The sequence below is a fragment of the Morganella sp. Je.2.23 genome, assembly GCF_051129855.1.
Classification (GTDB): Bacteria; Pseudomonadota; Gammaproteobacteria; order Enterobacterales; family Enterobacteriaceae; genus Morganella; species Morganella sibonii.
Genome location: NZ_JBCPSQ010000005.1, coordinates 1 through 115343, shown reverse-complemented (window position 1 = coordinate 115343; position 115343 = coordinate 1). Strand labels below are relative to the sequence as shown.

The 115343-nt window shown below is 49.3% G+C and carries 99 protein-coding genes and 1 pseudogene (1 of these 100 running past the window's edge); 40 read left to right on the top strand and 60 right to left on the bottom strand.

Annotated elements, in window-relative coordinates; translation table 11 throughout:
- The 8 genes from AAZR23_RS15835 to AAZR23_RS15800 all read right to left on the bottom strand — a co-directional run.
- A protein-coding gene (locus AAZR23_RS15835; RefSeq protein ID WP_218426771.1) for an MrpH family fimbial adhesin crosses the window boundary here: on the bottom strand, positions 1-626 show its 5' portion. The gene continues 193 nt to the left of window position 1, outside the view; only the first 626 of its 819 coding nucleotides appear in the window; its start codon is at positions 624-626; its stop codon lies beyond the left edge, outside the window.
- A gap of 20 nt (positions 627-646) precedes the next feature.
- On the bottom strand, positions 647-1192 hold the full coding sequence (locus AAZR23_RS15830; RefSeq protein ID WP_046894646.1) for a fimbrial protein: 546 nt from the start codon (positions 1190-1192) through the stop codon (positions 647-649).
- A gap of 10 nt (positions 1193-1202) precedes the next feature.
- Positions 1203-1697 (bottom strand): fimbrial protein, encoded by a 495-nt coding sequence (locus AAZR23_RS15825; RefSeq protein WP_112549787.1) that lies wholly within the window; start codon positions 1695-1697, stop codon positions 1203-1205.
- Positions 1698-1708: 11 nt separating this feature from the next.
- On the bottom strand, positions 1709-2245 hold the full coding sequence (locus AAZR23_RS15820) for a fimbrial protein (RefSeq protein WP_046894648.1): 537 nt from the start codon (positions 2243-2245) through the stop codon (positions 1709-1711).
- Positions 2246-2263: 18 nt separating this feature from the next.
- Positions 2264-3022: a fimbria/pilus periplasmic chaperone gene (locus AAZR23_RS15815; RefSeq protein WP_046894649.1), complete on the bottom strand. Its 759-nt coding sequence runs from the start codon at positions 3020-3022 to the stop codon at positions 2264-2266.
- Positions 3019-5691 carry an outer membrane usher protein gene (locus AAZR23_RS15810; RefSeq protein WP_434693654.1) on the bottom strand — a complete coding sequence of 891 codons (2673 nt, stop codon included), beginning with the start codon at positions 5689-5691 and terminating at the stop codon, positions 3019-3021. The genes AAZR23_RS15815 and AAZR23_RS15810 overlap by 4 nt, the downstream gene beginning before the upstream one ends.
- A gap of 21 nt (positions 5692-5712) precedes the next feature.
- A complete protein-coding gene (locus AAZR23_RS15805; protein WP_434693653.1) occupies positions 5713-6270 on the bottom strand; it encodes a fimbrial protein in 558 nt (185 codons plus the stop codon).
- A 69-nt stretch (positions 6271-6339) separates the two neighbouring features.
- Positions 6340-6867 carry a fimbrial protein gene (locus AAZR23_RS15800; RefSeq protein WP_166708621.1) on the bottom strand — a complete coding sequence of 176 codons (528 nt, stop codon included), beginning with the start codon at positions 6865-6867 and terminating at the stop codon, positions 6340-6342.
- 654 nt (positions 6868-7521) lie between these two features.
- Here AAZR23_RS15800 and AAZR23_RS15795 point away from each other — a divergent pair.
- Together AAZR23_RS15795 and AAZR23_RS15790 are read left to right on the top strand one after the other, a co-directional pair.
- Complete coding sequence (locus tag AAZR23_RS15795) at positions 7522-8085, top strand: tyrosine-type DNA invertase (protein ID WP_218426775.1); 564 nt, start codon at positions 7522-7524, stop codon at positions 8083-8085.
- 181 nt (positions 8086-8266) lie between these two features.
- A complete protein-coding gene (locus AAZR23_RS15790) occupies positions 8267-9217 on the top strand; it encodes a nucleoside hydrolase (protein ID WP_405469359.1) in 951 nt (316 codons plus the stop codon).
- Positions 9218-9646: 429 nt separating this feature from the next.
- Here AAZR23_RS15790 and AAZR23_RS15785 read toward each other — a convergent pair whose 3' ends face one another.
- The 4 genes from AAZR23_RS15785 to AAZR23_RS15770 form a co-directional block, all read right to left on the bottom strand.
- Positions 9647-10801, bottom strand: coding sequence for a porin (locus AAZR23_RS15785; RefSeq protein ID WP_166708623.1), 1155 nt, complete (start codon positions 10799-10801; stop codon positions 9647-9649).
- Positions 10802-11201: 400 nt separating this feature from the next.
- Positions 11202-12449, bottom strand: a complete 1248-nt coding sequence (gene pgtA / locus AAZR23_RS15780; protein ID WP_046894656.1) for a two-component system response regulator PgtA — start codon at positions 12447-12449, stop codon at positions 11202-11204.
- On the bottom strand, positions 12442-14445 hold the full coding sequence (pgtB, locus tag AAZR23_RS15775; RefSeq protein ID WP_434693648.1) for a two-component system sensor histidine kinase PgtB: 2004 nt from the start codon (positions 14443-14445) through the stop codon (positions 12442-12444). Before pgtB ends, pgtA begins: the two co-directional genes overlap by 8 nt.
- Positions 14442-15662: an ABC transporter substrate-binding protein gene (locus AAZR23_RS15770; protein ID WP_181257599.1), complete on the bottom strand. Its 1221-nt coding sequence runs from the start codon at positions 15660-15662 to the stop codon at positions 14442-14444. Before AAZR23_RS15770 ends, pgtB begins: the two co-directional genes overlap by 4 nt.
- Before the next feature lie 562 nt (positions 15663-16224).
- On the opposite strand from AAZR23_RS15770, the gene pgtP reads away from it, so the two are divergent.
- Complete coding sequence (gene pgtP / locus AAZR23_RS15765) at positions 16225-17628, top strand: phosphoglycerate transporter PgtP (RefSeq protein ID WP_107679208.1); 1404 nt, start codon at positions 16225-16227, stop codon at positions 17626-17628.
- 111 nt (positions 17629-17739) lie between these two features.
- On the opposite strand, the gene AAZR23_RS15760 is transcribed toward pgtP, so the two are convergent.
- The gene (locus tag AAZR23_RS15760) at positions 17740-25101 is read right to left on the bottom strand and encodes an autotransporter outer membrane beta-barrel domain-containing protein (RefSeq protein ID WP_434693644.1); all 7362 of its coding nucleotides are present in this window, start codon (positions 25099-25101) and stop codon (positions 17740-17742) included.
- Positions 25102-26254: 1153 nt separating this feature from the next.
- Here AAZR23_RS15760 and AAZR23_RS15755 point away from each other — a divergent pair.
- Positions 26255-26626, top strand: a complete 372-nt coding sequence (locus AAZR23_RS15755; protein ID WP_166708627.1) for a DnaJ family domain-containing protein — start codon at positions 26255-26257, stop codon at positions 26624-26626.
- 12 nt (positions 26627-26638) lie between these two features.
- Here the strand turns inward: AAZR23_RS15755 and AAZR23_RS15750 are convergent, their stop codons facing one another.
- Entirely contained in the window at positions 26639-27094 is a 456-nt protein-coding gene (locus tag AAZR23_RS15750) for a regulatory protein RecX (RefSeq protein WP_107679210.1), read from the bottom strand.
- Between the two features lie 73 nt (positions 27095-27167).
- Here AAZR23_RS15750 and AAZR23_RS15745 point away from each other — a divergent pair, with 73 nt between their 5' ends.
- The 9 genes from AAZR23_RS15745 to AAZR23_RS15705 all read left to right on the top strand — a co-directional run bounded on the left by AAZR23_RS15745 (position 27168) and on the right by AAZR23_RS15705 (position 37974).
- Positions 27168-27350 carry a hypothetical protein gene (locus AAZR23_RS15745; RefSeq protein WP_107679211.1) on the top strand — a complete coding sequence of 61 codons (183 nt, stop codon included), beginning with the start codon at positions 27168-27170 and terminating at the stop codon, positions 27348-27350.
- A 697-nt stretch (positions 27351-28047) separates the two neighbouring features.
- Positions 28048-28602, top strand: coding sequence for a fimbrial protein (locus tag AAZR23_RS15740; RefSeq protein ID WP_434693640.1), 555 nt, complete (start codon positions 28048-28050; stop codon positions 28600-28602).
- Between the two features lie 52 nt (positions 28603-28654).
- Positions 28655-29353, top strand: coding sequence for a fimbrial biogenesis chaperone (locus AAZR23_RS15735; RefSeq protein ID WP_166708629.1), 699 nt, complete (start codon positions 28655-28657; stop codon positions 29351-29353).
- An 11-nt stretch (positions 29354-29364) separates the two neighbouring features.
- A complete protein-coding gene (locus AAZR23_RS15730; protein ID WP_218426785.1) occupies positions 29365-31857 on the top strand; it encodes a fimbria/pilus outer membrane usher protein in 2493 nt (830 codons plus the stop codon).
- A 13-nt stretch (positions 31858-31870) separates the two neighbouring features.
- Positions 31871-32938 (top strand): fimbrial protein, encoded by a 1068-nt coding sequence (locus AAZR23_RS15725; protein WP_054426245.1) that lies wholly within the window; start codon positions 31871-31873, stop codon positions 32936-32938.
- A gap of 298 nt (positions 32939-33236) precedes the next feature.
- Positions 33237-34025, top strand: a complete 789-nt coding sequence (locus AAZR23_RS15720; RefSeq protein ID WP_046894667.1) for a protein bax — start codon at positions 33237-33239, stop codon at positions 34023-34025.
- 164 nt (positions 34026-34189) lie between these two features.
- Positions 34190-35608, top strand: a complete 1419-nt coding sequence (locus AAZR23_RS15715) for an MBOAT family O-acyltransferase (protein ID WP_046894668.1) — start codon at positions 34190-34192, stop codon at positions 35606-35608.
- Positions 35595-36785: an SGNH/GDSL hydrolase family protein gene (locus tag AAZR23_RS15710; RefSeq protein WP_218426787.1), complete on the top strand. Its 1191-nt coding sequence runs from the start codon at positions 35595-35597 to the stop codon at positions 36783-36785. Before AAZR23_RS15715 ends, AAZR23_RS15710 begins: the two co-directional genes overlap by 14 nt.
- Complete coding sequence (locus tag AAZR23_RS15705) at positions 36748-37974, top strand: SGNH/GDSL hydrolase family protein (protein WP_434693636.1); 1227 nt, start codon at positions 36748-36750, stop codon at positions 37972-37974. Before AAZR23_RS15710 ends, AAZR23_RS15705 begins: the two co-directional genes overlap by 38 nt.
- Before the next feature lie 44 nt (positions 37975-38018).
- On the opposite strand, the gene AAZR23_RS15700 is transcribed toward AAZR23_RS15705, so the two are convergent.
- The gene (locus AAZR23_RS15700) at positions 38019-39461 is read right to left on the bottom strand and encodes an ATP phosphoribosyltransferase regulatory subunit (RefSeq protein WP_434693811.1); all 1443 of its coding nucleotides are present in this window, start codon (positions 39459-39461) and stop codon (positions 38019-38021) included.
- Positions 39462-39566: 105 nt separating this feature from the next.
- Positions 39567-39920 (bottom strand): annotated as a pseudogene (locus AAZR23_RS15695) (transposase); the annotation flags it as partial.
- A 423-nt stretch (positions 39921-40343) separates the two neighbouring features.
- On the opposite strand from AAZR23_RS15695, the gene hdcC reads away from it, so the two are divergent.
- The 4 genes from hdcC to hisS all read left to right on the top strand — a co-directional run bounded on the left by hdcC (position 40344) and on the right by hisS (position 45820).
- The gene (hdcC, locus tag AAZR23_RS15690) at positions 40344-41705 is read left to right on the top strand and encodes a histidine-histamine antiporter (protein WP_166708632.1); all 1362 of its coding nucleotides are present in this window, start codon (positions 40344-40346) and stop codon (positions 41703-41705) included.
- Positions 41706-41755: 50 nt separating this feature from the next.
- On the top strand, positions 41756-42892 hold the full coding sequence (locus AAZR23_RS15685) for a histidine decarboxylase (protein WP_166708633.1): 1137 nt from the start codon (positions 41756-41758) through the stop codon (positions 42890-42892).
- A 203-nt stretch (positions 42893-43095) separates the two neighbouring features.
- On the top strand, positions 43096-44538 hold the full coding sequence (locus AAZR23_RS15680; RefSeq protein ID WP_107679222.1) for an amino acid permease: 1443 nt from the start codon (positions 43096-43098) through the stop codon (positions 44536-44538).
- A gap of 10 nt (positions 44539-44548) precedes the next feature.
- The gene (gene hisS / locus AAZR23_RS15675) at positions 44549-45820 is read left to right on the top strand and encodes a histidine--tRNA ligase (RefSeq protein WP_434693634.1); all 1272 of its coding nucleotides are present in this window, start codon (positions 44549-44551) and stop codon (positions 45818-45820) included.
- A 70-nt stretch (positions 45821-45890) separates the two neighbouring features.
- On the opposite strand, the gene AAZR23_RS15670 is transcribed toward hisS, so the two are convergent.
- Entirely contained in the window at positions 45891-46628 is a 738-nt protein-coding gene (locus AAZR23_RS15670) for a GntR family transcriptional regulator (protein ID WP_317418557.1), read from the bottom strand.
- 248 nt (positions 46629-46876) lie between these two features.
- Between AAZR23_RS15670 and AAZR23_RS15665 the strand changes: the two genes are divergently transcribed.
- The 5 genes from AAZR23_RS15665 to AAZR23_RS15645 all read left to right on the top strand — a co-directional run bounded on the left by AAZR23_RS15665 (position 46877) and on the right by AAZR23_RS15645 (position 51587).
- Positions 46877-47896 (top strand): ADP-ribosylglycohydrolase family protein, encoded by a 1020-nt coding sequence (locus AAZR23_RS15665; protein ID WP_434693810.1) that lies wholly within the window; start codon positions 46877-46879, stop codon positions 47894-47896.
- Positions 47893-49293, top strand: coding sequence for a purine-cytosine permease family protein (locus AAZR23_RS15660; RefSeq protein ID WP_112549778.1), 1401 nt, complete (start codon positions 47893-47895; stop codon positions 49291-49293). The genes AAZR23_RS15665 and AAZR23_RS15660 overlap by 4 nt, the downstream gene beginning before the upstream one ends.
- Before the next feature lie 9 nt (positions 49294-49302).
- Complete coding sequence (locus AAZR23_RS15655) at positions 49303-50259, top strand: PfkB family carbohydrate kinase (RefSeq protein ID WP_434693631.1); 957 nt, start codon at positions 49303-49305, stop codon at positions 50257-50259.
- Between the two features lie 183 nt (positions 50260-50442).
- On the top strand, positions 50443-51033 hold the full coding sequence (locus tag AAZR23_RS15650) for a ComF family protein (RefSeq protein ID WP_434693629.1): 591 nt from the start codon (positions 50443-50445) through the stop codon (positions 51031-51033).
- Positions 51030-51587, top strand: a complete 558-nt coding sequence (locus AAZR23_RS15645) for a hypothetical protein (RefSeq protein WP_166708640.1) — start codon at positions 51030-51032, stop codon at positions 51585-51587. The genes AAZR23_RS15650 and AAZR23_RS15645 overlap by 4 nt, the downstream gene beginning before the upstream one ends.
- A 2-nt stretch (positions 51588-51589) precedes the next feature.
- Here the strand turns inward: AAZR23_RS15645 and AAZR23_RS15640 are convergent, their stop codons facing one another.
- From AAZR23_RS15640 to gntR, 4 genes are all read right to left on the bottom strand, one after another.
- Complete coding sequence (locus AAZR23_RS15640; protein ID WP_434693627.1) at positions 51590-52651, bottom strand: methyl-accepting chemotaxis protein; 1062 nt, start codon at positions 52649-52651, stop codon at positions 51590-51592.
- 169 nt (positions 52652-52820) lie between these two features.
- Positions 52821-54158: a gluconate transporter gene (gene gntU, locus AAZR23_RS15635; RefSeq protein ID WP_166708642.1), complete on the bottom strand. Its 1338-nt coding sequence runs from the start codon at positions 54156-54158 to the stop codon at positions 52821-52823.
- The gene (gene gntK / locus AAZR23_RS15630; protein ID WP_046894681.1) at positions 54155-54697 is read right to left on the bottom strand and encodes a gluconokinase; all 543 of its coding nucleotides are present in this window, start codon (positions 54695-54697) and stop codon (positions 54155-54157) included. The genes gntU and gntK overlap by 4 nt, the downstream gene beginning before the upstream one ends.
- A 170-nt stretch (positions 54698-54867) precedes the next feature.
- The gene (gene gntR / locus AAZR23_RS15625) at positions 54868-55863 is read right to left on the bottom strand and encodes a gluconate operon transcriptional repressor GntR (protein ID WP_166708643.1); all 996 of its coding nucleotides are present in this window, start codon (positions 55861-55863) and stop codon (positions 54868-54870) included.
- A 199-nt stretch (positions 55864-56062) separates the two neighbouring features.
- Here gntR and AAZR23_RS15620 point away from each other — a divergent pair, with 199 nt between their 5' ends.
- From AAZR23_RS15620 to AAZR23_RS15595, 6 genes are all read left to right on the top strand, one after another.
- Entirely contained in the window at positions 56063-57088 is a 1026-nt protein-coding gene (locus AAZR23_RS15620; RefSeq protein ID WP_434693624.1) for an ABC transporter substrate-binding protein, read from the top strand.
- A complete protein-coding gene (locus AAZR23_RS15615) occupies positions 57085-58098 on the top strand; it encodes a FecCD family ABC transporter permease (RefSeq protein ID WP_434693621.1) in 1014 nt (337 codons plus the stop codon). Before AAZR23_RS15620 ends, AAZR23_RS15615 begins: the two co-directional genes overlap by 4 nt.
- Positions 58095-58862: an ABC transporter ATP-binding protein gene (locus AAZR23_RS15610; protein ID WP_218454663.1), complete on the top strand. Its 768-nt coding sequence runs from the start codon at positions 58095-58097 to the stop codon at positions 58860-58862. The genes AAZR23_RS15615 and AAZR23_RS15610 overlap by 4 nt, the downstream gene beginning before the upstream one ends.
- Before the next feature lie 2 nt (positions 58863-58864).
- Positions 58865-59704 (top strand): class I SAM-dependent methyltransferase, encoded by an 840-nt coding sequence (locus AAZR23_RS15605; protein ID WP_230060197.1) that lies wholly within the window; start codon positions 58865-58867, stop codon positions 59702-59704.
- Positions 59701-60546, top strand: coding sequence for a ModD protein (gene modD / locus AAZR23_RS15600; protein WP_434693619.1), 846 nt, complete (start codon positions 59701-59703; stop codon positions 60544-60546). The genes AAZR23_RS15605 and modD overlap by 4 nt, the downstream gene beginning before the upstream one ends.
- A 127-nt stretch (positions 60547-60673) precedes the next feature.
- Positions 60674-62602: a TonB-dependent receptor plug domain-containing protein gene (locus AAZR23_RS15595; protein ID WP_434693617.1), complete on the top strand. Its 1929-nt coding sequence runs from the start codon at positions 60674-60676 to the stop codon at positions 62600-62602.
- Between the two features lie 67 nt (positions 62603-62669).
- Here the strand turns inward: AAZR23_RS15595 and AAZR23_RS15590 are convergent, their stop codons facing one another.
- The 6 genes from AAZR23_RS15590 to soxR all read right to left on the bottom strand — a co-directional run bounded on the left by AAZR23_RS15590 (position 62670) and on the right by soxR (position 68555).
- Positions 62670-63158 carry a tetratricopeptide repeat protein gene (locus AAZR23_RS15590; protein ID WP_166708650.1) on the bottom strand — a complete coding sequence of 163 codons (489 nt, stop codon included), beginning with the start codon at positions 63156-63158 and terminating at the stop codon, positions 62670-62672.
- A gap of 113 nt (positions 63159-63271) precedes the next feature.
- On the bottom strand, positions 63272-64543 hold the full coding sequence (locus AAZR23_RS15585; RefSeq protein ID WP_107679240.1) for an MFS transporter: 1272 nt from the start codon (positions 64541-64543) through the stop codon (positions 63272-63274).
- Between the two features lie 30 nt (positions 64544-64573).
- Positions 64574-65731, bottom strand: coding sequence for a trans-sulfuration enzyme family protein (locus AAZR23_RS15580; RefSeq protein ID WP_046894690.1), 1158 nt, complete (start codon positions 65729-65731; stop codon positions 64574-64576).
- Between the two features lie 296 nt (positions 65732-66027).
- Positions 66028-66885, bottom strand: a complete 858-nt coding sequence (locus AAZR23_RS15575) for a MerR family transcriptional regulator (protein ID WP_112549770.1) — start codon at positions 66883-66885, stop codon at positions 66028-66030.
- 82 nt (positions 66886-66967) lie between these two features.
- Complete coding sequence (locus tag AAZR23_RS15570) at positions 66968-68005, bottom strand: mechanosensitive ion channel domain-containing protein (protein WP_434693807.1); 1038 nt, start codon at positions 68003-68005, stop codon at positions 66968-66970.
- Positions 68006-68063: 58 nt separating this feature from the next.
- Positions 68064-68555, bottom strand: coding sequence for a redox-sensitive transcriptional activator SoxR (gene soxR / locus AAZR23_RS15565; protein WP_434693613.1), 492 nt, complete (start codon positions 68553-68555; stop codon positions 68064-68066).
- Positions 68556-68707: 152 nt separating this feature from the next.
- On the opposite strand from soxR, the gene AAZR23_RS15560 reads away from it, so the two are divergent.
- Both AAZR23_RS15560 and AAZR23_RS15555 read left to right on the top strand, forming a co-directional pair.
- Positions 68708-69820 carry an efflux RND transporter periplasmic adaptor subunit gene (locus tag AAZR23_RS15560; RefSeq protein WP_371004905.1) on the top strand — a complete coding sequence of 371 codons (1113 nt, stop codon included), beginning with the start codon at positions 68708-68710 and terminating at the stop codon, positions 69818-69820.
- Positions 69820-72912 (top strand): MexW/MexI family multidrug efflux RND transporter permease subunit, encoded by a 3093-nt coding sequence (locus AAZR23_RS15555; protein WP_434693612.1) that lies wholly within the window; start codon positions 69820-69822, stop codon positions 72910-72912. Before AAZR23_RS15560 ends, AAZR23_RS15555 begins: the two co-directional genes overlap by 1 nt.
- A 217-nt stretch (positions 72913-73129) precedes the next feature.
- On the opposite strand, the gene AAZR23_RS15550 is transcribed toward AAZR23_RS15555, so the two are convergent.
- The 20 genes from AAZR23_RS15550 to AAZR23_RS15455 all read right to left on the bottom strand — a co-directional run bounded on the left by AAZR23_RS15550 (position 73130) and on the right by AAZR23_RS15455 (position 92808).
- On the bottom strand, positions 73130-73723 hold the full coding sequence (locus AAZR23_RS15550) for a LemA family protein (protein WP_434693609.1): 594 nt from the start codon (positions 73721-73723) through the stop codon (positions 73130-73132).
- Positions 73724-74198: 475 nt separating this feature from the next.
- On the bottom strand, positions 74199-75002 hold the full coding sequence (locus tag AAZR23_RS15545; protein ID WP_432692425.1) for a MetQ/NlpA family ABC transporter substrate-binding protein: 804 nt from the start codon (positions 75000-75002) through the stop codon (positions 74199-74201).
- 49 nt (positions 75003-75051) lie between these two features.
- Complete coding sequence (locus tag AAZR23_RS15540) at positions 75052-76326, bottom strand: bifunctional O-acetylhomoserine aminocarboxypropyltransferase/cysteine synthase (RefSeq protein ID WP_218426803.1); 1275 nt, start codon at positions 76324-76326, stop codon at positions 75052-75054.
- 184 nt (positions 76327-76510) lie between these two features.
- Positions 76511-77266, bottom strand: a complete 756-nt coding sequence (locus AAZR23_RS15535) for a hypothetical protein (RefSeq protein ID WP_434693608.1) — start codon at positions 77264-77266, stop codon at positions 76511-76513.
- A gap of 18 nt (positions 77267-77284) precedes the next feature.
- Positions 77285-79003, bottom strand: a complete 1719-nt coding sequence (gene sctE, locus AAZR23_RS15530) for a type III secretion system translocon subunit SctE (RefSeq protein WP_434693607.1) — start codon at positions 79001-79003, stop codon at positions 77285-77287.
- 13 nt (positions 79004-79016) lie between these two features.
- Complete coding sequence (locus AAZR23_RS15525; protein WP_434693605.1) at positions 79017-80372, bottom strand: hypothetical protein; 1356 nt, start codon at positions 80370-80372, stop codon at positions 79017-79019.
- Entirely contained in the window at positions 80369-80836 is a 468-nt protein-coding gene (locus AAZR23_RS15520) for a tetratricopeptide repeat protein (protein WP_166708661.1), read from the bottom strand. Before AAZR23_RS15520 ends, AAZR23_RS15525 begins: the two co-directional genes overlap by 4 nt.
- An 89-nt stretch (positions 80837-80925) precedes the next feature.
- A complete protein-coding gene (locus tag AAZR23_RS15515; protein WP_434693603.1) occupies positions 80926-81993 on the bottom strand; it encodes an EscU/YscU/HrcU family type III secretion system export apparatus switch protein in 1068 nt (355 codons plus the stop codon).
- Positions 81986-82747 carry a type III secretion system export apparatus subunit SctT gene (gene sctT / locus AAZR23_RS15510; protein WP_434693600.1) on the bottom strand — a complete coding sequence of 254 codons (762 nt, stop codon included), beginning with the start codon at positions 82745-82747 and terminating at the stop codon, positions 81986-81988. Before sctT ends, AAZR23_RS15515 begins: the two co-directional genes overlap by 8 nt.
- A gap of 6 nt (positions 82748-82753) precedes the next feature.
- Positions 82754-83020 carry a type III secretion system export apparatus subunit SctS gene (sctS, locus tag AAZR23_RS15505; protein WP_166708663.1) on the bottom strand — a complete coding sequence of 89 codons (267 nt, stop codon included), beginning with the start codon at positions 83018-83020 and terminating at the stop codon, positions 82754-82756.
- Position 83021: 1 nt separating this feature from the next.
- Positions 83022-83684, bottom strand: coding sequence for an EscR/YscR/HrcR family type III secretion system export apparatus protein (locus AAZR23_RS15500; RefSeq protein ID WP_432692417.1), 663 nt, complete (start codon positions 83682-83684; stop codon positions 83022-83024).
- A complete protein-coding gene (locus tag AAZR23_RS15495) occupies positions 83681-84538 on the bottom strand; it encodes a FliM/FliN family flagellar motor switch protein (protein ID WP_434693598.1) in 858 nt (285 codons plus the stop codon). The genes AAZR23_RS15500 and AAZR23_RS15495 overlap by 4 nt, the downstream gene beginning before the upstream one ends.
- 918 nt (positions 84539-85456) lie before the next feature.
- Positions 85457-85837, bottom strand: a complete 381-nt coding sequence (locus AAZR23_RS15490; protein WP_434693595.1) for a hypothetical protein — start codon at positions 85835-85837, stop codon at positions 85457-85459.
- Positions 85818-87110, bottom strand: coding sequence for a type III secretion system ATPase SctN (gene sctN, locus AAZR23_RS15485; protein WP_218426816.1), 1293 nt, complete (start codon positions 87108-87110; stop codon positions 85818-85820). Before sctN ends, AAZR23_RS15490 begins: the two co-directional genes overlap by 20 nt.
- A 2-nt stretch (positions 87111-87112) precedes the next feature.
- Positions 87113-87523, bottom strand: a complete 411-nt coding sequence (locus AAZR23_RS15480) for a Type III secretion system protein BsaR (RefSeq protein ID WP_218426818.1) — start codon at positions 87521-87523, stop codon at positions 87113-87115.
- Positions 87524-87546: 23 nt separating this feature from the next.
- Positions 87547-89607 carry an EscV/YscV/HrcV family type III secretion system export apparatus protein gene (locus AAZR23_RS15475; RefSeq protein ID WP_218426820.1) on the bottom strand — a complete coding sequence of 687 codons (2061 nt, stop codon included), beginning with the start codon at positions 89605-89607 and terminating at the stop codon, positions 87547-87549.
- A gap of 22 nt (positions 89608-89629) precedes the next feature.
- The gene (sctW, locus tag AAZR23_RS15470) at positions 89630-90676 is read right to left on the bottom strand and encodes a type III secretion system gatekeeper subunit SctW (protein WP_218426822.1); all 1047 of its coding nucleotides are present in this window, start codon (positions 90674-90676) and stop codon (positions 89630-89632) included.
- Position 90677: 1 nt separating this feature from the next.
- On the bottom strand, positions 90678-91328 hold the full coding sequence (locus AAZR23_RS15465; protein ID WP_434693592.1) for a hypothetical protein: 651 nt from the start codon (positions 91326-91328) through the stop codon (positions 90678-90680).
- 27 nt (positions 91329-91355) lie between these two features.
- Positions 91356-92303, bottom strand: a complete 948-nt coding sequence (locus AAZR23_RS15460; protein WP_434693591.1) for a secretin N-terminal domain-containing protein — start codon at positions 92301-92303, stop codon at positions 91356-91358.
- Complete coding sequence (locus AAZR23_RS15455; protein WP_434693589.1) at positions 92287-92808, bottom strand: helix-turn-helix domain-containing protein; 522 nt, start codon at positions 92806-92808, stop codon at positions 92287-92289. The genes AAZR23_RS15460 and AAZR23_RS15455 overlap by 17 nt, the downstream gene beginning before the upstream one ends.
- Positions 92809-93131: 323 nt before the next feature.
- Between AAZR23_RS15455 and AAZR23_RS15450 the strand changes: the two genes are divergently transcribed.
- The 7 genes from AAZR23_RS15450 to AAZR23_RS15420 all read left to right on the top strand — a co-directional run bounded on the left by AAZR23_RS15450 (position 93132) and on the right by AAZR23_RS15420 (position 97144).
- Positions 93132-94187: a hypothetical protein gene (locus AAZR23_RS15450; protein ID WP_434693586.1), complete on the top strand. Its 1056-nt coding sequence runs from the start codon at positions 93132-93134 to the stop codon at positions 94185-94187.
- 8 nt (positions 94188-94195) lie between these two features.
- Entirely contained in the window at positions 94196-94459 is a 264-nt protein-coding gene (locus AAZR23_RS15445) for a hypothetical protein (protein ID WP_166708674.1), read from the top strand.
- A 66-nt stretch (positions 94460-94525) separates the two neighbouring features.
- Positions 94526-94834 carry a hypothetical protein gene (locus tag AAZR23_RS15440; RefSeq protein ID WP_243846903.1) on the top strand — a complete coding sequence of 103 codons (309 nt, stop codon included), beginning with the start codon at positions 94526-94528 and terminating at the stop codon, positions 94832-94834.
- Positions 94834-95571 (top strand): type III secretion system inner membrane ring lipoprotein SctJ, encoded by a 738-nt coding sequence (sctJ, locus tag AAZR23_RS15435; RefSeq protein WP_166708675.1) that lies wholly within the window; start codon positions 94834-94836, stop codon positions 95569-95571. Before AAZR23_RS15440 ends, sctJ begins: the two co-directional genes overlap by 1 nt.
- Positions 95564-96127 (top strand): hypothetical protein, encoded by a 564-nt coding sequence (locus tag AAZR23_RS15430; protein WP_166708676.1) that lies wholly within the window; start codon positions 95564-95566, stop codon positions 96125-96127. Before sctJ ends, AAZR23_RS15430 begins: the two co-directional genes overlap by 8 nt.
- Before the next feature lie 193 nt (positions 96128-96320).
- The gene (locus AAZR23_RS15425; protein ID WP_243846905.1) at positions 96321-96707 is read left to right on the top strand and encodes a hypothetical protein; all 387 of its coding nucleotides are present in this window, start codon (positions 96321-96323) and stop codon (positions 96705-96707) included.
- Between the two features lie 23 nt (positions 96708-96730).
- Entirely contained in the window at positions 96731-97144 is a 414-nt protein-coding gene (locus AAZR23_RS15420) for a hypothetical protein (protein ID WP_434693583.1), read from the top strand.
- 47 nt (positions 97145-97191) lie between these two features.
- On the opposite strand, the gene AAZR23_RS15415 is transcribed toward AAZR23_RS15420, so the two are convergent.
- The 5 genes from AAZR23_RS15415 to potA all read right to left on the bottom strand — a co-directional run bounded on the left by AAZR23_RS15415 (position 97192) and on the right by potA (position 102827).
- Complete coding sequence (locus tag AAZR23_RS15415) at positions 97192-97506, bottom strand: helix-turn-helix domain-containing protein (protein WP_046895268.1); 315 nt, start codon at positions 97504-97506, stop codon at positions 97192-97194.
- Positions 97507-98827: 1321 nt separating this feature from the next.
- The gene (gene potD, locus AAZR23_RS15410; protein ID WP_046895266.1) at positions 98828-99871 is read right to left on the bottom strand and encodes a spermidine/putrescine ABC transporter substrate-binding protein PotD; all 1044 of its coding nucleotides are present in this window, start codon (positions 99869-99871) and stop codon (positions 98828-98830) included.
- A 217-nt stretch (positions 99872-100088) separates the two neighbouring features.
- Positions 100089-100871: a spermidine/putrescine ABC transporter permease PotC gene (gene potC, locus AAZR23_RS15405; protein WP_046895265.1), complete on the bottom strand. Its 783-nt coding sequence runs from the start codon at positions 100869-100871 to the stop codon at positions 100089-100091.
- Positions 100868-101728, bottom strand: coding sequence for a spermidine/putrescine ABC transporter permease PotB (potB, locus tag AAZR23_RS15400; RefSeq protein WP_434693578.1), 861 nt, complete (start codon positions 101726-101728; stop codon positions 100868-100870). The genes potC and potB overlap by 4 nt, the downstream gene beginning before the upstream one ends.
- Positions 101712-102827 carry a spermidine/putrescine ABC transporter ATP-binding protein PotA gene (potA, locus tag AAZR23_RS15395; protein ID WP_046895263.1) on the bottom strand — a complete coding sequence of 372 codons (1116 nt, stop codon included), beginning with the start codon at positions 102825-102827 and terminating at the stop codon, positions 101712-101714. The genes potB and potA overlap by 17 nt, the downstream gene beginning before the upstream one ends.
- 415 nt (positions 102828-103242) lie before the next feature.
- Between potA and ahpC the strand changes: the two genes are divergently transcribed.
- Both ahpC and ahpF read left to right on the top strand, forming a co-directional pair.
- Entirely contained in the window at positions 103243-103806 is a 564-nt protein-coding gene (gene ahpC / locus AAZR23_RS15390; protein ID WP_046895262.1) for an alkyl hydroperoxide reductase subunit C, read from the top strand.
- Positions 103807-103892: 86 nt separating this feature from the next.
- Positions 103893-105467, top strand: a complete 1575-nt coding sequence (gene ahpF / locus AAZR23_RS15385; RefSeq protein ID WP_112550677.1) for an alkyl hydroperoxide reductase subunit F — start codon at positions 103893-103895, stop codon at positions 105465-105467.
- A 51-nt stretch (positions 105468-105518) separates the two neighbouring features.
- Here the strand turns inward: ahpF and yidZ are convergent, their stop codons facing one another.
- Together yidZ and AAZR23_RS15375 are read right to left on the bottom strand one after the other, a co-directional pair.
- Positions 105519-106484, bottom strand: coding sequence for an HTH-type transcriptional regulator YidZ (gene yidZ / locus AAZR23_RS15380; RefSeq protein WP_166708681.1), 966 nt, complete (start codon positions 106482-106484; stop codon positions 105519-105521).
- Entirely contained in the window at positions 106477-107661 is a 1185-nt protein-coding gene (locus AAZR23_RS15375) for an MdtL family multidrug efflux MFS transporter (protein WP_218426831.1), read from the bottom strand. Before AAZR23_RS15375 ends, yidZ begins: the two co-directional genes overlap by 8 nt.
- Before the next feature lie 468 nt (positions 107662-108129).
- Between AAZR23_RS15375 and AAZR23_RS15370 the strand changes: the two genes are divergently transcribed.
- Positions 108130-108531 carry a hypothetical protein gene (locus AAZR23_RS15370; RefSeq protein ID WP_434693572.1) on the top strand — a complete coding sequence of 134 codons (402 nt, stop codon included), beginning with the start codon at positions 108130-108132 and terminating at the stop codon, positions 108529-108531.
- A gap of 49 nt (positions 108532-108580) precedes the next feature.
- On the opposite strand, the gene AAZR23_RS15365 is transcribed toward AAZR23_RS15370, so the two are convergent.
- The 6 genes from AAZR23_RS15365 to AAZR23_RS15340 form a co-directional block, all read right to left on the bottom strand.
- Complete coding sequence (locus AAZR23_RS15365) at positions 108581-108919, bottom strand: sel1 repeat family protein (protein ID WP_218426835.1); 339 nt, start codon at positions 108917-108919, stop codon at positions 108581-108583.
- Between the two features lie 36 nt (positions 108920-108955).
- On the bottom strand, positions 108956-109426 hold the full coding sequence (locus tag AAZR23_RS15360; RefSeq protein ID WP_046895259.1) for a bactofilin family protein: 471 nt from the start codon (positions 109424-109426) through the stop codon (positions 108956-108958).
- Between the two features lie 169 nt (positions 109427-109595).
- Entirely contained in the window at positions 109596-109781 is a 186-nt protein-coding gene (locus AAZR23_RS15355; protein ID WP_052926722.1) for a hypothetical protein, read from the bottom strand.
- 67 nt (positions 109782-109848) lie between these two features.
- Positions 109849-110151 (bottom strand): hypothetical protein, encoded by a 303-nt coding sequence (locus AAZR23_RS15350; RefSeq protein WP_243846908.1) that lies wholly within the window; start codon positions 110149-110151, stop codon positions 109849-109851.
- Positions 110152-110503: 352 nt separating this feature from the next.
- Positions 110504-110812 carry a helix-turn-helix domain-containing protein gene (locus AAZR23_RS15345; protein ID WP_052926723.1) on the bottom strand — a complete coding sequence of 103 codons (309 nt, stop codon included), beginning with the start codon at positions 110810-110812 and terminating at the stop codon, positions 110504-110506.
- 941 nt (positions 110813-111753) lie between these two features.
- A partial coding sequence (locus AAZR23_RS15340; protein ID WP_434693566.1) for an invasin domain 3-containing protein occupies positions 111754-115343 on the bottom strand: 3590 nt, incomplete at its 5' end.

Here is a 115343-nt window from a genome sequence, read left to right as displayed (position 1 = left end):
ACACGGCCGCTGTCAGAACCGGAGGCAATCACAAGGATATCCATGTCCAGATTGCAGGTGACGGTGATGCTTTTATTGCGCGCGGCATCCGGCAGACTGACTTCATCAATATCGCCGTAATCCAGAATCACTGAGCCGCTGGTCACCTCACAGGCGCCCACCGGCGGCGGTGCGATCCCGCACAATGATCCCGGCAGCAGACGTCCGTTTTTCGACCAGCCGCCTGATTCTGATTCATAAAACAGCCCCACACACTCCTGATTGGAATTAAGAGACGGCCCTCTGTGTTCTGCTTTTCCCTGATAGGGCAGAGAGATATTCTGAAAAACTGCTTCCCGTACTTCTGCCAGTGTTCTCAGTTTTTCCACACGGACAATCGATTTGGTTGATTTGCCCGGGGAACCGTCAACATCATGTTTATGGTTGATATTAATCCAGCAGACAGACCAGCCGTAACAGGGGTTGGGAGCCGACGGGTCTTCCGGATCCCAGCGCTCAATAATGTAGGTGTAAACAGCATCCGTCGGTTTCCCTGATGACTCCGTAATATAAGAGAAGATGGATGCTCCCGCCGAAGCGGACCAGAGCAGCGCAACCGCCGCTGTTATTTTCAGAAATCTGTTCATAGCGTGCCTCTGGTTACCCGTCAGTCATAATTGAGATGAAAAGTCGCAATGGCACTGAACGGCCCGCGTTTAATGGTTTTGTTTGCCAGTGCATCCGGTTCGCCCTGCACATAGGCACGGAAGTTCAGCAGTGTCAGTCCGTCGTTCAGCGTGATCTGCGGTGATGCTTCATTAACTGCCAGCGCCGTGCCGTCAGCATTTTCCAGCCCGACGGCAATCCCTTCCGCCTGACTGCCCGGGCTGATGGCCAGCGCCCCGCCGATAAACGGATTTTCATCCCCGGCAAACATCACCGTGACCCGCTTGCCGATGGAGGTATCACACTCCGAAAGCCGGATTTGAAACTCTTTTGATGGTGTCCGCTGATAAGCGTACAGATTTTTATCAGGGATATTCCCGAACGGCAGTTCCACAGTTTCATCCCCCGGACGTATCGTGCAGGGTTCATCCACCAGTGTGCCGTGAAAATACAGGTTATCAGCGGCAGCCCCGGCATCCGCAACCGGCAGTGATAACAGAAATACCCCGCAGGTACTGATAAAAAAGCGCCTTACTGTCTCATTCATTGCATTGCTCCTACTGATATTCCGCCAGCAATGTGGCGGTCACATCAAATGCGCCTTCCGGCAGTGTGCTGCCCGGCCGTTTCACCGGCACCGCCTGAATAACCGGCGGGTTATCCGGTGATACCGCAATGCGTTTGTTGAGCGTGAAGGGCTTTCCGTTCTGCGTCAGATGAATAGCCAGATCCGGAATATTGGTTTGCAAGGCCGCATCATCAAACCCGCTGACCGGCCCCGTGACGGACAATCCCAGATCCCAGCCTTTGTTATTGTCCTCACACACCAGGGTGTAATTAACGGCACGGGTATAATTAACGCCATCCACTTTATGCACGCCGACGTTGTCACCGAAAAACACATCAATCACTCCGTTGTCACTGATCGTACAGGCGGGTGGTACCAGCAGAGTACCGAACAGCTTCATATTCGGCGCAGCGGTACTTCCCGCGGCAGCACACAGCAGCCCGGTCAGCAGCACCCTCTGTAACCACCGGTCATGTCTTGCCATTGTCAGGCTCCTTACTGATAATCCAGTTCCAGCGTTGCCACCGCAGAGAAATCCCCGCCGGTCAGCACTGCTGTCATATCGCGGACAGGTACGGCTTCCAGCGCCGGAAAGACCGGATACGTAAATTTCACTTTTTCACCGGGATTCAGCTGCCGCCCCTGATAGAGCATGCGCACCCCCAGCCCGGCGATTTCGGTCTGCAGCAATCCGGAATCAAATCCGGCGGTATTGCCGGTAATGGCAAGTGTCATTGCATTGGTTGGCATCTTTGTGCACTCCGCCGTGTAATTCACCGGTTGTTTATAGCGCTGACCGTCAATGCGGGTGCTCAGCACCTCTCCGAAATCCACCAGAATAGTGTTGCCGTTGTTGATAACACACGGCGGCGGTGCGATAACATTGCCGCGAATAGTGATATAGGTGATCCCGGGAACACCCCGGATACCGGCCACCCGTTCCGGCAGTGCCGCAGCACCTCCCGCCGAAATACAGAGCACAACCGCCAGTATCCGCCGGAGAGAGCTTATTTTTCTGATCCGCTCATCCATGGTTTATCCTCTGTCTGCTCAGTTACCGGCAGCCGTTTTTGTCACACGGCACTCTGTACCGCTGCAACTGAACTGCAACTGCGGACGGCCGCCGTAATCGTTGATATAACTCAGCACCGGTGCACTGCCGAGTGCTGATGCGCTGAGGCCGAGCGTACCCTGACTTTTCGGCGCCACCATCAGCGGGGAAAATCCGTCCAGACTTTTGCCGCCGAGCCCGCTGAGTGCATCCACAATTGTCACGTAATAAGCGGTCGGATTATTAACCTCATAGCTGTCACCGCGGCGTGTCAGGGTGATTTTCTCCTGCCACGGATTGGTCAGATCCGTTTGTGAGGCATAGATAGCTTCCGGGCGGTAAAACAGTTTGATCCGGGTTTGCAGGGCGATTTGCAGCACGTTCTGCCGGTTGCTGCGCGGCGGAATTTCCCGCAGATTGAAATAGAAGACACTTTCTCTGTCCTGCGGCAGCGCGGCGATCGCCGGTAATGACTGAATTTTCACCTGGCTTTTATCACCCGGCTCAATACGCTGTACCGGCGGAAGCACCACCAGCGGCGACGACACTTTCTGCCCGTTCTGATCTTCAATCCACCCCTGAGCCAGATACGGCAGTTCTTTGTTCATATTACTGACATTCAGACTGACGGATTTTTCCGCCCCGTTGAAAATGACACGGGTTCTGTCCAGCGCGATAGCGGCATGAGACTGTGCTGATGCCAGCAATACAGCCGCAATGGCCGGGACAAAGAGACGGGTGTGTTTAACTGACATCATAATGAATCACTCATTTCGTTACGTGTGGAAGGTGCCGGATCTGTCCGGCCTGTAATATTCAGCCACTTTCCCTGCTGCGGACGGTCAGCCGGCAGCGGGGAAGACGGCAGCGGGGAAGACGGCAGCGCAACCGGCTGCGGTTTGTCCGGAACGGATTGCGGCTCTGTGCCGCAGGTCAGCAGCAGGGTATGCAGCGGCTGTCCCGGCGGAAGTTCAGGTACCGTCATCCGGCACGCTGTATCACTGCCGCGCCGCAGCGTCAGAATATCCCCGCTGTTAATACCGCTGAGGTAGACCTGCCCGCCGTCATTGACGATACCCAGTTCACGGTTATCCGCAGAGGTAACCACTGCACCGAACGGCGGTTCACTGCCGTCTGCCAGACGGATAGTGGCCATCGCTTTCTGTCCTGACAGCACATCAAACTGACGGTAGCCGATAGCCCCTTCCGTCAATGTCAGCTGCTGAACAGAGCGGCGTGCTTCCGCATTTTCCGGCAGTTTGTTGATATCGATAGCTGCACTGTTGCGGAAGTAATTATTCATATCCGGCAGAACGGCTTTCCCGAAGCGGTTGGTATAGCTGAGTGCCCCGGTACTTCTGACCGGCACATCCGCCACACCACCGGTATCCACCAGCAGGCGGGCACTGCCCGGCATATTGATCCGGTGGAATGCCCCGCCCTGCGGCGTCATCGTCACCCCGCCCTGAAGCGAGAGCGATGCCGAGGTATATTCCCCGTCAATATGTCCGGCACTGGCGGTGACCAGCGCACTGTCAGCGTAGTGCATGTAATAGCCGTCGACAGACGCTTTACCGTTGCTGCTCAGCCCCGTTCCCAGACGGTAACTGTTGTTATCATCAGGACGATCGTAATAACTGACGTTATGGGAGTTACCGTGACGGTTGATCATGCTGTTGTAGCTGACTGTCGCGCGATCGCCCACCGGCATACTGATGTTGAGATACACCCCGTCATCATTCTTATCCTGATATTTATTGCGGTAAGCCGATAAGCTGATGTTGATATTTTTATAACTGCCGATATCCATATACTTCGCCAGCGACAGGTTATAGTTATCGTTATCCGGCCGGTTCCAGTAAGTCTGGTGGCTGTAGTTCAGATAGGTACTCAGCCCGGCATCCGGGAACTGCTTACTGAACATGATGGTGTAAAGCTCTTTGTTGTTATCCGCACTGTTATCGTAATAGCGGCGATCCAGATACTGGTTCATGCTCATAAAGTCACGTTCAGAGAAACGGTATCCGGCGAAGGTGACCTGGCTGTCCAGTTCCTCAAACCGCTTGGAGTAGCTCAGACGGTATGAGCCGCCGCGGTAGTTTTTATCCTCCTGCGGCAGACTGGCAAAAGATTGGGTGGCATCAAAAGAGATGGCCCCGAGGGCCATCAAATCACGACCAACACCAAGAGAAACTGCGTTATAGTCCCCGGCAACGAGGGAACCGCCGTACAATGACCAGCCGTTGCTGATCCCCCACGAGAATTCCCCCATTCCGAAGACCGGACCTTTCCCGTGGCGGCCGATTTCGGACGGCTGCCCGGCGGAGAGTTTGTACTGCACCCGGCCCGGACGGGTCAGGTAAGGAATACTGGCGGTATCCATCTGAAAGGACTGTACAGAGCCGTCCTGCTCTTCCACCCTGACATCCAGCTTACCGCTGACCGCATCATTGATATCCTGAATACGGAACGGCCCCGGGGCGACCTGGGTTTCATAAATCACCCGTCCCTGCTGGCTGACCGTAATTTTGGCGTTTGTTTTTGCCACGCCGGTGACTTCCGGCGCATAGCCGCGCAGATTAGGCGGCAGCATGTTGTCATCTGTGGCCAGATTGACACCAATGTAGCGGAAGTTATCGAAAACATCGGAGCGGGAGAAAGTTTCCCCCATGGTCAGTTTTGCCTGTAACGGGGCTATCGCCCGGTAGAGGTAGGTCTGACTCCAGGTCCAGTCACGTTCGGAACGTTCCCCGGCACCGGTGGTATGACGGAGATTCGCCTGCCAGTCCGCACGGACACGCCAGACTCCCAGGTTTGCCCCGAGCGTCCCGTTCCCGGTGACCTGCTGTGTTTGTTTACCGTGAGCGGGGTCATTAACACCGGCATTCACGTTGTAATCAAACAACACGCCGGAAATCCCCTCATCCCAGCGGGAAGGCGGGTCCCAGTTAGCAGCGGTATATTCCAGATAGGCCTGCGGCAGTGTCAGGATAAGCCCGCTGTCAGCCAGTTTCGGTGTTACTGACATCCCGGGCAGTGATGCGGTATCCAGGCATTTGCCGTCATTCCACCAGCGCAGGCGCTCTGCCCATTCCGGTTTCAGCCCGGTCTGTGCCATCAGCTCCGGCGATAAACAGACTTTACTGTCTTTCGGATCATCCGGCGGCACAATATAGGAAACCGGATAAATATCAGGCAACTCACTGTTATTCACCCGGATAAAAAAGTCGTAAGTACCGGGCATGATATAGCCGGCACGGGAAAAATCGGACAGATCAATATTCTGTTTGTCGTTTACATCAAGAATATCAGTATTAAATTCAATATCCTGATTATCCGGATAAGCGGCCTGCGAAATACCGGTCAGAATAAATGAAATCAGCACTGTCAGTCTCCGTCGGGAGACGGTACTCAGCGGAATTACCATAATGGATCCAGTCAGCTCGGTTTAATAATATTCCAGCTTGAAGCCCACTGTTGCCCGGTAATGACCGGACTGAAGTTCGTCGCTGTTTTTCACGAGACGCGCCTGATATCGCAGCGCCATATTATCGGGGTCAATATCTGCCGGCGGTAAGGGTTTACCGGGAACTGCCTCATGCCCGTTGCGATCAGTAATCGCCAGGGAAGCGCCTTTGCCGGAACCGTTCAGCTGAAAATGCCCGTCCTGTGCAGCGCCCTCAAAAGTGACCCGGAAACGGAGGTTATCTGCCGTCCCGCCCTTCACCGGCAGTACGGTGCATTCCGCCAGCCTGATCCAGAAATAGTCTGCGGGTCCCTGCCCTTCGTCGCGCAGCTGCGGAACGGAAACATCTGTCAGCGCCACCACCTGCTCACGGCTGGCTGTCGAGATAGTACAAACCGGCTCGAAAATCGTGCCCTGCATCTGTACCGCGCCGAAACGCAAACTGGTTTTTGCATCCTGTTTTGTTTCACCTGCTGCTGTATAAGAGGAAAAACACACTATCGTTATCAGCAATCCCTGAGTGATGACTCTGCACGCCATTTCCTGCCTCCGCTAAACGCACACAACTGAAAAGCGATACAGTTCATCCCTGAACTGTACCGGCATTAATTACTGATAGGTCAGTGCGAAAGTCGCGATAGCAGTGAAGTCACCCGGAACAGCCGCTTTAGCAGATGCCCCCTGTAAATACGCCGCAAAGTTCAGATCGTTATTACCGTCACGCAGTGTCTGCGCTGTACTCGGGGTACCTAATTTGATCTGTTTGCCGCCCGCATCGGTAATAACAACGGCTGCGTTTTTGGCAATACCTTCAATACCCAGAGCACCGGCTAAAATATCGGCATCTTCTGAACCGGTGAATGTGGTCTGTACGGTTTTATAAGTTTCTGTTGTGCAATTCTCTAATGAGATTTTAAAATCGCGGGAATTACTGCGGCCGCCATCTTTTAATGCAGCAGTAGAGATCTGGCCTAACGGAACAGTCTGGTTTTCGGTATCAGGTGTAATTGAGCAAGGTGCATCAATAATTGAACCGGTGAATTTAACAGTACCGTGTCCCTGATCAGCAGCAGATGCTGCACCTGCAACGACAGACATACCAAAACCCAGCACCAATGCTAATTTATTCAGATTCATGTTATTTCCTATATTGCGTTCTGTTTTTTTTGATATTAAAAATAACGCACTCACACGCGAAAATATGGCTCGGCGCGGCGTTATCGTTATTTGATGAATATGTCTTCACCGTTATCCGGATATATAAAAAAACGGGACAAAATACATCAAATTGTCCAGTTTGAAATAAAACCCTGTGATTTCATAAAAAATGCCGCATAAATTATTTAATGTTAAATAAAACAGTACAATATTTTATTTTAACCCCTGTGTGTTTTCAGCAGTTGTAAAAAACACGAATGAACTCAACGCGGGCAGTTGGCATAAGGCAGGATAAAATATTATCCTTTTGAAAATTAATGAGTTATACACTAGAGATCCGGCCAACACATCAATATTTGACTAAGGTGAAACCTTTAGTGATAATTACAAACAATTTGATGTATTTTGTCTTTTTTTAAATCTGTAATATTTATCTCTGTAAAACAGACGGAAATTGTTTTGTTCCGGATTTAAAGAAGATAATTCCTAATTGGTTTTTATGAATATATTGTCAATACGTAAACATTTTGTAGTATTTTCATTCCTGTCCGTTGTCTTTATTCATTTTTATTACTTGCTATAGTGCTATCTCTGGTTTTTATGAACTTATCGGACAATAAACAGGAATAAATCATGGCTAAACGTAAGTTTCTGACCCGTTCTGAAGTTGACGCTATTCTGAAACAAGCCCGGAAAAGCCGTTATGCCGAGCGAAATTACTGCATGATTTTAATGTGCTATCTGCACGGCTTCCGCGTCAGCGAATTATGTCATTTGTCACTTTCTGATATTGATCTGGACAGCCGTCTTATTTACGTCCGGCGTCTGAAAGGCGGGCTTTCCACCACACAGCCCCTTATTGATATTGAATATAATGCGCTGGTATCCTGGCTCAATATAAGAAAGACCTGGCGTAACCAGGATTTGGAATGGGTATTTTTATCGCAGAAAAGCGGGGCCATTTCCCGGCAGCAGGTACATACATTATTAAAACAATACGGTAAGGCCGCCAATATTTCCGTGGTTCCCCATCCGCATATGCTGCGCCATGCCTGCGGCTATTCTCTTGCTGATCTCGGCCGGGATACCCGCCTGATCCAGGATTATCTCGGACACCGGAATATTTCCCATACCGTTATTTATACCGCCAGTAATTCAAAACGTTTTCAGCAAATCTGGGACCCTCTCCGCGGATAATCCGCCGGCCTGTCCCTGAATTTTCTCCGCCCCGGAACTGCATATATTCTCCGGTATTATTGTGTCATTTCCGTGATTATCCCGGTCACCGATCAGATTTTCGGGTGGCTTATTATTTTTCCGGGTACAGAGTGTGTAACATAGCCTGATATTCAGACGGACAAATAATAAAGAGGAATATGTGAAGAAAAAAATCATTCTTGACTGCGATCCCGGCCATGATGATGCCATCGCACTATTACTTGCTTATGGTAATCCGGAGATTGAACTGCTGGCCGTCACCACAGTCGTCGGCAATCAGACACTGGAGAAAGTGACACGCAATGCACTGGCTGTCGCACGGATTGCCGGTATTACCGGTATTCCGTTTGCAGCTGGCTGCCCGCGCCCGCTGATCCGGGAGATTGAAACCGCACCGGATATTCACGGCGATTCCGGCCTCGACGGACCGGTATTACCGGAGCCGGTGCTGGCGTTAGATCCGCGCCATGCGGTTCAGCTGATCATTGATACCATTATGGCGCATCCGCCGAAAACCATTACCCTGGTTCCCACTGCCGGGCTGACCAATATCGCGCTGGCAGCACGGCTGGAGCCGCGCATTATTGACCGGGTAAAGGAAGTGGTGCTGATGGGCGGCGGGTATCACACCGGCAACTGGAGTGCCGTTGCTGAATTCAATATAAAAATTGATCCCGAAGCGGCACACATTGTCTTCAATGCAGGCTGGCCACTCACCATGGTGGGGCTGGATCTGACGCATCAGGCGCTGGCAACTCCGGAAGTCATCAGTAAAATCGCGGCGGTCGGCACTGCACCGGCGCAGTTTGTCCTCGAACTGCTGGAATTTTTCGGCACCATGTACAAAAGCGCCCAGGGATTTGATTACCCGCCGGTACATGACCCCTGCGCGGTGGCGTATGTGATCGACCCGTCCGTGATGACCACCCGCAAAGTGCCGCTGGACGTGGAGCTGACCGGTACACTGACTCTCGGTATGACTGTTGCGGATTTCCGTTCACCGGCTCCGGCGGATTGCCTGACTCAGGTTGCGGTGAAACTGGATCACACCCGTTTCTGGGAACTGGTCACTGATGCCCTGCGGCGGATCGGGGATGTACGGGTTGCATAACCCCGCTGATGTGCCGGTTCGCCGGCACAAATACATAAAACAATCTGATCGGTGATAAGCAGCCACACTCAAACCCAAACATCAAAAATACTATTCATATTCTCTTACATTCCGTATTAATTAATCATAAGCACAAAATGAATAAAAGAAAAACCGAAAATAACATCAATAGTTAAATGTTTTTTTCTGACATGGGCTATTATTACTGCGTTCGAACAAATTCTTATTGGTGATTTGTCTGTGTCGATTCAAATTACAAGCAATAAGCCAAAAAAGGAGGCAGCCGCCTCCTTTTTTACTGCCTGAAGAAAACCGGATTAATAACATCCCGTATAATGACAATTTTATAAAGTGATTATTTCACTGGTTTTCAGATATAAAAAAAGGAGGCTTTCGCCTCCTTCTTCATTATACGCTCTCTGAACTAAATCAGAACTGGTAAACTAAACCTAAGCCCAGTACGTTGTCGGTGTTGATACCGGCAGAACGGGTGAAGTCGTTTTCGTCTAACAGGTTAATTTTGTAGTCGATCAGAGCAGACATGTTTTTGTTGAAGTAGTAGTACGCACCTAAATCAACATATTTCACCAGGTCCTGGTCATCGCCGTAAGCGCTGTTCAGGCTCTTACCTTTAGACTGCAGGTAAGCGATGGACGGACGCAGACCGAAATCGAACTGATACTGAGCCACTAACTCGATGTTCTGAGTTTTGTTAGCAGTTAAACCACGGTTATCGTCGTTGTTACCGTAGTGAGTCATGTTACGGGTTTCGCCGTAAACTGCTGCCAGGTACAGGTTGTCAGCGTCGAATTTAGCACCGAAGTTCCATGCTTCTGCACGGTCGCCCAGAGCACCGCTTGCCAGGTTATCTTTCTGACCCTGCGGACGTGCGGAGCTTGAGTACGCACCACCAACACTCACACCCCAGCCGATGTCATACGCGGTGGAGAAACCGAAACCGTCACCGTTAGCGGTGTTATCGTAGCTGTAGGTATCATTGAACTGGTCGTAAGAACCACGGTTTGCGATAGAGTTATCGTCGTTCGCACCCTGATACTGTAATGCGAAGCTCAGGCCGTCAACATAACCGAAGAAATCAGAGTTACGGTAAGTCAGCAGGTTTGCAGCACGACCGGTCATGTAGACGTCGGTCTGAGTCATGGTATCGTTACCGAAGATTGGCAGCACATCGGTCCATGCGTTGGTGTCATAGATAACACCGTAGTTACGGCCGTAGTCCAGTGAACCGAACTCAGCAAATTTCAGACCTGCATAGGCTAAACGAACTTTGTTTTTGTTGTCGCCTTCAGTGCCATTGGTTTTGATTTCGTTTTCGAAACGACCAAAGCCGGTTAATTGATCAGTGATCTGAGTTTCACCTTTCAGACCGATACGGAAACGGGAATCATCACCGTCCTGACTTTCAGCATTGCTGCTGCGGTCATTGTCGCTGAATAAATGACGAACATCGACTTTACCGTACAGATCCAGTTTGTTACCGTCTTTGTTATAAATCTCTGCCGCGTTTGCAGCGCCGCTTAATGCAACAAGCGGGACTAATACAGCTAATAATGTCTTTTTCATTTTATATTCCTATTATATTAACCACTACTCTCTGACTCTATTGACATAAAGCCTTGTAGATTATTCACCCGGAAAGTTCATTTTACAACACGATTACGGCTTCATTTGGCGATAAATAGCAATATATGTCAAAAAAAGCACTTATTGCATGTATAATGTGACAAATAGTTTCAGAACAGGCGCATTTATTGTTAAATAACCACCCTCTAAAGCGCACAAATCGCTAATTCTGATAATTACATTAGTGGTAGGCGATATATTTCAATTATTAACCCTATCACCAAATAACAAGAACAAATCATTCAAATTTTTTAAATTAAAAAACAATAAAAATAAAGAAAAAAGCCGGTTTATTTTTCATAAACCGGCTTACGGAAGATAGTTATCAGATTTATTTATACTATATACGGTAGTGATGCTTATCCAGTCCGTATTTCTTCATCCGCAGATAGAGTTTTTTACGCGGGATTTGCAGATATTCAGATACATCGTTGATCCGCCCCTGATGGATATTCAGGGCTTCAGTGATAATCTGCCGCTCATAGCTCTCCACCCGCTGATCCAGTGCCGTGGGAGCCACTGACGGTAACAGCGGGTTTGCGGTATCCCCCATCGGCATAATCCCGACGGCATACAGTTCTGCCGCATTCGCCAGTTCACTCACATTACCCGGCCAGTGCCGCCGGGTGAGTTTTTTCACCAGCGCTTCCGCAAGATTCGGCAGCGGATGATTCAGACGGAAACAGGCCTGCTCCAGATAATAGCGGAATAACGGTGCGATATCGGCTTTGCGCTGGGATAACGGCAGGCAGGCAATCTGTGTCATGGAGAAGCAATAATAGAGTTCGGCAATAATCTTCTGCTGTTTGGTCAGCATAATCAGCGGTGTATCTGCGATACCCACCAGCCGGAATGTCCGCTGCTCCTGGCGGATATGCTGCACCAGCCAGCGCTGCTGGCTGAGCGGCATCAGATCGATATTTTTAATCACCAGCGTGCCGTCCGCCACTTCATCCAGCCAGGCGTCCAGCGGAATATCCCCGCCGCTGAACAGGGTTTTGATCACCAGCGGCCCGCGTTTATTGGTACTGATCTGATGCAGATAGCGCGCCAGGTAAGTCCGGCCGCATCCCAGCTCACCATGCAGAAATACTGCCGCATGTGTTTCCGCCAGTCCCTGAAGCTGCTGACGGACATGCTCTGTCCATTCGCTTTCACCGGCAAAATTCAGTGTCAGCTGTTCTGAACTCCAGCGGCGCTGAGTCACCCGCTGTTTACGGGCCGTCAGTGCTTTTTCTGTCAGCGTCAGCAGATACTCCGGGTCCACCGGTTTCTGCAGAAAATCCCACGCGCCCTGTTTGACCGCTTCCACAGCCATCGGTACATCACCGTGACCGGTGATCAGCAGTACCGGCAGGTATTTGTCTTTCTCCAGGAATAATGCCATCAGATCAATACCGGAGCATCCCGGCATACAGACATCGCTGAGCACAATACCGCACCAGTCACGATGAACCAGCTCTTTGGCCACCAGCGGGTCATGGCAGGCATAAACACGGTATCCGGCCTGTTCCAGCAACATACAGTAAGCTTCCAGGACATCCGTATCATCATCAATTAATAAGATATCGTAGTTATCATCAAGCATATTCAGTTACCTTTTTAAAGCTCAGGATCACACATCCGTTGCGGGTCAGTGTGGATGCGATCAGCAGACTGCCGCCCAGCTGCTGCATAATCGAGCTGCTGACTGACAGGCCGATCCCCAGGCCGATTTCTTTACTGGTCGTGAAAGGTTTCATCAGTGAGTCCGCCAGTTCCGCCGGCCAGCCGCAGCCGTTATCACTGATAAAGAGAGAAAGTTCCGTGGCGGATTCCGTAAAATCAATCACAATTTCCGCTGCCGCCGGCGATGCATCCAGCGCATTGGACAGCATATTGACCAGCACCTGCTGTATCCCGATAGCATCCCCCTGTACCTGCGGCAGGAAGTCCGGCTGATGCAGGGTGACATCGCGCATTTTGTTCTGTAACGCCAGGATATCCCAGGCATCCTGAATGCTCTGGTGCAAATCAATCGGCTGCAATGTCGCACCGTCGTCCCGCCGCCGGGCAAACTGGCGCAGGGAGCGGATAATGCCGTCCATCCGGGTGATCAGCTGTGCGGACTTATTCAGTGCGTTTACCGCATTGGTGTTCCCTTCTGTCGCCAGCGCCCGCTTCGCCATATAGATATGCATGGATAACGCATTCAGCGGCTGATTAATTTCATGCGCCAGTGTGGTCATCGTCTGCCCGACCACCGCCAGCTTGGCGGTCTGGATCAGTTCATTCTGTGTGGCGCGCAGATTCTCCTCAATGGCTTTTCTGTCAGTGATCTCCTGCACCAGCTGCACTTTCTGCCGGTTGATCTGGTTGAGCGTCTGACGCAGAAGCATCGCCACGCGGCCGATTTCGTCCCGTCCCTCAACCGGAATATCCGCCGTCAGATCACCCTGTCCGATCCGCGCAACGGCCCGGTTCAGAACCGTAAAACGCCGGACCAGCCGGGTGCGGATAAAATAGTGGTTAAAGATCACCGCCAGCAGCAGAGCCAGCAAAGCGGTAATAATAATGATGGTGCCGCTGTAACTCATAATGCTGGCAAGATGGTGATTCAGGGACTGTAACTGGCTGTGGCTGTTATCGAGCTGAACATCCAGCTGGGTGCGGAACCGCTCCAGAATACGCTCTTTCTCCGCCGTGGCCGCCGCCAGTTCCGCTTTCGCCGCCCGGTAATTTTTCAGTACACCGGGCATTTTGCTGTCAGACAAACCGATATCCAGCAGTTCATCAATAGTCTGCCGCAGTGTTACCGTGCTCGGATACAGATCCAGTGCGGCTTCATTTGATTCCGCTCCGGACTTCAGATAGGTGAGATAACGGACATAACTGTGTGAGTCGGTGCTGCTTTCCGTATTTTCATTCTGCTCATCACGCAGACGCCCGGTCAGATCATCCATTATCTGTCCCTCCAGCCGTGCCAGGGTGTAAATCAGCTGCAGCTCCCCCTGCACTTTGCGCAGACTGCCCTGTAAGGCGATAGCCCGGGACGGGTCCTGCTCTATCTGATCCAGCAGTGATCCCTGCTGCCAGCTGATATCCTGTGACAGCGAACTGAGCTCGGTATTGAAATCATCATGCAGCCAGGCGATCCGGGCAGACAGCGTATTCACATTCTCCCGTGCCAGAAACAGGGTATACAGCGCATTATCAAGACGCTGCAAAAGTGCCTGTCCCTGCTGCACAATCGCGGCGATCTGCACCTGATCCTGCCCGCTCAGTTTCCGGTTGATCGATTCGATCTGTGACAAATGAAGTGTGATCTGGTTGCGCAGTTGCAGACGCGCCACCGTATCCGGTGCTTTCAGGAACTCATTCAGTTCATCCACCAGCGTGTTCAGTTGTCCTTCGATCAGAAACGACGCCTGAATACGCGGGAAATAATCGCCCAGCGCATAACGGATCTGCCGGTTCTGCGCCTGCCAGGCGTACAGGCTCACGCAACTGACAATCAGCGTCATCAGTGTGCCGATCACAAACGCACCGCGCAGAATAGCACTGATACTGAAACGGCCGATAAAACGGGAAATACGGTGTTTCATCGGACTTTTTCCAGTTCAGCAATGGCTTTTCGCTGCTGTTCGCGGAAGAACTGCTGCCAGCGGATATATTCTTCCTCGGCTTTGCGGTTATCGTCAAAGCGGGAGTAATAAGCCGGGTCAGCGCTCTCCTGTGCCGAAACCGGCATGGCCGTCAGCAACGCCCGGATATGCGGCAGCGGCCGTTTCACACGGGCTTCCGCTGTGTAAAGCGCACGCCAGGCATCAATGGATTCAGTCAGGCGGAAGGTGATCGCGGTGTCAAACAGCTGCTGCACCATACGCTGGCGTTTGAGTACCAGATTCTCATCCATCTGATACGGGGAATTCAGCAGACGGCGCTGCACCGGCTCACGCGGATTTTCCCGCGGCAGCGGAGTGACCGGATATTTGCCGGTGCTGCTGTCAGCCAGGACTTTCTGTCCCTGTTCGCTGAGCAGAAAACCGATAAACGCACGGGCATTCTCTTTATTCAGGCTGTAACGGCTGATCGCAACAAAAGTCGGGGATGTGGCGGAATCCGGCAGATAATTAAACGCCAGCTCCGGATCGCCGAGCAGCAGCCGGGCGTAGTTATCAATCACCGGGGCGGCACCGCCCAGCCCGGCTTTGATTTTGTCCGCCACACCGAAACTGCGTGACGAAATCGTCGCCAGGTTACCCGAGATATTCAGCAGCAGTGCCCAGCCCTTATCCCAGCCGCGCTGCTGTAACAGTGACTCGACCATCAGATGATACGTATCCGAGCGTGACGGGCTGCTCATCAGCAGTAATCCGCGGTAGCGGCTGTCTGTCAGGGAGTCCCATGACACCGGAACCGGCAGGTTATTTTCCGCCATCCGCCGTTTATTCACCAGAATCCCGTAACCGGAAAAGGCCACCGCCGCCGCATTATCGCGCAGCCGCAACGGCACCAGACGCCGCGAAACGTCCGGGAGTCCGGAGAGTTCCGCCAGCCGGTCATGTTCCTGCAAATGCTGCAATAACATCGGGGATGAGGTCACCACCAGATCAACATCTTCCAGTGCCGGGGTATCCAGCAGACGCTCCAGTGCCGCACTGGTGCGGTTAATCGTCCGGATACGGGCTGCACCGGGCTGCTGCTGCCAGCTGCTGATAATGTGGGCAGTCGCTTCCGGTGAAAACGTGGTGGCAATCACCAATTCATCCTGTTTCGCAGCAGCTGACAGGCTGAATATCAGCGCGGCGGCGGTTATCATACAGGCCGCAAAGCGGCGGATTCGGAGTTGTGGCATAAGCTGAGTTCTGTATTCGTTTGCGGGGTGTGACTCACATCAAAAAAATGACATCTTTTTCAGTTTGTCGCAAAAGCCTGTTTGAGACAAATATTACCCGTTTGTTTACCGGCATCAGTAACGCAGTTATTAAAGGAAATAACAAATGGGCTCGGTAATTTGCGTGAAATTTTAAATCGTCGTCATAAACAGATAATAACAATGCAGGAAACAATAATAGCAATAAATCACAGGAACAACAAAATAAGAATAAAAGCCTTACAGTTCAATATAAAAGCTATTCATTCACTTTCACTTATCATTCACTACATTGATTTTCCTTTCTGTTTCATAACGATACGAAGCAAACATATAAATAAACTTATTTGTGTCAGTTTATGCCTCTCATTTTTAATATTGAGTCAGAAGTGACTCAAAACCATGATATTGAGATATTTATTCAGGCGGAACATGATAACCCTGTCAGAAAAAAAAAGACCATACATACAGTAATCCTATTTTAAAATACATTTCTGCAGGTGAAATTATGCTGTCATTTTTAAAGCCGGCTATGGCAAAAAATAAAGTAGCACCCGGAAAAGTGCCTGCCACTTACAAACGTTATCGCGTTCAGGCATTGCTCAGCGTGTTCCTCGGTTACTTAGCGTATTATATTGTCCGTAATAACTTTACGCTCTCCACTCCGTATCTGAAAGAAAACCTCGATCTGACCACGACACAGATCGGTATGTTAACCAGCTGCATGCTGATCACCTACGGGATCAGTAAAGGGATTATGAGCAGCCTGGCAGATAAAGCCAGTCCGAAAGCCTTTATGGCCTTTGGTCTGATCCTCTGTGCCATCGTTAACCTCGGTATGGGCTTCAGCAACGCGTTCTGGCTGTTCGTCGGTTTCGTTGCCCTCAACGGCCTGTTCCAGGGGATGGGCGTCGGTCCTTCTTTTATTACTATCGCCAAATGGTTCCCGCGCCGTGAACGCGGCCGTATCGGGGCGTTCTGGAATATCTCCCACAACGTCGGCGGCGGTATCGTTGCGCCAATCGTGGGTGCGGCATTTGCGGTTCTCGGCACTGAACACTGGCAGGCGGCAAGCTATGCGGTTCCGGCTGTTATCGCGGTAGCCTTTGCGGTGATCGTCCTGCTGCTGGGTAAAGGTTCTCCTGAACAGGAAGGCTTACCGGCTCTGGCTGAAATGATGCCGGAAGAAGAAGTGGTGTTATCTGACGCTCAGAAAGAGCAGTCTCCGGAAAATATGACGGCATTCCAGATTTTCTGCACCTATGTGCTGAAAAACAAAAATGCCTGGTATGTCTCTTTTGTTGATGTGTTCGTGTACATGGTGCGTTTCGGGATCATCAGCTGGCTGCCGATTTACCTGCTGACCGAGAAAAACTTCAGTAAAGATCAGATGAGTGTTGCGTTCCTGTTCTTCGAATGGGCTGCAATTCCGTCCACCCTGCTGGCAGGCTGGCTGACCGACAAACTGTTCAAAGGCCGCAGAATGCCGCTGGCGATCGTCTGTATGGTTCTGATTTTCTTCTGCCTGATCGGTTACTGGCAGAGCCAGTCCCTGGCTGTCGTGACCTTCTTCGCTGCGGTTGTCGGTTGCCTGATTTATGTGCCTCAGTTCCTGGCATCTGTTCAGACCATGGAAATCGTACCAAGCTTCGCGGTCGGTTCAGCTGTTGGTTTACGCGGCTTCATGAGCTACATCCTGGGTGCAACCCTGGGTACCACTCTGTTCGGTTTCATTGTTGACCGTATGGGCTGGCACGGCGGTTTCTATCTGCTGTTAGGCGGTATCGTCTGCTGCATTATCTTCTGTGTTCTGTCTCACTTCGGTGCACTGGAACTGGAACGTAACCGCCAGCAGGCACTGTCAGAAGAAAAAAGCAAAAAAGCTAAATTAGAACCCGCTTCTGCAAACTGATTTCACACTGTTAGTTACCCTTTCGCGCCGCGGCGCTGACATCAGGAAAGTTATTGATAAAAAAAATCCCCCTGTGGCAACACAGGGGGATTTTTATCTCAGCGGTTCAGCTTATTTCCACTGGTATTTCACACCGATCATCGCACGGTCACCGGAGTAATTATCCGCCCCCATCTGGTGAGAGACGTTACCCCAGACGGTCCAGTCTGGTGAGATTTGCCCTTCCACACCCGCTTTGATTTCCACCCGGCTGGCCGGCATATCATCATTGAAAGTGTAGTGCTCGTTGAAGGTCATATCACTTTTCGCATTACTGTACAGCCAGTTAACCTCAACAAACGGCTGAGCGGATTTATCGGACTGTTTCTGGTTTGCGTAAGTCAGGCGGGCACCCAGACGGGTATCCACACTGTTGCTGCGCTCACCTTTCATTTTCAGTCCGGTACCGTTACTGCTGTCATCCGCATCATAAGAGTTGAAGATAACCTGTGCCTGTGGTGTCAGCAGCCACTGTTTATCCGCATCCGGTTTGTAGACCGCCATGCTGTAACCGGTTTCCGCAGAGACACTGATTAAGTTGCTCTTATAGTCGGATGAGTTACCCGCCACAGAGACTTTGTTATCAAACCAGGCATACTGCGCCCAGACATCCGCATACGCATTGTTTTCATCTTCACGGTTCTGATACCAGGTACCGTATAAGCCGACGCTGTATGCACGGTCAATTTTGGCATCTGATTTCGTCCCGGTCCGTTTGGCGGTACTGGTGTAATCGGATTTACCGATAGCCCCCATAATACCGCCGCGGATTGTGGTGTCCTGCGCATCATTGTTCCAGCTGATGATATCGCCGCCCAGCTGCGTGGTGTAGGTATCCCCTTTGATACGCATGGAACGGTTAACCGCATCATGACGCTGACGGTCACCGGTGATGCGCAGCCAGACAGAGGAGGCATTATCATCCCCTTTGAAACTGTCGGCATAGTGCGGTTCACCCAGACGATCATGCAGGGTCATGGTAAACATACCCAGTGCTGCGGTACGGTTCGCCATATAACCACCGGTACCCGGGTTCACGTTACGTTCCGGATCTTCCTTGTTTTCATCCGGCGGATAGATATTGGTATCGAAGGAATCGAGATACCAGCTGTCATCTTTATACCCTTTGTGTAACAGGTATTCGTACACCCCGATAGCAACCGGCCCGCCCAGTTTAAAGGCATCTTTATCTGATTTTCCGCCGACATGAACCACTTTAATCGCATCCGGCTGTTTCAGGGTATCCGCCCCTTCACCGCCCGCGTTATTAATATTCAGCGTGGTCGCACCGTTTGCACCGGTTCTGACATCACCGTCAACCACCAGCTGGTCAGTCATGGTTTCCTCATGACCTTTGTTCAGCACGGTGTTCAGTGTGATCGAACCGCCGTTCGCCGTGAAATCACCGCCGACATTCAGACGGCTTTCTGTGTCTTTCTGACTGGCAAGCCAGATACTGCCGCCGTTGTTGACAAAATTACCGTCAACACGATATTCAGTGGCACGGCCGAGATCTTTCTTGTCCAATTCACCGACATAGAACTGACCGGCGTTATTCACATTACCTTTCAGGGTTCCCTGACCGGCAAATGTGCCCTGACTGCCGATATTGACCTGACCGCTGTTCATCACCAGCGCAGAATCGTAGCTGCCCGCCTGTAATGCCCCGTTCAGGATCTCAGTGGTCCCGGTATATTGTGCGGATTTGTCCGTCAGCGTGATACGGCCCGCGCCCTGTTTTACCAGAGTCCCGCTGCCGGTGACGCTGTTGGTCAGATCCCACGCCTGTTTACCGTCATTATGCGTCAGTACCAGCGTACCGGCGTTTTCAATCGCCGCACTGCCGATATGCTCTGCCTGTGAGGCACGCAGTGTGCTGTCAGCATCTGTGGTAAAGCGTCCGCTGAAGCCGCTGTTATCTGCCGTCAGTTGTGCATCCGATTTCTGTGCGATTTCCGTGGTGCCGCTGCCGGTCAGCTGATTACGCAGCAGACCCTGTGCACCTTCCGTGCGCAGTGTGCCGGCCACCGCAATCAGGCTGTCGCCCAGACCCGCGATATTGCGGATAGTGATCTGCGCAGGCTGATCGATGGTCACGGCGGAATGCATCCCGTTGTTCGCCCCGGTGACAGTCAGCGTGTCATTATTGACCACCAGCTGACCATCCTGAGTACCGCTCAGATAGCCGTTTACCTCACCGCCGTTTTTCACGGTCAGTTTACCGTTACCCAGTGAAACCAGACTGTTTGCCGCAGACGTGAGTTTCCCGGCGGTCTGTTCTGTACCGGCGCCGGCGGTACTGGTCAGCTCAGCCGCAGTGCCGGATGCCAGATCCAGTAACTGCGTGTTGCCCAGCACATTATCGGCTTCTGCCCGTAATTTGCCGTGACGGACAAACGTGCTGCCGGTGTAATCATTATTGTTATTAGACAGCGTGACATATTCGCTTGCGGTATCAATCGCAAGATCACCCTGTCCGGTGATTTTCGCCCCGAGGTTAGCCGCCGAACCGGATTTTCCGGCCTGTGCCGCCAGCACCAGTGCATCACCACCTTTGCCCAGCAAATCCACTTCAGTCAGCTGATAAGCCACATACAACCCGTCAGCTTTACCACCTGCCTGAGCACTGGTCTGTAAGCCGTAATCATAGGTGCCTTTCGCAACAACGTTGCCGTCCTGGCGCAGATCCTGCTCTGTTTTGGTATTTGACGGGATCACATTGCCGTCTTTATCGGTCAGCTCCAGATTCAGCCCGCCGGTGTAATCCGAGGCCTGACCGGCATTCACCAGCTGAGCGACGGAATCACCCTCATCCTGCTCCAGAAGAGGCACTTTATTATTGGCTGACGGCGCCGGCAGGTTATCAAAACCATCCGCTTTCACCTGAACAGTCCCTTTGGCGTTATTCAGCTCCAGTGAATTCACACTGATATTGTCATCAATGATCCGGCTGCCGGTAATATTGTCTTTAAAGGCCAGCGTCCCGCCGCTCATTGCCAGACGATCGAATGACTGTGTACCGACGCCCTCACGGACGGTCGCAACAGATTTATCACCGATATCCAGACGGGATTTTTGCAAGGCACGGGTGTTATCACCGGCGATATCAAACGTACCGTTTGTCAGACGCAGTGTGCCGGCGAAGTTATTCCCCGCAAAATCCGCGCTCTTATTATCAAAGGCAAATGCCTGTCCGCCGGTTGCCGTCGTGACCAGACCATCACCCTGTAACTGATGAGCAAAGGTATGCGCGTTATCCCGGTTGATAAACAGCTCACCGCCTTGTTTCACTGTGATACCGTCATCTGTTGTCACTTCATTCAGTGTGATATCGGTATTGCGCAGTTCGAAACGGCCTTCTTCAACATTCAGCTTTTCAAAGCCGCTGATTTTACTGCTGTCCTGTAATACATAGTGGCTCGATTTCCCTTTCAGCGTCAGCGTATCCTGCGCACCACCGCCTGCTGTCAGATTACCGAACAGCGCACTGCTTTGTACGGCAGAGACATTTTGCAGAATCACGTTGTTGCGGCCATTACCGAGCATACCGTTTTCCAGTTGCGTACCACCATTCAGAGTGAGGGTATTATTCCCGTGACCCGTCATCAGTGTGTCAGTCTTAGCAGCATCCTTCATTTCAATGGTGTTATTACCGTTACCGGCGGACAATATTCCGGTTTCTGCGCCGCTGCGCATCGTCGCGGTATTGTCGCCGTGACCGGTGATAAGCTCGCTGGTTGTACCGCTCAGATCAATCCTGTTGGTGCCGTTGCCCAGTATGGATTTTCCGCTGATAGTCCCGCTGTTGCCGAAGCTGATATTGCTGTTCTGACCCGCATCAACCGCGATGCCGTTTTTTATATCCGCCGCAATAATTTCGCCGCTGTTGGCGAAGCTGAACGCATTTTTCAGCGCGGTCAGATCCACCACACTGTGGCCGGACGCTGACGTCAGTTTGCCGCTCTGTTTGATAGTTTTGGTCTGACCCAGCACCACCAGTGCGGATTCACCTTCCGCAGACGCGATATTGACATTCATACCGCTGGTAACATTACCGGACGTATTGGTCACGATACCGTTACCGCCCTTATCTTCCACATTGATAGTGGTATCTTTGGCACCGGAGGTATCGAGATCGCTTTTCGCCATCGTCATACCACCTTTGCCGTCATCCGCTTCCAGTCTCAGACCGGAGGCCTTTTCACCGCTGACCGTGATCGTGCCGCTGCCCTCTAACTGAAACGCACCGGCATCATCATCAACATTCAGCAGATGCAGACCGCTGCCGCTGCCGGTAACGTCGATATTGGCGTTATTCAGCTTCACGTTTGAGCCGGAGTGTGCCCGTACCGCATCTGCCGATTTTTCACCGAGAATAGTACCGTTGCCGCCGATCGTCATTGACGCATCTTTGTTCAGGCGGACAGCCGCGATACCGTCATTGGCGGTAATTTTACCGGTATTATTCACAACAGAATTTTTACCGTAAATATCAACACCCACACCGTTAACCATAATACCGGCCTGTTCGCTGTTATTTACCGTCCCGCTTTCCGCGCGGATACCGGTGGCATTATCTGCGGTGCTGAAATCAATATCACCGTCATGATTAAGCACGCCGCCATTGATCACTTTATAGCCGATGGCATTCTTCGCGATGTTACCGCCCGCAGCGCCTGACTTAAGATTAGCGTGGGATATCAGTGTGGTTTTATCCGATCCTTGTGCTATCTGATTACCATTAAGATCATAGTAATTGCCGTCGATCACCGCGATGGTTCCGTCTTCGCCGGTAACATTAATCGTGGTGGCTTTATCCAGAATCACTTTGTCATCCGCACCGGCACCATTTGCCAGATACAGACCGGTTGCGCCCTTACCGTTAACATTCAGCTCCATATCGCCGGTTTCAACTTTCGTTCCTTTATCGGCAATATAAAAACCACGGCTTTTTTCACCATTGATATCAAAACGGTAGCTTGTACCGGCATCTTCCCGTGCCAGGAACTGCGCTTTCTGATCGACACGGAACAGAGTGGAATCATTGTTATCCAGCGTCAGATTCACATCACCGCCGCCGAAATTAATACGGGAACTGTCCGTTTCATCCGCACCTTTACGCCCCGCAATCCAGTAACCGGTCTGGTTGACAGAGTTTTTATCAAATAATACCTGCCCCTTATTAAGATCAATTTCACCACCGATACGGGCAAATACCCCGACAGTGTTATCGCCTTTCAGTTCGACTGTACCGCCGTCAATAATGACTTTGGCTGCATCCGCGCGGATACCGGTTGTACGGGCCGGTTTAACACCGTTGGTCACTTTACCGGTGTTATTAGCGATAACCTTACCGGTATGCTTAATGGTTGAGTTGCCCAGTGCAAACAACCCGATAGAGCCTTCTCCGGACACATCAATAAGGCCGCGGTTTTCGATAACATCGTTCTTCCGGTTGTCTCCGGATACCCGCATCCCGACACTGTTTGAACCCGCGTTATCAATTTCACCGTTGTTGATAACCGTCAGCTCAGAATCGTTATTACGGCGGGTTGTTGAAGCCACATTGATACCCACGGCGTTACGCACACCTTTGCTGATATCAATTTTACCGTTATTCACAATGTTATATTTTTCGCCTGCCGTGGTTTTATCATCCAGCAGCGCAGCAACCGCATTCGACATAAAACGCATGTCCCAGGTATTATCCGGACTGCCGCCCTCCAGGGTAACACCCGCTTTACCCATCAGGATCCCGCCTTCGTTGGTAAACGATGCACCGGTTATTTCAACCCCGGTAACGGTCCCTTCTCCCCGGCCGATTCCTTTCTGCCCCAGACGCATAACCGCACCTTTTTCATTGGTAACAACAGCTCCGCCGGATGCAGAGATCCCGGTATTCGCAGTGACATCTTTATCACCCGGATCATTATTGGCGAGATTAAATGCCTCAACGGCAATGTCACCCAGGTTAGTGTATTTTGCATTATTCCCGGTGACCTGATCACCGTGAATACGGGTCTGACCATCACCCAGCAGCAATGTGCCGCTATTGGTAAATTCCGCATTATCGATTAAGGCGTTCTGACCTTTATAATTGGGCACTGATGTGGTGGCTTTATGAAACACTTCTGCGCCGTCATGAGCAAAAATATGATACGCCCTGTAACGACCTGAATCTGAAGCAGTTTCACCACGAATATCCGCACCGTCCTCAATATTGAGTACACTGCCTTTACCCTTAGCCTCAAAAACGGAGCGTCTGCCGATATCTGCCATCACCGCCTTATTCAGATTGATATCTTTATTTTCCAGCCATTTAAGGTCGATATTCACATCATAATAATCTTTATCCTGCGGACGCGGGACAATGGTTGCTTCAATCAGTGATTTGTATTCAGCGCCGGGTAAAACGTTCTCTTTAACCGCTTCGATCAGCAGGGCGTTATAAGCTTCCAGCCCCTGTTCATCATGAATGATAAACGTATCACCGATTCTGTAAGTCAGTCCTTTCGAATCAACAAAATCATCCAGCTCTTTCGGCAGGTCTACACTTTCAACCAGCTGATTTTGCGGCTGAAATTTATAATTATACTGACCGGATGATAAGTTCATGCCGTACGCTTCACCGAACGTGACATGCAGCTTACTGGTGGTGTTGATCACCGCCGATTTGCCTGCCTCCGCTTTGGCCACAAACAATGAGCTGTCTTTGATATGATTAATCGTCCAGTCGACATTGTCAGCGGCGGTCATATTCAGCGTGCCGTTATTAACCTCAGCCAGTGTCAGATGATAGAAAGGCGATAATTCCGGCTGTTTTTCCAGCAGGTAAACACCCAGTTGCGGGTCGATTTTGGTTTTGAAAGCATCCGGTTTATACACCTGCATAACGGCCTTTTCACCGTCTTCGTTCGTCCAGGTGATTTCTTCCATGGCTGACGTGTTGTGCGGAACAGACCAGTCCTCAATCGTACCCAGAGAAACATCACCTTCCACCGCTTCACCATTCCGGTATTCTGTAATGGAGATAACCTTATTTGTTTCAGTATTCTTATCCCACAACTCCTGCAAAGAAAACCAGGTTTGCTGATAATCAAGGTTATTTGTGAATTTAGTATTTTCGTTATTTAAATTAAGATCTTTAACACTGCCACCGTTAATAAACCTGGCTTGTGATTTCTCGTTTGAATTATTTATCCATGTTTTAGTTGTACTGTCATATTGTGCAGGGAGATACTCAGTTTCTAACCATTGCGCCGCAGAAACATCCGGGTCATCTGCCTGTGCAGATACGCTCAGCCCGCTCCCCATCAGCATTACCAGAGATAACAGTGCCAGTTTTTTCCCTTTTTTTGCACCCTTTGCGAATTCAGATGCGACAACAGAATTCCCTGTCCGTTGATTTTTTACGACTTTGAATATTTTATTCATTGTTTATTTTTCTCAAAATTGAAGGACGTGAATACGGAAATTCCGGGTGCAGGAAACCCTGACGCATTTAATGCATCACAGAAAAAAATGTACCGTCATCTGAATCACTGACGGCTATAAACGCGATTGGGTTATTTAATTAATTTATTTAACGTTCACCTGAATTGTCCTGTATCCGGACTTAGAAAATTTTACTTATGGTTGAATCGGCGGCGTATTATAGGGAGGGGATTTCGAATGTCTATAGCGGTTTTAGGAATCATCCTAAGCTAAATTTACTACAAAATAATCGTAATAAGATAAATAACCATAAAAATACAAATGGAATGAGTAAAAACTAATGGTATGTTCTGATGAGTAATACTACTTATTTTAACCCGAATATTGACTTCGTTAAGATTTTAAACCCGAGATAATACTAATTTTCAAAATTTAATTTCAATTAAATATCAAATATCAAAACAACAAACCAACAGTTTATGAATGCACACTTTATTCAATTTGTTTCAAAACATAACAAAATACATACTACCCTCACGTACAAATATGCATTTTTATGCAAAAAATACGAATTTAAAAAACTTTAATTTTTTCTTGTCTTTTTTTGACGAAAAGCACAAATAGCTCATTTTACGCGTAACAATGGTAACAAAATTAACTCAAAAACAGCCTTTGTGATACAAATCACAGCAAATCACCGATCAAATAAGAAATAAAAAATAAACACAATATTAACAAAAAGTATTACTATCATGAAAAACACCCGCGTTACCATTAAGCCAAATTACTTATTTGATGTGTTTAAACTAACAATATTGACCAAATAATAACTATTGCCGGGATTTTTATCCGATACAATTAAAAACACCAGAGAAATACACCATCACAGACAGAACAAAAAAAATACACAATTACGATAAAATACTCCTTAAATACGTATTCCGATACAAATAACACCTGTTACTCAAAAAACACCAAAAACACATACCGGCACACTATAAAATGCATTTTTATTCATTGAACCCATCACAAGGATTCAATTATTATTCAGTAGTAAAGCGGGTGTTTATGACTAAAACAGGTTATTTATACGGCAGAAACCGGTTCTGTTATAATGCGGGAGCCGTGACCGGTGACAGGAAACAGATACAACATGACTATTTTTGACACACTGGCAGAACGCCATATTCAGGCCGCACTCGAAAGCGGGGAATTGCAGGGACTGACAGGGGAAGGGAAACCACTCGCACTTGATGATGACAGCCACGTTCCGCCGGAACTGCGGGTCGGCTACCGTTTACTGAAAAATGCCGGCTACCTTCCTCCGGCATTACTGGCCCGGCAGGAAGCCGTTTCTCTGGCAGAATTATTGTCCGTTCTGCCGCCGGACAGCACAGAATATGAACAGACAAATAAGCGGTTACGATTGCTGGCGGTACAGTTACAGCAGGCTGGGCTCAATACGGATTTTCTGTATCAGCGCTACCATGAGGCAATACAGCAGGCACTGAATAAAAATAAATAATTCCTGATCGCGTCAGTACAATTCATAAATCTGATCAGAGGTAAAACCGCGGTACATCAGATAACGCATCTGTTTTTGTTTCTCTTTATAGTCTGCCGGGCGGCTTTCCCCGAATTTCTTCATTTTTGCCTCACGGGCCTGCTCAAACCAGTCGGTTTCCTGTGCGGAAAAAACCGAATCAATCAGTTCACCGGAAAAGCCTTTCTGACGTAATTCCTGCCGTATCCTCACCGGCCCGTGTAATTTTCTCACTCCTGCCTGAAAAAACAGCACGATACTGCGGGTATCATCCAGATATTGAGAATCGGTCAGCCGTGTCATCACACGGGGCAGAACATGCTCGTCTGTCGGGGACGTTTCCTGCTTTTCAGCAATTTTTCGTTTCAGTTTCCGGGCCAGTTCCGCCCCGGCGTATTCCCGGCGGCCCAGCAGCCATATGGCATAATGATATAGTTGTTTTTCATCCATCGTGACACCTGCGTGTTATCCGTTAAAATCGTGGTAACATACCATATTCCCACTATATTCAGAGAGACAGACAATGGCACAACTGACGCCGGAAGAAAAAGTATATGTTGATGACCTCGCGATGCAGCGGGTTGATGATATGAACAGTGATGAATTTCTGGTTCGTCAGCTGGATGACAAAATCCACGGGCTGGCATCTCACCTGAAAGACTACTTTGAAGAACGTCTGACATTCCATAAACAGAACAAAAACTGATCCTGCCCGGGCAGCTGTACGCTGCCCGCCCCTCAGATCCGGCCTGAAATAATATCTATATAAATAATTACATTCGTTATCAGCCAATTCTGATAGCTATCCTGTCACGCCTAAAATAAAGTTGAAAATAATTAAAGTTCTCTGTCACTGTGCCGATATTCTATACCGGAATCATTCTGAGTGATTGATTTTACGCTGTTAATACAGTTAATGATAATTATTCTTAATAATTGCAAACAATAATCATAAAGAAAAAATAATATTAAATGCTGCGATTTTTAACATATTTTAAATGAATATTTAAAACTATTAACAACAATTGACGCATAACATCGCAGTAACATAAAAACACAGTATATAAAACCATAAGTAACTATCTGTATCCGGATATTACAGATAAAACTCACCTTTTAATTCCCGGTTCAGAAAAACACTTCAATTAATCATTTCATGACTATATACTCTGTTTCGTTTTAGTTATGCCTTCCATTCTGATGTATAAGAATCTTCTTTCCTGTCAGCGGTAATAAAAATTACCGGGGAAAACTATTTCTTATTGATGCTACTAACTAAATAAACCCTGCTGATTTGTTTTTTCAGAATCAGCTAAAAACTATTACAGACAGAAAATAAATTTACAGGCGGAGTAATTAATTCCGCTGCTGAATTTATTATATATTCCATCCCGGAGAGGATAATGAATAAAAAATTCGCTCTTGCAGCGTCTGTTTCTCTTATTTTTGTTGCTAACTCTGCGTCTGCGGCGACTACCGCATCCGGTGGTTCCATCAATTTTACCGGTTTTATTACAGACGCCACCTGTACTATTAATAACGGTAATGCGAACATGTCGGTATTATTAGACCCAATCACTGTTAATCAGATCAGCGGACAGGGTGCTATCGATGAAGGGAAAAAAGCATTTTCCATTGAATTATCAGACTGTAACGCCAGTGATAAAGACAGTAAATCACTGCATATTAATTTTGCATCCACCAATCTGATTTCCAATAACGGCAATTATCTGATCAATCAGGAAACTGATGAAAAAGGTAATCCTAAAAATGTCGGGATTGCACTGACCTCACAGAAAACGAATGAAGTCATTAATTTAAATATGCCATATGATACTAAAATTGCAGCCACCGGCGGCGCTATGCAGTTTTACGCTAAATATTATAAAGTCGGCAGCGAACCAGCTCAGCCCGGTAAAATTAATACCATGCTGACATATAACCTGTCTTACTTCTGATATTTTCAGGCCTCTTTTAATAAAGGGGTCTGATTTTTTGAAAATACACATCATGAAAAAAATAATCTTAACATTGTTGTTATTAACGATGACATTTGTCAGCCGGGCAAATGTTATTATTAATTCCACCCGTGTTATTTATCCGCAGGGCAGTAAGGAAGTTCCGGTGCAATTATTTAATACCGGAACACAGCAGGCATTAGTGCAGGCGTGGATTGATGACGGCAATGCCGATTCCACCCCGGAAACGGCCAATGTTCCGTTTATTCTGACACCGCCGGTGGTGAAAATCGACGGCAAAAATGGTCAGCAGTTGCGGGTGAAAATGACGCCGGTACAGCTTCCTGCGGACAGAGAATCTCTTTTCTATCTGAATTTACTGGATATTCCGCCACTGCCGGAAAACAGTGCAGATAAAAATATGATGCAGATTGCTATCCGCTCACGCATCAAACTGTTTTACCGTCCTTCCGGTCTGACCCTGAGTGCGGATAAAGCCCATACCCGCCTGACGTTCACCCGTGACGGTCAGCACTATATTCTGAAAAATGACTCTCCGTATCATATTAATATTCTCGGCCTGAAAGAGACCGCGAACAACCGTGATCTGGCGGAAGAAGGCACGATGATTGCACCTTACGCTCAGTTTACCCTGCCTGCCGTATCCGGATTACCGGCCGGGAATCACTATGCACTGACACTGATCGACGATTTCGGTGCCATCAATACCTATCCGCTGTCACTGAACTGAACAGCCGCCTGATGTCACGTTATATCTGCCGTTTTCCCGTCCTTGTTTCACTGTTGCCGGTGCTGTTCAGCACACCGGCAGCCGCGGCCGGATTTAACACCAACTTCCTTTACGGCGATTCTGCCAAAGCAGATCTGTCCCGTTTTGATCGTAACGATACTCTGCCCGACGGCGAATACACCGTTGAGATCAGTGTAAACGGCGAATGGAAGGGACGCTTCCCCCTGCGTCTGCAACAGAGCGGACACACCATTCTGATACCGCAGGACGATGTGCCGAAACTGGGACTGCGTAACACGACGCCGCCGCCGCAGGCAGATGAAGAGGGTTATATCGCGCTGAGCAGCCTGATACCGCCGGACAGCTACACACTGAATACCGGGCAATTTCAGCTGATGCTGAATGTGCCGCAGGCCATGCTGAATAGTGTGCTCAAAGGGTATGTCGATCCGTCCCTGTGGGATCAGGGCGTTAATGCCGCAATGGTCAGTTATAACGCTAACTATTATCACGCCGCCAATAAACGTGACGGCAGTGATAATGACAATGCGTATCTGACGCTGAGCAGTGGTCTGAATCTGGCCGGCTGGCAGTTCCGCGATCAGTCCTCTCTAACCTACAGCAGCGGGCAAAGTACGAAGTGGAATACCAACACCCGCTATCTGCAACGGGGCTTTCCGGCGATCAAATCTGATTTCCGTGCCGGAGACAGCTACACCTCCGGAGATCTGTTTGATTCCGTCCGTTTCCGCGGTGCGACACTGAAAACAGATATGCGTATGTATCCCGACACCTGGCAGGGTTTTTCCCCGGTGATACGCGGCGTGGCGCAGACAAACGCACTGGTAAAAATTTATCAGGACTCGCAGCTTATCTGGCAGCAGAGCGTTCCCCCCGGCCCGTTTGTGGTCGATTCACTGCTCCCGACCGGCTCCGGCGGGGATTTACAGGTCGAAATCAATGAAGCGGACGGGCAGATCAATCACTTTATGGTGCCCTTCTCCGCCGTTCCGAACATGTTAAAAGAAGGTCTTTTTAACTATGAGCTGAATGCCGGCGAAGTACAGCTGACAGATAATGCTTACCATCCGGATTTTGCACAGCTCAATATCCGGTACGGCATTAACAATACGCTGACCGGCTACGGCGGCATGATTGCGGCAAAAAATTATCAGGCGTTTCTGCTCGGCAGCGGCTTTAACCTGCCAATCGGCGCGTTGTCGCTGGATGTCACACATTCTGATGCCCGGTTTGATCAGGACATGCCGCGCTACCGGGGCGAAAGCTATAAAGTGGCCTACAGCCGGTTTATTCATCAGACCAATACCAATTTTTCCCTGGCGGCTTACCGTTACTCCACCAGCGGCTATTTCAGCCTGACTGACGCGGTACAGTATCAGGAACTGCTCAACCGGCAGGCGTCCGCCGGTGAGATATCACCGCAGTCACAGAGTTACCGCCAGCGCAGCACCTTTAATATCAATATCAACCAGCGGATCGGCGCGGATTACGGTTCGGTGTATCTCGCCGGTACGCTGCGTGATTATTGGGGCGGTCAGGACAGCACCCGCGAATATCAGCTGGGTTATGCCAATAACTGGCAGGATATCAATTACACCCTCAGTGCGGGCCGGACCCGTTACAGTAAAGACAGCAGCAATCCGGCAGGCAGCAGTAATAATGAAGAGACACGGATTAACCTGACACTTTCTGTCCCGCTGACGGTATCCGGCCGCAAAGTGTACCTGACCGCAAACAGCATGATAAAAGACAGCCGTTATCAGAGCAGCAATATCGGTCTGAGCGGCACCGCCGGGCAAAGCAATGCTCTCAGTTATAACGTCAATGCCGCTCATCAGCAGGCCGGTGGCACAACCTTCAGCACCAGTGCCGCTTACCGTGCGGCCCCGGCGACACTGAATGCGTCTTACAGTGAATCCGGCCGCTACCGCCAGCTCGGCGCCGGTGCCACCGGCAGCCTGGTGGTCTGGTCCGGCGGTATTCTCACCGCCAATCAGCCGGGGGAAACCTTTGCCATTGTGAATGTACCGGGCACCGCCAATGCCATCGTCAACAATGACCGTAATGTCACCACCAATACACAGGGACAGGTACTGGTGCCGTACCTGTCCGCCTACCGCAAAAATGCGCTGATCCTGGACGCCTCACAGGCACCGGAAAATGCAGCTGAACTGCTGGGGAATGTGCAGGATATCGTGCCTTACGCCGGTGCGGTGACACTCGTGAATTTCAGAACAGATAACCGGCAGGAATTTTATCTGCACGCGGTACGTCATAACGGAAAACCTCTGCCGTTCGGAACGGAAGTCACTGACGGAGACAATAACAGCATCGGTTATGTCGGGCAGAACAGCCTCATATATATAAGAAGCGAAACACAGCCGGCGCAGATTAATGTCCGCCTGACGGATACGGACAGCGGTTACTGCCGCATCACACTCACACCGGGTCCGCAGAGCACACCTCTGCGCTGTGCGGAATAAGGAGGCATCACCGATGCTCAGAAAATCGTATCTTTTTACCGCGCTGCTGGTACTGCTGACCGGTTATGCACAGGCGGAGTGCACCAACGACGGCAATAAACAGGCTCCGCCGCTGATCGCCGATCTGTCAGAAACCTTTTACCGTCAGACGGAAACGACGCTCAATTTCAATACCCGCTACAGCGGGGAATTCAGTTGCAACGCACGCAGCAACAGTGTCTCCAACGCCTCTTATCTGCAAAAACGTTCGGTGGTGGTCGGTTTTCAGAACGGACGTTATCCGGTCGAGTTCCGTGTGATCGATATCCGTCCGGACAACACACAGAAATTCGGTTACAGCAGAAATCCGTATCCGGCAGATCGCCTTCAGACAAGTTTTACACTCAGCGCCCGGGTCATGCCGCAAAACTCACGCAGCGATGTGACCGTTCCCGGCAGTCAGTACCGTTTTGACGGTGCGGTGATAGCGGCAGACACCACGCGGATCGGACTCATTTCATTTTTTATCCGCCTCGGATTCGATATCATCAGTTATCTGCTCAGCGGTCACTGGCCGGAGCATAACGAAGATCTGTTCCTGCAACCGCTGGATGTCATTTATCAGCCGCGTGAAACGACCTGCACTTTTAATAACGCAGATTTATTGGTCGAACTGCCGCAAATTGACAGAGCACAGTTGCTGCGCAATAAAACCGCCGGGATGACCCGCTTTTATCTGGACATCTCCTGCCATGATCGCCTGAACGGCCGCACCAGCCGGCCGGTGAAAGCCTATCTGGCCAGCAATCAGGTCTGGCTGCGGGACATGAAAACCCTTGTGGATACGTCACCGGGTGCGGCGCAGGGCGCAGGTATCCGGGTCGGCCGTTATGCGGATACCAATGACAACAGCGCGCTGGTGATCACCCCGCCGGGACGGCAGCCACGCGCAGATTCCTACCTGTTTGAATGGGGAAAGGACAAATTTATTGAAGTAAACAATGGCTTCAGTCTCTGGGCATATTACTATGTTTATGATGCTTCCCGGCTCAGTGCAGGCCGTATCAATACCACTGCAATCCTCAATTTTGAGTATTACTGACCACAAATTTTGATAAAAATATCCGGCAAAAATCGCGGGAAAGAGGCAAAACAGGGCGCGGCACGACGTAAAAAACATTAATTTCCCGGATTATTCCGCCATTTTTACTAAAATCGGCTGCCATTTCATGTCCGTTTTAACTTACTAATAGACATACATAAAATCAGGAAACAGGATTTTATCCTGTCAAAGCATTCCCCATTAATATTAAACGATGGATAATAAGGCTGGCCTTGGATTTTGTATTTTGCTAGTATTCGTTCGATTTTTGTTCAGACAATAAAACGAGGAAAAGGCAATGCCCTCTCATACGATGAGGACAAATGCAGTCTTCGCTTTCTTGATTTTACTATTCTTTACCGGTTCGGGCTTTGCCTCAACCAGTACCACGACAAGCTTGCCGTATTCGTCTCAAAACAAGCAGTTGCTGAAAACACTGCCTGATTTGAAGAAATACGCGTCAGGTACACCCCGTAAGAAAGCGTTTTTAAATGCCATTGTCCCTGCGATTGACAAAGTGAATCGCGAAATCATGAATGACCGCACCTGGTTACTGGAACGCCGGAATGCCAAACACTGGTCACAGAGTGATATTGCAAAGCTCGGAAAGCTTTGCCGGAGCTATGATATGACATGCAGCTCGCCTAAGCGCACCAACTGGAACGCGCTGCTGAGCCGTGTCGATATCCTGCCCACCCACTTCGTTGCCACACAGGCGGCAACCGAGTCAGGATGGGGAACATCAAAACTGGCTCAGTCCAACAATAACCTTTTTGGTATGCGTTGCGGACGGGGCTGTAGTGCCAAAGCCGGACAGGTTCAGGGCTACTACGCGTACAGCACTATTGAGGATAGTGTCACTGCTTATATGAAAAATCTGAATACGCACCGTGCTTATAATTCACTGCGTTCAGAAAGGGCAAAACAGCGTCTGGGTGATGATGACTCACTGAGTACACCGGAACTTATCAGTCAGCTGGAAGGTTATTCGCAGAAGGGAGATGCTTATAACCGTTACCTCCGCCAGATGTATGACAGTAACAAAAAACTGATCACATCGGCACAGAAGGTCGCCCAAAACACATAATTGCTCTGTTCACTGCAACAGGCACCCGAAAACCCGCGCTAATCCGAGTATTACGCGGGTTTTTTTATCGCATCTCATCATTCTTATTGAATCGTGGTTGATAACTTATATTATACTCAGCACGCTAATTATGACATTTTCAACAAGCCTGCACAGAGCCTGATATGAATTTCTTTTCATTTGAATTCCTTGCCTCCTTTACTGCTTTTTTTCTGATTTACTGGCTCTGTCAAAAAAAGACCCGTTTACAGAATATTCTTTTAATTGCAGCAAGTTACCTGTTTGTTTTCTCATTTCAGGCAAGCTTCGCCTATGTGCTGGCCGGTTATACCCTGTTCATTTATCTGCTGACCAATATTCTGAGCAGCCGCCTGTCCGCACGGGCCATATACAGCCTGCTGGCGGCAGGAATCATCGGCTGTTTTACGGTTTTCAAATACTACGGATTTATGCAGGAATCCCTGCAAAGCGCGCTGCTGCAGGCCGGTGTCGAGGTTGAACTGCCGGTGCTCTCCGTGCTGGCTCCGCTGGGCTTATCATTCTACGCGTTTCATTCTGTCAGCTATGTGGTGTCAGTCTGCCGCAAAGAGATTGAAAAAGCGCCATTCTGGGATGTGGTACTCTATCTCTGCTTCTTCCCGAGCATTGTCGCCGGGCCGATAAACCGCGCCAAAGCCTTTATGCCGCAGGTGCAGGCGGCCTCACGGGAAATCATTGATTACAGAAAAGCGCTGCTGCTGATCACGCTGGCGATGGTAAAACTGTTTTTATTCAGTGCCTATCTGTCGGAAAACTTCGCCAACCCGGTCTTCAGTTCGCCGGTCAATTACAGTGCCGGTGAGATCCTGGTGGCCGTTTATGCCTATGCCTGGAATATCTATTTTAACTTCTCCGGTTACACCAACCTGGTTACCGGGATTGCCATGCTGCTCGGGTTCAGGGTTCCGCTGAACTTCAATGCACCGTATCTTGCCACCAACCTGAAAGAGTTCTGGGCACGCTGGCACATCAGTCTTTCCACCTTTATCCGTGATTATATTTATATCCCGCTCGGCGGTAACCGCAAGGGCTGGCTGCGGATGAACCTCAATGCCTTTATCGCGATGGTGATTTCCGGGATCTGGCACGGTGTCGGACTGCCGTTTATCATCTGGGGTGCACTGCACGGGCTGGGGATTGTGCTGATGAATATCAAACACAAACTGCTGCCGCCGCGCACTGATCCGGCAGAGACTCTGTGGCAGAAAACCGGGGTCTGGATCGCCCGGATTTTCACTTTCCATGTACTGTGTCTGACCTGGATTTTCTTCCGCAGTGCCACCCTCAGTGATGCGGTCACCATGCTGACTCAGCTGACCGCTGACGGCTTTATTGCCTCAGTGACGGCCAGCGCACCGCTGATTATCGCTTTCTGGCTGCTGCTGATTATCTATCCGCTGTGCGTCAGTCTGTATCACCGCGCCGGACACTATTACCGGCGGATCTCATGGGTCTGGTATCCTTTACCGCTGGCACTCTTTATGACGCTGGTCTTTATTTTCTCTCCTTCAGGAATGCCGGGTTTTATCTATGCGAATTTTTGATTTTACAGAAAATCTCGAGCGGGCACTGAAGGTCGTCTTTATTGTGCTGACAGCGACCGTGGCACTGGTCTGGCTGAATCAGAACCCGCTGGCCCGTTACTGGGAACAGACCTACCACCAGCCTGCGCCGTGGGCGAAGCTGGAGGGGCATTACGGATGGGATCTCGGGGGTTACCTTCAGGAAGGCGTGGTGGCCGCCGGAGAGACGCTGTGGACGTATGCACAGGGCAATCATATTGTTGAGGAAGCAGAAGAGGCAGTTCCCGGCAATACGGCATTCCCGGAAGAGTTTCAGGTGGGGCTGCATTTTATCAACGGCTACCGTTATCCGGCTGCCGCGCTGTCAGTCACCTTCCCTGAACTGCTGAACCGGGAACGTCCGGCCATCGCGGGTTCTGTGCTGAAGCTCAACCCGGAACAGGTGGCACAACACATCCTGACGAAAAAGACACCGAAATCCGTTATTGACCTGGCCGCCGGGGATAAAGTCTTCTTCGCGGGTGATTCCCTCATGCAGGGGGTCGCGCCTGTGTTACAATCCCGTCTGGCCAAAGCCTACGGCATTGAGAGTATCAACCTCAGCAAACAGAGTACCGGCCTGACGTATCCGAAGTTTTTTAACTGGCCGGAGACTATCAGAACCACTCTGGCAGCCAACCCGGATATCCGCCTGCTGGTGGTGTTCCTTGGCCCGAATGATCCGTGGGACATGCCGCCGGAGGGTGGCGGGCGTTATCTGCGCTTTAAGTCGCCGGAATGGGAAGCACAGTACCGCAAGCGGATTCAGGATATTCTGTTAACAGCCCGGATACAGGGTGTGGACGTCATCTGGATCGGACCGCCGAATATGCGAAAAGATAAGCTGTCGGATGGTGTACACTATCTGAGTGGTGTTTATCAGACGGAAATTAACAATGCCGGTGAAATCTGGCTGTCCGCGAATACCATTTTCAAATATCAGGATAATATCTATTCAGACTACCCCGGTGACGGCAGCAGCAATATCAAGCTGCGCAGCGGTGACGGTATTCACTTTACCTACAAAGGTCAGAAAGCCATTGCTGACACGGTATTTGATCTGATTAAATTTAATGCTGCGCCGGAGGAAACCCCGGCGGCGCAGGAAAACACAGAAACACATGATGAAACAACAAAAACGCCCGTCGTGGCCCCTTAAGCTGGCCGGAGCCGGAGCCCTGTTTGCCGCAGCGCTTTCCCTGCTCTCCTGCCAGAACACGCAGGATAAACCGTGGATACAGCCGGAGACACCGGCACCGGTGTCGCGCAATGATCTGACCAACTACGGCGATCCGAATCTCAGCCGCCTGGCGCACCGCCTGCGGGACCCGTCCGTGCGTGTTCATATTGTCCAGATTGGTGACTCTCACACCGCGGCGGATTTTTTCTCCGGCACGCTGCGTGATAAATTCCAGGCGCGTTACGGCAATGCGGGGATTGGCTTTGTGCCGCCGAGCATTATTGCCGGGCAGCGCACAGCAAACTTCGTCTTCACTGAGCCAAAAAAACAGTGGTCATTCCTGACCAGCCGTAAAGATGATGCACCAAACTTCCCTCTGGGCGGTTTTATTATTTCGCCGCTGACCCCGCACAGCACCCTGACGATGAAAGAGCGCAATCCGTCCTCTTATCAGTATGATATGCAGGTGCTGTACCAGACCGGTTATCCGGCCTCCGTTGCGGTACGCGGCGGCAGAGGCGGCACGCTGAACCTGACGCCGTCCTCAGAATGGCGTTTTTCTGACAGTGTGCCGGTGACCTTCCCGGCAGACATCACCGCGAATGAGAAGAGCCCGCTGAATATCGGCGGCTGGTTTATTACCCGCAATCATCCGGGTGTGATGCTCTCATCTGTCGGTATCAACGGTGCCACCATCGCCATGACGGAAAAATGGCAGCCGCAGTGGGTGAATACCCTGGCGCAGACCGATCCGGAAATGGTGATCCTGGCTTACGGCACCAACGAAGCCTTTAATGATACGCTGGATTTGGATCTCTACCGTCAGCAACTGACCAATGTGGTGCGCAATATCCGCAATACCATGCCGGATGCGGTGATCCTGCTGGTCGGCCCGGGCGACAGCATCAAGAACAAAACCGCACCTGACTGCCGTTCACAACAGCCGGCCAATCTGCACAATGTAATGCAGATCCAGAAGTCTGTCGCGAAAAGTGAAGGCTTACTCTACTGGGACTGGCAGCAGTTCATGGGCGGCGACTGTGCAATCAACAGCTGGGTGCTGCGTGATCTCGCACGGCCGGATAAAGTCCATCTCTCCGGTCCGGGTTATGAGAAGAGTGCCACCGCACTCTATAACGCGCTGGAAGCCCTGCTCAGTCAACAGTAACCCGCTACTCCGCAGATAACTGATTATCTGCGGAGTCTCTCCTCTCAGCCGTTTACGCTGTGTCCCAGAACCCCGATCATGGCATTCTCATTCACAAACTGAATCATTCCGTTATCTTTATCGGTCAGTTCCAGCTCTTTATCATTCTCTGACGGCACCACAATAATAAAACGGCTGCCGTTACGCTCCGCATTCTTGCGGCAGGTACTGATCCGCATCCCCGAGCAATCATTTTTAATGGTGAACTGCGGGAACAGTGTGCGCAGACGACGGCCGACTATCAGCGCGTGTCCGGCGGCACGGGTGTTTTCCGGGATCAGCACCACATCGGTTGCATTCTGACGCAGCAGTTGTTTGTGGCATTTGCGGATCAGGAAAATAATCGGATCGAGCATAAAGGCAAAACCGCTGACCGCCATCTGTTTATCCAGCAGATGTGACGCGCTGGCATCATAGCGCCCGCCGCGGCATAACAGTTCATCGTGGCTGTCCGGATGGGTGGTGCGCCATTCAAACAGGGTATGGCAGTAATTATTCACCGGATACAGATCCGGCGTTACGCTGTACGGAATTTTCAGGCGGTTAAGGGATTCAAGTAACTGACGGAAGCGGGCGGCGGATGTTTCAGAGAGAAACTCACTGAGCCGGGGGGCTTTTTTATTGACGATATCCAGCAGCTTGTGCGGTACGGATAATAACTGCTCCGGTTTATCTTTCAGTCTGGCCAGCCACGGCTCCTCAAAGAACGGCAGAAACGGCTGATAATAGTCTCTCAGTGCCTGACGGAAACAGCTGAACTCTTCTTCACTGCCCGCGGTATTTATTTTCAGTTCAATATACGGCGTAAGATGCAATGAACTGAAAAAATCATACTGCATTAAAATATGCTCCAGCTCGATATCAATATTATCGTAGCCGAAGGCTTCCACACCAATCTGGTGATATTGTTCAAAATCCTGCTTCTGCCCGGCCACATTGCGGAACATCGCACCGATATACCATAACTTACTTTTCGACTGTAAACGCTGATGCTGTGCAATCACCCGCAGGCAGCCCATCGTCCCCTCACCGCGCAGCAGTGCCGGATGACTGCAATTGAGCTTAGGTCCGTTATGGTTATCCTCTGCGAATGCGGCAGTATTCTTCATATGGTCATCCCAGTATTCCAGCAGCGGAAAACGGATTTCCTGATAACAATAACGTGCCAGAAGTTTAGAGGCGCGGTTCTCCAGCCAGATCCAGTCCGCCACATCATTACTGTAATGTTTGCGCGGCCGTCCGCTCTGATGCGGGCGCACGGTACGGTTTACTTCAAATTCCAGTTTCTGACAATACTGATTCGTACCCAGTACGCAATTCTGATTCAGACAGATTTGGATTCGCTCAATAACCGACGGGCTGATGGTGGTATATAAAAAATGCTGGTAATGGATACCACGCTCTTCCGGTGTTTTTCCTAATTGTAAATAACACTGATGTTCAGTCATTCTCGGAATAGTACATTCCCCGGCGTTATGAGCATAGCTTGAATAATTTAAGTTATGTCTGTCATTATATTCTGACTGGTCGGATGTGAGTGTATCAACATATTGAGAGACCAAAAGAAAATAGGAATTTGCTTCAATCAGACAACTGTTATAACGCCGATCCCATAATGCGCCGCTGCGCTGATATTTATTATTGTAATAAGGAACATACTGGCGTCCGATGTGTTGAATGAAGCGGCTTAAATCTTCTTTTGATTTTGGTGTCAGCAGCAATAATACGGTATCAGCCTGAAGTGAATATGCATGAAGCTCGCAATTGTATGATTCTAAAGACCTGTCAATACAGGTCAGAAAGCGGGCGTAATCATTCTCTTCCTGAAAGAGCTTTTCATGATTGTGCCCGTTAAGTTTAATCAGCTGTGGTAATCCCGGAAAATAAAGGCGCTCTCTTCTTGGCATAGGTCAGCGCTCCAATCGCTAAAAGTAATCAATTTATCTAATGAGTAATATAATACAAAACCGGTTTTGTTATTTTAACTCATATCATAAAACCCGTTTTTATTTCTGAATGCCATTATTTTTTATCGTATTGAAAAAAGTATATTTATTTTTTACTTAACCTGTTTGTTCATTCCCGCATGACAAAAGTAAAATAATAACCACACAAAAAGTTGAACTATTAGCGTCTGAAAAGGGGGACAGAGTCACTTACTGAAAAATGGCTCATAAAATATTCATTTTCAGCCGAAACTGTTATGGAAGCGCTGTTTTTTTTGATCAACATCAAATTTAGAACGACATTTAAAAATTAAGTTTCCCCTATCTCGGTAATTGTCATCGGGTGCACCTTTCCAATTAAACAATCATTACAGGAAAAGCATTATGGGAAACATGAGTGCCAGTTCCGCCCATAAAATGGGGGTGGTCGCGCTGACCCTGGTAACCGCATCAAATATGATGGGTTCCGGTGTGTTCATGCTGCCGACTAACCTCGCGGGCGTCGGTTACATCTCCTTATGGGGATGGTTATTTACAATCATTGGTGTTATCGCATTAGCATTAGTTTTCGCCAAAACCAGTCTTATCACACCGCGTAACGGCGGTATCGTGGCTTACGCCAGCGATGCTTTCGGTCCGTTTATCGGTTTCCAGACCACAGTTTGTTACTGGATCAGTGCCTGGGTCGGTAACGTCGCGCTGCTGGTTGCCGGTGTCGGCTACCTCAGCTACTTCTTCCCTGAACTGAAAAACCCGGCTATCGGCAGTGTCGTTGCTATCGCGATTCTGTGGGGCTTCGTGGTGTTAGCCAGCTTCGGTGCCCGTGTCGCCGGTCGTGCGCAGTCATTCACTGCAAGCTGCATGCTGGTTGTTGTTCTCGGTGTCGGTGTCATCGGCTGGTTCTGGTTCGATCCGCAGATGTTCTCTCAGGTTTATAACGGCACCGGTAAAAGTGATACCACTGCTATTATTACTGCGGCATCTATCGCACTGTGGGGCTTCCTGGGTGTTGAATCCGCAGTGGTTTCCAGCGGCCAGGTCGACAAACCCGAATACACTGTTCCGCGTGCCACCGTTTATGGTCTGCTGATTGCATCAGTCTGCTACGTCGGCAGCTGCACCGTTATCATGGGTCTGGTTCCTCACGAAGAACTGGTTAACTCTGCTGCGCCGTTTGCGGATGCTGCCCGTTACATGTTCGGTGAAACCGCCGGTACTGTTGCGTCTATCCTGAGTATCATCGCCTGCTTCGGTTCAATCTCCGGCTGGTTAATCCTTCAGTCTGAAGGTCCGCGTGCCGGTGCCGACCAGGGTCTGTTCCCTAAATTCTTCTCCGATGTGAACAAAAATGACGTTCCGATGAAAAGCCTGATTTTCACCGGTGTGCTGATGAGCCTGGTGCTGTTAATGACCGCATCACCAAACCTGGCCAAACAGTTTGAAATCGTCATTCTGATGTCTGTCTTCGCATCTCTGCTGCCATACATGTATGCACTGATTTCTCTGCCAATCATCATGGTTTCCAAAAAAATGAATCGCGGCAGAACATTCATTTTCTATAACGTCCTGGTGGTTATCGGCATTATCTACTGTGTCTTTGCCCTGTTAGGTTCCGGTTCTGATTCTATGTTCTGGGGTCTGGTCATGATGTCCGTCACTATCCCGCTGTTCAGCTTCGTGGCTGCCGGCCGTGCGAAAAAAGGCAACGACATCCTGTATATCAATGACGAACAAAACAAAGCGTGATTTGCTCCGCTTCACAGTCTTCAATTTTGAAAAACAAGAGGTAATTAAGTATGACTCTGTCTATCAATGATCAAAACAAACTTGATGCATTCTGGGCTTATTGCGTAAAAAACCAGTATTTCAACATCGGCTATCCTGAATCAGCGGATTTTGATTACACCAATCTGGAACGCTTCTTACGTTTCTCTATCAATAACTGCGGTGACTGGGGCGAATATTGCAACTACCTGCTGAACTCTTTCGATTTCGAAAAAGAAGTGATGGAGTATTTCGCAGACCTGTTCAAAATTCCGTTTGAACAAAGCTGGGGTTATGTCACCAACGGCGGTACCGAAGGTAATATGTTCGGTTGCTACCTGGGCCGTGAAATCTTCCCTGACGGCACCCTGTACTATTCAAAAGATACTCACTATTCCGTTGCAAAAATCGTTAAATTACTGCGCATCAAATCTCAGGTTGTTGAATCTCTGCCAAGCGGCGAAATCGACTATGACGATCTGATGAAAAAAATCGCTGACGATAAAGAAGCGCATCCGATCATCTTTGCTAACATCGGTACCACTGTCCGCGGTGCAATCGATGATATCGCAGAAATTCAGAAACGCCTGAAAGCAGCCGGTATCAAACGTGAAGATTACTATCTGCACGCCGATGCGGCACTGAGCGGCATGATCCTGCCATTCGTTGATGATGCACAGCCATTCACTTTTGCAGACGGTATCGACTCCATCGGTGTGTCCGGCCACAAAATGATTGGTTCACCAATCCCTTGCGGTATCGTTGTTGCGAAGAAAGAAAACGTAGACCGTATTTCTGTTGAAATCGACTACATCTCCGCACACGACAAAACCATCACCGGTTCACGTAACGGTCACACACCACTGATGCTGTGGGAAGCTGTCCGTTCACACTCAACTGAAGAGTGGAAACGCCGCATCACCCGCAGCCTGGATATGGCGCAGTACGCTGTTGACCGTATGCAGAAAGCCGGCATCAATGCATGGCGCAACAAGAACTCCATCACTGTTGTGTTCCCTTGCCCGTCAGAACGCGTCTGGAAAGAACATTGCCTGGCAACATCCGGCGACGTGGCTCACCTGATCACCACCGCGCACCATCTGGATACCGCAGAGATCGACAAACTGATCGACGATGTTATCGCGGATTTTAACTTACACGCGGCATAAAAAAAGGCAGTGGTAAATATCCACTGCCCCCTTACGGTTCGTTGCCGGCGCAGACGCCAATCCTGCCGGCAACGCTCTCTAACCTATACAGCGACACAGGATGATGCAAGAAAAAAGACCAAAAAACACGGCTCAGTTCTCTGATCGTGAGATTTTTTGCTCCCTCATCCGCAGCTGGAGTATTTCTGTGAGGACAAAATGGTATGGTTCCCAATGGTAAACCCACCCACCGCATGGGCCTGACAGCCCTGATCATTATGACGGCTTCCAATATGATGGGAAGCGGCGTGTTTATGTTACCCTCCTCTCTCGCGCATATCGGCTCTGTCGCGCTGTGGGGCGGCCTGCTGACCTTCTGCGGCGTGCTGGCACTGGCGCTGGTGTTCGCCAAAACCGGTGAAATCTCCCCCTGTAAAGGCGGCGTGATTGCCAACATCGGCCGGACATTCGGGCAGTATATCGGGTTACAGACATCACTTTTTTACTGGCTTTCGACCTGGATAGGCAACTGTGCCTTACTGATCTCCGGTGTCGGTTATCTCTCTTACTTCTTTCCGCAGCTTCACACTCCGCTTTACGCCGCTATTACCGCTATTATTATTCTCTGGGCTTTCGTTCTGCTGGGTTTGCAGGGCGCAAAAGTCGTCGGCTATGCGCAGATTTTTACCGGCCTTTGTATGCTCACCGTTATTCTGAGCATCAGTATTTTCGGCTGGACCAGTTTTGATTACACACGTTACATCACCAGTTTTAATGTTACTCAGACCAGTAACACAGATGCTATTTTTGCCGCCGCCGCTATTTCGCTGTGGGGCTACCTGGGAATTGAATCCGCGTCGGTTTCATCTGCCCAGGTGATTAATCCGCACCGCAATATTCCGCTGGCAACGATTATCGGGCTGGTGATTGCTGCCGCCTGCTACCTCAGTTCCACCAATGTCATGATGGGGATTCTGCCCCACGAACAGCTTGTTAACTCCACCGCGCCGTTTGCGGATACCGCCCGCTATCTGTGGGGCGCACATGCGGGGCAGATTATCTCTGCACTCGCGATTATTGCCTGCTTCGGTGCACTGCCGGGCTGGCAGATTTTACAGACTGAAGTTCCCCGCTCTGCGGCGGAAGAAGGCACATTTCCCCGTTTTTTTGCCGATGTGAACCGCCACGGTGTCCCGTATAAAGGACTGATTTGCACCGCCGGGATGATGAGCGCCGTGTTGTTGCTTACCATCTCACCGAGCCTGGAACAGCAGTTCCGCAACATCATTATTCTTGCGGTATCCGCCAGTCTGATCCCGTATGCATTTGCTGTGATTTCCCTGCCGATCGCCATGATCGCAAAAAAAATGCAGTACGGACGTACTTTTATTATTTACGCCACTCTGAGCCTGATCGGTCTGGGATTCATCATGGTCGCGCTGACAGGCGCCGGCACCAAACCGCTGTTCTGGGGCATGGTGCTGCAAATGGTGACCATTCCGCTGTATCTGTTTTTTATTATGCGCCGTGAAAAAAACACTACTGATCCCCGTCCCGGGCTCGCCCTGTCGTACATCCCGGGGATCTGCACTGAGCAGACCGCTGAGATGGCGTTATCGGCTGACAATGATGACAGCCGGAATTTCTCACAGAGAAACTGTATATAGAGGACTAAAAATGGAAAAGATTCAGTCAATCAGAGGGATGAGAAGTGTGCTTCCGGAAGAAACACCGGTCTGGCAGTGGCTGGAAAACCGGATCCGGAATATCACTTCCCGCTACGGCTATCAGGAGGTCAGGCTGCCGATTCTGGAACCGGTTGCCCTGTTTGAACGCGCTGTCGGTGAATCCACCGATATCGTCTCAAAAGAGATGTATAACTTCCTCGATAAAAGCGGCGAGCACATCACCCTGCGTCCGGAAGGTACCAGTGGTTGCGTCCGGACCGTGATTGAGAACAACATGTGCTACAACACCACGCAGCGTCTGTGGTATCAGGGCCCGATGTTCCGTTATGAGCGTCCGCAGAAAGGCCGTCTGCGTCAGTTCACCCAGTTCGGGGTGGAAACCTTCGGTATGCCGGGGGCGGATGTGGATGCGGAGCTTATCTTTATGGTGAAAGATATCTTTAAGGCACTCGGCGTGGATAAACACGTCCGCCTGGAGATTAACTCCCTCGGGACACCGGAAGAGCGCTCAGAGCACCGTCAGCAACTGGTGAATTACTTTACGCAGCACAAGGCACTGCTGGATGAGGACAGCCTGCGCCGTCTGGAAACCAACCCGCTGCGTATCCTGGACAGCAAAAATCCGGATATGCAGGAGATGATTGAAGCGGCACCGCGCCTGCTGGACTTCCTCGGCGATGAATCACAACAGCACTTTGATGAACTGCGCCGTCTGCTGGACAGCGAAAACATCGCCTACGTGGTCAATCCGCGTCTGGTGCGCGGGCTGGATTACTACACCCGCACCGTGTTTGAGTGGATCACCGAAGAGCTGGGATCACAGGGGACAGTCTGCGGCGGCGGCCGTTACGATGGTCTGGTTGAATTATTCAGCGGCAAACAGTTACCGGCCTCCGGGTTTGCTATCGGGATCGAACGGCTGTTACTGCTGATCCAGACTCTCGGCCTGGATAAAGCGATTGTTAATCAGCCGGATATCGTGGTGACCTATGAAGATCCGGCGCAGAATGTGGAAGCGTTATTACTGGCTAACACACTGCGCCATCAGTTACCGCAATATAAAATCCTGAATGATTTCACCCGTGCCAAACTGAAACGTCAGCACAGCAACGCACTGAAATCCGGCTGCCGTTACATTGTGACGCTTAACCATGACGGACAGATAGGCTTGTGGGATCTTACCGCGAACACCAATGAAACGGTGACCGCAGAGACACTCGCCAATGCGTTACTGAATAAAACCATCACCGCGATGGCCTGATAAACAGCAACGTAATATTATTAAAAGCACTGTTTTTGCAGTGCTTTTTTGCTTTCTGATTTTTTTGCTGTCAGGCTTTTACTGTAAAGTGGAAATGATAGAAATCACTGCGGCAGATAGCTGTGCCGTATTCCAGGACTCTGCCCGCTTTATCGCGGCTTCTGAGGATAATTTTCATCAGTGACGCTGTCGGCGGGATAGAGAGCAGTTTCGCCTCTTCTTCTGACGGATGACAAATAGAGAGCGCATACTCCTGCACATCCGGCTCAATACCCTGCGCCAGCCAGTGTGCGTACAGTGAACCGTCCAGCAAATCAGGGCGCGGCAAAAAGGCTTCCGGAATAAACATGGTTTCCAGCGACACCGGAATATCATCCACCAGCCGGACACGTTTGATCACCGCCATGGTATCACCTGCGGATAATTCCAGTTCAGAGGCCAGTGAGTCCGGTACCCGATCCAGCTGACGGATAAGCCAGCGGCTGGAAACCTGACCGCTGCCGGCCGCCTGTGCGGAAAATCCCCCGCCGGAAAGATTGTACTGTACCGGCAGATTAATCTGCGTTCCTTTACCGTGATGTTTCACCACCAGTCCCTGTTTCAGCAGTAAGTCCAGTGCCTTTACTACCGTCACGCGGGATACGCCCAGCGACTGAGACAAACGGCGCTCAGACGGCAAAACACAGCCGTGCGTCAGCATCTTTTGTGTGATAGCGTCTTCAATCCCTTGTTTTAACTGAATATATAACGGAACAGTTGATTGCTGATCAAACCGGTGCTGTAAAAAAGTGAGAAAATCATGTTCCACAAATAGGTTCCTGTCATGCTGCGGATAACGGCTGAAAACAGTGTAGCAACTTTTGTGTCCGCTATCACATACTGATTAAAATCGCCCCAACTGGACTTCAACTGGACTTATTTGTAGTCTATTATATACTCAGTAAAGACAAAGGCCACACAGCAGTCCCATACCAATAACAAATATTTTGTTCTTAATTCATTCAACACCAGTTCAGATAATAATAAATGACACAATCAGCAGCAGTCCCGTTAAGTGTGACAGAAAAACGTATTCTCGGTTGTCTTTACGGGCAGGCAACCGGAGATGCCATGGGCATGCCGTCGGAACTCTGGCCAAAGAGCCGTGTCCGTCAGCACTTCGGCTGGATTGACACTTTCCTGCCGGGTCCGGAGGAGAATATTGCCGCCAACGAGTTTGTTGCCGGGGAATTTACCGATGATACCAGTCAGTGTGTTGCCCTGATGGATGCCATTATTGAGGAGCACGGTGCGGTCGTCCCGCAGACGATCGCCCGCCACATCATGGCATGGGCTACCCGGGTACAGGCGTTTGAAAAAAATATTCTGGGGCCGACATCAAAAGCTGCGCTGAATGCCATACACCAGGGAATACCTTTAGATAAAATAGAGGCAAATGGTGTGACCAACGGTTCCGCGATGCGTGTCGCGCCCGTCGGTTGCCTGATGCCATCATATAATACAGAACGTTTTATTGAGCAGGTCAGGCTCTCCTGTCTGCCGACCCACAAATCCGATATCGCCATTGCCGGTGCTGTCGTGATTGCCCGGGCCGTCAGTCTGGCTGTTGAGGGCACTGACTGGTCTGCGATAAAACAAGCTGTCATACCGCTGGCTGATTCTGTTCAGCGCCGGTTCGAATCCACCTTCAGCCCGCTGCTGGGACGGAGGATTATGTACGCGCTCAATGTGGTCCGCGGGCGTACGGACGAAGAACAGGCACTGACCGATCTTTATGAGATAGTCGGCGCCGGTATGGATAATATTGAATCTATCCCGTGTGCAATTGCACTCGCGGATTTAGCCAACACCAATCCCGTACGCTGTGCGGTACTGGCTGCAAATCTGGGCGGAGACACGGACACCATCGGTGCCATGGCAACGGCTATCTGCGGCGCAATTCACGGCATTGACAGTTTTGATGCTGACAGTATCGCATTGATAAATCATACAAATAATATCGATTTTACGCCGTATGCCCGCCGTCTGGCGCAGTTCAGGCAGGAGTATGCCGCGACGAACAGGATGATGTCATGAGTCAGCAATCTGCACCTTCAGCATTGAACAAAACCGATCCGACGATAGAAGAACTGGGGATCGGTCTGATCCCGCCCTCCCGGCAGACCAAAAAACCGGCCGAACTTTTCTTTGTCTGGTGTGCCGCCAATATCGGTATTCTCGGCGTGGTCTACGGCGCGATTATTGTGTCGTTCGGGCTGTCCTTCTTTCAGTCCGTTTTAGCCGCAGTGGCGGGTGTCGCCTCCTTTATTTTAGTGGGGATCACCAGTATCGCCGGTAAAATCGGCCGGACCACCACTCTCACCCTTTCCCGCGCCAGTTTCGGCAAAAGCGGTAATATCGCACCGACCGCTTTCTGCTGGTTTAACCTGATGGGCTGGGAAGCCGTGAATATCATCACCGGCACACTGACGCTCGCCGCGCTGTTTACCGCCATCGGGCTGGGCAGCGGACACCTGATGACGGCTGTTGCGCTGGTATTATTCGGCGGGCTGACGGTACTGGTCAGTATTCTCGGGCAGAACACGGTTTTGCTGATGCAGAAATGGATCACGCGGATTTTCGGGGCAATGACCCTGTTTGTTGTACTCTGGCTGCTGGCCACCGCGGACTGGCAGGCACTGTTCAGCCGTCCTTCCGGCAGCTGGATCACCGGTTTCCTGCCGGCGGTTTCCATCATCGCCGCCGGAACCGGCATCAGCTGGGCGATTGCCGGGGCGGATTACAGCCGTGATCAGAGCCCGTCCTCATCCCACAGCCGTATTTTCGGTTCTGTGGTCGGCGGCGCTGCGCTGCCGTTGTTGCTGCTGATCCTGACCGGTATTCTGCTGACCGCGCAACTGCCTGATCTGGCCGCGGAAGAAAACCCGATCGCCGCGATCGGCGGTCTGCTGCCGTCCTGGATGGCCGTGCCGTATCTGGCTGCCGCCGTGGCAGGAATTGTCACTATTGCCGTCCTCAGCCTCTATTCCGCCAGTCTGAACCTGCTGAGTATGGGGATCAAACTCAAACAGCGCACCGCCGTTGCTCTTGATGGTGTGATTGTGCTGGCCATCGCGATTTATGTTTTGTTTGTTTCCGGTGATTTCCTCGGGCCGTTTATTTCATTCCTGGTGTTCTGCGGGCTGTTCCTGGCCTCCTGGGCGGCAATTTTTATCACCGATTACTACAGCAAACACAAAACAGCCGGTTACGACGAAGTTTCTCTGTACGGTGACACCGGCGTTATCCTGCCGACGTTCCTGTGCTGGCTCGGCGGCTCGGTTGCCGGGCTGCTGGTCACCAACACCGGCTTTATTAACGGGCCGTTTGCCACCGGTGTGTTTGAGAATTCCAGTCTGGGGCTGTTTGTCTCCTTCCTGGTGAGCATGGCGGCATACCGCCTGACACTGATGATGAAACCGGCACGGAGTTAATCTGAACTGATGGATGTATCGTTACTGACACCCCAGCGTCCGGTTGTGGTTATCGGCGCCGCTTTCGGTGATGTGATGCTGGAAGTGAACGCATTGCCGCGCAGCGGGGATGATATCAGCGCCCTGCCCCTCGGGCAGCAGATCGGCGGTTGCGCCTTTAACGTCGCCCGTGCCCTGAGCCGTCTCGGTATTGTGCCGGTCAACGGCATCCCCGCCGGAAACGGCAGCTGGGGAAAGCAGGTCATTGCCGCGATGGAAAAGGAAAATCTGCCGGTTCTGCTGCGCCATCCGTCGCATGATAACGGCTGGTGTCTGGCACTGGTGGAAGAAAGTAAAGAGCGTACTTTTATCACTATCGAAGGCTGTGAGCAGCACTGGAGTGAAGAACTGCTCGCACAAATCCCGGTGCCGGACAATGCGCTGATTTATGTTTCCGGTTATGAACTGGTCAGCCCGGAAAGTGCGCCGCTGCGTAACTGGCTGCTGGCACAGAGTGACGATAAAACCCTGTTTGCAGATTTCGGTCCGCGTCTGCGGGATATTGATGCGGACTTTATTGAAAAGCTGCTGACGAAAAAACCACTGCTGACCGTCAACCGTGATGAGCTGGCACAGCTTAATCCGCGGGGCGGCAGGCAGTCTGAGATACAGACAGATGATGCACAGGCGTTTGCAGACAGTTACGGACTGCCTCTGATCGCCCGCTTTGATAAAGAAGGTGCCGTGGTGTGTCAGCCGGGACAGCAGCCGGTAAAAATCCCGGCCTTCAGCGTACCGGTGGCCGATACCATCGCCGCCGGAGACAGTCACTGCGCCGGTGTTCTCGCCGGTCTGGCCTGCGGGCTGACGCTCACGGATGCCGTCCGGATCGGTAATGCGGTTGCCGCCATTGTGGTCAGCCGTCCGGGGTCTGACGGTGCACCAACCCGCATTGAACTGAGTAATTTTTTATATCATCACCCCTGATACACCGCCGTTTACCCGACAGCGATGTTCACTCAGCCCCCGGTTTCCGGGAGTTTTTTATACGTATTATTCCCTTATTTTACACTTCTGCCCGCAAAACATCCGCCGGAAACGTGCATCATCCAAAAGAATAATCTCTAATCACCCTTCAATCACCATGTTGTATTCGTTACCAAAGGACTGATGATGAAGACCAATATCAAACCTCTCTACGGGAGCTGGAAAGCGGGGTTCGCCCTGGATAAACACACCGAATGGAGCAAACCACTGGGTGAAAACAGTGCCGGGCACATGCAGTTTGATACCAAAAGAACAGAAGCGGGTGAAGCACTATACCGGCTGAAATATAAACAGGATTGGTCTCAGCTTGACCCGCTCGCCCGGTGCCTTGCGGATAATATAAAAATCCGTTTTCCGGATGCGCGTTTCGGCCTTCCCATGCCCGCCTCTACCGCCCGTTCCCGCCAGCCGGTAACAGAAATTGTCCGGATAGTTTCAAAAATAACAGACCTGCCGCATTTTGATCATCTGCTGATGAAAGAACCCGGTAACACTCCGCTCAAAAATCTGACTGACAAACAGGAAAAACTGAATGCCATCGGTGAAAGCTTTTCTGTTTTTGATCAAATCCAAAATGACGGATGCCGGAATGTCGTGGTAATTGATGACCTGTACCATACCGGTGCGTCACTGGAGTCAGCCTGTCAAGTTCTTCGCGGTTATAGTAAAGTGAATAACATCTATGTGGCTGCACTCACCTGGAGACCGGTATGACGACGATTTTCGTCGCAGGATCGATTAAAATTAAAGTATTAGACCCATTGGTCACTGAACGGCTGCAAAAAATAACCGCCCGGCATCTCCGCATTATTGTCGGTGATGCCGCGGGGGCGGATTCAGCCGTTCAGCAATTTCTGAAACAATCCGGTTATCATCACGTCACCGTCTTCAGCAGTTCCCGGGTTCCGAGACATAACCTCGGAAACTGGCCTGTACAGGTAACAGAAACCACCTGTGCGCCGGGAAGCAGGGCATTTTTTACAGCGAAAGACTTAGCGATGGCCGCTGACGCGGATTGCGGACTGATGATCTGGGACAGCCGCAGTACCGGCACTCTCAGTAATGTGCTGGAATTATTAAATCAGAAAAAATATTCCGTGGTGTTTATCCGGGATAAAAAACAATTTCTTGTTGTTAAATCTCCGGATCATCTCAGTGAACTGGTCAGCCATATGCCACCGGATGCCTTTGCCGCCGCAGACAAGAAAATTCAGTTATCCGAAAAAATCACACAACTGAAAAACAGACAAATCACACTGTTCACCTGATTTCAGTAACTGATCGATGCCAGCAGATCATCGATGTTCTCAATCACTTCCCGGCTGGCGTCCTCCATCGCGGATAAATGCCGTTCCTCATCATGAAGCGAGCCCTGAGCCCTGGCTTCCAGCGCCAGGCGCCCGGAAAGATGGACTATCCGGTGCGGTCTTTCCAGTTTCCGGTAGGCATCATGGCCGATAAACCGCTGTCCTTCGTCAGCGTAATACCATTTGCCGAGACGGCACTGGGTATGGTCATTAACCGATAAGTCTGCATTTCCGTCCAGCAGGCGGCGGTAGATATCCCCTTTCCAGATAACATGATCCAGTTTGACGGTATTGAGAAACTGCTGCACCGCTACAAAACGGATAATTGCTTCCATCCGGGAGGAGCTGGTGATCATATCCTGTAAACGCTCTTCCGCCTGAACCGCAATATCACGGATGCTGCTTACCAGCTTCTGATTATCTTCCGCATCCGTATGGATCGCTTTGGCGTGTGATTTGATTTTACCGGTAAATGTGGTGATATTGATGGCTTCATCCTGAATTTCTCCGGATAACTGTTTGATCTCCCGGGCAATAACTGAAAACCCGGCTCCTCGGCTGCCGACATGAGACGCTTCAATCGCCGAGTTAACCGCCAGCAGGTTAGTCTGGTTGGCGAGGCGTTCGATATTATTAATATTCTGATTAATCTGTCCCAGCACCGAGACCAGCTTCTGAGTGTAATCAAGCCCTTTATCTGCATGCTCACTGATATCATCCAGCACACTGCACAACTCCTGCATATAACGGCGGGTTTCACTGTTATGCATAGCGATTTCATCCAGTGTCCCCTGTTCCCCCGCCAGGCGGGTGCCGGAATCCAGCAGGGAGTTGCGGATAATTTCTATCGCCGCGATACCATCCAGTAAGTGACGGCACAAAATTTCACCGTGATAGTGCTTCTGTTCATCCGCATTTCCCGTCATCACGTGCTCTGACGGTGCCGGATAAACCTCCGGTTCCTCCAGGAAGACAACGGGCTGTTTTTTTTGTAAAAAAATCCATTTTTTCATTATATTCAGCATGTTAATTCCGGTTAATACAGATAATATAACGCTGGGAAATAGCGCGGATTGCCGCCGGGGACAGATTTACTATCGGCGGAAAAAACAGGAATATTATGCGGACGGCGGGGAGTGATAAAAAAGGCAGCGGATCTTATCAATCCGCTGCCTGAGAATGAAAATGCAGATATTACAGGAAAGCGAAGAACAGCATACCGACGATGGCCCCGGTGGTACCCAGGATGGTTTCCATCAGCGTCCAGGTCTTCAGGGTCTGTGCTTCGGTGGCGCCGGTAAATTTCCCGTACAGCCAGAAACCGGAGTCGTTCACGTGGCTCAGCACAATAGAGCCACCCGCGATACAGACTGACAGTGCCGCCAGTTGTGCGCCGGAATAACCCAGTTCACCGATAACCGGTAAGACCAGACCGACGGTGGTCAGACAGGCAACGGTTGCGGAACCCTGGATCACACGGACAGCAGCAGACAGAATAAAGCAGGCAGCGGCAATCGGCAGCCCTGCGCCAATCAGTGATTCCCCCAGCGCAGGACCCACACCGGAGTCCACCAGCACCTGCTTGAACACCCCGCCGGCACCGGTCACCAGCAGGATAATTCCCGCAGGCTGGATAGCGGCAGAACAGATTTCCATCACTTTATTGCGGCTCATGCCACGGCGGATTGCCAGGCCGTAAATCGCCACCAGACAGGCAATCAGAATCGCCAGGAACGGGTGTCCGATAAATACCAGCCAGCCGTGGAGCTCTGATTTCGGGTCAACCATCGGTGCAGCAATCGTTTTCAGCCCGACCAGCACCAGCGGGAACAGTACCAGCGCCAGACTCAGGCCGAATGACGGCATTTTGCTCTGTCCGAGCGCAGGTTCAGTCAGGTCTTTCGGCAGCTCCAGCGTCACAAATTTGCTGATAAAGTTACCGAACAGCGGGCCGGCCAGGATCATACCCGGAATCGCCGCACACAGGCCAATCAGGATCATCCAGCCGAAATCCGCATTCATCTGATCCGCCAGCAGCATCGGTGTCGGTCCCGGTAACAGGAAGCAGGCAGCCGCCGCCACACCGGCAAACAGCGGGATCGCCAGGCGCACAACGTTACCGCCGGTACGGCGGGCAACCGCGAAAACCACACCGATCAGCAGCACTATCGCCACATCAAAAAACAGCGGCAGTGCGCAGATAAGTCCGGCGATCCCCAGCGCGTAATGCGCCCGTTTTTCACCGAATGAGTTGAGCAGTTTTACCGCAATCTGGTCAAGTGCGCCGGTTTCATGCAGAATTTTGCCGAACATCGCCCCGAGTGCGACCACTATCGCCAGAAAACCGAGCGTGCCGCCCATCCCGTTTTGCATGGTCTGTGTAATCTGCTCCAGCGGCATGCCGGAGAACAGCCCTGCGCCGATAGCGACAATCATCAGCGCCACAAAGGCGTGCAGCCGCGCCACCATCACCAGGAACAGCAGCAGTAAGACCGACCCGGCAGCGGTTAATACCAGGGTTAATGTTGTCATGACTGACCTCCGGAAACCTGTCTGATAATCTGAACCGCGCCCGTAATCACATCCTCAAGCGGCGGCTGAATGTCCAGCACCTGCACATCCTGCTCGTCGGCCGTGTCCGGTGCTTCTAATGTATCGAACTGGGTGATCAGCATTTCCGGTTTAAAGAAATGCCCTTTGCGGGCTTTCAGGCGGCTTTCGATCAGCTCAAAATCCCCTTTCAGCCAGATAAATGACAAATTTTTGTTCTGGCGGCGCAAAATATCACGGTAACTTTTTTTCAGTGCCGAACAGACGATCACGGAAAGTTCATTCGTCCGCTGCATGGCAAAAATCGCGTCATTGATGGCTTTCAGCCACGGCTCGCGATCGGCGTCATTCAGCGGGTGCCCCGCCGCCATTTTTTCAATATTGGCGCGCGGATGCAGGTAATCTCCGTCCAGAAAGGCCGCATTAAGCCCGGTTGCAACCCCGTTAGCCACAGCGGATTTTCCGCAGCCGGAAACCCCCATCAATACAAAGGCGTGATGTGGTTTTTGGCTATCACTCATAACAATTCCTCTTATGCGGTCATTATCACCGGACATGTTACCGGTAACTATTACCGGTAACATTACCAACGGATATGGTTACAATGCAATCAAACACTGTTTTCAGATGAATAAATTGTGACAGTTATCTCAAACGAAATTCCTGTCACATCAGGAGGGGCCGGGAGCCGTTAAATACTCTCTCCCGGTAATAATTCGAAGCCGACATCAACTATTTGCTGAGACGGCAGTTCACCGCGCAGACGCGCCAGCAGCACTTCTGCCGCACGGCGTCCCATCAGGTCACGCGGTGTGAGGATACTCGCCAGTTTCGGTGTCATCACCCGGCCGACATCATGGCCGTGGAACCCGGCAACTGCCAGATCCTGCGGGATACGGATGCCGAGGCGCTGGCACTCAAAAATAGCGCCGATCGCGAGGTCATCGTTGGTACAGAACAGTCCGTCAGCATCCGGATAATCGGCTCTGACCTGGTGCAGTTGTCTCGCCCCGAGTGAATAGGATGAGCTTTCCTGCGTCATCACATTACCCGGCTCAAGTCCCGCATCCCGCATCGCCTGTTCGTAACCCTGAAGACGCATGAATGTCCGTTCGTCATGACGTGCACCGAGGTAGATCACGCGGCGGCAACCGCGCTCAATCATCGCCTGCGTCATTTCAAATGCCGCGCGCCGGTTGTCCAGCCCGACGGCGGAATCATAGCAGGGGGACACGCTGTCCATCAGCTCCACCACCGGAATCCCGGCGGTAGCCAGCATTTTCAGCGTACGGGGCGTGTGTGTGCGTTCCGCCAGGATCAGACCATCGATATTGTAGGATAACAGAGAGACCAGACGGTCTTCTTCTTTCTCCGCCTGATAACCGTAGTGCGCCAGCATTGTCTGGTAACCGGCCGCATCAGTAACAGTTTCAATACCGCGGATCACTTCCGCAAAGACCTGGTTGGTCAGCGAGGGGAGCAGTACACCAATAGCCCGGCTGGTGGCGTTGGATAAAATATCCGGCACCCGGTTCGGGATATACCCCAGTTCATCCAGGGTACGGGCAATGGTGCCGCGCAGTTTTTCGGAAACCTGCTCAGGATTGCGCAAAAAGCGGCTGACAGTCATTTTGGTTACACCAACGCGGTCAGCCACGTCCTGTAACGAAGGGCGTTTTTTCTTCATAGTGCTTATCTTAATACAGACTGGTCTGTGTGTCGTCATATCCGCCGAAATAGCCCGTAGTTATACCGTATTCCGCACGGGATTTTACCTTATTTTGACTTACTTCCCTGTTTACCGCTGATTTTATTGACTCACCTCATGCTCTGCGCTAACGTCCGCTATATAATAATACATATAACGATAATGACGACTGATTACGATGAGACTCAACCGCCTCTGTTCCGGATTTCTTTTCTGCTGCGCACTGCTGCTCTCCTTCCCGGCATTATCTGCCGTGCCGGAAAGCCCTTCTCAGGTCTTTATTTATGGTCAGCTTCCGCCGCCGGAAGCGATTCACCGTGTGGTCAGCAGCGGCCCGCCGACTGATCAGCTGCTGTTTGCGGTTGCCCCGGAAAAACTGCCGGGCTTCGCTTCCCTGTCAGTGAAAAACAGCCCGTATTTTGCCCCCCGCTGGCGCGCTCTGCCGGTCACCGGGCGCCTCTCCGGACGCGGCAGCACGCTCTCCCCCGAAACCCTGCTGGCGCTGGCGCCGGACGTGATTGTTGACAGCGGGCTGACCGATGACACTTACCGCTCACAGGCAGCCCGTTTCAGCCGTCAGACCGGTATCCCGTATATTCTGTTGTCCGGCAATCTGGCACAAACACCGGATTTACTGCGCCGGGCCGGTGCGCTGCTGGGGGAAGCAGAGCGCACGGAACAACAGGCACAACTGGCCGAAAAGTGGCTTCAGGATGCCGCGGCCTTTGCCGGGCGTCAGACTCACCAACGCTGTTTTTATCTGGCGCGCGGTGCAAAAGGTCTGCAAACCGGCCTGCGCGGCTCCATTCACAGCGAAGCCCCGGAATTACTGGGATTTGAAAATGTCGCGGATGTCCCGGATATGCAGGGACTGGCGGAGGTCTCATCCGAACAGCTGTTGCTGTGGAACCCGGATTTTATTATCGCCCAGGATGCCGTGACCTATGACGCGATTATGCAGGGTGAGGTCTGGCAGAGCCTGAATGCGGTGAAGAATAAGCAGGTTTTTTACTATGCAGGACTGCCGTCCGGCTGGCTCGACAGTCCGCCGGGACTGAACCGGCTTTTAGGACTGCGCCGCCTTCAGGCACAGTTTGAACCGGAAAGTGCGGATCTGAAAACAGATACCGGATTGTTTTTCAGTCTGTTTTATCACTCCCCGTTATCGGAGGCACAGATTAACACTCTGTTATCAGCCCGATGAGCACTTCCGCCAAAACGCTGTTACTGCTTCTGCTGCTGGTATTACTCACCGGTATCGCACTGAATGTTGGTAAGTTCTCACTAACTCCGCAGCAACTGTGGGATGTGGTGCTGGCGAAAATCACCGGCAATACCGGTGCGGATGATCCGGCACTGAGCCGCGATATGACTGTCTTCTGGCAAATCCGTCTGCCGCGTATTGCCGCCGCGCTGATTATCGGCGGCGGGCTGGCCATGGCCGGAGCGGCGTATCAGGGCATGTTCCGTAACCCGCTGGTATCACCGGATATTCTGGGTGTTTCCGCCGGGGCGGGCGTCGGTGCAATCTTCGGGATTTTTGCCGGTCAGTCAATGCTCACTATCCAGCTGTTCGCCTTTACCGGCGGGCTGTGTGTGGTCGGACTGGTGTATTCCGTCGCCCGGCTGGCCCGTCAGCATGATCCGGTGCTGTCACTGGTGCTGGTCGGGATTGCCGTCAGCGCACTGTGCGGCTCTGCTATTTCACTGATGAAGATTCTCGCCGACCCTTACACTCAATTACCTGCCATGACCTTCTGGCTGCTCGGCGGCCTGTCTGCTATTTCGCCTGATGATATTAAAACCACTGCGCCGCTGATTTTCGCGGGGATGGTGCCGCTTCTGCTGCTGCGCTGGCGCATGAATCTGCTCAGTCTGAGTGATGAGGAAGCCCGCACACTCGGGCTGAATGTCACGCTGACACGGCTGATTTTTATCGCTTCAGCCACCCTGATCACCGCCGGGGCCGTCTCGGTCGCCGGGATTATCGGCTGGCTCGGGCTGATTGTTCCGCATATCACCCGTTTGTTAGTGGGTGCCAACTTCAGTCACCAGTTGCCGGTATCACTGCTGATCGGCGCTATCATGCTGCTGCTGACCGACACCCTGGCACGTACTATTGCCCCGATTGAACTGCCGCTCGGCATTCTGACCTCTGCTGTCGGCGCGCCTTTCTTTATTTTTCTGTTGTTGCAGACACGGAGGAACGGATGAGCAATGTCCTGATCACCCGCGGCCTGGCGGTCGGTTACGGAGAGAAGTTAATACTCACTGACATAAATCTGCAATTACATCAGGGTGAAATCATCTGTCTGCTCGGGGCTAACGGCTGCGGCAAAACCACGCTGATGAAAACCCTGCTCGGCCTGTTGCCGCCGAAAGCCGGTGAGATCCGCATTGATGACTCTCCGCTGCGTGACTGGAGCGCCGCCGCACTCGCCCGCCGCGTTGCCTATGTACCGCAGGCGCACAACATGCCGTTTTCATTCCGGGTGGCGGATATGGTGGCACTCGGACGCAGTGCCCACCTCTCTCTGTTTGCCGCCCCGGGACGTGCCGAACGGCAGATGGCGGAGCAGGAACTGGCTCATCTGGGGATCGCCCATCTGGCACAGCGTACCTACTCCTGTCTGAGCGGCGGGGAAAAACAGCTGGTACTGATTGCCCGCGCCCTGGTCCAGCAACCGGGACTGCTGATTATGGATGAACCGGCGGCCAGCCTCGATTTCGGCAATCAGATAAAATTACTGAATAAAATCGAACAGTTACGTGAGAGAGGGATCACCATACTGATGTCCACCCACCACCCGCAGCATGCGGCGGCGGTGGCAGACAGCATTGTGATGCTCAGCAAAGACCGTCCCGCCTGCCAGGACAAACCTGCCGCGCTGCTCACACCGGAAACCCTGGCGGCACTTTATCATGTGACACCAGAACATATTGCTGCGCACTTTGCGCAGCCCGCTTATAAGGGATGATCATGACTATTGATGATATCGATTTCGCACAACTCTACCGCGACCATCTCGCACAGGCCGGACGAACCCGCAAAGATCCGGAACACTGGGATAAACGTGCGGAGAAAATGGCACAAAACTGTGCGAACCCCGCCGATCCGTACCTGATCCGCTTTAAAGAGATCGTCGATACCACCGGCGCAAAAACCCTGCTGGATGTCGGCTGCGGACCGGGCTCTGTCGCGTTACAGCTGGCAGACAGCTTTGAGCAGGTCACCGGCATTGATTACAGCGAAGGAATGCTGAAAGTCGCGCGTCAGCGGGCAGAGACTCAGGGCTGCTCACACGTCACTTTCCGCCACTGCGCCTGGGAAGATGACTGGTCAGCCCTGCCGCCGTGCGATATCGCTGTGGCCTCACGCTCCACGCTGGTGATGGATTTACAGGCCGCACTGCTGAAACTGAACCGCCACGCGCGGCTGCGGGTTTACACCACGCATACTGTCAGCCCGACATTTGTCGATATCCGTGTGATCCGCGCCATCGGCCGCAAGCCGGTTACTCTGCCGACATACATTTATGCAGTGAATATCCTCAATCAGCTCGGCATTCATCCGGACGTGGAGTTCATCCGCAGCCCGAACTGCCAGAGCCGCGACAACATGACGTTTGAGCAGTTTGCCGACGGTGTGGTCTGGTCGCTGGGACAGCTTGATGACCATGAAATGACCCTGCTGCGCCGCTATTACGACAAGCAGGCGGCTGACGGCCTGCCGGTGGTACCGGCCACCCGCGACTGGGCCATGGTTTCATGGAGTGTGGTACCGGAATCTGCTCTGCTGCTGCCGGGAGGCCAGAAGTGATCTACTACAGTGATGCCTTTCTGGACAGCCTCCTGCTGGAGGACATTCATTACGGCGATCTCACCACCCGCGCACTCGGTATCGGCGCGCAGAGCGGGGAAATGCACTTTTCCCGCAAGCAGGCCGGTTATGTCAGCGGATTAGTGTTGGGTCAGAAATTACTGGAAAAACTCGGTTTACAGGCTCAATTACACGTGAACGACGGCGATTATGCCGAATCCGGTGCTCTCCTGCTGACAGCCACCGGACGTGCTGAAGCCCTGCATCAGGGCTGGAAAATTGTCCAGAATGTGATCGAGTGGAGCAGCGGCGTGACACAGATGACCCGCTGCATGGTGGATACCCTCCGTCAGTATCAGCCGGATGCGCAGCTGGCCTGCACCCGTAAAAACATCCCCGGCACCAAGCTGCTGGCAACGGCTGCCGTACTGGCCGGAAAAGGCATCATTCACCGTCAGGGCTGTTCGGAAACCATTCTGCTGTTTGCCAATCACCGCCGCTTCCTGGCAGAGCCGGAAAACTGGTGTTCAGCCATTGCCGCACTGCGCCGTGAAGCGCCGGAAAAAACCATTATTGTCGAAGCGGATAACCCGGATGAGGCCCGTCAGGCGCTGAAAGGACACCCGGATGTGTTACAGCTGGATAAATTCAGCCCTGATGATATCCGCCGTCTCGTCAAAGAGGCCGCGGTGCTGGCACCGGACTGCACACTGTCTGCCGCAGGCGGGCTGAATGCAGAAACCATCGGGCGGTATGCAGACACCGGCGTGAAACTGTTTGTCACGTCCGCGCCGTATTATGCGTCCCCGGCGGATATTAAAGTCCGGTTATATCCGCGCTGACGGAAAACCGCACAACCCTATAGTGAGTTAAAGGATAAACCGGTCAGGTCACTGAACCGGCCGTTTTATCCTTTTGTCTGGTAAGTCGTTATATAAATAAATACATATCGATAACAGGAAAATAATAATGAAACGAACTCTACTCTGCTCAGCGATTCTGCTGGCAACCGCGCCTGCGGTACAGGCAGAAAGCGCAGATATTCTGACCGTCTGGGGCAGCCCGGTGGCCTCCAATCCGGATGTCATCACACAGCCGCAGATGCAGTCGCTGAACAAAACCAATGCGGCGACAGCCATCAGCACCATGCCGGGTGTGGTTCTCGAAAAATCCGGCAACCGCAATGAGCTGACGGTGAAAGTCCGTGGTTTTGACAGCCGTCAGGTGCCGGTTTTCTTCGACGGTATCCCGACATATGTCCCGTATGACGGCAACCTTGACCTCGGCCGCTTTATGACCAGCGAACTGGAAAGCATTGAAGTAAGCAAAGGCTATACCTCGCTGTTGCAGGGACCGAACCTGATGGGCGGTGCTATCAACCTCACCACCGCCACCCCGAAAAAACCGTTTGAAGCCAATGTGTCATTCAGCCAGGGCTTCGCCCGCGGCGCGGATAATGCCTATAACACCAGCGCCCGTGTCGGCGCACGTAACGACCTCGGGTTTATCCAGGTCAGCGGCAGCCAGTACAAACAGCGTTTCCTCGGCCTGCCGGGCTCCGATGATGACAATGCCCTGGCAGGCAGCAACGGCCGCCGTGCGCACTCCTCATCCGATGACAAACGCGGTATGGTGAAAGTAGGCTGGACCCCGCGTGAAGCCGATCAGTATGTCTTTACTTATCTGAAGCAGGACGGCAGCAAAGACAGCTCACCGTCAGCTGTGCCGGGCAAAGGCAAATACAGCTGGTGGGAATGGCCGGATTACAACAAAGAGAGTTACTATTTCAACAGTACCACTCAGCTGACAGACGGCGTGAATCTTCAGGGCCGCCTGTTCCATGATAAGTTTGAAAATACCCTGCTGATGTATAAAAAAGACGGCAAAGGGTACGATTACAGCTATTACGATGATTTCAGCAACGGTGCCTCTCTCCAGTTAGGGATCGACACGCGCGAAAGCGATCTGCTGTCGTTCTCCGCACACTGGAAAGATGATGTCCATCGTGCGCAAAAAGAACGCAACGGGGATATTCTGCGTTACAAAGATCGTACTTATTCTGTCGCCACCGAATACCAGTGGGCAGCCACGTCTGATCTCGATTTTATCGGTGCCATCGGCTATGACTGGCGCGAAAGCCGTCAGGCGGATAAAGGTGCGGATGATAATGATCAGCACGCGTTTAACTGGGAAGTGATGTCAAAATATACCTTCGCCAACCAGGACAACGTGCGGTTCTCCGTGTCTGACCGCAGCCGCTTCCCGACACAAAAAGAGCGCTATACCACTGAGAAACCAAAAGATGGTTCGTCGGGCATCATTAACCCGAACCTGAAAGCCGAACGTGCACTGACCTTTGACTTAACCTATGAAGGGAATATCACCGATAAATGGGGTTATCAGACCAGCATCTATCACAACCGCGTGGATGATGCGATCCTCGCACACACAGTGATTAAAAATGGTGACCGCTACTTCCGGAACCAGAACAGTGGCCGTGTGGATTACACCGGGCTGGATCTGGGTGTGAAAGGCGAAGTGAGTGACTGGCTGAAAACAGGGATCAACTACAGCTACATCCACAGTGATCCGAAAGATGTTGATCACGCGGAAGGGCTGCCGAAGCATAAAATGTATGCCTGGGTGAAAGTCACCCCGATCGAGCCGCTGACGATCACGCTGTCCGAAGAGTTCCGTGCGTGGAGCTATCAGTACAATGACAGCAATGAGAAAGTGGCCGGTTATGCTCTCACCGGGTTGCGCGCGGATTATGACTTCGGTTACGGCATTTCCGCCAATGCCTCCGTCAATAACCTGTTTGATAAATCCTACGGGTACACCAACGGCTATATGGAAGAGGGCCGTAACTTCTGGCTGGGCGTGGAATACCGTTACTGATGCCGTATACAATGCCGCATACAATGCTGCATATAATCCCGCATAAATTATGCGGGATTGTTACCGCTTACGGCGGAGGCAAACGGGAAAATGCATCACACGCACCGCCTGCCCCGCCTTTACAGGCTTCACCTATCAGGTAACGGGCATATTTATAATTCGGGGCAACATATTTTCCTTCCAGATACATTATTCCCAGCATGTATTGAGCCTCCGGATGATTCTGCTCTCTGGCTTTGTCATAGAATTCAATTGCTTTATTCTTATCTTCCGTCACACCGTTTCCGTGTGCATACAGCGATCCCAGCACATACTGTGCATCCGCATTATGTTGTGCGGCCGATTTTTCCAGCCATGTCACCGCCTGCGCCTCATTTTTTTCCACACCATCTCCCCTGAGATAGCGTACTGCCAGCTGATATTGCGCCTGCGCCTCACCACGTTGTGCCTGCTGCTGTAACTGTACGACTTCCGGCGGTAAACCGCCGGACTCCGCCGCCGCATACGGTGCCGTAAACAGACTCATCAGCAAAACACCTGCCGGTTTCAGATTCATATCGTTGTCTCCGTACCTCATCCGTAAACCGCGATTATGCATAAAAAACGCCCCCGTTACCGGGGGCGCTGTCTGTTTTATATTTTTATCTGCTGTGTGCCGTCTTTTTATTTTCAGACTGACGGCGAGAGTGTCATGCCGCTGCCTGCCGCTTCCCGGCGGTTGATCTGACGCAGCAGGAACGTTGCCACCACGCCCAGCAGCGCACAGGCGACCGAGAGCATAAAGATATAGCTGTAACCGGTTTCGCCGTATTTATCCAGCCAGTAGCCGGCCACGGAATAATAGAACGCATCCGGGGAGAAGCCGATAAAGGAGGCAAAGCCCACAACCGCACCGGTGGTTTTCATCGGGATTTTCGATTCTGCAACAGAGGCAAAATAGATACCGCGGAATGCAAACAGTAACGCACTCAGCACCACCATATTCACCACCGCAAACCACATAAAGGCGTTACCTTTCGGGATCACGAGGAACAGAGCACAGTTCACGGCCATGATAATAAAGCCGACAAACATCACACTGATAGATGATCCGACTTTATCCGTCACGATCCCCGCCACCGGAGAAGCCACCATTTTGATCACATAGGTGCGGATAATCGACAACGCCGTCACCAGGGTAATCGGTACCACATACACCTGTGACAGATACGGGCTGAGATACGTCAGGCTGGAGAACACCACATAGGTGGAAAAAATAATCAGCCCGATCAGCCACGCTTTCGGCATGGTCACCACACTCATCAGAGAACGGAATGTGGTTTTTTCTTCCGGTTCGCCGTTTTCCGCAGTACTGCTGCGGTGCGCGATCAGGAAGAACAGCAGTATGCCGCAGATCACCGAGGCACCGGAATAAAGCCAGACCACATAACGGAAGCCGATTGCCGCCTCAGCAAATTTGCCGAAGAAATAAAGACCAACAAACGAGATCAGTGTACCGGACACACCGGATAATCCTTCGTAAAACCCGAAGATCCGCCCCTGCTCTTTCTCCGTTCCCTGCATCCGCACGACTTTGATCGACGCAGCGAAGAATGTCAGGATCGTAGTGACGCCCCACAAAACGTGGATCAGCAGGATCGTGTTATACGACGGGAAAGTCGCAAACCAGAATCCCAGCGATCCGGATGCGATCAGTGAGAATGTGATCAGGTTACGCAGAGAAAATCTGTCCGCGAACCAGCCGCCGAAAAAGTAAGAAAACATACCGATCAGGCCATACAGACTGAGCAGGTTACCGATCTCAATATGTGTCAGCCCCAGCGCCTGCTGCATCGGATCATAGAACGAGGACTTAAGGTAAGGCAGGCTGTACATTGCGGTGGTGCCGAATGCCAGCAGAAACAGAATCAGCATCCGTCTGACGCGGGATTGATTTGCCATGTGATTTGCCATAATGGTTATCTCTTCTTATCAGCCGTGAACTGCATCCAGGGCCTGGCGGAAATCCGCAATAATGTCTTTTGCTGACTCAAGTCCGACAGCAATACGGATCAGGTTTTCACCGTTCATCTGGACCAGGGTGTGCTCTTCACCCAGACTGGTGGCAATAGTGGTCAGTTTCAGGGAGTTCACAAATTTGCGGCTCACCTGGTCGCGGGTCAGGCCGTGGATATCCTCTTTCAGACGGAAAGAAACAATACCGCCGCCGAGGCCGTTCATCTGGGACTGACACAGTTCATAATGCGGATGATTTTTCAGTGCCGGATAACGCACTTCTTCGATTTCGCTCTGAGAGGCCAGGAATTCCGCCAGTGCCAGGCCGTTTTCGCAGTGTTTTTTCATGCGCATATCGAGGGTTTTCATCCCGCGCATAATCATCCAGGCATTGTTCGGTGCCAGTGCCGCGCCGGTAAAGCAGCATAATCCCGGCCATTTGATCAGTTCGATCAGTTCGCGGGAACCGATAACCGCGCCGCCCAGGGTATCACCGTGACCGTTCATAAACTTGGTCAGACTGTGAACCACCAGATCCGCTCCCAGTTCCAGCGGACGTTGCAGGATCGGGGTACAGAAGGTGCTGTCAACAATCAGCAGGCTTTTGTTCTGATGGGCAATATCTGCCACCGCGCGGATATCCACCAGCTCCAGAGACGGATTCAGCGGGCTTTCCACATACACGAGCTTTGTCGCCGGTTTCATGGCGGCGCGGATATTGTCGCTGTTCGTGGCATCAGTAAAGGTGATTTCCACGCCGAATTTTGCCAGCAGTTCTGTCATCAGCAGGCGGGTGTGGGAGAAGATCCCGTCCGCGCTGACAATATGATCGCCGGTTTTGACCAGTGACAAGAGGGTTGAGGCAATCGCCCCCATGCCGGATGCGCTGACAATCGCACTGTCCGCCCCTTCCAGCATCGCCAGTTTGCTTTCCAGCTCCGTCAGGTTCGGGTTGCACTCACGGCTGTAGACATAGCCCCATGTCCGGCACAGTTCTTCAAAGTGCTCCACAGAATGCGCCGCAAATGTGGCGGTCTGGTAGATAGGACTGGCCAGCGCGCCGGTGGCCGGGTCCGGTGAATGACCCTGGTGGATCAGTTTGGTTTCCAAATCATAATCAGTATTTTTTTGCACAACGGACTCCTCATGAGATCAGCACACTGATCCGCATGTCATCATTTATTATCATTAGTCAGTTCGGGTGGCTGATTCAGGATCAGCGGGGGTAATAGTGTGGTGGTAACGACCTTTTTAACCATTGCTGTAATGTGGATAACTATAGACTCTCCAGTTACTATAGAGTCAATTACGATATAGTGGATGCACATCACAAAACAGGTAATTATACGGTGCGAAAAATAAAAACAGGCTGAGTAATATCAGCCTGTTTTTATATTGAAAGTATAAATACCTATAGCATATGGAGGGTTTTACACAAGACAGCGGGTATCAATTTCACGCCGTTTCACTTTGATCTGGATTTCAGTCAGCAACTGGCGCTCATCATTGGTGGAAAGCGGATCAATCACCGGGATTTCATACATCATGTCATCCACCGGAATGCGTTTATATTCCGCATAATCCGTCAGGGCTTTAAACGCTGCGGTATTTTCGCTGTAGGGTCCCTGATACATCAGACAGATAAATTCACCGTCCGGGATTTCCGTGATTTTATCCTGCACCTGCGGGTTAAACAGATCGCGCTCGACAATCACAAAACTGTTCAGATAATGCACCTGCTGCGTGGCAAGAAACTCACTGCGGGAGACCAGCCCGCTGACGCCGCCGTAAAAAATAGAGATATTCTCTTCGAGGATATTGGCAATCTGCCGCCGCGAGAACTCCATAGTCTCCTCAAAGCTCAGACCGGGCTCATAATCCATCGATAAAATATGGCGGCGCGGAATATAACGCCGGGTGATTTTACCGATGCTGCCGGTATCAATCCCTTTTTCCAGCGTCTCTTTTTTGGTGGAGAGCACCTTTTTAATCAGCTCAAGCTCGCGGATTTTTTCATCCACCACCGCAATTTTCCGTGTCAGCAGACTGAGGATCTGCGTATCACTGTCTTCCAGCCGGTGTTTGATATCTTTCAGCGGCATTCCCAGATATTTCAGATACTTAATAATATCCAGCTGAGAAAACTGATCGATAGTGTAATAGCGGTAGTTACTTTCCTGATCGACATACACCGGCCGGAACAGCCCCAGCTGGTCATAATAACGCAGTGTCTGAATGCTGATTTTATGGAGCTTTGCCATCTCGCCGATGGAAAAATATTTCGCCATATTGTGCCGCCTCTGATGACCTTCTCAGGAATTAACCGGCGGCACAATAACGGAAACAGGGGGGATGACGCAAGGCGTCAGATCACACTCCCGGCGGTTCGCGGGATACACTGTTGCGTTCCATATAGAGTGTCCGGCTCGGGAAGGCAAAATCTGCGCCGTTGCGGTGCACGATATCAATAATTTTCAGATACACCGCCTGCTGTGCCGCCAGCCACTCCGCCCAGACCGTGGTTTTGGTAAAGCAGTACACCATGATATTAAGTGCGGAATCACCAAACTCATCAAAATAGACCAGCAACGTCTGGTGCTGATCAATGCTGCTCTCCGCTTTCAGCATGGCCCGTATCTCACTGACAATCTGTGAAATTCTCTCCGCATCCTCATAACGCAGACCAATTGTGGTTTTGATCCGCCGGTTGGTCATACGCCCCGGGTTTTCCACACTGATGGAGGAGAACAGCGAGTTCGGGATATAGAGCGGTCGGTGATCAAAAGTAATGATTTTGGTGATACGCCAGCCGATTTCCACCACCGTCCCCTCAATCTGCCGGTCAGGCGAGCTGACCCAGTCACCGATTTTAAACGGACGGTCAAAATAGAGCATAATGCCGGAAAAGAGGTTGCTGAGAATATCTTTCCCCGCCATACCGATGGCAATACCGCCGATACCGCCGAAGGTCAGCAGGCCGGACAGGCTCATCCCGAAGTGCTCACCGTAGAACAGGAACACCACTATCACGATCAGGATTTTCAGCACACGGGAGACAATATGCGCCGACGTGACATCACTGCCGCGTTTGATCTGGGCGGCGGCCAGGCGGTTTATCATCAGGAACAGCTTGCGGATCAGCATCAGCACGATCAGTGTGGTGCAGATCATCCCGACGGTATCTGCGGTGATAAAGCGCCACTGAAAATGATCAATGCCCTGTTCGGTGAAATCCCCGAGGATAATCACCCCCAGCGCCCACATGATAAACTGGGAAACATGCACTAATGTGGCGTGCTCGCCCTTTTCCCGCTTGCGGTTATAAATCATCAGTCCGCCGGAACCGAGCAGACACAGCACCAGCACAATCAGGCTGAGCACATTATTGGAGAGAAATTCTTCGGTAATCACGATAACTCCTTAGTATTATCCTCTCCTTCTAACGGATTTTGCCCGGAAACTCAATTTATCCCGCCGTAAATTCCTCATCATCCGCCGGACGGTTCAGAATCTGAGCGCCTGCTCCCAGAGCACCGAGCTTATCTTCCGGGTTACGCAGCGGGCAATCGGTCAGAGACAGACAACCACAACCGATACATTTATCAAATTCATCCCGCAGCCGGGTGAGGCGGGTGATCTTCTCATCCAGATAACAGCGCACCCGTGACGACAGAATGCGCCACTGTTCTGATGTCAGCTTACTGTTGACCGGAAACTGACTGAGTACCGCCTGAATCTCTTTCAGCGGGATCCCGGTACTTTGCGCCGCCTTGATAAACGCCACATAGCGCAGCACCACAGACGGATAACGCCGCTGGTTTCCCTGATTGCGGGTGCTGGTGATCAGCCCTTTCTCCTCATAAAAATGCAGCGCGGAGACGGTCACACCGCTCCGTTTAGCCACTTCCCCCACCGTCAGCACCCGGGCGGAATCGATCGGTTTTCCGGCATTTTTCATGATGAATGTTCCTTTCGTGTTATTCCGGCATCCGGAGTGTTGACCTCAACTTAACCTGAGGTTTTATAGTCCGACGGCATTCCGGTGTCAAATATCCCGGTTCTTTTTATTTTTTAATGCCGTTTTATGGCTTTTTGTAAGGGCTGACAGTGATGAAGAAAAAGTATGTGATCGGTTCCGCGGCTGCCGCGGTGCTCCTGGCCGGTGCAGCCGGTACTTATGTAATGGCCTCCGGGCAGGATGATACCGCGGACGGACAGTATGTTATGCCGCCGGTACAGGTTGCGCTGGCGCCGGTTGAGGAAACCGGGCTGAACCGGACACTGGCCGGGGTCGGAGAACTGGAAGCCGCCCGCCAGGTGCTGGTGGCACCGGAAACCGCGGGGCGTATTACGGCTATCCGTTTTGTCTCCGGTGATACAGTCAAAGAGGGTCAGCCGCTGGTGCAGCTCAATGATGCTATCGAACAGGGAGAACTCGCGAAACTGCAGGCACAGCTGCGCAATACCGAGCAGCTTCATAACCGGACCACACAATTATTCAGTAAAAATATGGTGGCTGCCGCACAGGTGGATAATACCCGCGCAGAACGGGATATGGCACGGGGTGCTATCCGGCAGACACAGGCGCAGATCGCACAAAAAACAATCCGTGCGCCTTTCTCCGGCACACTCGGAATACGTCAGGTTCATGAAGGTCAGTATGTTCAGGCGGGTGATCCTGTCGTCAGTCTGATCAACGCTGACACACTGAAAATCAACTTTTCACTGGATGAGCAGGCTGTTCCTCAGCTCTATACCGGGCAGCCGGTCACCGTGCTGGCAGATGCCTGGCCGGGTGAAACTTTCTCCGCAAAAATTGTGGCCGTCGATCCCCTGATCGATAAATCCCGGACAGTGCGGGTTCAGGCGGAACTGCCGAACCATGACGGCAGACTGAAAGCCGGTATGTATGCAGGTGTGCAGGTTTCGCAGAAAGAAGCTTCCAGGGTACTTGCGGTGCCGGAAACTGCGGTAACTTACAGTGCCTACGGCGATACCGTGTTTGTCGCGCAAAAAAGTGAGGATAACCGGCTGATTGCCCGCCGTATTGCGGTCAAAACCGGGAAACGCTGGGACGGCAAAACAGAAATTACGGAAGGGCTGACCGCCGGTATGCAGGTGGTGACATCCGGCCAGCTCCGGTTATCTGACGGCAGCCCCATTGTACAGAGTGACAGCGACACGCTGGCTGCCGCGCAGACAACCGCATCCCGGAGGAAGTAATGACTTTTACTGATATTTTTGTCAGGCGTCCGGTGCTGGCGCTGGTTGTCAGCGCCCTGATTGTGCTGCTCGGGCTGTTTGCATTAAGCAAATTACCTGTCCGCCAGTATCCGATGCTGCAAAGCTCGGCTATCACCATCACCACCAGCTATCCGGGAGCATCCGCTGAGCTGATACAGGGTTTCGTCACCCAGCCGATTGCTCAGTCTGTCTCTTCCGTGGAGGGGGTGGACTACCTCACCTCCTCTTCTGTACAGGGGCAAAGTACCGTGACAGTAAGGATGGAACTGAACCGTGATCCGACGGCAGCCCTTGCCCAGGCAATGGCCAAGGTAAACCAGGTGCGCTATAAACTGCCGGAGCAGGCATATGATCCGGTGATTGAATTATCATCCGGGGAATCCACAGCGGTCGCCTATATCGGTTTTTCCGGCGGTGATATCGGATTGCCGGCGCTGACTGACTATCTTTCCCGGGTGGTTGAACCGCAGTTTTCTGCGATTGAGGGAGTGTCAAAAGTACAGGTTTTTGGCGGACAGACGCTGGCAATGCGGCTGTGGCTGGATGCAGAACGCCTTGCCGGACGCGGCCTAACAGCGGCTGATGTTGCGGATGCCGTACGGCGCAATAACTACCAGGCGGCGCCCGGCAAGGTCAAAGGCGAGTTTGTGATAGCCAACGTATATGTGAATACCGATCTGACCAGCGTCGATGAGTTCCGCGATATGGTGATCCACAGTGACGGCAACGGCCTGGTCCGGCTGAAAGATGTGGCAACCGTCGAACTCGGTGCGGCATCAGCCGAAACCAGCGGCCTGATGAACGGCGAATCTGCGATTTATCTGGGTCTTTTCTCCACGCCGTCCGGTAACCCGCTGGTCATTGTTGACGGTATGAAAAAGTTACTGCCGGGGATCGAAAAAACGCTGCCGCCGGGTGTAAAGGCAGAGATGGCCTTTGAAACCGCCCGTTTTATTGAGGCCTCCATTGATCAGGTAATGCAGACACTGCTGGAAGCGCTGGCGATCGTGATCGCGGTGATCTTCCTGTGTCTCGGCTCCCTGCGCAGTGTGCTGATCCCGGTACTGGCGATCCCGCTCTCCATGCTGGGCGCGGCAATTATCATGCTGGCGGCCGGTTTCAGTATTAACCTGCTGACATTACTGGCGATGGTGCTTGCTATCGGCCTGGTGGTGGATGATGCCATCGTGGTGGTGGAAAACGTCCACCGCCATATTGAGGAAGGTAAGTCACCGGTGCTGGCGGCACTGATCGGTGCCCGTGAAGTTGCGGGACCGGTCATTGCCATGACCATTACTCTCGCGGCAGTCTATGCGCCGATCGGCCTGATGTCCGGACTGACCGGCGCACTGTTCAGAGAGTTTGCCCTGACACTTGCCGGTGCTGTGATTGTTTCCGGTATTGTCGCGCTGACGCTGTCTCCGGTCATGAGCGCCTTTATGCTGAACGCCGGACAGAATGAAGGCCGGATGGCGGCGGGTGCGGAGTATGTTTTCAGCTCACTGGCTGCGGGCTACGGCCGGCTCCTGAATTTTTTGCTCGATCACCGCTGGATCACCGGCCTGTTTGCTGTCGCTGTCTGTATCAGCCTGCCGCTGCTTTACCAGCAGGCACAGCAGGAACTGGCACCGGCAGAAGATCAGGCCAGTATTCTGACCGCCGTCAAAGCACCGCAACATGCCAATCTTGCCTATGCCGAGCGTTTTAACCAGCGGCTGCATGAGGTCATGATGACGCTGCCGGAAAGTGACAGCACATGGATTATCAACGGTACAGATGGTCCGTCTGCCAGTTTCGGCGGGATCAACCTGTCTGACTGGTCAGCCCGTACCACATCCGCAGCGCAGGTTCAGCAGTCACTGCAACAGGCGGTCAGTGAGATAGAAGGCAGTCAGATATTTGTCTTCCAGCTGCCGCCGCTGCCGGGGTCAGCCGGTGGCCTGCCGGTGCAGATGGTATTGCGCAGCCCGCTGGGTTATCCGGTGCTGTATCAGGCCATGGAGGACATCAAGCAGCAGGCGCGGGCGAGTGGTTTATTTATGGTGGTTGACAGTGATCTCGATTACAACAACCCGGTCGTGCAGGTGAAGATCAACCGTGAAAAAGCCAACAGTCTGGGTATCCGCATGAGTGATATCGGCGAATCACTGAATCTGCTGGTCGGGGAGAACTATATTAACCGCTTCGCGATGGATGGCCGTTCCTATGATGTCATTCCGCAGAGTACCCGTGAACAGCGCCTGACACCGCAGGCACTGGAGCGTCAGTATGTGCGTACCCGGGATAATCAGCTGATCCCGCTTTCTGCCATTGTGACAATCAGCACCACGGTCGAACCGAATAAACTGACCCAGTTTGATCAGCAGAATGCGGCTGTTTTTCAGGCAATACCGGCTCCCGGTGTCACGCTGGGTGAGGCGGTGAATTTCCTTGAGCAGGCCGGACAGGCGCTGCCGGCCGGGTTCAGTTATGACTGGCAGTCAGACGCCCGGCAGTTCAAACAGGAAGGAAATACACTGATGTTTGCTTTCGCGGCGGCACTGATCATTATTTATCTGGTGCTGGCTGCACAATATGAGAGCCTGACAGATCCGCTGATTATTCTGATCACCGTCCCGCTGTCCGTTTGCGGTGCCCTGCTGCCGCTGGCGCTCGGCTATGCGACACTTAATATTTATACTCAGATAGGATTGGTGACATTGATCGGGCTTATCAGTAAGCACGGTATTCTGATGGTGGAGTTTGCCAATGAACTCCAGATGCATGAAAAGCTCGACCGCCGTCAGGCCATTATCCGCGCCGCACAGATACGTCTGCGTCCGGTACTGATGACCACGGCCGCAATGGTGATAGGACTTATCCCGCTGCTGTTTGCTTCCGGTGCCGGTGCCAACAGCCGTTTCGGTCTTGGTGTGGTGATAGTGTCAGGGATGATGGTCGGAACACTCTTTACCCTGTTTGTTCTGCCGGCCGTTTACACCCGGCTCGCCCGTGATCATTCCGGTATGAATGCCACGGAACGCAGCCGGGCATTACAGGCCGCAGAGAAAGCACTGAAACAAAGCCTGTAAACCGGCTGATTAATACAGAAAAGGGATAACTGAACGGTTATCCCCTGAGATTGCTGACAAAGCAGGATAAAACGTGGTTTTTCCTGCTTTGTGTTATCAGCCGAAAATCAATAAGTTGATTTTCCTGGTTTATTTTTACAACCTCTGTCGGTCATCGCCAACCCCTGCGGGTTTGTCTACGGCCTGAAGGGATAACTGAACAGTTATCCCTTTTTATTTATTTGAATTGCACATCCGGTACTGTTGTGACTTCTGCTTCGTTTTCGACGCTGAAGTTGGGTTTAGCGGTATATCCCATATAGTTTGCAATAATCACTGCCGGGAATTTCCGGATAGTGGTGTTGTATTCACGGACACTTTCGATATAGCGGCCGCGCGCCACGGCGATCCGGTTTTCACTGCCTTCCAGCTGTACCATTAAGTCGCTGTAGAGTGCGTTACTTTTCAGATCCGGATAGCGTTCTGATACCGCCAGCAGACGGGAGAGCGAGGAACCCAGTTCAGTCTGTGCCTGCTGGAATTTAGCCAGCAGCGCCGGGTCGCTCAGGTCACTGACGCTGATATTCATCTGCCCGACTTTTGCCCGCGCATTGACCACATCCTGTAAGACCTGACGTTCAAAGTCAGAAGAGGCCTGTACGGTTTTCACCAGGTTCGGGATCAGGTCAGCACGGCGTTTGTACTGGTTGAGCATTTCAGAGGCGGATGCGGTTACCGCTTCGTCCTGTGTCTGGATGCTGTTGTAGTTGGACACCATCAGTACGCCGACCAGTACCACCACACCCAGTAATCCGATAATCAGTTGTTTCATCGTATTTTCCTTATCTCAGTGGCGACTATTATTCAGGCAATCCGCCGGGGATTCAAGATAAAGCTAACTGATTGCTTTCCATGTGTTATTGGTGATTACGGTGTTACGCTGATAACCGGTAAAAGCAGAAAGCCGCTGTAAACACTTCCATGTTATACGCTAAATCATTTCGTTCAGAGCAAGGCGGCAAAGTGAGAACATCCGGGGAGCATACATCAGTATGTGACCCGGATGGACGAACGAAGCCAACGAAGCTATGGGCGGAAGGATGACGCGTATACGCTCAGGCTCGCCATCCATGGAACGCATGCTTTCTGTTTTCTTTGCCCGTCACCTGTGCCCCGGCTCTCAATACGCTAAATCATTCTGTTCAGAGCAAGACGGCAAGTGAAGGGGCACGGGGAGCATACATCAGTATGTGACCCGGATGGACGAACGAAGCCAACGAAGCTATGGACGGAAGGATGACGCGTATTTACCAGGCCCGGACAGCATCGCCCTTATAAACCTCATCCGCCTTTTTCAGAACCTCATCACTCTGGAATGCCGCGACCAGTTTTTTCAGTTTCTCGTTGTCTTTATCTGCCGCTCTGACCACGATCAGGTTCACATACGGGGAATCTGCCCCTTCCATAAACAGTCCGTCACGGGCAGCGGATAATCCGACCTGAGATGAGAAGTTATTGTTGATAATGGAAAGATACACATCCGGATCATCCAGTGTACGTGTCAGTTGCGGGGTGTCGATTTCCGCGAACTTCAGTTTCTTCGGATTTTCAATGATATCCAGTGTCGTCGGCAGATAACCGACACCGTCTTTCAGTTTAATCAGCCCCTGAGCCTGTAACAGCAGCAGGCTGCGGCCGAGGGTGGTGGCTTCATTGGAGATGGCGACGGTTGCACCGTCCGGTAGTTCGGCTGCGGATTTGATTTTTTTCGAGTATGCCGCTATCGGGAAGATAAAGGTTTTGCCGATCACTTCAAACTGATAGCCGCGCTCTTTGCTTTGCGCTTCATAGTACGGCACGGTCTGGAATGCATTGGCATCAACATCATTATTGCGCAGCGCTTCATTCGGCAGGACATAGTCATTGAAAGCGATGACTTCAATATCCAGCCCCTGCTTCTCTTTAGCCACTTTGACCACTTCATCCCAGATAGCCTGATCCGGCCCGGTGTTAATCGCCACTTTCAGCGGTTTTTCATCTTCATTCTGTGAGCAGGACACTGCCAGTAATGTGGTGCAGGCGAGCAGTGCAGATACAATAATTTTTCTCATACTATCTCCGGAACATATTGTTATGGTTATATTTTATTTACTGATAATATTATTTCGCACTGTCCAGTGCCGCACTGATATCCGCCAGGATGTCATCAATATGCTCAATACCGACGGATAAACGGATCATATCCTGTGATACCCCGGCACGGGCCAGTTCGGCTTCATTCAGCTGACGGTGAGTGGTGGTTGCCGGATGGCAGGCCAGGGATTTTGCATCACCGATATTGACCAGACGGACAATCAGTTTAAGCGCATCGATAAACTTCGCCCCTGCTTCTGCCCCGCCTTTGATGCCGAAAGACATAATTGACGCCGGGGTGCCCTGCACATATTTCTTCGCCAATGCATGCTCCGGGCTGTCCGCCAGTCCGGCATATTTGACCCAGGCAACCTGCGGATGCTGTTGCAGATATTCCGCAACACGCAGAGCATTTTCAGTATGGCGCTCCATGCGCAGTGCCAGTGTTTCCAGTCCCTGTAAAATCAGGAAACTGTTAAACGGCGATAATGCCGCACCGGTATTACGCAGCGGAGCCACACGGCAGCGGGCAATAAAGGCCGCCGCACCGAAGTGTTCGCTGTAGTTCACACCGTGATAAGACGGGTCCGGAGTATTCAGCACCGCAAAGCGCTCAGCATGCTCCTGCCACGGAAATTTTCCGGAGTCGATAACAATTCCGCCAAGTGAGGAACCGTGCCCGCCGATATATTTAGTCAGTGAATGCACCACGATATCCGCACCAAACTCAATCGGGCGGCACAGTGCCGGGGAGGCTACCGTATTATCCACAATCAGCGGGACGCCGTGACGGTGCGCTATCTCTGCCAGTTTTTCAATATCCGCGATATGCCCTGCCGGGTTGGAAATGGTTTCACAGAAAAGCGCTTTGGTATTGTTATCAATCAGGGATTCCAGCTGTGCGAAGTCATCATGATCGGCAAAACGGACGTCGATCCCGATACGCGGAAAATTATGCGCAAACAAATTATAAGTGCCACCGTAGAGTTTGGAGACACTGATAATATTGTCACCGACCCCGGCCAGGGTTTGGATTGCATAGGTGATCGCCGCCATGCCCGATGCCACGGCCAGCCCGGCAATGCCGCCTTCCAGTGCCGCCACCCGCTGCTCCAGCACATCGTTGGTCGGGTTCATGATGCGGGTATAGATATTTCCCGGTACTTTCAGATCAAACAGATCCGCACCATGCTGAGTGTCATCAAAGGCATAGGAGGTGGTCTGATAGATAGGAACCGCAACAGATTTTGTGGCCGGGTCCGGTGAATAACCGGCATGGACAGAGAGCGTTTCAAGTTTCATGTGTTCTTCCTTACCGCACAGGTGAATATTATTATTTAGACGTCCAGACGTTTAGACATTCCTTTCTTATACCGATATTCACTGCAGAGATCAAAACGGAAGTGGCAAAACAAGATGAATTTTCTTCATGATGAGAAAAAAGCCGCTGTCGGAAGCGGCCTTGATTCATGAAAGGAGTGAGAAATTATCCTTTCATGTTATTGATCAGATTGTGTGTCGTATTTTTGCGATTCTCAAATTCACTGACCAGAATCTCCAGCAGTTTTTTCTGGAATGCTTTCTGGTCATCTGACACTTTATTATGTACAGACATGGTATTGAGCAGAACATCTTTCAAAGCACGAACGACCTCACCTTCTCCCTGCAACCGTGTTCCCATCGCCATAAGAGGCTGAGAACCCAGTTGTCCGAGCGACTGTGACAAACCGGATATTGCCTGTCCGGCAATACTTTGCGCCGTCAATGCGCCCGGATTAGCCGGATTAAGCCCGTTAATTGCCATACTCCCGCCGATAACCGCAACCGTCACAGATACAATAGCCCCGACGACAGCTGCCGCTACCTGGTAATCTGCTTCATCATATTTCAGCTTTTGTAATTGCGTTGCCTGCTGCATAGCCAGCTTTTCTAATGTATCCCGCCGCTCCTGCTGGTTAACAGCATCAAGCAGCAACACGTTACATAACTCAATCACCGCACTCATTCGTTTATTATCATAATCGGATAATAAAAGAGGTATGACATGCTGTGAAAATGGCCTGATGATCTCTTCCGCCGTTTTACCGGTGACGGTATTCTGCTGAGAATACTGATTTTCAGCCACTAATCTGACGATTTCCTGGTTAACAATATTATCCGGTAATACCGATTTTTTCTGTACAAGGTCATTCTCTGGTATATAGCCAGAAGATTGTGTACTGTTATTACTAGTAATTTCCATCACAATTCCCTTTATAAATTAAACAGCCTGCTGTCCCTGCTGCAGCATTGATTTTATTCTCTGAAAAGATTCATTTCCGTACTTACTTAATTTTTCGTTCAGTGCAATCAGCTCCTTTTGCGACTCAGAAAATACGGCCATTATCTGATTCATGAGTTCCGTTATTCTGCCCATTAATACCAAATCCACATCCATATCTGCGCGATGACGGATAATATCAGCCTGTAACACGCCATTCGTCACAGAGCTGGCACTGTTTATAATTGTTGTTGTCATCATTAAAGTGGTCAGCATAGTCTGTATTTGAGCGAAAATACTGTTCATTGCCGTCTGCATTGCTTCTGATGCAAATCTGCCCGTAATTTTTCCCACGATTGCCGCCCCTGCTGAAGCAGCCGAAATAAATAATGCCATGACCACAACAACAGCCAGCACCATACCGACGATTTCCATGGTTTTTTCCAGTTTTTTCAATTCTTCCGGTGATTTCCCCTGTTCTTTAGCGATTTCGATGGCGATATCTTTAATAAACTTTTTGATGCTTTCCAGCAGTTTGGTCACCGGTTCCATGATTTTGGCCATAATATCAGGGCCACCCGTCGCTTTTACGACTTCACTGACAATGGTCATAATAACAATAACCGCTGCCAGTGCTTTTGCCATTAATCCGCCGGTCAGGGCAGTTAATACCGCCGTAATTACAGTCAGCAGCGGTCCGAGCCACTTAAATAAAGCTTGCAGGCGTTCTGCTTTCTTTATTTTTTCTGCAATATCGGCTGCATCTTTATCTGTTTTTACCTGTAATGCTAACTGCTGAAGCCGGGCCAGCTCACGATCATTTTCCAGTTTTTTCTGCGCTATTTGATCACGTAAATCAGCCAGTTTCCCCATCAGGACCGCAAGTGAATTATTATACTCAACGGTATTTTTATTATTCATACTGATCAGCGATTGTGCGGCTGACAGGCACTCTTTTGCCGATGCCAAAATCCCGGCCATAGTATTCAGTGTATTTAACTCTGATGTCAGCAATGCTAATTTTTGAGGTTCTATCACCCACATCTGATTTTGTATTTCAGGAAGACTAATAATGTCAGTCAGTAACTTTTCCAGTAGTGCTGTTTTAGCTCCGGCATCGCCACCTTTTTCCGAAAGACTTTTCAGAACAATATCAACCCCCAGCTTCCTGTTAAAAAAGACAGAAAACTCATCCTTGCTATTTATTTTTAAATTTTTATCTTCCGTGAAGAATAATCTGATACCATCAAACATCTCACCATGGTTATTAATGACAGAAAAATAACGCTCTGATAACTCGTCAACACAGCCAAGAAGAATACTGGCGTAATTATTAATATCTTCAGATAAGTCAGATTCTTTTTTTTCTGACCAGATATTTTTCATTACATTATTATTAATACTCTGATTTATTCCTGAATTTTTAATCTGTTCACCGGAAAGATTATCAGATAACAATGAAAACAGTTCACTGATTGATATTTTTTTTGCTGACATTTTATCATCATGTTGCTTTCCTGCCGGTTTCCCGTTGAGCTGTGGCTTTGTTCTTTTCGTATTATCCCGGTTATATCGTTCTCCCAGTTCTTCAATAATTTTTTCAGAATGGGATGTATTTTCCTGCTGGTTAACAACTTTACTTTTTTCTGTATCATCGATTTCCCCGGCTAATGCCCCGGAAACGGCTAATTGTGCTGATTTTATACCTGATACATCCATGTATTCACCCTTTTTAAATACGTAAAAAACCTTTTAACTCCTGAGTTAATTCACTAATCATTGTGGTAATTACTCTGAGCATATTGTCATAGTTACTGTTAATTGTGTTATATCTCTGAGAGAATTCATCAAGCGTCATCTGGAGTTCTTTTTTTATCCCATCCATAATAGTGTTATATGAATTTATTTTCCCGTGATCTAATTCCCATTCTTCATTTATTCCTTTCTTCGCCCTTTCAAAATAACTTACCTTTAATTTATCATTGAATATCTCACCGGTTTTTTTCAGTGTTTCGTTATACGAAGAAGATACTGACAAATAATCATCATTAATGAAATTAAATTTTTTCAGCCTTTCAAGAGAAATATCAAACTCCGAATTTACTTTATCGTAATCTTCATTACTTACAGGTATTTCCAGCCACCTGAACAGCGCACCCGGCATAGCAATAACATCTGCCATACCAACAACCTTAACTAACTTGCCATTGCTGTCTGTTTCTGTATTTATGTTTTTAATAACCTGAGTGCCGGATACCGGCTTTTTCATAACAGAAAAGAAATACTCCATTTTCCTTACAGCATCATTGTAGTTAACACCTGAATCAATTAACTCATCATCAATATATACTGAGCAATTATTTATTCCTTTACTGGTGTCTATTTCAAATCGTCCTTTATAGAGTGAACAATCTTTTCCATCACTGTTTTTTAAGTCACCTGTAACCGGATAATATTTCATTAATGCCAAATGTAAGTCATGGTAAAATAAATTTTGTTTGAATTTTGTTTTTTTACCGTCATCAATGACACCTTTCGAGTACTCACCATATGAACTTAATAATTTTGTTAATGTCTTATAAAATTCAGTGTACTGGCTAAACCCGTCACGATAACATCTTACGCTGATATTATGTCCGTATTTTGATGCAACATCCATTTTTTCCACAAAATAGCCAAATGTAATCATTTCTTTTTTCATGAAAAAATATTTAATATCATCCTGAACATTCTTTATTTTATCAGCAAGTTCACTTTGTGTGGTTGCCAGAATTTTTTTCAGTACAGGATCACTGATCAGTTTATTGTACTTATCCAATACTTCCAGTGCTTGTTCCTCTGTTACCCCTGAATCTGATAATACTTTATTTATTTCATTTAACTCGTAGAAAAACCGGGTTAAAACATATTTATTATCTTTATTTTCTGACAAGATATCAGCGTAATGCTGAATATCATAACCTGATGCACGCATGATTCCGGATATATCACCAATAAAACCCGCCAGTTCCCGTGGTTCTTTCAGACTATCTTTACCTTCAGCCCCGGAGATATCAGGTATAATATTATGATAATTATTTATATTCATTGACCACCTTCCAGCATTGATAAATATGCTAACGCACTTTTTCGTTCATTGTCGCTGCATGCCATTGACAGACACTGTCTGAAACTGGTCATTGCTAAAGTCTTGTCACCCGAAAATAAGTAGCTCTGACCGATATAAAAATAAGCTGATGCATTATTTTTATCCAGACTGATAGCCAGTGAATAGAGATTAATCGCTTTCTGGTATTGTTTCTGAACCTGTTTTACCGCAGCCAGACCCAGTAAATAGTTAATATTACTGAAATCATAAAGGCACAATGACCTGAAAATCTTCTCAGCCTGCTCGATAAGGCCTTTATCATAATAATCACAGGCTAATGAGTAAACATTACTGAAGTCATGGTCTTTATCCTGCCTGAATATATCAGAAAATGTTCCATTCTCCAGATAAGTAAAAATTTGTTCCACAAGTGACTTTATATCTGAATTAATATTGTCATCCATAACAACACTCCTTAATAATATCCGATTATCAAGTCAGGCCATACTATCTGATTGCACTGATAATCACTTTCATAAAATACGCCTCAGTATCATCCTGCCGGCGCACGCTGCTGCGGATCACCGCCGGCATATGCGGCCTGCTCTGCCTCATTCAGCCACAGTAAGAGATCCAGAAATTTATCCAGATCGTCATCAATAATGGTGTCGAAAACGTGATATTTTCTGAATAACGTCCGGGCCAGACGGATATCCCTGACAACCGGTACTTTGTGTTTTTCAGCATACCGGCGGACGGCCGGTGCATATGCGCCTTTCTCTTTAACGGTAATCAGCGGCATAACACCATTTTCCGGATCAAGATAGACCGCGACAGCAATATGTGTCGGGTTAACCACCACAACATCCGAGTTTTTTATCAGCGCTTTGGTTTCCGCATTCAGCAGTTCCCGGTGCTGCTGTTTACGGGCTGATTTTATCTCCTGATTACCTTCGCTGTTTTTATACTCCTGTTTAACTTCGTGCTTTTCCATTTTCATATCATTAAAAAAGAAAAAGTATTCAACAATATAATCAATCACCAGTAATGGCAGTAATAAGAGGATGAAAATAAAAATATAACGGCCGGTGAAATAAAGAAAACTGTCACTTACACCAGAGAAAGGTGCCGTAATGACCTGAAAAAGATCGCCGGTATACAGACAAACAAAAGCATAACCCGAGGATAAATAGATAATGACTGAAATCAGTGCCTTAACCAGATTTTTCAGGGATTTTTTGGTGAAAATCCGTTTAAACCCGGCAATCGGATCGATTTTTTTCAAATCAAATTTAATCGCTTCCGTCGCCACCGCAAAACGGGTCTGCATCAGGGAAACAAAGCTGACACTCATACTGCATAAAATAATCAGCGGTAATACCATCTGAAAAAAAATATCCGATAACATCCGGATATACACCGGGAGAGACAGATGATTCACATTACGTAATACCGTCTGATAGAAATGGCTGAAGGCGGACCAGTCGGCAACATAAAGCAGATACGCGATACCTGTTATATAACCGGTTGTGGAAAGCAATTCTTTATATTTAAATGAATTCCCTTTTTTGGACTCATCCTGCAATTTTTTTCTGGTAGGTTTCTCTGTTTTTTCAGCCATCGCTCCCCCTGAGAAAGTGTGTTACCGGGGACGTATCAAATAGTACGGTCACATCTGTTACCGTCGTACTGCGGAACAGTATCAGCGCCAGTAAAAAAGCAATAATACTTTTTATTGAAAGCGATAATGAAAACGGGTTCAGCTGTGAATTATACAGCGCCAGAATGCCCAGACTGACCTCGGAAATAAATAGAATAATCAGTACCGGCATACAGAACAGCAAAGAAAACGACAGACTGTTTGTCAGCCAGTCAAATACCGCCGCGTACCGTATTTCTGTCAGTAATGAGCCGGGCGGTAATAAACGGAAACTGTCCCGGAGTGAGGCCACCAATAATACCAGACCATCATTGAGCAGAAAAAAAGAGACGGAAAACAGATTCATGAAGGTGGAAAACGGCGAAGCATCTGTCCCGGTTGTCGGGTCAGCCGTATCACTGATATTCGCACCCCGCTGGTTATCAATATATTCACCGAAAGCGGCACAAATAAAGAACGGTGTGCTGTAAATCAATCCCATCACTGTGCCGGCAATGATTTCACTCAGCACACTGAGCAGTGAAATATCCCCGCCGGAATGACTGTCATTGCCGCCAAGGCACAAAGCCAGGATACAAATTACAATCCCCCGCGAGGTACGGCTGAGAATAAATTTATCATTCAGAAACGGCAGAAAAGAGAAAGCCGCAAATAACCGCACACTGCTGAGCAGAACGCTCTGAAGCAGATCATGAAACCAGGAGAATAGCAGCACCGGAAATTAACCTGCCGCCGTTGTACTGAGCGCGAGTGAGAACATTTCACGGGCATAATTAAGCATGGAATCCCCCAGCCAGTTGAGCTGCATTAAGATGCAGATAAACACGGCAATCAGTTTCAGCCCGAAGGGCAGTGTTTGTTCCTGGATCTGAGTGACAGTCTGCAACAGGCCGACAACCAGCCCTACCACGGTGGCGACGGTCACCGGCAGCAGCGATAATATAATCACCAGATAAATGCCCTTATCTGCCGCATAAATAACATCCATGTTAAATATCCATAAGTTCGAGATACTGAGACACCAGACTGGTGGATAACAATGACCAGCCATCCAGCGCAATAAATAAGATCAGTTTGATCGGCACCGACAGTGTCACCGGACTCATCATCATCATTCCGAGCGCCAGCAGTACACTGGATACCACCAGATCAATCACGATAAACGGCAGATAGAGATAGAAGCTGATCAAAAAAGCTGACTTGATTTCCCCCAGTGCATAGGCCGCCAGCAGCGGAAAAAAGGCAATATCACGAGCATCATTCAGTTCCGGATCCGTGTCTTCATCAACACCGGCTTGCGCAAAAAAAGACAACAAAGGTTTGTCCGCATAACGGAAAAGATAGTCCCGGTAATCCTGCAATCCTTCATCCGCAAAACGTGACAGTGATTCCGGCTGTGATAATTCCACCGGGTTCTCAGCTACATAATGGTACGTTTTACTGACCAGCGGGAACATCACCACCATCGCCAGAATAAACGCAACGGCGTTGAGCACCATATTTGACGGCACCTGCTGCACACCCAGCGCGTTACGCACCATCACAAAGACAATGGAAAATTTCAGGTAACAGGTTCCCGCCGCCAGAATAAACGGTAAAACAGATGCCGCAGCCAGCATCAGCATCATCGAAACAGCGCTGTCAGTCATCATCCGCCCTTATGAAAAATATGATGAATTTCCACGGCATACTGTTCCCCGATGCGCACCAGTTCACCCTGTGCAAAGCGCTGTCCGTTAATTTCCAGCGTGATCAGGTGATTATCCGCTGCCGGCAGTACCAGTTTATCGCCCGGCTGCAAGGCCATCAGCTCAGACAGCGGAAACACTCTGCGGTATTGCAGAAAATCCACCTGAACCGGTATTCTGCTGCTGTCAAACACCGCATTTTCCGGTACGGAAACCGGCTCTTCCGCAACGATCCCGCGTGCGGCGATAACCGTTTCATCCTGTTCCTGTTTCAGTGTCATCTGAAAATAGCCTCCTGCTCTCAGAAATCGCTGGTTTTGTGTAATGAAAAGGACATCGCCTTCAGTAATCTGCTGAATTACCCCGGTAAATGTCCGGGTTGAACCTATATAAATTCCGGCATTTACCGGAACAGAAAGATCCTGAGCCAGCGGTGTGCCGGTAATATCAAACCTGCCTTTCGCGCCAATCAGACAGAAATCAATCCCCTCTCCGCTGAATGCAAGCTTACGGATGCCATCTGCCGGGGGTATTGCGGTACTGAGTTCCGGGAAATAATATTCCGGAGAGAAAAAAGGCAGCCTGATCTCTTTTTTATGTTCATTAATCAGTTCAGTCAGATATTTCTCCGGAATGATTTCCCACGGAATGGTATTTTCACCAATTAAATAATGGAGAAATGATTCGACATCAATTAATACATCCAATATATTCTGTGTATTAATCAGGCGGAAATAAATAACACGCCTGTTAATTTCTTTTTTTTCAGGAAGGTAACAGCTCAGGTAATCCATTGCCTGATATGTATCATAATACATTTATTTTATCCGTTTATAATATATCAATATTATCAATTCCATTTATATTCACTATGGATTTCAATCGCCTGTTAAGTGACTCTGAACAGGTTTCCAGTTTAAACCGCCCCGGTTTTTCCCGGTAAATAAGCACCGGTTCCGGCGGCTGATGTTTCTGTCTGAAATAATAAGAACAGTAATAATCAGGCCTGCTGCTTTCCGGGGAACCCTGATTTTTTCCGGTGTGGCAGATGGTCTGAGATACTTTTTCCTGCTCATGTTGCCACAACGGAAGATGTTTTCTCTCCGGGGAAACAGCGGAAAGCCGGAAAACAGGAAGTTCCGGCAGCACGGGGGCGATAATCTGTACCGGCTTGACACCGGGGTCAGCACAATCGCTGTCCGGCCGATATTCCGCCGGAATGCTTTCTGCCTGAGTACTTTCTGCCTGAATACTTTCTGCCTGAGTACTTTCTGCCTGAACGCTTTCTGCCTGAACGCTTTCTACCGGGATTATTTCCGGTTTTTCTGCAGATATCACATTAGCAGGGCTTTTATCAGACCGGGTATCTCCCGTATTTTCATATAAATAATATTGATCAATATTATTCAGACATACTGTATTTTTTATTTTTTCCGGTAATAGTGTTGATATCAGTACAATATTATGTCTGTCCCGGAAATGATAGTCACTTTTTTTTATCGTCATCTGACAATACACTTTATTTCTATAATGATATTTATCATTACTGAATTGTATTGGTGAGCAGTTCACCGGGGCAGTATTGTCATACTGTTTTTTTTCCTTTTTTTTAATCATCCCGGGTAATAAATCGGCTATCTGTTTATTATCAGCATTATCATAAAACCCGAATTCCGTCTCATCGCAATAAGATTCAATATTCATTATAGCTTCCTGTTTGTATTTATAGGATGAAACTATCGCTCACTATATAATCCGAACTTAATTACTTTCTTTTTCAGACTATTTATCACTTTATGGCTTTCTGCGATATCATCCGCAATCTGCGCCAGCAGAAGAGACGATTCATCAACCCGGACACGGACATCCAGAATGTGTTTGCGGTATATTGCCTGCTTGCGCCGGCGCTCATTCAACTCTGTATAAGATAATAATCCGCGGCACCCGAAATCAATAATTTGCTGCTCTAATCCATTGATTAACAGCAAGAGTTTATCTTTATTTTCCTGTTCCTGCCGGTGACGCTGGTGCAGTTGTGCCAGTGCCGCCTGAGCATAATGCTCTTTCAGGCTGAAGTGCGCGATCAGTTGCTGCAATTCATTGCGTGAGCTGTTCAAGCAACCTGCCTGTTTCGTCCGCTGCAACGGATTCCGACGGTGACTGACACAAAAAATGACGCATCGGTAACGTCAGTTCAACGGCCTTGTCATTCTCTGCATTCAGTCCCGGTTTATATTCTCCCAGCTCCACCAGCAGTTTCAGTTCATTCTGTTTAGCCAGTAATGCCCGGAAGCGCCCGGCCGCCGCCAGATGCCCGGGAGAGACAATCTGTGACATAACGCGGCTGATACTGGCCGGTATATCAATCGCCGGGTAATGATTTTGCATCGCCAGCCGCCGGGAGAGGTAAATATGCCCGTCGAGAATCGAACGTACTTCATCGCCAAAACCATCCGGCTCATTTTCACTATCAAGCAAAACCGTATAAAACGCAGTAATCACCCCGGTAGTCGTGGCGCCGGGACGTTCCAGCAGTGCCGGTAACTGCTCAAATACCGATGCCGGATACCCCAGCCGGACAGGAACTTCACCGGCACTCAGCGCCACATCCCGTAATGCCCGGCCATAGCGGGTCAGAGAATCAACAAACAGAATCACTTCTTTCCCTTCGTCACGGTAATATTCAGCCAGTGACGTTGCCACCAGCGCCGCATTACAGCGATCCACTGCCGGTTTATCCGATGTTGAGCAGACCAGAATGCATTTTGCTGCCTGCGGACTGTTGCGCAGCTCATCAATCAGTTCGGTCACTTCCCGCCCGCGTTCACCGATCAGAGCGATGATGAAAATATCCGCCTGTGCGTGTGTAATCAGCATATTCATCAGCACCGTTTTACCGCACCCGGCTCCGGCAAAAATCCCCAGCCGCTGACCTTTTCCGCAGGTCAGCAGTGCATCCACCGCTCTCACACCGGTCGGCATGATCTCAGTGATACGCTGCCGGGACAGCACATCGGGTGCTTCGCTATTGATGGGGCGTGAGATAACCCGGTTATCCGGTTCTGTTATCTCACTCAGCCTGGCCAGCGTATTACCGGACGGATCAATCACCGAGCCCGGGATCTGCGGTGTGAATGTCAGTGTCACCGCGCTGCCGGTCGGTGCGATCACCGTTGTCAGCGTCAGCCCGGATGCCTGTCCGATCAGGCTCAGCAGGGTATTGTGCTCATTAAACCCTACCACCTGAGCCCGGCCGAGCAGCACCCGGCAGGATAAATCCTGCCATAACAGACAAATTTCCCCGATAAAGACATCCGGCAGCGGTGCTTCCAGGTAATACCCGCGGATATGCACCGGAAATGCCCGCCGGCTGAGTAATGCATTGAGCATAATCAGCTTTTCAGAATCAGCGCATGACACTGCTGACTGAGACGGACAAACTGATCCAGCGCCTGCACAAATGACTCCGCACCGCTGACAGCACTGCTGCTAAAGCAGCCGACCAGCTCCGCACCGTTATCCGTCTGCCGCAGCGCCGGTAAGCCCGGACAAAACAGTGCGGTCGGCTCTTCTGTCAGGATATCCAGCAGTGCGCCTTTGACGTCCGGCAGCAATGCCGGTAAATCTGCCGGCAGCGGCGCCCAGATAACCGGATACTCATCAACCACCGCAATATGAATCACCTGCTGCTCCCCCAGTGATAATGAGATTGTTGAGTGATTATCCAGCGCTGTAGTTTCCGGCACCAAATCGCCGCGCCCGATCAGTTTCATTCCTTCTGTTACCAGTGTTGCAAGATCCATCTTTAATTTCCTTTTTTATGACATTAAACAGAGTCAATCACCGACACCTGTGCCGACGGCACAATTTCAGAAAATGACAGCACAGCAATTCCCGGATAATGCAGTTCGATCAATTTTCTGACAAAACGGCGGATATCCATGGCCGTCAGTAACACGATATCCTGCCGGTGCTTCAGTGGTGTCATCACCAGCGCCATCGCATCATAGAAATGATCAAGCTGCGCCGGTTCGAGATTAATAAATGTGCCGCCCGCTGACTGGCGTATCCCCTGACGGATCATTTCCTCCAGCGGGTTTGACAATACCACTGCCCGCAATACCCGGTCACAGGCAAAGTGTTCCGAAATATAGCGGGCCAGATGGCTGCGGACATGCTCAGCCAGTACCAGCGGATCTTTCTCTTTCTGAGCCCACTGCACCAGTGCGCCAAGAATAATTTTGATATTGCGGATGGATATCTGCTCTGCAATAAGCCGCTGAAATACATCGGCAATACGCTGAACAGATAAATAGCGGTAACACTCTTTCAGCAGTTCCGGATATTTATTTTCCACATTATCCAGCAGTGTCTTGGTTTCCTGGATGCCCAGTAACTCCTGAATGTTTTGCGTCATTATTTTGCTGAATTCATTAAAAAATACGGTAATCCCGTGTTCTGTGACCATCCCGGAAGCCCGGCATATCTCATCGTATTTTTTATCTGTCCAGACTGTTTTTTCGCCGCTTTCCGGCTGAATACTCTCAGACTCAATATTCAGTGAATCAAACGCATCATTAATTTCAGTGATTCTGTATTTATCCGGATAACTGTAAATCGTACCGGACTGAATCTCATTGATTAAAACCATCGCCTTCTGTTCCGGTATTTCCCGACTGTAATTGATGATGATACCGGGTAAAAAGAAACCATAGCGGAAGGCAAATTCCTCCTGTAACCAATCCGTAATCTTCTGTTTTTCAAACAGCGTCTGATAGCGGCTGTGGAGTGTAATAATCAGCGGAATAGCTTCATTATTTTCCGCCGTCAGTCCGCGCGGGGCAAAATCGCCTGCTGATGGCGCAGATGCGGCCGGAGAACGGCTGTCAGAGCGGCTTTTTGCCGGATCAGATGCCTGCTTCTGCTTGTTCTGTCTGAGACGCATTCCGTAGAAAAACATCAGTCCGGCCGCCAGCAGACCAAAAACACCGGCCGGAAACCCCGGCAGCATTCCCATACATAATGCCAGTACGGCGGTCACAATCAGGGTAAAATCATGAGAAAACAGTTCTCTGACAATATTGGCCCCTAAATTCTGATTGGTGCCGCTGACCCGGGTGACAATAAACCCCGCGCTGATAGCAATCAGCAATGCCGGGATCTGCGCCACCAGACCATCACCGATCGTCAGCAGCGTGTACGTGCTCAGTGCCTCACTGAACGGCATCGACATTTGTGCGACGCCGATACCGATTCCGCCGGCAAAATTCACGAAAATAATGACAATACCGGCGATCGCATCCCCTTTGATAAACTTCATCGCACCGTCAAACGCCCCGTACATCTGGCTTTCCTGCTCCAGCTCTTTACGGCGTTTACGCACTTCTTCGTTATCAATCAGACCGGATTTCAGATCGGCATCAATACTCATCTGCTTGCCGGGCATACCGTCAAGGGAGAAACGCGCCGCCACCTCTGCCACACGCTCCGAACCTTTGGTAATGACAATAAACTGCACCACCGTCACAATGGCGAAGATAACAAAACCAACCACAATATTTTCGCCGATAACAAATTCACCAAATGACTGAATGATATTCCCGGCGTCCGCATCCAGCAGGATCAGACGACTGGTGCTGATCGACAGCGCCAGCCGGAACAGTGTGGTGATCAGCAAAAGTGCGGGAAAAGAGGTAAATCCCAGAATCCGGGTAATATAAAAAGAGAGCAGTAACATCAGGATAGAGATCACGATGTTCAGGCCGATCAGAAAATCTACCAGCATTTTCGGCAGCGGAATGATCAGCATCGCGATCACCATGACCATAATCAGCAGTACCGCGATCTCCGGCCTGCTTTTGACCGCATGAATAAAAGTTGTCAGCATAGCAATCCATTGCCGGTGAAAGTTATAAGATATTAATAGTTTTGCTCATAAGGGCTTTCAGAAAAGAAACCACTTCCGCTTTTCCTGCTTCCTGCAAAAAAAGCGCTTCCGGTATCTCACCAAAAATCACAATCAGACGCTGTAAAATACGCGGTCTGTTTTTGTCATCTTCTGCCGCCGCCAGCAACGCATCGGTTTCTGTCTGAAATGCTTCATAGTCACCCAACCCGGAAATCAGTAACTGATTCATCCGCGTTTCCTCCGCCAGCACCGGCTCTGTACAGTCAAGTGAAGCAATTTTCTGATGAAACATATCATTCAGTGAAATAAGCTGATTCAGTGTATGCAGCCGGGTGGTCAGTTCCCCGAACTCACTGTGATGGCTGCAACTCGGCAGCGCGGCCGCCATATCACACACCAGTGAGTCACGGACATAATTCAGCAGGCTTTTGACCCGGCTTTTCCGGTACTGCTCCAGCCATACTTTCCACAAATACAGCATATCGAACTTCCAGCTGATGTAACTGCGGTACACCATTCTCAGCTGCGCGCAATCCAGCTGTGTCACCGGTGCATACTGGCGGATTTTCAGTGCGATATTGATTCCGGCACGGGTTTCCTGCGCATATTCGCCATAAAGCAACTGCTCAATTTCCGCATCAATTTCAGCCGCTTCTTCCGCAGAAAACGGCAGCTTCCGCAACAGGGCGCGCAGTGCCATCACATAGTCGCTGGGGTCCGGAAACAGATTGCGCACATAATCAAGAAACTCACGTACTGAACATGCGGAAGCGGTAAACCATTTCACAACCCGATCCAATTTTGTCTCCGCGCCCCCCATGCTGTTTTTCTGCTCCGATGCCGGTAACTGACTGATATGCTCTTCTTTTCCGTACTGCCGGCGGTTAAACTGCGACAACACCATAGCCATATCATCCATCACGTCCATCATCTGCTCGGCATGGTTTTCTGTCTGGTTTTCTGCCGGACGCTGCTCCGCAACCCTCTCACCCTGTTGTTTTTGTGGTGCGACCGGCGGACGGAACGAGCCGGATAAGCCATTTATCATATCAATAGTCCTGCTTCAGTTTTTTCATCATCTCAATCCCTTGTTTATTCTCATTATTAAACGGGACATGTCCGGAGATCTCTGTATCACTGAAAAAATCCTGCTGAAGAATACGGGGCTGCAATAGAAAAAGCCGGACCATTTTTTCTGTCTTCACTGATTCAAACTGAAACAACCGGCCAGCCAGCGGGATATCCCCCAGCAACGGAATTTTATCGTTATGGCGCCGGGTATTTTCCCGTGTGTATCCGCCAATCAGCAATGTATTCCCCTGAGCGACCCTGGCTATCGTACTGATATTTGTCCGGTTAATGACAGGTAAGGCATCTTCGCTGCCGGTTCCGTCAGCCTCTTTTTTCTGTGCACCGTCTTCCAGATCAATGATCATCTCAACTGATTTTCGCTGGTTGGCTATCCGCGGTGTCACACTCACCTTTGTACCATACGTGATACTCTCCAGAGATGACATTCGTTCTCCCTGTAACTTGCTGTAAAATGTAGTGTTATTATCAAAAATAGCAGGGGTGTTATCCTGAGTCAGGATAATCGGCCGGGATACCATGTTGGCCTGCCCTTTCGCTGACAATGCCCTGATTTTACTGAAGAATGAAAAACCGGTGAATTGATTAAGCTCGCTGAGATTAAACGCCACTTTCATGTTTCCTGTGCCGTAATCGGCCTACCAGTTGATCCCCAGCTGATCGGCTTCATTTTTTGATACATCAATAATCCACAGTGATAATTCGATCTGCGGTTTGGCCGTATCCAGTTGCTTTATCAGCTGATTGATTAAGTGCAGCGCATTACGCTGACCTTTTAACAGCAGACTGTTTTCTCCCTGCAACGGTACAATCCGCACCCGCTCACCACCCAGCCAGACGGTTTCAGCCGGCTGAATATCGCCCTGTTCTGCGTCCTGCGGCACCAGCCCGGTTTTTGCCGCAGGCCCTGAGTCCAGTAATTCCCGCAATGCTGACGCCACCCCCGGCAAGATCAGGCTTTTTCCCCTCGACGTAATTTCCCTGTCCTGCACAAAACTGTTCTCCAGCTTAACGAGCTGAATATGCTCATCTTCCGGCGAAATCCCCTGCTCCTCTATACTGTGCTGTGCCTCAAGCGCATCCGCTGCTGACCGGATAAGGCTCAAATAGCGCGGAGGAGCCGTGATATACAAAATCCGCTGCTGCCGGTCAGATGTCAGCGGATATTGCGCATCAAACAGCCCGGTTTGTTTCAGAAAAACCGTCAGTTCATGGCGGGTGATGGCATTCAGCGTCAGCATCGATGATTCAATCTCATTGCTGCTGTAAATATAGAGAGTGCGATTTTCCCTGTATGACACCAGTGACATAGTCTTCAGCATCTGCGATAGCGCAGCCTGCGGGTCCGATAAATCAAATGTGCCGGAAATTTTCTTTTTCTTCACCGCATCCGACGAAATAATCATGACGTCCAGCCTGCCTGCCAGTGCATCGAAAAAATGGTCCAGCCGTGTTTCTTTCGCCACATACTGCTCCTGAAGCGGCGGTTTTTTTTCATATAACACGACCTGTTCCGCCATCACCGGCAGGGAAAGCAGACAGAAAACGAAGCAGAGCAGTTTCCCGGCACTATTTTTTAACCGCATGATTTAAATTCCTTATTTTCCGGGGGGACATGCCAAATAGTATTTTGATTTCATTAGAGAAATGGGATGCCGAGCAGTAACCGTTATCTGCCGCGATACGGGTCAGTGAGTGTTCTTTTACCAGGATATCCAGCACGGAAGCCACGCCGCGCCAGTGCCGCAGCTGATACTTACTCTGATTACCGATATAACGCTGACACAAACGCCTGAAGTGAGTGCCGGATAACCCGTAGCGCTGGCTGATATCCCGGATATTACTGTTTTTGCAATCCGCGGCACTGATCAGATGTTTTACCAGCCAGTAATGCTCAGAGTGACGCAGTGTATTCAAAAACGTTTTTATCTCGCTGTTTTCGTTCAGCATCTCACAGACAACCCGGTATTCCGGATTATCCGCGTCCCCCAGAACAGAAAAAATTACCTCGTAATTCTGACTGGCTGTATTCTCTGCGATTTCATCATTCTCTTTTTGTTGAAAATGATAATGACAGTCTATAAATGCCAATAATTTTATGCATTTTGAAAGCGGAAAACAGTAATCAGCCTGCCCACCTCCGCTGCATCCGCCTGTATTATATATATCATTATAAATATATATCCGACTTATCTTTTCCATATGAATTCACATCATCCTTTTCATCCGAATATATAACAGATACGTGTGCGACATTAAACGCTTATTGAACAATCTAAAAATTGAGAGTGAATTTAAAATATCACACTACTTTTTACTACCATTTTTTTATAAAACTCACTACCATTTAAAAAAACTGGCATCAGGATAATCACAAATTATAAAACATACAAATTTATCACTTGGGATAATTAATGAATAAATTATATAACATAATAATAATGGGAGATTCATCCGGAAAAGAAATAACATTGCCTTCCGGTAAATATCATATTAATAATAACGATACTATTGAATCTGATGAAGCGCTGATACCCTTGTCTCTCCCGGTTCCTGATTCATCACTGTACTGTATCGAACTAGAATTATATGAGAGCTATTATTATGTTTCCTGCATCACACACAGTAACGACGTGATAACGATGGATATCTGCTATAACACGCCGTTTTCTTACCAGGGAAAACCTTTTTTCGCTATAAAAGAACAACATGACACCTGGAGCGGGGACATATTGTCAATGAAAGGAACAACCGGCAGTCGCAGACGTTCCCGGAGACCTCTTTTTTATGTGTTACTGATATTATCGGCCATACTGACAGCAGGCTTCATATCCGGGAAGAACAAAAATAATACAGATGCGAACAACCATACGATAAATCACGAAGATATTATACGCAGTCATACAAATAACAATGAATACATTATAAAAAATAATAATATCCTTGTATTTACATCAACCGAAAACAATATCAACAAGATAAAGAATGATCTCCCGGGGTATACCATTTATTCAGTTAATAAATCAGACATAAAAACAGATAAAAATGATATTATTATCATGCTTGACATTAATAAAAGAAAAGAAATCATTCATATACATGATGAAAATAAAACTGTTAACCCGGAAATACTGACTATCCCTGATGAGTTCAGAGACGACATTACCATCAAAACATTATCATTCAGTGATATTGTTAAATTAATAAATGACCGGTTCAGAAAGACGTCAATCAGGTATTCTGTAAAAAAATCAGGAAATACCATTTTCATTTATGCAGACACGAGGAGAAATAAAGAAATAAACGATATTATTAAAGATATTAATACCTCGATATTCTCAGCCCCGGGAAATACGCTGGTACAGTACAAGGAAATCCCCTCCCGCGAAATTCATCCGGGAGTATATGGATCAGTCAATTATATTCATCTGTCTGATAACCACACAAAATTTATCTCTGATAATAAATAAGGATATTTATGCCGGATATTGCCCCAAAAAATGTTGCAATTACATTTTCCACACTGACGGAGCAGTTTAAGTCACCGATTCATGAAGACAATGTAGAACTGAACAAACTGATGAACAATTTGCAGTCGGGTAATAAAGACACCGCCAATGCTTATGATATGGCGATGTTACAAGCCTGTTCATCATCACTGAATATTAAGTGCTCCGCCCTCTCGGCAATGATTCGCCAGCACAAAGAAAACCTCTCAACACCGATCGGTAATATGCGCTGATTTATGGCGTAAAAATGACAGGATGCAGACAGCTGCACGCCTGTCATTCTCCGTAAAAAGGATTTTATGATGTCATCAATTAATCAGATTTTACCTGTTTCAAACATCACCGGTGTGACAGAGTTACTGGCCGATCTCGCCGGCCGGGAGCAGTCCGCTAACCGGAACCTGGTATTACCGGAGAGTGCAGGAAAAAATCTTCACCGGAAAACGCAGGCTCTGGCCTCAAAAAAAACTGCCACTGATACCAGCGATGTCATGATGATGCTGGAAAACCAGGCGGTGATGGCCAAATGGCATACTGAGATCAGCTTTTATTCACGTATGCTGCATCTGACCCTGAATGCCGCCGATACGGTGATTAAGGGTCAGTAATGCGCAATATATTGTTTATACTAATAATAGCAGGAATGGGACTGCTGCTCGGTGGCTGTAATGACGGTACCATTCTGTCATCACTGAATCAGCGTCAGTCTAATGAAGTGCTGGCCGCACTGCACAAACACCAGATTCAGGCGGTGAAGATCCCGCAGGGAAAAGGACTGTTTACGATTTCAGTGCCGGAAGAACAGAGTCGTCATGCCATTCATATTTTGCAGGAATACCATCTGCCCAGTAATGAACGAATCGAAATTGCAGGTATATTTCCGTCAGATTCACTGATTGCCTCCCCGCAGTCAGAAAAAGCCCGCCTGATTTCCGCTATTGAACAACGCCTGGAACAATCGCTGCTGTCATTTGATGCGGTTACCGAAGCCCGTGTTCATCTCAGTTATCCGCTGTCCGGGCCCGGCAGTGCTAAAAAACAGCCGGAAATTCCGCGGGCTTCAGTACTGATTTATCATTCAGGGATTGAGGATGAAGTGCAGTTCACCCGGGATATTCAGCTCTTTGTGATGAATGCCTTTAACGGACTGACTGATGAAACTGTTTCGGTGATCCTGTATCCGAGAAAACCGGTGATATCCCTTCCGCTGCAACCGGAAAGCACAGGCCTGTCACCCTTTTTCCTGCTGTTTCCCGCCGGTTTAATGCTGGCAGTCACCGGTTATTTCCGGCGCGCGCAACTGCGGGCATTTCTGATGCGGCAGAAGGTAAAACATCATGAATAACCGGTTTGATATACAGAGCGCTGTTACCAGGGTGATGTACCAGCCGGCAGATTATCTGCACAGCAGCCGTTTATTTGCCGGACTGCCTCCCGCAGCACAATCGGCGTCATACCGCAGAATGCAGAATGCAGCCATCATGGATTACTACCGGCTGCCGCATGAACGGGATTTTGATCTTTATTCCCCGCTGACGATCCCGCTGCTGCGCCACTGGATACAACTTCCGGCAGTCTGTCACTACCTGAGTAGTCTTATCCGTCACGTTTATGATCTGCCCGGTGAGACTGAATCAGATCAGGTGCAACAGGCATTCCTGTCTCTGTGTTCTGTTTTGTCACTCCCCGCGTGGCCGGAAGCACAGACACTGCAGGACATTCCGGCCGTTCTGCCGGGCCTGATCGCCATGACACAATTATTATCCGGTTTTTCTCCCGCACTGGCGGCCCGCTTTCAGCTGATGACAGATGCCACTTTACCGCAGGCAGATATACGGCTGCCGCATCTGCCCGATTCCCTTTTACCTCTGGTATTACATTATGTGCCGTTTACTGCCTGATTCTCTGCTGTCACACGTCAGACACGGCGTGCTGATCAAACATCGTCATATCTCCGCACTCTGCCGTCTCACTAATTTGACCCGGCAGGCAAACCATCATGCTGCCCGCCTGATAAAACAGGCTGAAGACAGGGCAGAACAACATCGCAAAGCGGGATTTGATGCCGGTTTTCAGCAAGGGCTGGCGCAGGCAATGCCTGAACTGATGCGGGTGATAAATGAATATAAATGGGTTATTCATCAAAACCTCGCCGGCGCCATTTCCGGCCTGGAAACGGAGTTATCTGCATTTTTTGATGATACCGGAATACGTTTTAAGCTGATTCGCCAATTAGTTGAACAGTTTTCCGCAGAGTGCGAATGTGAATTAATGCTTCCGGCAGCGCTTAAAAGTGTAATGGCTGAATATCCGGATATTGCTGTTCCGGTTTCTTTTCACTTTAATCACAACATTATATTGCGTACCGGAAAAAAGTTGCTTTATCTGACACCGGAAACGTTTGCACATGAAAAAATATCGCAGATAAATGCCGGTATTGTTTCCGTAAATTCCGTATCTATTCCAGGTGATTGCTTATAATGATACAAAACAGGATAACAACAATGAGAACAGATGTAACAACCGGAAAGCCGGAGATTATACATAATAGTGATGACGGGAAAGCCAAACGATTGCATGACTGGCTTATAAAAAATTACAATAAAAAGGAGGATGTTTATCTTGGAATGCAATCAGAAGGTATCGATAGCGATAATACCGGTAACAATATTCAAGAAAAAATAAAGTTATTAATTGCTATTGAAAATAAGTTAATTAAAAAACCAGAATATTCTGATACAGAAATGCGTAAATCAGTAAGCCAGGTTGGCGGAGACATTGTTAACTACCATGCCTTTTACCAACAATATCTTCTTAAGATGGTAAATCAAAAACAGTTAGGATTAGCACCGGATGTACTTTCCGCTGATTTTGACCGGGATAATAACAAAGACGACTGGCTTACTGCACTTAGCTGATAATATCTGTTATATCAAAGCAATAACAACAGGAATAATATCGATATTTAAATAAATTGTTTGCCGTTCAGTAAAACAGTCTCTGCCCTGAACTGATTTGAACGCATCTGAATATGCGGTTCATGCGGATGTTCTGATGCTTCAGCTTTACCGCTGAGGAACCATTCGATTGGCGCATCTAATAATTCAGATAATTCAATAAGATGATGGAGACTGATTTTACTGACACCGCGCTCATAACGGTTAAATTGTTGCTGACTGATATTCAGTTTTTGCGCTAATTTAACGGTTACAATCCCGAGTTCTTTACGTCTTGATTGGATTCTGTGGCCTAAGACTGCATAAAAGTCGGAAGTTTCCATAATGTCTACCTATTTTCTCTATAAGTCGTGAATTCAATTAAGTAAAATTACTTAAAAGCTATATTTTTATATATTAATTTTTTGAATAAAAACAAAGTACTTCTCGCGAAATACTAAAAGTTATGAATACTACTGCTTTAATCATGACGTAACATTTAAATTTAGTTTAATATCAATGTCACAATTCAAAGAAGTTTCATTGTCTCTGAAAAATAAACAGATTTATCTGAAATCCAATGAAAATGCTCAATCAGCTTCACCGGCTCAGCCAATTAACGATTAAGCGTCACAAAAAAAACGGGAGAATCTTTATTACGATATCAAAATTTAAAATCACTCTGAATATTTAAGACAATTCCCTAAACAAAATAAGACAGGGGTTATTAACTAGTCACATAAAGATAAGTAATATCTCTCGTATAATTACTTAGTCTATTTATGATTAATTTTTTCCCTGTCCTTTTATACTATCCGTAGCATCCGTCAAAATAGTGAGGAAATGTAAATCAGGATGTCTGATTATATACTAATCCATCCTCTGACCACGATTCCTTGATCTAACCACATAAAAAGTGAAATAGATCACATGTAACAAAATATTTTTCACCAATCTACATCAATTTAGTGATTGAGGTCACATTTTAACCGTTAATTTGTCTAAAAAAAAAGCTGAGTGACGAAAAAAAGACCATAAACAAACCAACCTGCCATCCACAGGATGAATTCATTGAAAAACCGGCAGTAAACACAAGTATTTATAATTACGCATTTACACACCATCTGGCCACTTTTGTAATTATAATCATCTAATTATTTTTAGATAGACATCAGTTATGCTGCCCGGACAAAAAACCATTAAAATCTGACATTAACAGTGAGTAAGTGTTTCATGCTGTATCATGAAAATTTCATTTTAATAATAAGTTTTTATTCTCAACAAAAAAAGATATCCAGCAGGATATTGTAGTATCCCCCTTGTAATTTGTAACTTACTTGTTGTAATTGTAATTTTTTTTTTATTTTTTTTCACTTAATCTTTTACTTATGTCAGAATAATTGAAATTATTTCAGATATATATCAATAAGTTAAATATAAATTGATGTAGAGCAATCGTTATTTATAATACTAAATAGGTATAATGACAGGCATCACTTACCGGTATTTTGTAAAATGACTTATTGATTAAAACCCTGTTTAATAATTAAAAATACTTTTATTCTCCTGCTTATATATTATCGCAGGGAAATCATTTGGGTTATGTCACCTTATTGCAGGCATAAAAAAAGCACCTCTGAAGGTGCTTTTTATTGGTACGTAAAATTAACGGCCGGCTTTCAGCTTCTGATAGTAGCTTTCATAAAGCACACTGGCGTCCCCCACATCATCCTGCCACTGCCCTTTACGGATAGTTTCTTCATCCGGATAAAGTGATTTGTCATTGACAATCTCAGCCGGAAGCTGTTTTTTCGCCGCAAGATTCGGCGTCGGATATCCGATAGTCTGCGCAACCTGCGCTGCGATTTCCGGACGCAGCAGGAAATCAATCAGCTTATGCGCACCTTCCGGATTTTTGGCATTGGCGGGGATGGCCAGGCTGTCCATCCAGAAGATACCGCCCTCTTCAGGCCAGACAACATCAATATTGAGGCCGGACTGACGCGCCACATAGGCCGAGCCGTTCCAGATCATCCCGACATTCACTTCCCCTTCCATAAACGGATTGGCCGGGTTATCGGAGTTAAAGGCTAAAATATTCGGACGCAGTTTTTGCAGCTCTTTATACGCCTGCTCAATTTCTGCCGGATTAGTGGTATTCGCTGAATAGCCCAGTTTGCTCAGCGCAATCTGAAACACTTCACGGGCATCATCGGTCATCAGCAGACTGTTTTTATAGTCCGGTTTCCACAGATCCGCCCAGGAGGTTACCGATGACGGATCGACTTCATCACCATTGATACCGATAGCGGTTGCACCCCAGATATAAGGGATCGAATAATCATTTTCCGGATCGAACGGCTTGTGCAGCAGATTCGGGTCCAGGTTATCAAAGTGACTCAGCTTTGATTTATCGATCTTCTGTAACATCCCTTCATGGCGCATTTTGGCGACAAAATAGGTTGAAGGCACCACCAGGTCATAAGCCCCGTCTTTGTAGGTCTTCAGTTTGGTGTACATGCTTTCATTGGATTCATAGGTAGAGTAAATCACCTTGATTCCGGTCTCTTTGGTAAACTGCTCTAATAACCCCGGAGGAACGTATTCCGTCCAGTTATAGAAATAGAGTGTTTTACTGTCATCTGCAGATGCTGAACTCAAGCCTGCTGCCAGAATTCCGGCACCAAGCAGCAAGGACCACTTTTTCATTTCAGTGTTTCCCTCAACCCGGGTTAATCAGTGAATATCACAGGCGGTAACGCCCCCTTTTTTAATTAAGCAGGGCAATTATAAAAGCGGAAAAGCGGGGGGTAAAGCAACGATTACGTCATAAAACGGTAACAGAATTGAAAATCCGGCCGCAATGCAGGATTATTCACAAAATAAACCGGCGGGCCGCTGTAAGGCCGCGCCGGTAACAGAAAGGTTACTGCTGCTTGTGTGAGCGGTCACGCAGCACAAGCTGGCTGATAATCACCATAAGCAGCGAAAGTGCCATTAAAATCGTGGCCAGTGCATTCACTTCCGGTGAAACCCCGACTTTTACCATCGAGTAGATTTTCAGCGGCAGAATCTCATAGCTGGGCCCGGTAACGAATGAGGAAACCACCACATCATCCATCGACAGCGTAAAGCTCAGCAGCCAGCCTGCAATCACCGCCGGTAAGGCCAGCGGCAGGATAATTTTACGCAGAATGGTAAATTCCCCGGCGCCCAGGTCACGTGCCGCCTCCAGCATTTTTACGTCAAAATCTTTCAGTCGTGAATAAACCGTCACCACAACAAACGGCAGACAGAAGGTAATGTGTGAGAACAGCAGCGACCAGAAACCGAGCGATACCCCGAGGATCATAAACAGTACCAGCAGGGAAATGGCCATCACGATATCCGGCGACATCATCACCACAAACAGCATACCGCCGACAAAGGGTTTTCCTTTGAACCGGTAGCGGTACAATGCCACCGCCGTCAGCGAACCGATAACTGTGGCAAATGTGGCTGACAGAATCGCCATCGTCAGTGAATGCCCGGCAGCCTGTAACAGGCTGTCATTATTGACCAGCGTGCTGTACCAGTTTGTGGTAAACCCCTGCCAGTTGATCCCGAAACGGGACGAGTTAAAAGAGTTCACAATCAGGATGACAATCGGGATGTATAAATAAGCATAGATGATGGTCATAAAACCACCGCGTAACAGGCGTCCTATCATTCCAGTTCACCCTTCTTATTTAACATTTTTGCCGCACGGTAATAGACATACAGCAGCAGCCCCATTGCTGCGGTCAGGAAAATACTGGTTGCCGCACCAAACGGCCAGTCACGGATATTCAGGAACTGACTTTTTATCACGTTACCAATCAGCAGATTTTTCGCCCCGCCCATCAGATCCGCCACATAGAACAGCCCCATCGCCGGCAGCAGCACCAGCAGACATCCGGCAATAATCCCCGGCATGGTCAGCGGCAGAATGATACGGAAGAAGGTCTGAACTTTGTTCGCCCCCAAATCGCGTGCCGCCTCCAGTAAGGATTTATCAAGCTTTTCAATCGCGGAATAGAGCGGCATCACCATAAACGGCAGCAGAATATAGATAAGCCCGAACACCACAGCTTCAGAGGTGTACATCAGCTTAAACGGCTTATCGATAAGCCCTGTCCATAACAGAAACTCATTCATATAGCCGCGGGTGCTGAGGAAAATTTTCAGCCCGTAAATGCGGATAAGGGAGTTGGTCCAGAACGGCACTATCAGCAGGAATAACATCAGCGGACGATATTTCTGCGGCATCCGGGCAATAAATGCCGCAAACGGGTAACCGATCAGCAGACAGCAGATAGTCGCAATGACCGCCATGTTGAGCGAATGCAGCATAACCTCAGCATACATCGGGTCAAATAACCGGCGGTAGTTGTCGAAGGTAAAGACCATATCGACCAGATTCGCGTCATTGCGTGTCAGGAAGCTGGTACCGATGATCATCAGATTGGGCAGGAAAACAAACAGCAGTAACCAGGCGACAATCCCCGTGATCACGATAGTCTGGAATGGTTTACGCGTCATTTTCATCGCCCAGCACCACCTCCCAGCTTTCGACCCACGTGACCGCAATTTTCTGATTCAGTGAATGATCCACATCCGGATCGTCTTCATTAAAGAATTCGCTTACCATCACCCGCTTGCCGTTTTCCATCTCCACTTCGGAATCCAGCGTCATTCCTTTATAGTTACGCTCGCGGACATAACCGATAAGTCCGGCAATCGGTTCATTATCGTGGATCTCTTCAACGCGCAGATCTTCCGGACGCAGCAGCACATGGACTTTCTGCCCCGGCCTGACATCCAGTGTGGTGTAAATATCACACTCGTGACCTTCAACATTGGCGCGGATACGGTGCTCATCGATTCTGTGCAGAACATCCGCATCAAAGATATTAATCTCACCGATAAACTGCGCCACAAACAGGTTTTTCGGTTCCTCGTAAATTTCACGCGGTGTGCCGTCCTGCTCAATTCTGCCGTCGCGCATCACAATAATGCGGTCAGACATGGTCAGCGCCTCTTCCTGATCGTGGGTAACAAATACAAACGTGATCCCCAGCTTGCGCTGAAGAGCTTTCAGTTCACTCTGCATCTGTTTGCGCAGCTTGTAATCCAGCGCGGAGAGGGATTCATCCAGTAACAGAACTTCCGGTTTATTCACCACCGCACGGGCAATGGCAACGCGCTGCTGCTGCCCGCCGGAAAGATGACCCGGTTTGCGCCCGGCAAAATCTTCCAGCTGCACCATTTTCAGGGCATCGTCCACGCGCTGTGTGATTTCATTTTCCGGGGTTTTCTGCATACGCAGCCCGAATGCCACGTTTTCAAAGACCGTCATATGCGGAAACAGGGCGTAGCTCTGGAAAACGGTATTGATATGGCGCTGTTCGGCAGGGATATGGGTGATATCCTGGTTGCCGAGCATAATCGTGCCTTCATCGGCATCCTCAAGCCCGGCGATCAGACGTAAAACCGTGGTTTTACCGCATCCGGACGGACCCAGAATGGTGACGAACTCACCATGATTAATTGTGAGGTCGAAATGATTAATTATGTTCTTGTCATCAAAGCTTTTGCTCAGCCCTTTCAGGGTGACAAGTGGTGTCAGAGAGGTTGTCTCAGTCATTTATGCTATTCACTCTATCCCGGAGGTCATGCAGATAGAACCGTAACTGAAAAAAGACTGTTAAAGCAGATTGGTCTACTTATGGCCAATGCCCAAAACCAGTTACGCCGTCAAAAAAAGAAGAGGGCATAATAAACACAGCGACCTTAAAATGAAAGCTGAAACGTCATCACGCCACTAATTTTTTGTTCATCTTTATTCATACATATCTTAACAATCATCCCCCTGATTGAATGCATTTTCAAACAGGAATGCGATCTTATTGTCCGTGCGCAATATCTGCCTTTTTGGCGCTGTAAACTATTAAAATAAATCCATTCTTAGGTAAAACCTATCACATCGATAGCAGCAAGCCATTGGCCTCCCCGCGCCGCTTCCCGTATTGTTATTTTCAACGAAACAGGAGGAATCATATATGTCTTTAATTAATACCCCAATCAAACCTTTCACAAACATGGCATTCAAAAACGGTGAATTCGTTGAAGTTACCGAAAAAGACACCGAAGGCAAATGGAGCATTTTCTTCTTTTATCCTGCTGACTTCACCTTTGTCTGCCCGACTGAGTTAGGTGACCTGGCTGACCATTACGACGAATTCCAGAAAATGGGCGTGGACATTTACTCTGTCTCCACTGACACCCATTTCACACACAAAGCATGGCACAGCAGCTCCGAAACCATCGGCAAAATCAAATATGCCATGATCGGCGACCCGACCGGCGCACTGACCCGTAACTTCGAAAATATGCGTGAACTGGAAGGTCTGGCTGACCGCGGTACATTCGTTGTTGACCCGCAGGGCATTATCCAGGCGATTGAAATTACTGCTGAAGGTATCGGCCGTGACGCATCTGACCTGCTGCGTAAAGTGAAAGCGGCTCAGTATGTTGCCAGCCATCCGGGTGAAGTCTGCCCTGCCAAATGGAAAGAAGGTGAAGCGACTCTGTCTCCGTCACTGGACCTGGTCGGTAAAATCTAAGCCACCTCTCCGTCTTCTTTCTTATTTACTGTTATCGGGTGCATTGCACCCGATTTTTTAAGGGAATAATCATGCTCGATAACACTATCCTCGATAACACCATGAAAGCGCAGCTTAAAGCGTATCTCGAAAAATTAACCCGTCCGGTTGAACTGGTATCAACCCTTGACGACAGTGCTAAGTCCGGTGAAATCAGGACATTATTACAGGAAATCGCTGCGTTATCGCCGAAAATTACCGTTCGTGAAGATAACAGCACCGGCGCGCGTAAGCCGTCATTCCTGATTGTAAATCCGGGACAGACTCAGGGTATCCGTTTTGCCGGTTCCCCGCTGGGTCATGAATTCACCTCACTGGTGTTAGCACTGTTACAAGTCGGCGGCCATCCGTCGAAAGAAGCACAGGAATTACTGGATCAGGTGCGTAATCTGGAAGGCGAATTCCGCTTTGAGACGTATTATTCGCTCTCCTGCCATAACTGCCCGGATGTGGTGCAGGCGCTGAACCTGATGGCGGTACTCAACCCGAATATCACTCATACCGCAATTGACGGCGGCCTGTTTCAGAATGAGATCACCGAACGCAATATCATGGGCGTTCCGGCAGTTTTCCTGAACGGTAACGAGTTCGGTCAGGGTCGTATGACACTGGCGGAAATCGTCAATAAAGTGGACAGTAATGCCGGTAAGCGTGCGGCTGACGCTCTGAATCAGCAGGCACCTTATGAAGTCCTGATTGTCGGCAGCGGCCCTGCCGGGGCATCCGCAGCCGTATATTCAGCCCGTAAGGGGATACGTACCGGGCTTATCGGTGAACGTTTCGGCGGCCAGGTGCTGGATACCGTGGATATTGAAAACTATATCTCCGTACCAAAAACAGAAGGCGCAAAACTGGCGGCAGCACTGAAAGTACACGTTGAAGATTACACCGCAGATGTGATTGATAATCAGAGCATCACAGCGCTGATCCCGGCCACGGAACCGGGCGGTCTGCATCAGTTACAGACAGCATCCGGTGCCACTCTGAAGGCACGCAGTGTCATTATCAGTACCGGTGCCCGCTGGCGTAATATGGGTGTTCCGGGTGAGCAGGAATACCGCACCAAAGGCGTGACTTATTGTCCGCACTGTGACGGCCCGCTGTTCAAAGGTAAATCTGTCGCGGTAATCGGCGGGGGTAACTCCGGCGCGGAAGCGGCTATCGACCTGGCCGGTGTGGTGGAACATGTCACACTGCTGGAGTTTGCCCCGGAACTGAAAGCTGATGCGGTGTTACAGCAGAAATTACGCAGCCTGGCAAACGTGGACATCATTGTGAATGCACAAACCACCGAAGTCCTCGGCGACGGCAGTAAAGTCACCGGATTACAGTACAAAGATCGCGTGTCCGGTGATATTCACAATCTGACACTCGCGGGAATTTTCGTTCAGATTGGCCTGCTGCCGAATACACAGTGGCTGAAAGGAACACTGGATCTGAACCCGATGGGTGAGATTGTGGTTGATGCCCGTAACGAAACCAGCATCAAAGGGGTGTTCGGTGCCGGTGACTGTACCACTGTTCCGTACAAACAAATTATTATCGCGGCAGGTGAAGGTGCCAAAGCGTCACTCAGTGCCTTTGATTACCTGATCCGCACCAGTACCAGAACCACTGAATAGTCCGCTGTTCAGTTGTTGTACCCAAAGGCATCCGGGGGCGGATGCCTTTTTTTATTCCCCGGTAAATGCCGTTACCCGCTGCCGGATCTGTTCGCGCAGCCAGCGGGTTTTCTGATTATGTGTATTACGCTTATGCCAGAGCATCAGAAACGGAATATCCAGCTGCCGGTAAAACGATTCCTCAAACGGCAGCGGACGGCATTCCAGATCCAGCTGAAATTTCGTCACATAGTGACGGCAGTAGCCCGGCGCACAAGTGATCAGTTCATGTCCCGGATGCGCGGCCATCTGCAAAGATTGTTCAAATGAAGAATAAGAGAGCCGGATCTGCCGGGAATGACCAAGATCATGCAGTAAATCATCCAGCGCCCACGGAATACGGTTCGCATATTCAGTACTGATATGCGGATATTTGATCAGATTACTGACTGTCCATGCTTCACTGAGCAGCGGATGCCCGCGCCGGATAAATGCCAGCGGCCTGTCCGTAAACAGCAGATCAAAATTAACAATATCCGGAATAGTACTGATACTTTCGCGTGATTTCGGGTAACTCTCACGCCCGAGCAGTCCGATATCCGCCTCTCCCGCGATCACCTCACTGAGCGAGTTATAATCCCAGTCACGGATGCTGACTGCTGATTCCGGATAGTGATGCAGAATACCGACTGCCAGATCATGCAACATCATCAGGTTCAGCGGCTCTTCCATCAGCAACCTGAACTGAACTCCTTTCGGGTTATCACTGCCGCGGATCTCCGCCACCGATTTCGCAGTATGCAGAAATTCCGGCAGCACACTTTCCAGCCGCAGCATCAGTGGTGTCGGAACCAGCCCCTGCGGGCTCCGGATAAACAGCGGATCATCAAACCAGGTGCGCAGTTTGGTCAGCGCTTTACTGACCGCGGAAGGGGTCACTGCAAGCCGCGCGGCAACCCGGCTCACACTCCGTTCTTCCAGCAGATACTGGAGGATAATAAGCAGATTTAAATCAAGACGGTGCAGGGGGTTATTCATAAAGCGACCGGCGCTCTCCGCTGCTGACAGGATATCGTTTCAGTAATATCGCACCTGCCACAGGGGTTGTCAGCAGAATAATCAGCAGCATCGTCACCGCACCGGTTTCCGCAGCCGCCATAAGCCGGATATAGAGTGAAGCAAAACTCAGCTGGGCAATAGCCAGCACTGAGCTGGCCACACCGGCGCGCTTTGCAAACGGAGACAGCGCCTGACTCATAATGATACCAAACATCAGTGAAAAACCGGCACCACACAAGGCAAATACGATCATCAGTATCAGCGTGTATTCCGCACCGGCCAGAAACAGGCTCAGCAATACCGCATTCAGCAGAAATAATCCCAGCGCAGTATATAAAATGGAATCAGTGCGGAAGAGGGACATTATTTTCGGCATGGAAAAAGAGACACTCATGCTGACCACGGCGAGCAACGCCATCGCCGCCGAAAACTGACCGGAGGTGAATTGCATCTGCCCCATCAGAATAATCGGTGAAACATTCACATAGGTCAGGATCACGGCCATACCTAAACAGGAAACCGCCAGCCGTGTCAGAAAAAAAGCATTCAGAAAGCTTTCCTGCTGTCTGTTTCCGGCAGACGGAATTATCTCTGTTGTCTGTTTATCCGGCCGGGTTTCCTTAATAAAGAACAGGCAAAAGAGAATACTCACAAGGGCATAACCCGCAGAAAAGTAAAACATCACAGACCAGTGAAAGTACCGCAGAATAATAAAGCCGATAACCGGGGCCAGCACCGGTGCAATACAGGTAATGCCATTCATCACAGAAAGGACTTTTGTTCTTGCCGGACCGGAAAGCACATCACGTAACAGGGCAAATGTCACTACATAGCAGAACCCGGCTCCGGCACCCTGAGCAAAACGGGCGCCGAAGAAAAACCCGGTTGTGGTTGCCGCTCCCGCAGCCACCGACGCCAGACAAAAAATAACGGCCCCGGCCAGTGCCACCGGCCTGCGTCCGATATGATCAGCACACCACCCGGCAATCAGCATCATCACCGCCATTCCGGCAAGATACACGGAGAAAGCAATATGCAGCGCACTCTCCGGCGCATTAAGATCTGCCGCAATCTGAGGAATACCGGTCAGATGCAGATCAACCCCGAGCGGGTACATCAGCACAATCCAGAAACTGAAAATCACATATTTAAGCATCACACCGTCCTTATCCGGGATTACCTGTGTGATTGTAACTATCTGTTTTTTATTACCCTACTGACGAATGGTAAAAGGGGATTTTCCGTTATGGAAAAGCGCGTTTCCTTCCGCGACACAACGGCATTCACGGGAACAAATACTTTTTTATTTGCTCAGCAGAAAAATACCGGTTATATATTATCGCTGAGACGGCCTGTTTATAATATGATATTTATTATCACTCCCGTAACGTGTATATAATGACATTTCCCGGCACAGTGTTTACTATACTGAGTCACACCACATTAAATAATGGAAATAACGCCACTCACTACATTTATCACTCCAATAACGAAAATCACAAACATGATATTATGTTTATTTCGTCACACTCTATTCATATACAAACACTACAAATATCCTTTAATGTATAGCCCTCTCTGTTTTTAAAATAAGATAAAAGACATACCCGCCAGAGGAGTTATTATGCGTTTTAAAACATTAATTCTGATTTCGGGATTACTGACCACACTATCCGGCTGTACCACCGCGTCACGGCAGGTACCGTCTCAGTCCGCACAACCTGCGGCAGAGCCGGCAAAACTGCTCCCGGCTCCGGCACAGAACTCCACCAGCAATAGCTGTATTGATGATATGTATCTGCTGCGTAAAACCAATGCCGGTGACTACCGTGTATTATCCGGTAAATACAGTGAAGTAATGAACGAATTTAATTTCCTGCGGGAAAATGAAAGTATCATGGATAATGATATTAAGATTTATATGAGAAACAGCCTGACTATAAAACTTGGTAAGGTATGCAGTGATATAAAGCTGAGTGCATTCCGTTCAATCAAGAAAAAATCCAGCCTGAATGCCGGCTCATAAACAAAAAAGGCTTGCAGTCAACACAAGCCTTTTTAATATCCGTTTACTATTACTCCGGATGCTTCCCGATAACCTCTCCGCAATACTCAGAAAACAGACGGAGAAATGAAAAGTAGTTTTTTTCATTATAATACTGAAGTGCCAGAAAGCGCTTTGCATCTGAATCACCTTTTCCGGCCGCAATAAGCAAATAGTATTTTCCTTTTTCAACATCTTTTTCCACACCATAACGCCCGGTAAGATACAGTGTTCCCATTAAAAACTGGGCATTTGTCTCTCCCTGCCCCGCTTTTATACTCAGCATTTCCATATATTGCGGTGGAGCTCCCGCAGAACAAAGTAACGGGACAAAAAGCATGGCAATCAGAACCCGTGAATATATTTTCATTTTCCTTTATCCGTTAACTGTGTGACGGGGTAAAGATTACTTTTGATTTATTGTCTTTTCTTTACCGGCAACAACGCTGTCAGGAGTCACTTTATTACTCTTATAAGGTTCGGACTGACCAACAAAACGCCCGCCGGTAATAATAGAAAATGTCTCAGCACGGCAAACACCATTAAGTTCGCCCTTTTGTAAAATTTCTGTATTTTTAGCGCAGCAGGTGCCCATCATAAGACCATTGACTGAAACATACTCCGCAGTCACATCGCCTTCAATAACACCTTTTTCCATAACAGAAACCTTAAAAGTACCGGCGTTGATATTTCCTTTTACTTTTCCGTATATTTCGATATTACCACCCGGCATAATATCCCCTGTAATTTCACAACCGCTTCCTACAATCGTAATACTCTTACCGGCAGGTTCGTTTTTTACCGGCTCAGCTTTTACCTGTTCCGTTTTTACGGGTTCTGCTTTATCTTTTTTGTCATCTTTACTGAATAGTGCCATAAAAAAACGCCTTCCTGTTGTGATTGAAAATAATACAAAGAGCAGAAAAAAATATATGCCCATATGAAAATACAATTCTCTCCCGGAAGAGAGAATAACTATCAGCACACTCCCCCAGAGAAGCCAGAGGCTATATAAATAAAAATGTATTTTCATTTGCTCAGCATCATTATACCTGCTGATATACAGGCACATCACTGATACAGTTTATATTGATCTGGATATGCACACCATTATCTTCATCAATATAAAAAACAACATTATCGCCATCATAATGATACTTAATATCACAATCCCGTTTAACAAATTTCTTCATAATATTTGCCAAATCGGTTTTCATATCATCAAAAATCATAATTCCTCCTGATGTACAGACTTAAAGTGACAATAAATAAATATAAACAGAACTGCATAAAGCGAACTTATGGTTTTTCATCATAGATAACCATGTAACTGCTGGTATTTAACAGGTTATTTTTTTGATTATTTTTCAGGTCTTTTTCCAGATCACCGTTAAATCCGGCCTGTGCATCATTTTCTGTGTTATCAAAAAAAGCCTGCCAGGCACCGGCAACCTCATCAGAATAAAACTGATCGCCGGATTCATCGCGCTGCACCGGAACTGCCGGTAATGAGCTGAACACATCACTGTGCGGAGCCCGGCTGCCGGGCGGTAATTTTCCGGCAGGTTCAGGCAGTATGGTCAGATCCATCGGAAACGGCATACCCCGTCTGCCGGATAAAAAACGATTCCTCAGATCATCCGGAGACACGGCGACAACTGCACCGATACCCTCTATTGTTTCCGATATCACCGGCTCAGATTGTTTGATAACCGGCTTCGATGCAGATGATACTGCGACTGAAACAGGAAAAATAAATGGTAAAGAAAACAGCAGATACAATCTTATTTTTTTCATATTAAACGTGTTATATGACTCAAACATAAATATGTCCCGGTCCCGGATGTTCAGAGTTAATGATGATAAAATAACTTATCAATAAGTACTTACGATATCCCCATCATAATGTTTTTATTCATTATTTCTGTATAAATATACTTTGTTATTGTTTAAATCATTTTCCGTAATCATTATAGTACGATTGTTCTATCCGTCCTTCGTGTTCACCGACCTTGTGGTGATAATAGCTGCCCAATACAGAGAATAAATTATTAACATCGTTTGGTGTCATTTGAAGTGCAGCAAAATAGCGCATAAGCATATCCAGGTTAAAACAATTCACACCTCTTTCGTAACGGGAAATCTGTTGCTGACTGATACTTAAAATTCTTGAAAGTTCAATCCCTGATAATCCGAGCTGCCGGCGTTTATTTTTAAGAGCTTGCCCTATTACACTGGAAATAGGATGAATATTTTTAATCACAAATCCTCCTGACGACTACATTACACTCTGACTGCTATTTTTATAAATAAAACAATACGAATCAGTATTCTGTTTTATATGCCATGTGAAATAATGATAATCTCTGAAAAGATAAATCAATATACTGCGTTTCCTTTTCTGTTTTCGGATACCTCCTCCCCTCAGATTAAGAGATCAGAATAGTAATACATTTACACTCCGGATGAGAGTAAAAATGCTATTTTCAGTATTGATTTTATTAAGTAGCTAACTATTTTATTGATAACAATATCACAACAGCAGAGATTAATGCTCTCTGCTATCCCGTGCACAAATAAACATTATCGTCACTGATATGTCAGCTGTATTTCTTTTTTATCACAGAGGGAATTGGTATTACAAGACGCTCCCGCAGATCATTTTGTCGCCATTTACCCGTTATCGTTAATAACCTTCTTTATATAATTTATTTTATTTTCATGTAAAGAGTAAATGACTTATGGCGGTGTGTGCAAATTTTTATTCACCTCTCCATTCAAAACTAACAATAGCTTAAACCTATCAATAAAAATTTATCCATATCTAAAAAATAGCATAATAAGTCAAATTTACTAATTACATCAGTAAGTTAAATTGAAGTGACTGTTTTTACACGATAAATGCGATTTATCCTAAATATCCCGCCCACTCCTCTCGCGATTACGTTTGAAGCACTCTGTTACAAAATAAGCATTTTTTATTACCTTTGCCACAAAACAGAATACGAACTTACAACATATTATTAAAACTTTATTCCTTAAAATAATACTAAATCAGATGACAAAACCAGAATATTATTCATATAAATCAATAACCACCAAGATAATTAACCATAATCATATCGTTATCACAAAATAAAGAAGCCACAGACATTTCTGTCTGTGGCTTTTATTATTGTTACTGATTAATAGTAACCTTTCTTATTAAGTTGGCTCAACTGATGATACTGTTCCTTTTGGTACTACCTCTACCTCATTATTAGCATCCACCACAATATCAAATACAATCCATTGTGCTTTTACAGGTACATTCGCGGCAGGAGCATCAAAGCTCATCATTCTCGACGTACCCGGCTTCAGGGTTAAATCCTTATTCAGGAAAATCTGTACCTTCGCTGTTGATAACCTGGTATCCGGACCAGAGTAGTTTTTAACAAAATAGGTATAAGTCCCCTGATGCGGTGATGTCATCGTAATGGTTTCGATACCCGGAGCAGCACGGTCATCCTTATCCAGTGATGCATCCGAACCTGCCGGAGATTTAGTACTAAAGTACACATGGTACCGTGCACCACCGCCGACACGCGGAACCATTAAGTGTGAATCCAGGTCTGCCGGATTTTCACTCCACTGCAGAATAATACGACCGAACTGAGTTCCCAGCGCCGGAGATAACGCAAACTTAAAGTTGGTATCCGCACCGCTCTTCACGACCATAAAGTCATCATAGTCGTCGTAATTATTCGCTGTGATCTTAACAGCATACTTCCCGCCGACAAGGTCAACCTTAAACTTACCGGTTGCATCCGTTGTCGTCTCGTACAGTAATTCGGTCCCATCTTCCGAGAAGATCTTAACGTGTGCTCCGTTAACCGGCTTATCTCCGGCTGCAACGGCGTCAATCACCAGCACTGACGTTGAGAACAGCTCTTCAAAGGAAACTTCCTTATCCGCTTTAACCGTCTGGCTTCCCTGTGCAGCACTGATCACAATGTCATAGACCGGTGTCTTGGTACTGGTCAGTTTGACAGTCGAGTTACCCGCTGCATCGGTCTGCTGTGAAGTCGCAGATAATTTAGCTGAAGTACCGGCCGTACTGGTCCAGTTAACGGTTACACCACTCACCGGGTTGCTGTTCGCATCACGGACTTCGGCAATAAATTCAAAGGAATCTGTACCGTTTGCAATCTTCCGTGTCAGCGCACCGTTAAGCTTCACGCTCGTGATAGTCGCTGTTGCGGCATCACCTGTCAGGCTGACTGTTACACCCGCAACCGGCAGTGCTGTTCCGTTAACCGTCACTGTCAGCGGAGCATCACCGGCTGTTTTCCCTTTCAGTGTCGCCGTATAGGTACCATCGCCATGATCCGTCACCGCACCAAAGGTGGTGTTGGCCAGGGTGGTACTGAACAGCACGGTCTGTCCGGAAACCAGGTTACCGTTAACGTCTTTCAGCGTCAGCTTCAGCGCCGAAGTCGCGGTGTTGTTTGCCACGATAGTCAGCGGGTCGGCTGTCAGGACAGATTTGTCCTTGTCCAGATTACTGCTGTCCGCCGTCAGTTTCACCGTGACCGGTGCAACAGCCAGTTCCGTACCGTTAACGGTGACTTTCAGTAACGCATCACCGGCGGTTTTCCCTTTCAGTGTGGCGGTATAGGTACCGTCCTGATTATCCTTCACTGCTCCGAAGGTGGTATTGGTCAGGGTGGTACTGAACAGCACGGTCTGTCCGGAAACCAGGTTGCCGTTAACGTCTTTCAGTGTCAGCTTCAGTGCTGACGTTGTGGTGTCGTTTGCCACGATAGTCAGCGGATCGGCTGTCAGGACAGATTTGTCCTTATCCAGCTTACTGCTGTCCGCCGTCAGTTTCACCGTTACCGGTGCAACGGCCAGTTCCGTACCGTTAACAGTGACTTTCAGTAACGCATCACCGGCGGTTTTCCCTTTCAGGGTCGCGGTATAGGTACCGTCCTGATTATCCTTCACTGCTCCGAAGGTGGTGTTGGCCAGCGTGGTACTGAACAGCACAGTCTGTCCGGAAACCGGGTTGTCGTTAACGTCTTTCAGCGTCAGCTTCAGCGTTGACGTCGTGGTGTCGTTTGCCACGATAGTCAGCGGATCGGCTGTCAGGACAGATTTATCCTTATCCAGCTTACTGCTGTCCGCCGTCAGTTTCACCGTGACCGGTGCAACGGCCAGCACAGTGCCGTTAACGGTGACTTTCAGTAACGCATCACCGGCGGTTTTCCCTTTCAGTGTGGCGGTATACGTACCATCCTGATTGTCCTTCACTGTTCCGAAGGTGGTGTTGGCCAGGGCGGTACTGAACAGTACGGTCTGTCCGGAAACCGGGTTGTCGTTAACGTCTTTCAGCGTCAGTGTCAGCGTGGATTCTGTCGCATTATCCGCCACGATAGTCAGCGGTGTTGCAGTCAGGACAGATTTATCCTTATCCAGCTTACTGCTGTCCGCTGTCAGTTTCACCGTGACCGGTGCCACCTCCAGTGCATTACCGCCCACAGTAACTTTAATCACTGCAGCCCCGGCCGTTTTTCCTTTCAGGGTCGCGGTATAGGTACCGTCCTGATTATCCTTCACTGTTCCGAACGTGGTATTGGCCAGTTCAGTGCTGAATAATACAGTCTGTCCGGTCACCGGGTTATTGTTGATATCTTTCAGCGTCAGTTTCACCACAGACGTCGTGGTGTCGTTTGCCACGATAGTCAGCGGATCTGCCGTCAGTGCCGACTTATCTTTGTCCAGGTTATCCTGGTCGCCGATCAGTTTCACTGTCACCGGTGTCACAGCCAGTTCAGCACTGTTTACCGTCACTTTCAGTAACGCATTACCGGCCGTTTTTCCTTTCAGAGTCGCGGTATAGGTTCCGTCCTGATTATCTTTCACCGTACTGAACGTCGTGTTGGCCAGACTGGTGCTGAACAATACCGTTTGTCCCGGAACCAGGTTGCCGTTGACGTCTTTCAGGGTCAGCGTCAGCGCGGACTCCGTGGTATTGTTTGCCACGATAGTCAGCGGTACAGCGATCAGCGAGGATTTATCCTTATCCAGCTTACTGCTGTCCGGGGTCAGGGTGACCGTTACCGGTGCAACTGCCAGCGCATTACCGCCCACAGTGACTTTAATCACTGCATCACCGGCCGTTTTCCCTTTCAGGGTCGCGGTATAGGTACCATCCTGATTATCTTTCACTGTTCCGAACGTGGTTCCGCCGAGCGTGGTACTGAACAGTACCGTCTGTCCGGACACCAGGTTACCGTTGACATCTTTCAGCGTCAGTGTCAGCGCGGATTCCGTCGCATTATCCGCCACAATACTCAGCGGAACCGCTGTCAGTACGGATTTGTCCTTATCCAGGTTCGTACTGTCAGCCGTCAGTTTCACCGTAACCGGAGCCACATTCAGCGCATTACCGCCCACAGTGACTTTAATCACTGCATCACCGGCCGTTTTCCCTTTCAGCGTCGCGGTATAGGTGCCGTCCTGATTATCCTTCACTGTTCCGAACGTCGTGTTGGCCAGCGTGGTACTAAACAGTACGGTCTGTCCGGAAACGAGGTTACCGTTGACATCTTTCAGCGTCAGTTTCAGCGTTGACGTCGTGCTGTCGTTTGCCACGATAGTCAGCGGTGCTGCTTCCAGGACAGATTTATCTTTATCCGGATTTGCGCTGTCCGGCGTCAGAACCACCGTTACCGGTGCAACTGACAGTCCGGTGCCGTTAACAATAACGGTCAGCGGTGCATTGCCGGATTTGGAGCCTTTCAGCGTCGCGG

Coding starts and splice junctions, on each gene's coding strand:
- AAZR23_RS15720 (WP_046894667.1), top strand. CDS start 33,237: ATGCCCTCTCATACGATGAGGACAAATGCAGTCTTCGCTTTCTTGATT.
- AAZR23_RS15555 (WP_434693612.1), top strand. CDS start 69,820: ATGACTTTTACTGATATTTTTGTCAGGCGTCCGGTGCTGGCGCTGGTT.
- AAZR23_RS15820 (WP_046894648.1), bottom strand. CDS start 2,245: ATGGATGAGCGGATCAGAAAAATAAGCTCTCTCCGGCGGATACTGGCG.
- AAZR23_RS15760 (WP_434693644.1), bottom strand. CDS start 25,101: ATGAATAAAATATTCAAAGTCGTAAAAAATCAACGGACAGGGAATTCT.
- AAZR23_RS15800 (WP_166708621.1), bottom strand. CDS start 6,867: ATGAATCTGAATAAATTAGCATTGGTGCTGGGTTTTGGTATGTCTGTC.
- AAZR23_RS15785 (WP_166708623.1), bottom strand. CDS start 10,801: ATGAAAAAGACATTATTAGCTGTATTAGTCCCGCTTGTTGCATTAAGC.
- sctN (WP_218426816.1), bottom strand. CDS start 87,110: ATGCTCAATGCATTACTCAGCCGGCGGGCATTTCCGGTGCATATCCGC.
- AAZR23_RS15640 (WP_434693627.1), bottom strand. CDS start 52,651: ATGCTGAATATAATGAAAAAATGGATTTTTTTACAAAAAAAACAGCCC.
- AAZR23_RS15715 (WP_046894668.1), top strand. CDS start 34,190: ATGAATTTCTTTTCATTTGAATTCCTTGCCTCCTTTACTGCTTTTTTT.
- AAZR23_RS15710 (WP_218426787.1), top strand. CDS start 35,595: ATGCGAATTTTTGATTTTACAGAAAATCTCGAGCGGGCACTGAAGGTC.
- AAZR23_RS15575 (WP_112549770.1), bottom strand. CDS start 66,885: ATGGCGAAATATTTTTCCATCGGCGAGATGGCAAAGCTCCATAAAATC.
- AAZR23_RS15755 (WP_166708627.1), top strand. CDS start 26,255: ATGACTATTTTTGACACACTGGCAGAACGCCATATTCAGGCCGCACTC.
- AAZR23_RS15705 (WP_434693636.1), top strand. CDS start 36,748: ATGATGAAACAACAAAAACGCCCGTCGTGGCCCCTTAAGCTGGCCGGA.
- AAZR23_RS15660 (WP_112549778.1), top strand. CDS start 47,893: ATGAGTCAGCAATCTGCACCTTCAGCATTGAACAAAACCGATCCGACG.
- AAZR23_RS15680 (WP_107679222.1), top strand. CDS start 43,096: ATGGTTCCCAATGGTAAACCCACCCACCGCATGGGCCTGACAGCCCTG.
- AAZR23_RS15495 (WP_434693598.1), bottom strand. CDS start 84,538: ATGTATTATGATACATATCAGGCAATGGATTACCTGAGCTGTTACCTT.
- AAZR23_RS15590 (WP_166708650.1), bottom strand. CDS start 63,158: ATGAATCTGAAACCGGCAGGTGTTTTGCTGATGAGTCTGTTTACGGCA.
- AAZR23_RS15520 (WP_166708661.1), bottom strand. CDS start 80,836: ATGGATGACAATATTAATTCAGATATAAAGTCACTTGTGGAACAAATT.
- AAZR23_RS15595 (WP_434693617.1), top strand. CDS start 60,674: ATGAAACGAACTCTACTCTGCTCAGCGATTCTGCTGGCAACCGCGCCT.
- AAZR23_RS15655 (WP_434693631.1), top strand. CDS start 49,303: ATGGATGTATCGTTACTGACACCCCAGCGTCCGGTTGTGGTTATCGGC.
- sctS (WP_166708663.1), bottom strand. CDS start 83,020: ATGGATGTTATTTATGCGGCAGATAAGGGCATTTATCTGGTGATTATA.
- yidZ (WP_166708681.1), bottom strand. CDS start 106,484: ATGAATAACCCCCTGCACCGTCTTGATTTAAATCTGCTTATTATCCTC.
- AAZR23_RS15365 (WP_218426835.1), bottom strand. CDS start 108,919: ATGAAAATATATTCACGGGTTCTGATTGCCATGCTTTTTGTCCCGTTA.
- AAZR23_RS15685 (WP_166708633.1), top strand. CDS start 41,756: ATGACTCTGTCTATCAATGATCAAAACAAACTTGATGCATTCTGGGCT.
- AAZR23_RS15540 (WP_218426803.1), bottom strand. CDS start 76,326: ATGAAACTTGAAACGCTCTCTGTCCATGCCGGTTATTCACCGGACCCG.
- hdcC (WP_166708632.1), top strand. CDS start 40,344: ATGGGAAACATGAGTGCCAGTTCCGCCCATAAAATGGGGGTGGTCGCG.
- AAZR23_RS15830 (WP_046894646.1), bottom strand. CDS start 1,192: ATGAATGAGACAGTAAGGCGCTTTTTTATCAGTACCTGCGGGGTATTT.
- sctJ (WP_166708675.1), top strand. CDS start 94,834: ATGCGCAATATATTGTTTATACTAATAATAGCAGGAATGGGACTGCTG.
- AAZR23_RS15535 (WP_434693608.1), bottom strand. CDS start 77,266: ATGGAAATTACTAGTAATAACAGTACACAATCTTCTGGCTATATACCA.
- potB (WP_434693578.1), bottom strand. CDS start 101,728: ATGAAAATGACGCGTAAACCATTCCAGACTATCGTGATCACGGGGATT.
- AAZR23_RS15735 (WP_166708629.1), top strand. CDS start 28,655: ATGAAAAAAATAATCTTAACATTGTTGTTATTAACGATGACATTTGTC.
- AAZR23_RS15355 (WP_052926722.1), bottom strand. CDS start 109,781: ATGATTTTTGATGATATGAAAACCGATTTGGCAAATATTATGAAGAAA.
- AAZR23_RS15770 (WP_181257599.1), bottom strand. CDS start 15,662: ATGATAACCGCCGCCGCGCTGATATTCAGCCTGTCAGCTGCTGCGAAA.
- potD (WP_046895266.1), bottom strand. CDS start 99,871: ATGAAAAAGTGGTCCTTGCTGCTTGGTGCCGGAATTCTGGCAGCAGGC.
- potC (WP_046895265.1), bottom strand. CDS start 100,871: ATGATAGGACGCCTGTTACGCGGTGGTTTTATGACCATCATCTATGCT.
- AAZR23_RS15440 (WP_243846903.1), top strand. CDS start 94,526: ATGATGTCATCAATTAATCAGATTTTACCTGTTTCAAACATCACCGGT.
- AAZR23_RS15725 (WP_054426245.1), top strand. CDS start 31,871: ATGCTCAGAAAATCGTATCTTTTTACCGCGCTGCTGGTACTGCTGACC.
- soxR (WP_434693613.1), bottom strand. CDS start 68,555: ATGAAAAATGCCGGAAAACCGATCGATTCCGCCCGGGTGCTGACGGTG.
- AAZR23_RS15620 (WP_434693624.1), top strand. CDS start 56,063: ATGAGACTCAACCGCCTCTGTTCCGGATTTCTTTTCTGCTGCGCACTG.
- AAZR23_RS15815 (WP_046894649.1), bottom strand. CDS start 3,022: ATGATGTCAGTTAAACACACCCGTCTCTTTGTCCCGGCCATTGCGGCT.
- AAZR23_RS15420 (WP_434693583.1), top strand. CDS start 96,731: ATGAGAACAGATGTAACAACCGGAAAGCCGGAGATTATACATAATAGT.
- AAZR23_RS15745 (WP_107679211.1), top strand. CDS start 27,168: ATGGCACAACTGACGCCGGAAGAAAAAGTATATGTTGATGACCTCGCG.
- AAZR23_RS15810 (WP_434693654.1), bottom strand. CDS start 5,691: ATGGTAATTCCGCTGAGTACCGTCTCCCGACGGAGACTGACAGTGCTG.
- pgtB (WP_434693648.1), bottom strand. CDS start 14,445: ATGAAACACCGTATTTCCCGTTTTATCGGCCGTTTCAGTATCAGTGCT.
- AAZR23_RS15805 (WP_434693653.1), bottom strand. CDS start 6,270: ATGGCGTGCAGAGTCATCACTCAGGGATTGCTGATAACGATAGTGTGT.
- potA (WP_046895263.1), bottom strand. CDS start 102,827: ATGACTGAGACAACCTCTCTGACACCACTTGTCACCCTGAAAGGGCTG.
- gntR (WP_166708643.1), bottom strand. CDS start 55,863: ATGAAGAAAAAACGCCCTTCGTTACAGGACGTGGCTGACCGCGTTGGT.
- AAZR23_RS15585 (WP_107679240.1), bottom strand. CDS start 64,543: ATGGCAAATCAATCCCGCGTCAGACGGATGCTGATTCTGTTTCTGCTG.
- pgtP (WP_107679208.1), top strand. CDS start 16,225: ATGCTGTCATTTTTAAAGCCGGCTATGGCAAAAAATAAAGTAGCACCC.
- AAZR23_RS15650 (WP_434693629.1), top strand. CDS start 50,443: ATGATGAAGACCAATATCAAACCTCTCTACGGGAGCTGGAAAGCGGGG.
- ahpC (WP_046895262.1), top strand. CDS start 103,243: ATGTCTTTAATTAATACCCCAATCAAACCTTTCACAAACATGGCATTC.
- gntK (WP_046894681.1), bottom strand. CDS start 54,697: ATGAGTGATAGCCAAAAACCACATCACGCCTTTGTATTGATGGGGGTT.
- AAZR23_RS15615 (WP_434693621.1), top strand. CDS start 57,085: ATGAGCACTTCCGCCAAAACGCTGTTACTGCTTCTGCTGCTGGTATTA.
- AAZR23_RS15515 (WP_434693603.1), bottom strand. CDS start 81,993: ATGGCTGAAAAAACAGAGAAACCTACCAGAAAAAAATTGCAGGATGAG.
- AAZR23_RS15450 (WP_434693586.1), top strand. CDS start 93,132: ATGAATAAATTATATAACATAATAATAATGGGAGATTCATCCGGAAAA.
- AAZR23_RS15795 (WP_218426775.1), top strand. CDS start 7,522: ATGGCTAAACGTAAGTTTCTGACCCGTTCTGAAGTTGACGCTATTCTG.
- AAZR23_RS15645 (WP_166708640.1), top strand. CDS start 51,030: ATGACGACGATTTTCGTCGCAGGATCGATTAAAATTAAAGTATTAGAC.
- AAZR23_RS15415 (WP_046895268.1), bottom strand. CDS start 97,506: ATGGAAACTTCCGACTTTTATGCAGTCTTAGGCCACAGAATCCAATCA.
- gntU (WP_166708642.1), bottom strand. CDS start 54,158: ATGACAACATTAACCCTGGTATTAACCGCTGCCGGGTCGGTCTTACTG.
- AAZR23_RS15700 (WP_434693811.1), bottom strand. CDS start 39,461: ATGACTGAACATCAGTGTTATTTACAATTAGGAAAAACACCGGAAGAG.
- AAZR23_RS15825 (WP_112549787.1), bottom strand. CDS start 1,697: ATGGCAAGACATGACCGGTGGTTACAGAGGGTGCTGCTGACCGGGCTG.
- pgtA (WP_046894656.1), bottom strand. CDS start 12,449: ATGCTTGATGATAACTACGATATCTTATTAATTGATGATGATACGGAT.
- AAZR23_RS15370 (WP_434693572.1), top strand. CDS start 108,130: ATGCGTTTTAAAACATTAATTCTGATTTCGGGATTACTGACCACACTA.
- AAZR23_RS15425 (WP_243846905.1), top strand. CDS start 96,321: ATGCCTGAACTGATGCGGGTGATAAATGAATATAAATGGGTTATTCAT.
- AAZR23_RS15550 (WP_434693609.1), bottom strand. CDS start 73,723: ATGAAACAACTGATTATCGGATTACTGGGTGTGGTGGTACTGGTCGGC.
- AAZR23_RS15460 (WP_434693591.1), bottom strand. CDS start 92,303: ATGCGGTTAAAAAATAGTGCCGGGAAACTGCTCTGCTTCGTTTTCTGT.
- AAZR23_RS15610 (WP_218454663.1), top strand. CDS start 58,095: ATGAGCAATGTCCTGATCACCCGCGGCCTGGCGGTCGGTTACGGAGAG.
- sctE (WP_434693607.1), bottom strand. CDS start 79,003: ATGGATGTATCAGGTATAAAATCAGCACAATTAGCCGTTTCCGGGGCA.
- AAZR23_RS15605 (WP_230060197.1), top strand. CDS start 58,865: ATGACTATTGATGATATCGATTTCGCACAACTCTACCGCGACCATCTC.
- AAZR23_RS15740 (WP_434693640.1), top strand. CDS start 28,048: ATGAATAAAAAATTCGCTCTTGCAGCGTCTGTTTCTCTTATTTTTGTT.
- AAZR23_RS15430 (WP_166708676.1), top strand. CDS start 95,564: ATGAATAACCGGTTTGATATACAGAGCGCTGTTACCAGGGTGATGTAC.
- AAZR23_RS15500 (WP_432692417.1), bottom strand. CDS start 83,684: ATGATGACTGACAGCGCTGTTTCGATGATGCTGATGCTGGCTGCGGCA.
- sctW (WP_218426822.1), bottom strand. CDS start 90,676: ATGATAAATGGCTTATCCGGCTCGTTCCGTCCGCCGGTCGCACCACAA.
- AAZR23_RS15730 (WP_218426785.1), top strand. CDS start 29,365: ATGTCACGTTATATCTGCCGTTTTCCCGTCCTTGTTTCACTGTTGCCG.
- AAZR23_RS15375 (WP_218426831.1), bottom strand. CDS start 107,661: ATGCTTAAATATGTGATTTTCAGTTTCTGGATTGTGCTGATGTACCCG.
- AAZR23_RS15750 (WP_107679210.1), bottom strand. CDS start 27,094: ATGGATGAAAAACAACTATATCATTATGCCATATGGCTGCTGGGCCGC.
- AAZR23_RS15560 (WP_371004905.1), top strand. CDS start 68,708: ATGAAGAAAAAGTATGTGATCGGTTCCGCGGCTGCCGCGGTGCTCCTG.
- AAZR23_RS15480 (WP_218426818.1), bottom strand. CDS start 87,523: ATGGATCTTGCAACACTGGTAACAGAAGGAATGAAACTGATCGGGCGC.
- AAZR23_RS15445 (WP_166708674.1), top strand. CDS start 94,196: ATGCCGGATATTGCCCCAAAAAATGTTGCAATTACATTTTCCACACTG.
- AAZR23_RS15545 (WP_432692425.1), bottom strand. CDS start 75,002: ATGAGAAAAATTATTGTATCTGCACTGCTCGCCTGCACCACATTACTG.
- hisS (WP_434693634.1), top strand. CDS start 44,549: ATGGAAAAGATTCAGTCAATCAGAGGGATGAGAAGTGTGCTTCCGGAA.
- AAZR23_RS15360 (WP_046895259.1), bottom strand. CDS start 109,426: ATGGCACTATTCAGTAAAGATGACAAAAAAGATAAAGCAGAACCCGTA.
- AAZR23_RS15350 (WP_243846908.1), bottom strand. CDS start 110,151: ATGCCGTTTCCGATGGATCTGACCATACTGCCTGAACCTGCCGGAAAA.
- AAZR23_RS15475 (WP_218426820.1), bottom strand. CDS start 89,607: ATGCTGACAACTTTTATTCATGCGGTCAAAAGCAGGCCGGAGATCGCG.
- AAZR23_RS15525 (WP_434693605.1), bottom strand. CDS start 80,372: ATGAATATAAATAATTATCATAATATTATACCTGATATCTCCGGGGCT.